Annotated in this window: 107 protein-coding genes and 4 tRNA genes (1 of these 111 running past the window's edge); 58 read left to right on the top strand and 53 right to left on the bottom strand. The window is 61.7% G+C overall.

From position 1 onward, the window contains the following. Nucleotides 1-498, top strand: partial view of a YIP1 family protein gene (locus tag B9A19_RS01465; protein WP_084088750.1) — the 3' portion only. 75 nt of this gene lie to the left of the window's left edge; 498 of the gene's 573 nt are visible here — the last part of the coding sequence; its start codon lies beyond the left edge, outside the window; the stop codon is at nt 496-498. A 57-nt stretch (nt 499-555) separates the two neighbouring features. On the opposite strand, the gene B9A19_RS01460 is transcribed toward B9A19_RS01465, so the two are convergent. Both B9A19_RS01460 and upp read right to left on the bottom strand, forming a co-directional pair. Continuing rightward, nucleotides 556-1800 carry a uracil-xanthine permease family protein gene (locus B9A19_RS01460; protein WP_084088749.1) on the bottom strand — a complete coding sequence of 415 codons (1245 nt, stop codon included), beginning with the start codon at nt 1798-1800 and terminating at the stop codon, nt 556-558. Nucleotides 1801-1906: 106 nt separating this feature from the next. Continuing rightward, nucleotides 1907-2539, bottom strand: a complete 633-nt coding sequence (upp, locus tag B9A19_RS01455; RefSeq protein ID WP_084088840.1) for a uracil phosphoribosyltransferase — start codon at nt 2537-2539, stop codon at nt 1907-1909. A 403-nt stretch (nt 2540-2942) separates the two neighbouring features. Between upp and B9A19_RS01445 the strand changes: the two genes are divergently transcribed. From B9A19_RS01445 to B9A19_RS01435, 3 genes are read left to right on the top strand one after another with little or no spacing between them, the layout of a single operon-like run. Further along, the gene (locus B9A19_RS01445; RefSeq protein ID WP_245804235.1) at nt 2943-3323 is read left to right on the top strand and encodes a response regulator; all 381 of its coding nucleotides are present in this window, start codon (nt 2943-2945) and stop codon (nt 3321-3323) included. Nucleotides 3324-3361: 38 nt separating this feature from the next. Further along, nucleotides 3362-5467 (top strand): chemotaxis protein CheW, encoded by a 2106-nt coding sequence (locus tag B9A19_RS01440; RefSeq protein ID WP_084088746.1) that lies wholly within the window; start codon nt 3362-3364, stop codon nt 5465-5467. Nucleotides 5468-5485: 18 nt separating this feature from the next. Beyond that, nucleotides 5486-5971 carry a chemotaxis protein CheW gene (locus B9A19_RS01435; protein ID WP_084088745.1) on the top strand — a complete coding sequence of 162 codons (486 nt, stop codon included), beginning with the start codon at nt 5486-5488 and terminating at the stop codon, nt 5969-5971. Nucleotides 5972-6091: 120 nt separating this feature from the next. On the opposite strand, the gene B9A19_RS01430 is transcribed toward B9A19_RS01435, so the two are convergent. Next, nucleotides 6092-6514, bottom strand: coding sequence for a DMT family protein (locus B9A19_RS01430; protein WP_245804234.1), 423 nt, complete (start codon nt 6512-6514; stop codon nt 6092-6094). On the opposite strand from B9A19_RS01430, the gene B9A19_RS23215 reads away from it, so the two are divergent. The 3 genes from B9A19_RS23215 (at nt 6513) to B9A19_RS01415 (ending at nt 9694) form a co-directional block, all read left to right on the top strand. Beyond that, entirely contained in the window at nt 6513-7598 is a 1086-nt protein-coding gene (locus B9A19_RS23215) for a nuclear transport factor 2 family protein (RefSeq protein ID WP_084088744.1), read from the top strand. The genes B9A19_RS01430 and B9A19_RS23215 overlap by 2 nt on opposite strands. Before the next feature lie 21 nt (nt 7599-7619). Next, the gene (locus B9A19_RS01420) at nt 7620-8894 is read left to right on the top strand and encodes a L,D-transpeptidase family protein (protein WP_139798582.1); all 1275 of its coding nucleotides are present in this window, start codon (nt 7620-7622) and stop codon (nt 8892-8894) included. Between the two features lie 77 nt (nt 8895-8971). After that, the gene (locus B9A19_RS01415) at nt 8972-9694 is read left to right on the top strand and encodes a substrate-binding periplasmic protein (protein WP_176216729.1); all 723 of its coding nucleotides are present in this window, start codon (nt 8972-8974) and stop codon (nt 9692-9694) included. A gap of 19 nt (nt 9695-9713) precedes the next feature. On the opposite strand, the gene B9A19_RS01410 is transcribed toward B9A19_RS01415, so the two are convergent. After that, nucleotides 9714-10454 carry a beta-ketoacyl-ACP reductase gene (locus tag B9A19_RS01410; RefSeq protein WP_084088741.1) on the bottom strand — a complete coding sequence of 247 codons (741 nt, stop codon included), beginning with the start codon at nt 10452-10454 and terminating at the stop codon, nt 9714-9716. 58 nt (nt 10455-10512) lie between these two features. Here B9A19_RS01410 and B9A19_RS21915 point away from each other — a divergent pair, with 58 nt between their 5' ends. Beyond that, nucleotides 10513-10779, top strand: coding sequence for a hypothetical protein (locus B9A19_RS21915; RefSeq protein WP_139798581.1), 267 nt, complete (start codon nt 10513-10515; stop codon nt 10777-10779). On the opposite strand, the gene B9A19_RS01405 is transcribed toward B9A19_RS21915, so the two are convergent. Continuing rightward, entirely contained in the window at nt 10752-11063 is a 312-nt protein-coding gene (locus B9A19_RS01405) for a DUF3579 domain-containing protein (RefSeq protein ID WP_084088740.1), read from the bottom strand. The two genes, B9A19_RS21915 and B9A19_RS01405, sit on opposite strands and share 28 nt — an antisense overlap. A gap of 204 nt (nt 11064-11267) precedes the next feature. On the opposite strand from B9A19_RS01405, the gene argF reads away from it, so the two are divergent. The 9 genes from argF to B9A19_RS01360 all read left to right on the top strand — a co-directional run bounded on the left by argF (nt 11268) and on the right by B9A19_RS01360 (nt 18145). Continuing rightward, nucleotides 11268-12182 carry an ornithine carbamoyltransferase gene (argF, locus tag B9A19_RS01400; protein ID WP_084088739.1) on the top strand — a complete coding sequence of 305 codons (915 nt, stop codon included), beginning with the start codon at nt 11268-11270 and terminating at the stop codon, nt 12180-12182. A gap of 4 nt (nt 12183-12186) precedes the next feature. Continuing rightward, on the top strand, nt 12187-12819 hold the full coding sequence (gene leuE, locus B9A19_RS01395) for a leucine efflux protein LeuE (RefSeq protein ID WP_084088738.1): 633 nt from the start codon (nt 12187-12189) through the stop codon (nt 12817-12819). A gap of 132 nt (nt 12820-12951) precedes the next feature. After that, complete coding sequence (locus B9A19_RS01390) at nt 12952-14169, top strand: argininosuccinate synthase (protein WP_084088737.1); 1218 nt, start codon at nt 12952-12954, stop codon at nt 14167-14169. A 59-nt stretch (nt 14170-14228) separates the two neighbouring features. Further along, the gene (locus B9A19_RS01385) at nt 14229-14456 is read left to right on the top strand and encodes a DUF2788 domain-containing protein (RefSeq protein ID WP_245804233.1); all 228 of its coding nucleotides are present in this window, start codon (nt 14229-14231) and stop codon (nt 14454-14456) included. 9 nt (nt 14457-14465) lie between these two features. Beyond that, a complete protein-coding gene (gene ppnP / locus B9A19_RS01380; protein ID WP_084088736.1) occupies nt 14466-14777 on the top strand; it encodes a pyrimidine/purine nucleoside phosphorylase in 312 nt (103 codons plus the stop codon). A gap of 113 nt (nt 14778-14890) precedes the next feature. After that, nucleotides 14891-15421 carry a metal-dependent hydrolase gene (locus tag B9A19_RS01375; RefSeq protein ID WP_084088735.1) on the top strand — a complete coding sequence of 177 codons (531 nt, stop codon included), beginning with the start codon at nt 14891-14893 and terminating at the stop codon, nt 15419-15421. A 2-nt stretch (nt 15422-15423) separates the two neighbouring features. Further along, a complete protein-coding gene (locus B9A19_RS01370) occupies nt 15424-15909 on the top strand; it encodes a YajQ family cyclic di-GMP-binding protein (protein WP_084088734.1) in 486 nt (161 codons plus the stop codon). A gap of 109 nt (nt 15910-16018) precedes the next feature. After that, on the top strand, nt 16019-17914 hold the full coding sequence (locus B9A19_RS01365; protein ID WP_084088733.1) for a sensor domain-containing diguanylate cyclase: 1896 nt from the start codon (nt 16019-16021) through the stop codon (nt 17912-17914). 69 nt (nt 17915-17983) lie between these two features. Further along, nucleotides 17984-18145 carry a DUF3149 domain-containing protein gene (locus B9A19_RS01360; protein ID WP_139798580.1) on the top strand — a complete coding sequence of 54 codons (162 nt, stop codon included), beginning with the start codon at nt 17984-17986 and terminating at the stop codon, nt 18143-18145. A gap of 201 nt (nt 18146-18346) precedes the next feature. Here B9A19_RS01360 and B9A19_RS01355 read toward each other — a convergent pair whose 3' ends face one another. The 9 genes from B9A19_RS01355 to flgJ all read right to left on the bottom strand — a co-directional run bounded on the left by B9A19_RS01355 (nt 18347) and on the right by flgJ (nt 29489). After that, nucleotides 18347-19984, bottom strand: coding sequence for an ArnT family glycosyltransferase (locus B9A19_RS01355; protein ID WP_084088731.1), 1638 nt, complete (start codon nt 19982-19984; stop codon nt 18347-18349). Nucleotides 19985-20076: 92 nt separating this feature from the next. Next, nucleotides 20077-20340, bottom strand: a complete 264-nt coding sequence (locus B9A19_RS01350) for a type B 50S ribosomal protein L31 (protein ID WP_084088730.1) — start codon at nt 20338-20340, stop codon at nt 20077-20079. A gap of 250 nt (nt 20341-20590) precedes the next feature. Continuing rightward, complete coding sequence (rho, locus tag B9A19_RS01345; protein ID WP_084088729.1) at nt 20591-21847, bottom strand: transcription termination factor Rho; 1257 nt, start codon at nt 21845-21847, stop codon at nt 20591-20593. Between the two features lie 193 nt (nt 21848-22040). After that, nucleotides 22041-22367 (bottom strand): thioredoxin TrxA, encoded by a 327-nt coding sequence (gene trxA / locus B9A19_RS01340; protein ID WP_084088728.1) that lies wholly within the window; start codon nt 22365-22367, stop codon nt 22041-22043. A gap of 430 nt (nt 22368-22797) precedes the next feature. Continuing rightward, the gene (radA, locus tag B9A19_RS01335; RefSeq protein WP_084088727.1) at nt 22798-24150 is read right to left on the bottom strand and encodes a DNA repair protein RadA; all 1353 of its coding nucleotides are present in this window, start codon (nt 24148-24150) and stop codon (nt 22798-22800) included. Between the two features lie 70 nt (nt 24151-24220). Continuing rightward, nucleotides 24221-24697: a hypothetical protein gene (locus B9A19_RS01330; protein ID WP_176216728.1), complete on the bottom strand. Its 477-nt coding sequence runs from the start codon at nt 24695-24697 to the stop codon at nt 24221-24223. Nucleotides 24698-24866: 169 nt separating this feature from the next. Continuing rightward, nucleotides 24867-26252, bottom strand: coding sequence for a flagellar hook-associated protein FlgL (gene flgL / locus B9A19_RS01325; RefSeq protein WP_084088725.1), 1386 nt, complete (start codon nt 26250-26252; stop codon nt 24867-24869). Nucleotides 26253-26285: 33 nt separating this feature from the next. Next, entirely contained in the window at nt 26286-28469 is a 2184-nt protein-coding gene (gene flgK, locus B9A19_RS01320) for a flagellar hook-associated protein FlgK (protein WP_084088724.1), read from the bottom strand. A gap of 27 nt (nt 28470-28496) precedes the next feature. Further along, nucleotides 28497-29489 (bottom strand): flagellar assembly peptidoglycan hydrolase FlgJ, encoded by a 993-nt coding sequence (gene flgJ, locus B9A19_RS01315; protein WP_176216727.1) that lies wholly within the window; start codon nt 29487-29489, stop codon nt 28497-28499. Nucleotides 29490-29628: 139 nt separating this feature from the next. On the opposite strand from flgJ, the gene B9A19_RS01310 reads away from it, so the two are divergent. From B9A19_RS01310 to feoB, 3 genes are all read left to right on the top strand, one after another. After that, nucleotides 29629-30375, top strand: coding sequence for a pseudouridine synthase (locus B9A19_RS01310; protein ID WP_084088837.1), 747 nt, complete (start codon nt 29629-29631; stop codon nt 30373-30375). 243 nt (nt 30376-30618) lie between these two features. Next, nucleotides 30619-30843 (top strand): FeoA family protein, encoded by a 225-nt coding sequence (locus B9A19_RS01305; protein ID WP_084088722.1) that lies wholly within the window; start codon nt 30619-30621, stop codon nt 30841-30843. 30 nt (nt 30844-30873) lie between these two features. After that, nucleotides 30874-32643 carry a ferrous iron transport protein B gene (feoB, locus tag B9A19_RS01300; protein WP_084088721.1) on the top strand — a complete coding sequence of 590 codons (1770 nt, stop codon included), beginning with the start codon at nt 30874-30876 and terminating at the stop codon, nt 32641-32643. 117 nt (nt 32644-32760) lie between these two features. On the opposite strand, the gene B9A19_RS01295 is transcribed toward feoB, so the two are convergent. The 13 genes from B9A19_RS01295 to B9A19_RS01235 all read right to left on the bottom strand — a co-directional run bounded on the left by B9A19_RS01295 (nt 32761) and on the right by B9A19_RS01235 (nt 44424). Then, a complete protein-coding gene (locus B9A19_RS01295) occupies nt 32761-33852 on the bottom strand; it encodes a flagellar basal body P-ring protein FlgI (RefSeq protein ID WP_084088720.1) in 1092 nt (363 codons plus the stop codon). Between the two features lie 64 nt (nt 33853-33916). After that, nucleotides 33917-34600: a flagellar basal body L-ring protein FlgH gene (locus B9A19_RS01290; RefSeq protein WP_084088719.1), complete on the bottom strand. Its 684-nt coding sequence runs from the start codon at nt 34598-34600 to the stop codon at nt 33917-33919. Nucleotides 34601-34609: 9 nt separating this feature from the next. After that, nucleotides 34610-35395 (bottom strand): flagellar basal-body rod protein FlgG, encoded by a 786-nt coding sequence (gene flgG, locus B9A19_RS01285; protein ID WP_084088718.1) that lies wholly within the window; start codon nt 35393-35395, stop codon nt 34610-34612. Nucleotides 35396-35418: 23 nt separating this feature from the next. Then, a complete protein-coding gene (gene flgF / locus B9A19_RS01280) occupies nt 35419-36156 on the bottom strand; it encodes a flagellar basal-body rod protein FlgF (protein WP_084088717.1) in 738 nt (245 codons plus the stop codon). Between the two features lie 19 nt (nt 36157-36175). Further along, nucleotides 36176-37516: a flagellar hook protein FlgE gene (gene flgE / locus B9A19_RS01275; RefSeq protein WP_084088716.1), complete on the bottom strand. Its 1341-nt coding sequence runs from the start codon at nt 37514-37516 to the stop codon at nt 36176-36178. A 71-nt stretch (nt 37517-37587) separates the two neighbouring features. Continuing rightward, a complete protein-coding gene (locus B9A19_RS01270; protein ID WP_084088715.1) occupies nt 37588-38268 on the bottom strand; it encodes a flagellar hook assembly protein FlgD in 681 nt (226 codons plus the stop codon). 16 nt (nt 38269-38284) lie between these two features. Continuing rightward, nucleotides 38285-38695 carry a flagellar basal body rod protein FlgC gene (flgC, locus tag B9A19_RS01265; protein ID WP_084088714.1) on the bottom strand — a complete coding sequence of 137 codons (411 nt, stop codon included), beginning with the start codon at nt 38693-38695 and terminating at the stop codon, nt 38285-38287. Between the two features lie 13 nt (nt 38696-38708). After that, nucleotides 38709-39116: a flagellar basal body rod protein FlgB gene (flgB, locus tag B9A19_RS01260; RefSeq protein WP_084088836.1), complete on the bottom strand. Its 408-nt coding sequence runs from the start codon at nt 39114-39116 to the stop codon at nt 38709-38711. Nucleotides 39117-39291: 175 nt separating this feature from the next. Further along, entirely contained in the window at nt 39292-39615 is a 324-nt protein-coding gene (locus B9A19_RS01255; RefSeq protein ID WP_084088713.1) for a DUF2325 domain-containing protein, read from the bottom strand. A gap of 141 nt (nt 39616-39756) precedes the next feature. Then, nucleotides 39757-40713: an NAD(P)H-quinone oxidoreductase gene (locus B9A19_RS01250; protein WP_084088712.1), complete on the bottom strand. Its 957-nt coding sequence runs from the start codon at nt 40711-40713 to the stop codon at nt 39757-39759. A gap of 23 nt (nt 40714-40736) precedes the next feature. Next, nucleotides 40737-41888, bottom strand: a complete 1152-nt coding sequence (zapE, locus tag B9A19_RS01245; protein WP_084088711.1) for a cell division protein ZapE — start codon at nt 41886-41888, stop codon at nt 40737-40739. 150 nt (nt 41889-42038) lie between these two features. Next, complete coding sequence (locus B9A19_RS01240; protein WP_176216726.1) at nt 42039-43652, bottom strand: methyl-accepting chemotaxis protein; 1614 nt, start codon at nt 43650-43652, stop codon at nt 42039-42041. 169 nt (nt 43653-43821) lie between these two features. Further along, complete coding sequence (locus B9A19_RS01235; protein WP_084088709.1) at nt 43822-44424, bottom strand: peroxiredoxin; 603 nt, start codon at nt 44422-44424, stop codon at nt 43822-43824. A 265-nt stretch (nt 44425-44689) separates the two neighbouring features. On the opposite strand from B9A19_RS01235, the gene B9A19_RS01230 reads away from it, so the two are divergent. After that, nucleotides 44690-45574: a hypothetical protein gene (locus tag B9A19_RS01230; protein WP_139798579.1), complete on the top strand. Its 885-nt coding sequence runs from the start codon at nt 44690-44692 to the stop codon at nt 45572-45574. A 70-nt stretch (nt 45575-45644) separates the two neighbouring features. Here B9A19_RS01230 and B9A19_RS01225 read toward each other — a convergent pair whose 3' ends face one another. The 3 genes from B9A19_RS01225 to B9A19_RS01215 all read right to left on the bottom strand — a co-directional run bounded on the left by B9A19_RS01225 (nt 45645) and on the right by B9A19_RS01215 (nt 50064). Beyond that, complete coding sequence (locus tag B9A19_RS01225; protein WP_176216725.1) at nt 45645-48044, bottom strand: EAL domain-containing protein; 2400 nt, start codon at nt 48042-48044, stop codon at nt 45645-45647. A gap of 272 nt (nt 48045-48316) precedes the next feature. Next, nucleotides 48317-48838, bottom strand: a complete 522-nt coding sequence (locus tag B9A19_RS01220) for a hemerythrin domain-containing protein (RefSeq protein WP_084088706.1) — start codon at nt 48836-48838, stop codon at nt 48317-48319. A gap of 59 nt (nt 48839-48897) precedes the next feature. Then, entirely contained in the window at nt 48898-50064 is a 1167-nt protein-coding gene (locus B9A19_RS01215) for an NAD(P)H-dependent flavin oxidoreductase (RefSeq protein WP_084088835.1), read from the bottom strand. A gap of 157 nt (nt 50065-50221) precedes the next feature. On the opposite strand from B9A19_RS01215, the gene modA reads away from it, so the two are divergent. The 4 genes from modA (at nt 50222) to B9A19_RS01195 (ending at nt 55259) form a co-directional block, all read left to right on the top strand. Then, complete coding sequence (gene modA, locus B9A19_RS01210; protein ID WP_084088705.1) at nt 50222-50989, top strand: molybdate ABC transporter substrate-binding protein; 768 nt, start codon at nt 50222-50224, stop codon at nt 50987-50989. A 20-nt stretch (nt 50990-51009) separates the two neighbouring features. After that, nucleotides 51010-51675, top strand: coding sequence for a molybdate ABC transporter permease subunit (gene modB / locus B9A19_RS01205; protein WP_245804232.1), 666 nt, complete (start codon nt 51010-51012; stop codon nt 51673-51675). Continuing rightward, the gene (locus B9A19_RS01200) at nt 51672-52499 is read left to right on the top strand and encodes an ATP-binding cassette domain-containing protein (RefSeq protein WP_084088703.1); all 828 of its coding nucleotides are present in this window, start codon (nt 51672-51674) and stop codon (nt 52497-52499) included. The genes modB and B9A19_RS01200 overlap by 4 nt, the downstream gene beginning before the upstream one ends. 429 nt (nt 52500-52928) lie before the next feature. Beyond that, on the top strand, nt 52929-55259 hold the full coding sequence (locus B9A19_RS01195; RefSeq protein WP_084088702.1) for an extracellular solute-binding protein: 2331 nt from the start codon (nt 52929-52931) through the stop codon (nt 55257-55259). Between the two features lie 111 nt (nt 55260-55370). On the opposite strand, the gene B9A19_RS01190 is transcribed toward B9A19_RS01195, so the two are convergent. Next, nucleotides 55371-56885, bottom strand: coding sequence for a multicopper oxidase family protein (locus B9A19_RS01190; RefSeq protein WP_217806942.1), 1515 nt, complete (start codon nt 56883-56885; stop codon nt 55371-55373). A 162-nt stretch (nt 56886-57047) separates the two neighbouring features. Further along, nucleotides 57048-57380 carry a hypothetical protein gene (locus tag B9A19_RS01185; RefSeq protein ID WP_084088701.1) on the bottom strand — a complete coding sequence of 111 codons (333 nt, stop codon included), beginning with the start codon at nt 57378-57380 and terminating at the stop codon, nt 57048-57050. Between the two features lie 82 nt (nt 57381-57462). On the opposite strand from B9A19_RS01185, the gene B9A19_RS01180 reads away from it, so the two are divergent. The 6 genes from B9A19_RS01180 to B9A19_RS01155 all read left to right on the top strand — a co-directional run bounded on the left by B9A19_RS01180 (nt 57463) and on the right by B9A19_RS01155 (nt 62420). Next, a complete protein-coding gene (locus B9A19_RS01180) occupies nt 57463-59835 on the top strand; it encodes a heavy metal translocating P-type ATPase (RefSeq protein ID WP_084088700.1) in 2373 nt (790 codons plus the stop codon). A 15-nt stretch (nt 59836-59850) separates the two neighbouring features. Beyond that, on the top strand, nt 59851-60057 hold the full coding sequence (locus B9A19_RS01175; RefSeq protein ID WP_084088699.1) for a heavy-metal-associated domain-containing protein: 207 nt from the start codon (nt 59851-59853) through the stop codon (nt 60055-60057). Further along, nucleotides 60044-60373, top strand: coding sequence for a metal-sensitive transcriptional regulator (locus B9A19_RS01170; RefSeq protein ID WP_084088698.1), 330 nt, complete (start codon nt 60044-60046; stop codon nt 60371-60373). Before B9A19_RS01175 ends, B9A19_RS01170 begins: the two co-directional genes overlap by 14 nt. A gap of 271 nt (nt 60374-60644) precedes the next feature. After that, nucleotides 60645-60887: a type II toxin-antitoxin system ParD family antitoxin gene (locus B9A19_RS01165; RefSeq protein WP_217806940.1), complete on the top strand. Its 243-nt coding sequence runs from the start codon at nt 60645-60647 to the stop codon at nt 60885-60887. After that, complete coding sequence (locus tag B9A19_RS01160; protein WP_084088696.1) at nt 60884-61213, top strand: type II toxin-antitoxin system RelE/ParE family toxin; 330 nt, start codon at nt 60884-60886, stop codon at nt 61211-61213. Before B9A19_RS01165 ends, B9A19_RS01160 begins: the two co-directional genes overlap by 4 nt. A gap of 511 nt (nt 61214-61724) precedes the next feature. Continuing rightward, nucleotides 61725-62420 carry an integrase core domain-containing protein gene (locus B9A19_RS01155; RefSeq protein ID WP_084088695.1) on the top strand — a complete coding sequence of 232 codons (696 nt, stop codon included), beginning with the start codon at nt 61725-61727 and terminating at the stop codon, nt 62418-62420. A gap of 286 nt (nt 62421-62706) precedes the next feature. Here the strand turns inward: B9A19_RS01155 and B9A19_RS21910 are convergent, their stop codons facing one another. From B9A19_RS21910 to rpsU, 9 genes are all read right to left on the bottom strand, one after another. Further along, complete coding sequence (locus B9A19_RS21910) at nt 62707-63420, bottom strand: SMI1/KNR4 family protein (RefSeq protein WP_139798578.1); 714 nt, start codon at nt 63418-63420, stop codon at nt 62707-62709. Between the two features lie 50 nt (nt 63421-63470). Then, entirely contained in the window at nt 63471-71462 is a 7992-nt protein-coding gene (locus B9A19_RS01145) for an RHS repeat-associated core domain-containing protein (protein ID WP_084088693.1), read from the bottom strand. Between the two features lie 102 nt (nt 71463-71564). After that, nucleotides 71565-76865, bottom strand: a complete 5301-nt coding sequence (locus B9A19_RS01140) for a carboxypeptidase regulatory-like domain-containing protein (RefSeq protein WP_084088692.1) — start codon at nt 76863-76865, stop codon at nt 71565-71567. Between the two features lie 505 nt (nt 76866-77370). Next, a tRNA-Ile gene (locus B9A19_RS01130) sits at nt 77371-77449 on the bottom strand. Nucleotides 77450-77490: 41 nt separating this feature from the next. Beyond that, a complete protein-coding gene (gene rpoD, locus B9A19_RS01125; RefSeq protein ID WP_084088690.1) occupies nt 77491-79428 on the bottom strand; it encodes an RNA polymerase sigma factor RpoD in 1938 nt (645 codons plus the stop codon). 98 nt (nt 79429-79526) lie between these two features. After that, nucleotides 79527-81491, bottom strand: coding sequence for a DNA primase (dnaG, locus tag B9A19_RS01120; protein WP_084088689.1), 1965 nt, complete (start codon nt 81489-81491; stop codon nt 79527-79529). A gap of 152 nt (nt 81492-81643) precedes the next feature. Continuing rightward, nucleotides 81644-82084, bottom strand: coding sequence for a GNAT family N-acetyltransferase (locus B9A19_RS01115; protein ID WP_084088688.1), 441 nt, complete (start codon nt 82082-82084; stop codon nt 81644-81646). Nucleotides 82085-82087: 3 nt separating this feature from the next. Continuing rightward, nucleotides 82088-82528, bottom strand: coding sequence for a GatB/YqeY domain-containing protein (locus tag B9A19_RS01110; protein WP_084088687.1), 441 nt, complete (start codon nt 82526-82528; stop codon nt 82088-82090). A 100-nt stretch (nt 82529-82628) separates the two neighbouring features. Beyond that, nucleotides 82629-82841 carry a 30S ribosomal protein S21 gene (gene rpsU, locus B9A19_RS01105; protein ID WP_084088686.1) on the bottom strand — a complete coding sequence of 71 codons (213 nt, stop codon included), beginning with the start codon at nt 82839-82841 and terminating at the stop codon, nt 82629-82631. Between the two features lie 177 nt (nt 82842-83018). On the opposite strand from rpsU, the gene tsaD reads away from it, so the two are divergent. Continuing rightward, nucleotides 83019-84032, top strand: a complete 1014-nt coding sequence (tsaD, locus tag B9A19_RS01100) for a tRNA (adenosine(37)-N6)-threonylcarbamoyltransferase complex transferase subunit TsaD (RefSeq protein WP_084088685.1) — start codon at nt 83019-83021, stop codon at nt 84030-84032. 61 nt (nt 84033-84093) lie between these two features. Here the strand turns inward: tsaD and B9A19_RS01095 are convergent, their stop codons facing one another. Further along, entirely contained in the window at nt 84094-84747 is a 654-nt protein-coding gene (locus B9A19_RS01095) for a fumarylacetoacetate hydrolase family protein (protein WP_084088684.1), read from the bottom strand. Between the two features lie 14 nt (nt 84748-84761). Then, nucleotides 84762-85688 (bottom strand): CobD/CbiB family protein, encoded by a 927-nt coding sequence (locus tag B9A19_RS01090; RefSeq protein ID WP_084088683.1) that lies wholly within the window; start codon nt 85686-85688, stop codon nt 84762-84764. A 220-nt stretch (nt 85689-85908) separates the two neighbouring features. Between B9A19_RS01090 and B9A19_RS01085 the strand changes: the two genes are divergently transcribed. From B9A19_RS01085 to B9A19_RS01025, 13 genes are all read left to right on the top strand, one after another. Then, nucleotides 85909-86499 carry a superoxide dismutase gene (locus tag B9A19_RS01085; protein WP_084088682.1) on the top strand — a complete coding sequence of 197 codons (591 nt, stop codon included), beginning with the start codon at nt 85909-85911 and terminating at the stop codon, nt 86497-86499. A 436-nt stretch (nt 86500-86935) separates the two neighbouring features. Further along, on the top strand, nt 86936-87370 hold the full coding sequence (gspG, locus tag B9A19_RS01080; RefSeq protein ID WP_139798577.1) for a type II secretion system major pseudopilin GspG: 435 nt from the start codon (nt 86936-86938) through the stop codon (nt 87368-87370). A gap of 21 nt (nt 87371-87391) precedes the next feature. Then, nucleotides 87392-88567 carry a type II secretion system F family protein gene (locus B9A19_RS01075; RefSeq protein ID WP_084088681.1) on the top strand — a complete coding sequence of 392 codons (1176 nt, stop codon included), beginning with the start codon at nt 87392-87394 and terminating at the stop codon, nt 88565-88567. After that, the gene (locus B9A19_RS01070) at nt 88564-90219 is read left to right on the top strand and encodes a GspE/PulE family protein (protein WP_084088680.1); all 1656 of its coding nucleotides are present in this window, start codon (nt 88564-88566) and stop codon (nt 90217-90219) included. The genes B9A19_RS01075 and B9A19_RS01070 overlap by 4 nt, the downstream gene beginning before the upstream one ends. Next, entirely contained in the window at nt 90200-90991 is a 792-nt protein-coding gene (locus tag B9A19_RS01065; protein ID WP_139798576.1) for a hypothetical protein, read from the top strand. Before B9A19_RS01070 ends, B9A19_RS01065 begins: the two co-directional genes overlap by 20 nt. Beyond that, nucleotides 90988-91542: a hypothetical protein gene (locus B9A19_RS01060; RefSeq protein WP_084088678.1), complete on the top strand. Its 555-nt coding sequence runs from the start codon at nt 90988-90990 to the stop codon at nt 91540-91542. The genes B9A19_RS01065 and B9A19_RS01060 overlap by 4 nt, the downstream gene beginning before the upstream one ends. Further along, nucleotides 91539-92066 carry a hypothetical protein gene (locus B9A19_RS01055; protein WP_084088677.1) on the top strand — a complete coding sequence of 176 codons (528 nt, stop codon included), beginning with the start codon at nt 91539-91541 and terminating at the stop codon, nt 92064-92066. Before B9A19_RS01060 ends, B9A19_RS01055 begins: the two co-directional genes overlap by 4 nt. Beyond that, nucleotides 92066-92629 carry a hypothetical protein gene (locus tag B9A19_RS01050; RefSeq protein ID WP_084088676.1) on the top strand — a complete coding sequence of 188 codons (564 nt, stop codon included), beginning with the start codon at nt 92066-92068 and terminating at the stop codon, nt 92627-92629. The genes B9A19_RS01055 and B9A19_RS01050 overlap by 1 nt, the downstream gene beginning before the upstream one ends. Next, nucleotides 92626-94599: a secretin GspD/PilQ domain-containing protein gene (locus B9A19_RS01045; protein ID WP_084088675.1), complete on the top strand. Its 1974-nt coding sequence runs from the start codon at nt 92626-92628 to the stop codon at nt 94597-94599. The genes B9A19_RS01050 and B9A19_RS01045 overlap by 4 nt, the downstream gene beginning before the upstream one ends. Then, nucleotides 94599-95081 carry a type II secretion system protein gene (locus tag B9A19_RS01040; RefSeq protein WP_084088674.1) on the top strand — a complete coding sequence of 161 codons (483 nt, stop codon included), beginning with the start codon at nt 94599-94601 and terminating at the stop codon, nt 95079-95081. Before B9A19_RS01045 ends, B9A19_RS01040 begins: the two co-directional genes overlap by 1 nt. A 3-nt stretch (nt 95082-95084) precedes the next feature. Then, nucleotides 95085-95465 carry a type II secretion system protein gene (locus tag B9A19_RS01035; protein ID WP_217806939.1) on the top strand — a complete coding sequence of 127 codons (381 nt, stop codon included), beginning with the start codon at nt 95085-95087 and terminating at the stop codon, nt 95463-95465. Further along, nucleotides 95440-95931, top strand: a complete 492-nt coding sequence (locus tag B9A19_RS01030) for a type II secretion system protein (protein WP_084088673.1) — start codon at nt 95440-95442, stop codon at nt 95929-95931. Before B9A19_RS01035 ends, B9A19_RS01030 begins: the two co-directional genes overlap by 26 nt. 154 nt (nt 95932-96085) lie before the next feature. Then, nucleotides 96086-96592, top strand: a complete 507-nt coding sequence (locus B9A19_RS01025) for an OsmC family protein (protein ID WP_084088672.1) — start codon at nt 96086-96088, stop codon at nt 96590-96592. 16 nt (nt 96593-96608) lie between these two features. Here the strand turns inward: B9A19_RS01025 and B9A19_RS01020 are convergent, their stop codons facing one another. Then, nucleotides 96609-97670, bottom strand: coding sequence for a bifunctional nicotinamide-nucleotide adenylyltransferase/Nudix hydroxylase (locus B9A19_RS01020; RefSeq protein ID WP_084088671.1), 1062 nt, complete (start codon nt 97668-97670; stop codon nt 96609-96611). Between the two features lie 50 nt (nt 97671-97720). Beyond that, complete coding sequence (nadA, locus tag B9A19_RS01015; RefSeq protein ID WP_084088670.1) at nt 97721-98638, bottom strand: quinolinate synthase NadA; 918 nt, start codon at nt 98636-98638, stop codon at nt 97721-97723. A gap of 246 nt (nt 98639-98884) precedes the next feature. Here nadA and B9A19_RS01010 point away from each other — a divergent pair. The 3 genes from B9A19_RS01010 (at nt 98885) to B9A19_RS01000 (ending at nt 99184) form a co-directional block, all read left to right on the top strand. Further along, nucleotides 98885-98960 (top strand) — tRNA-Gly (locus tag B9A19_RS01010). A gap of 26 nt (nt 98961-98986) precedes the next feature. Beyond that, nucleotides 98987-99062 (top strand) — tRNA-Gly (locus B9A19_RS01005). Nucleotides 99063-99110: 48 nt separating this feature from the next. Beyond that, nucleotides 99111-99184, top strand: a tRNA-Cys gene (locus B9A19_RS01000). A gap of 57 nt (nt 99185-99241) precedes the next feature. Here B9A19_RS01000 and B9A19_RS00995 read toward each other — a convergent pair. Further along, nucleotides 99242-100450, bottom strand: a complete 1209-nt coding sequence (locus B9A19_RS00995; protein WP_245804231.1) for an MFS transporter — start codon at nt 100448-100450, stop codon at nt 99242-99244. A 95-nt stretch (nt 100451-100545) separates the two neighbouring features. Between B9A19_RS00995 and B9A19_RS00990 the strand changes: the two genes are divergently transcribed. The 8 genes from B9A19_RS00990 (at nt 100546) to B9A19_RS22400 (ending at nt 106000) form a co-directional block, all read left to right on the top strand. Continuing rightward, nucleotides 100546-101316 (top strand): AraC family transcriptional regulator, encoded by a 771-nt coding sequence (locus tag B9A19_RS00990; protein ID WP_084088668.1) that lies wholly within the window; start codon nt 100546-100548, stop codon nt 101314-101316. 75 nt (nt 101317-101391) lie between these two features. Beyond that, entirely contained in the window at nt 101392-102312 is a 921-nt protein-coding gene (locus tag B9A19_RS00985) for a branched-chain amino acid transaminase (protein WP_084088667.1), read from the top strand. Between the two features lie 14 nt (nt 102313-102326). After that, entirely contained in the window at nt 102327-102533 is a 207-nt protein-coding gene (locus tag B9A19_RS00980) for a zinc-finger domain-containing protein (protein ID WP_084088666.1), read from the top strand. A gap of 152 nt (nt 102534-102685) precedes the next feature. Next, nucleotides 102686-103726: a lipopolysaccharide heptosyltransferase II gene (gene waaF, locus B9A19_RS00975; protein ID WP_084088665.1), complete on the top strand. Its 1041-nt coding sequence runs from the start codon at nt 102686-102688 to the stop codon at nt 103724-103726. An 11-nt stretch (nt 103727-103737) separates the two neighbouring features. Continuing rightward, nucleotides 103738-105033, top strand: a complete 1296-nt coding sequence (gene aroA, locus B9A19_RS00970) for a 3-phosphoshikimate 1-carboxyvinyltransferase (protein WP_084088664.1) — start codon at nt 103738-103740, stop codon at nt 105031-105033. A gap of 87 nt (nt 105034-105120) precedes the next feature. Next, on the top strand, nt 105121-105456 hold the full coding sequence (locus B9A19_RS00965) for a hypothetical protein (protein ID WP_084088663.1): 336 nt from the start codon (nt 105121-105123) through the stop codon (nt 105454-105456). Further along, on the top strand, nt 105453-105620 hold the full coding sequence (locus B9A19_RS22405; RefSeq protein ID WP_176216723.1) for a hypothetical protein: 168 nt from the start codon (nt 105453-105455) through the stop codon (nt 105618-105620). The genes B9A19_RS00965 and B9A19_RS22405 overlap by 4 nt, the downstream gene beginning before the upstream one ends. A gap of 209 nt (nt 105621-105829) precedes the next feature. Further along, the gene (locus B9A19_RS22400) at nt 105830-106000 is read left to right on the top strand and encodes a hypothetical protein (protein WP_176216722.1); all 171 of its coding nucleotides are present in this window, start codon (nt 105830-105832) and stop codon (nt 105998-106000) included. A 6-nt stretch (nt 106001-106006) separates the two neighbouring features. Here the strand turns inward: B9A19_RS22400 and B9A19_RS00960 are convergent, their stop codons facing one another. The 3 genes from B9A19_RS00960 to B9A19_RS00950 all read right to left on the bottom strand — a co-directional run bounded on the left by B9A19_RS00960 (nt 106007) and on the right by B9A19_RS00950 (nt 109049). Beyond that, the gene (locus B9A19_RS00960; protein ID WP_084088662.1) at nt 106007-106600 is read right to left on the bottom strand and encodes a hypothetical protein; all 594 of its coding nucleotides are present in this window, start codon (nt 106598-106600) and stop codon (nt 106007-106009) included. An 11-nt stretch (nt 106601-106611) separates the two neighbouring features. Next, nucleotides 106612-108054, bottom strand: a complete 1443-nt coding sequence (locus B9A19_RS00955) for a DUF2867 domain-containing protein (protein ID WP_084088661.1) — start codon at nt 108052-108054, stop codon at nt 106612-106614. Between the two features lie 140 nt (nt 108055-108194). Beyond that, nucleotides 108195-109049: a helix-turn-helix domain-containing protein gene (locus tag B9A19_RS00950; RefSeq protein ID WP_084088660.1), complete on the bottom strand. Its 855-nt coding sequence runs from the start codon at nt 109047-109049 to the stop codon at nt 108195-108197. Between the two features lie 144 nt (nt 109050-109193). Here B9A19_RS00950 and B9A19_RS00945 point away from each other — a divergent pair, with 144 nt between their 5' ends. Next, complete coding sequence (locus B9A19_RS00945; protein WP_084088659.1) at nt 109194-110195, top strand: phytanoyl-CoA dioxygenase family protein; 1002 nt, start codon at nt 109194-109196, stop codon at nt 110193-110195. 43 nt (nt 110196-110238) lie between these two features. On the opposite strand, the gene B9A19_RS00940 is transcribed toward B9A19_RS00945, so the two are convergent. From B9A19_RS00940 to B9A19_RS00925, 4 genes are all read right to left on the bottom strand, one after another. Continuing rightward, nucleotides 110239-111375 (bottom strand): acyltransferase family protein, encoded by a 1137-nt coding sequence (locus B9A19_RS00940; protein WP_139798575.1) that lies wholly within the window; start codon nt 111373-111375, stop codon nt 110239-110241. 312 nt (nt 111376-111687) lie between these two features. Next, nucleotides 111688-112239 (bottom strand): cysteine hydrolase family protein, encoded by a 552-nt coding sequence (locus B9A19_RS00935; protein WP_084088657.1) that lies wholly within the window; start codon nt 112237-112239, stop codon nt 111688-111690. A gap of 195 nt (nt 112240-112434) precedes the next feature. Next, the gene (locus B9A19_RS00930; protein WP_084088656.1) at nt 112435-113184 is read right to left on the bottom strand and encodes an ATP-grasp domain-containing protein; all 750 of its coding nucleotides are present in this window, start codon (nt 113182-113184) and stop codon (nt 112435-112437) included. Nucleotides 113185-113238: 54 nt separating this feature from the next. Further along, nucleotides 113239-114006: a class I SAM-dependent methyltransferase gene (locus B9A19_RS00925; protein WP_084088655.1), complete on the bottom strand. Its 768-nt coding sequence runs from the start codon at nt 114004-114006 to the stop codon at nt 113239-113241. 102 nt (nt 114007-114108) lie between these two features. Between B9A19_RS00925 and B9A19_RS00920 the strand changes: the two genes are divergently transcribed. Then, nucleotides 114109-115284, top strand: coding sequence for a citrate synthase family protein (locus B9A19_RS00920; RefSeq protein ID WP_084088831.1), 1176 nt, complete (start codon nt 114109-114111; stop codon nt 115282-115284). The last annotated feature ends 59 nt before the right edge of the window (nt 115285-115343 follow it).

Raw genomic sequence — 115343 nt, 5'->3', positions numbered from 1 at the left:
ACTGCATTCAGCTTCTTCATCAAACTGGTGCTGCCGCTGTCGCTGCTGCCGGTGTTGATGGTGCTGTATGCCGGCAGCCGCTACGGCCAGTACTACGGGCCCACAGTCAGCATGTCGCACTGGGAAACACTGGCGGTCGCGTTCTTTGTGGCCGAAATGCTCACCGTGCCCAGCATGGCGTGGATCATCCGCCAGCTGGCCCGCGCCCACAAAGCACGCAGCGACTATGACGGCAGCTATGCACTGGCCGCGATTGCTGCCGTGCCGATGTGGCTGTCCTCACTGACCCTGTTCGTGCCCTCGGTGCTATTCAACCTGGCCTGTGCCTTCACCGGCCTCGCCATGGCCTGCGCACTGGTCTATCACGGCATCCCGGCCATGCTGGGCAAGGAGCGTGATGAAGACGTGCGCGACATGACCTATCTGGTGATGTGGATAGGCGGCGGCGCTTGGGCGATTCTGTGTGCGATTCTGTCGATGCCGTTTTTCAGCGCCTGAGCACGACACATCAATAAAAAAGCGGCCACTGGCCGCTTTTTTATTGGTCAACACACGCTATACATCCTGCCCCTCGGCAATACCGTCACGCGCCTTGCCCTCCAGCGGCAGCATTAAATGCAGCGCGATGGCCAGCAGGCTGACCAAGCCCACGCCCACCATGTTGAAATCGCCAATCTTCACCGTCAGGCCACCGATGCCACAGGTCAGCACTACGGCGACGATGACGAGGTTGCGCGGCTGCATCAGGTCGACCTTGGCATCGATCATGGTCTTGAGGCCGATGCTGGCGATGGTGCCGAACAGCAACACCATGATGCCGCCCATCACCGGCATGGGAATGGACTGCAACACCGCGTTGAACTTGCCGAAGAAGGCCAGCACCATGGCCAGCGCTGCCGCCCAGGTCATGATCACCGGGTTGAAGTTGCGCGTGATCATCAGCGCGCCGGTCACCTCGGCATAGGTAGTGATGGGCGGGCCACCGATCAGGCCGGCAAAGCATACCCCCAGGCCGTCACCGGTCAGGGTGCGGTGCAGGCCAGGCTTGGCGGTGTAATCCTGCCCCGCCACCTTGCCCACCGCCATCACGCCACCAATGTGCTCGATGGCGGGCGCAATCGCCACCGGCAGCATGAACAGCGCGGCAGCCCAGTTCACCTCCGGGCTGACGAAATGCGGCATGGCGAACCACGGCGCGGCGATCACGCCATGCAAATCGACCACGCCCAGCAGGGCTGCGGCAACATAGCCAACGATCACCCCGCTGAGGATGGGCACCAGCCGCAGCATGCCACCGGCAAACACCGCCACCACGATGGTAGTCAGCAGCGAAATGCCGGCCAGCAGGATGGACGTGCCATACGGAATCAGCTGCTTGCCACCCGCCTGCCCCATGGCCATGCCGGATGCCGCGACGGCCACTGACATCCCGATCACAATGATGACGGGGCCGATCACCACCGGCGGCAAAATGCGCTCGATCAGCGCCATGCCGCGCCAGCGGACGATGGCGGCGACCACGAAGTACATGAAGCCGGCGGCAAACAGGCCGAACTGCGTCGCTGCCTGCCCCCAGGTGTGCATGGCAAAAATGATGGGCGCGATGAAGGCAAACGACGAGCCGAGGAAGATCGGCACCTGCCGCTTGGTCACCAGCTGGAACAGCAAGGTGCCAACACCGGCGCCCAGCAGCGCCATGGCCGGGTTGAGCCCGGTGAGCAGCGGCACCAGCACCAGCGCGCCAAAGGCGACGAACAGGATCTGCGCGCCGGATACCGCTGTTTTCAGCGTATGCAGCATGGGATTCTCCGAAAAAGGGGCTTACTCGCGGGCACATCAACCAGGAATGACGGCGCACGACGAGCGATGGACAAGAAGAAGCCGGGTAACCCCGGCTCTGCTGCGCTTATTTGTTGATGGTGCCGAATATCTTGTCGCCAGCATCACCCAGGCCCGGAATGATGTAGCCATGCTCGTTCAGGTGACTGTCGAGCGAGGCAGCAACGATGGGCACGTCAGGGTGTTTCTCGTTTACCAAGCGCACGCCTTCGGGCGCAGCCACCATCACGATGGCCTTGATGTCGGTACAACCCTTGCGCTTGAGCATGTCGATGGTGGCCACCAGCGAGCCGCCCGTGGCCAGCATGGGGTCGATGATCAGCGCCAGCCGGTCTTCGAGATTACCGACCAGCTTTTCAAAGTAAGGCTCGGGCTGCAGCGTTTCTTCGTTGCGCGCCAGGCCCACCACGCTGATCTTGGCCGAGGGCACCAGATCGAGCACGCCATCGAGCATGCCGATGCCGGCGCGCAGGATGGGCACCACGGTCAGCTTCTTGCCCTTGATCTTCTTCACGTTCACCGGCCCGCACCAGCCCTGGATCACATGATCTTCCAGCAACAGGTCGCGTGTGGCCTCGTAGGCCAGCAGCCGCGCCAGCTCTGCGGTCAACAGGCGAAATTTGTTGGTGCTGACCTCGGCCTCGCGCAGCAACGCGAGCTTGTGCTGCACCAATGGGTGATCGACAACCTGTATCTGCATGGGCATCACCCCCTATATTCAATCGGCTTCATTGTAGACAGCGGCATGAGATAGGCTATTGGAGAAATCAGTTAGCCACGCAGAAAAACGCCTGGTGTTATCGCCTGTGCCCCCCCTCGCACCTCATCGCCCCGCAAGGGACTGGGAGCACCCGAAACGTCATCTCTCGCCACTTGGCGCCATTCCCACAGTGCAGGGACCATGCACCAAGCGCAAGCATGCAGGGCATTTTGCTCACGCCAATCCGGTCGTCGTCAGCTGACCGGAGCCGCGGCATGCAGCGCAGAGCTGATACGCCCCACCCGATCAAGACCATGTGGAGCAAAAGTGTAATGGTGCTCTGCAAGCCTTGCCTTCATTGAAAAAGCCGTAAAAAAGCTTTAGAAACTATTAAGAACAGAGAATGAGTGAAGTCAATATGGGCAAGATGGTTCTCACGGTTGATGATTCCGCCACCATGCGGCAAATGGTGGCGTTCATCCTGAAATCGGCCGGCTATCAAGTCATGGAGGCCGCCGACGGAGAGAACGGACTGCGTGCATCCAAAGCACAGCAATTTGATCTGGTCCTCACTGACCAGAATATGCCTGGCATGGATGGACTCGCCCTGATCAAGGCATTGAGGGCACTGCCGCAATATGAAACAACCCCCATCCTGATGCTCACAACAGAAACAGGCGAGACCATGAAGGCACAAGGACGGGCAGCAGGTGCCACCGGTTGGCTAGTCAAGCCATTCGACCCACAAAAACTGCTGGATGTAGTGCAGAAAGTAGTTGGCTGACGAGCGGCAGCGTAGCGTCAACATGGGGCGGGCAGTACATGACCATCGACATTTCCAGGTTTGCGCAGACGTTCTTCGATGAGGCGCTTGAGCACCTTGCATCCATGGAGTCGTTGCTGCTTGCCACAAACCTGAACGCCCCCGATCCGGAAGACCTCAATGGCATTTTCCGCGCAGCACACTCCATCAAGGGCGGGGCGGCTACCTTCGGTTTTTCTGCACTCGCCGAAATCACGCATATTCTGGAAAACCAGCTGGATCGCGTACGCAAGGGCATCATGCCCTTGCGGGCCGATATGGTGGATACCTTCCTGGAAACCAGCGACCTGCTCAAGGGCATGGTGCAAACCTATCAATCCGGCGATGAGATCAGCCCCGCCACAACGGTAGATGCCTGCAGCAAGTTGCATGCGCTGGAAACTGGGGGAACTGCCGCCAAAGGCTGGCACTTGCAGCTGGTCGCACCGGGGATCAGCCATGAACGCCTGGCTGGGCTGGCCGTCACACTGCAGGGACAGGGTTGGCGTGCAGATCCGGATTTCCCCCGCGATCACGCCTTCATTTGTAGCTCGCAAGCATCAGCCGCCGAGCTGACCGCAGCATTGGGCGCCATATTGGCACCGCATGAATTTGTTTTGCGGCCATTTTCAATGGCAAGAGCAGCGCCGGTGCCGCTGCAATCCCGGGTTGCAGACCCCGGGGTGCATGAGAAAGAAAGCGGGACCAGGCTGTTTGAAGCTCGTCAGTCGCCAGGCCAGCTCGATCTTGCCAACGACATTGCGGAGGAGGACGAAAGCTATGGCTTGTTCTCCCCGCGAGGCACTCTAGCAGCAGCCAGCTTTGCCGCCAGCAGCGCAGCCGAAGAGGATGGTCCGCCCGTTGCAGCCGTGCCGGATGGCACCCGGCCGCCCCCCGGCGTTCCCATGCCCGAAGCGGCCATATTGCGTACAGCCTCGGCCAGCACCGAAAGCGGCTCGATTCGGGTCAGCACGGAGAAGGTCGATGACCTGATGAATCTGGTTGGCGAGTTGGTCATTACACAGGCCATGTTGTCGCAGCTGGCAGGCCAACTCGACCCGGCCATCAATGAATTGTTGCTCAATGGCATAGGCCAGCTTGAGCGCAACACCCGGGAGCTGCAGGAAGCAGCCATGTCCATCCGCATGATGCCTATCTCGTTCGTGTTCAACCGTTTTCCGCGCCTGGTGCGCGACACCGCGAGCAAGCTGGGCAAGCGGGTACGTCTTGCCATGCATGGCGAACAGACCGAGCTGGATCGCGGCCTGATCGAAAAGCTGTCGGACCCCCTGACTCATCTGGTACGCAATAGTCTCGACCATGGCATCGAGACTGCGGAGGTGCGCCGAGCCAAAGGCAAAGATGAGGTTGGCGCACTGACACTCAGGGCCTTCGACCAAGGGGGCAATGTCGTAATCCAGGTGGCAGATGATGGTGCCGGACTAAACCGTGCCAGGATACTGGCCAAGGCGCAATCGCAAGGCATGAAAGTGCATGATGGCATGTCTGATGGCGAGGTATGGCAGTTGATCTTTGAACCGGGCTTTTCCACCGCAGAAACCGTGACCGATGTTTCCGGGCGCGGCGTGGGCATGGATGTGGTGCGGCGGAACATTCAGGCCATGGGCGGCCGCATCGACATCGAGACCCGCACCGATATCGGCACGATCATCACCATACGCCTGCCACTAACGCTGGCCATTCTGGAGGGCATGGCAGTGCGTGTGGATGGTGAGGTTTATGTCATCCCGCTCGCCTTTATCATCGAATCATTGCAGCCAAGCAGCAATGAGCTGCGTACCGTCTCCGGCCATGGCCGGGTGCTCGCGGTACGCGAGGAATACATGCCGGTAGTCACACTGCAGCATGTCTTCGGGGGAGCACCCCGAGCGTGCGATAAAGGCTTGTTTGTCATCCTTGAAGCCGAATTGGGCAAGATCGCGCTGCATGTGGATGAGCTGATCGGCCAATACCAGGTGGTAATCAAGAGCCTGGAAACAAATTTCCGCAAGGTGGATGGCTTGTCGGGAGCCACCATCATGGGTGACGGCCGCGTTGCGCTGATCGTCGATATCGAATCACTGGTGCGCATCGCACTTGGCCGCACCGTGAGCGAAGCAGCCTGAGCCTGCGCAGGAGGAAAGATGGATTACATCAGCACAGCAAACGGCGCCGCCGAGTACTTGGTGTTCACCCTGGGGCTGGAGGAGTATGGCATCGACATCCTCAAGGTCCAGGAAATACGCGGTTATGACCACGTCACACGCATTGCCAGTACCCCCGAGTTCATCAAGGGGATCATCAATTTGCGTGGCATCATCGTTCCCATCGTCGATCTGCGCATCAAATTTGCACTTGGCGAGCCAGCTTACGACCAATTTACCGTGGTCATCATTCTGAACGTGGCTCAACGTGTCATCGGTATCGTGGTTGACGGAGTATCCGATGTCATTGCGCTAACCCGCGATCAAATCAAGCCGGCACCCGAGTTCGGCGCTCACCTGAGCACCGAATACATCCAGGGTCTCGGGGCGCTGGAGGAACGCATGATCATCCTTGCAGATATCGAGCGGCTGCTAACCAGCCGGGAAATGCAATTGACCGATGCGCTGGTTGAGGCTTCTTCCTGAGAGCCCGTCATGCGCCCTCGGCCCGTCCTCTGTGGATAACCGGCATCAAGATCCCGGCTGGCCGCGTTTTGGCAGGAACCTTGCTCGTTCGCAGACTGACCGGAAAATGGGCACCCTGCCTCAGCTGCGGAACATGAAATACACCGCCCCCAGCAAACACAACCCCGCCCAAACAAAATCCAGCTTGAACGGCTGCCCCATGTAGAACAGCGAAAACGGCACGAAGACCCCCAGCGTGATCACCTCCTGGATGATTTTGAGTTGCGGCAAGGTATACACGCCGCTGCCGATGCGGTTGGCTGGCACTTGCAGCAGGTATTCGAACAGGGCAATTCCCCAGCTGATCAAAGCCGCCAGCAACCACGTACGATCCTGTACGTGTTTGAGGTGCCCATACCAGGCAAAGGTCATGAAGACATTGGAAGCGATCAGCAGCAGGATGGTGATCACACCGGGTGGCAGGTTCATAAGGCGGCCAGCATAAGGTTTTGGTAAACTCCGCCAGTTTAATGGCACTTGCTGATTCACCGGAACCACACCCATGTCCGTGCGCTGCTTTCCCCGTCTTCGCCACACTGCGCTGATCGCCCTGCTGGCCTGCGCCTTTGCTCATGCCGGCGACGCCGAGGACATCCAGGTCTTGCTGCGCGGCAAGCAGTTTGCACAAGTACTGGACAAGGCCGACAAGTCGCTGGCCAAGAACCCGAAAGATGCGCAGATCCGCTTCATGCGCGGCCTGGCGCTGACCGAGCTGGGCCGCACCGACGAAGCCATCAAGGCCTTTGTGAGCCTGTCCGAGGACTATCCGCAACTGCCCGAGCCGTACAACAATCTGGCAGTGCTCTACGCGCAGCAGAACCAGCTCGACAAATCGCGCGCCGCGCTGCAGATGGCCATCCAGACCAACCCGAGCTATGCCATTGCGCATGAAAACCTCGGCGACCTCTATGCGCGCCTCGCCTCGCAGGCCTATAGCAAGGCGTTGCAGTTGGAAAACAACAACAATGTGCAGACCAAGCTCAAGCTGGTGAGCGAGCTGTTCAGCCAGAATGGCACGCTGCCCAGGATCGCACAGGCACCGGCCACCAAGCCGGGCAAAACCACACCACCTGCGCCGACCGTAGCACCGCTGCCCACCCTGCCGCCGGTTGCCACACCGGTACCGACCGCCAAGGCCGCCCCGACGCCGAAACCATTGCCGACGCTGGCTCCTGCCCCGACGCCGGCCCCGGTCGCCACACCCGTACCGGCCAAGACCGAAACCGCCAAGGGCGGCCACGATGCGGCACGCCAGCAAATCATCGCCGCCATCGATGGCTGGGCCACGGCGTGGAGCAACAAGAACGTGAACGGCTATCTGGGTGCCTACAGCCGCCAGTTCAAGGCGCCGGGCGGCCAGAAATTTGATGCATGGGCCAAAGACAGACGCGAGCGCATTAGCGCCCCAAAATCCATCGATGTGGAAGTCAGCGACGTGAAGATCGACTTCGTCGACGACGATACCGTCAAGGTACGTTTCCGCCAGAGCTACAAGTCCGAGCGCCTCTCGACCAGCACCGGCAAAACGCTCATCATGCAGAAATCGGGCAATCGCTGGCTGATCGTCGAAGAACGCGCCGGCGCCTAATCGGATAGCAGGCCAGCCACATTGAAGTCGTTATCCAGATGGGCCAAGCGGCTCACCAGTTTCACCGCCGTATTGCTGCTCGCCACGGCAGCACAGACCAACTTCGCCAGTTTTGACGCGCCGGCGCGCGCCTATCTGGGCGAAAAGCCCGGCCGTGCCCGCAATGGCACGCCCGAGCAAATGATTGTCGCAGCCATAGATGACATTCGTGCGGGCAAGATGGGCGACGCACGTGCCACCGTCGACGCGCTGCTGGACAAACAACCCAACTATCGGCTTGCCCACCTGCTGTCGGCTGATCTCTATGCCATGCGCGCGGTGCCGCTCGACAAGATCGGTGGCGCAGCCAGCGCCCCCGCCGACCGGCTGGAAGACCTGCGCCGCGAAGCACTGGTGCGCAGCAAGCGTGAAGCGGCCCCGCCGCCGCTGGATCAGCTGCCGGCACCGTTGCTGGTGATGTCGCCCAAACAAAAGAACGTCATCCTCGTCGATGCCGGCGCATCGCGCATCTATATCTACGCCAACAACAATGGCGTACCGCGCTACGTCACCGATTTCTACGCCACCATCGGCAAGCTGGGCATGGGCAAACAGGTCGAAGGCGACCAGCGTACGCCGCTGGGTGTTTACTTCGTCACCAGCCACATGCCACGCGCGCAAATGGACAAGACCATGGGCGCGCAGGCCGCGCTGTATGGCGTGGGTGCGTGGCCGATGTCCTACCCCAACGAGTGGGACAAACGCCTGGGCCGCACCGGCCACGGCATCTGGCTGCATGGCGTGCCCTACGACACCTATTCACGTGCCCCCTGGGCATCCAACGGCTGCGTGGCGCTGACAAATCCGGAAATGCTCGCCGTGGCCGACTACCTGCAGATCGGCACCACGCCGGTCGTCATCGTACCGAAGATCGAATGGCTGAATCAGGATGCCTGGCGCGCCCGCAACCAGGAAGCGCAACAGACACTGGATGGCTGGCGCAGCGCGTGGGAAAACCGCGATACACGCAATTATCTGGCCGAATACAGCCGTGCCTTCGTCAGCGAGGATGGCCAGTCATTCGACAAGTGGGCGGTTCAGAAAGCAAGCGTCAATGCCGGCAAGCTGTGGGCCAAGGTCAAGTTGGGTGACATCAGCATCTTTGCCACGGGTGGCGACAAGCCGATGTGGGTCACCACCTTCGAGCAGGACTACAGCAGCAACAACCTGAACAACCGCATGCGCAAGCGCCTGTACTGGCAACGTGACGACGCGCAGTGGAAAATCGTCTGGGAAGGCGCCGCCGGGGCGGGCTGAGCGCCTGAACACCCCTGCGCGCAATGCCTTCTTACCGGCTATGCTGCAAATGTAACTGCAGCCAGCTGGGAGGCGGGATGGCGACAAGATTCGCTTGGGCGCTGCTGCTGGTCGGAGCCCTGGCTTGGGGCGGCAACGTCCTGACCACCGACGAAATGCCACCATACAGCTTCCGCGATGCAGACCGGCAGATGCAGGGCGCAGCCTACGCACTGGTCACGGCGCTGGCAGCGCGTATCCCCGAGCCACCGATGCTGGACATCGTGCCTTGGGCCCGCGCGGTGGAAACCACCCGCAGCAATCCCGGCACGCTGATGTATCCGCTTGCGCGCACCCCGTCGCGCGAGTCGAGCTATTCATGGGTCATGCCATTGCTGACCGACGACATCGTGCTGGTATCCAAGCCGTCATTCATTGCCGACCCCGGCAAGCCGATGCGTGTCGGCGTAATGCGTGGCTCGGTCATTCAGGAGCTGCTTGGCCCGCAAGGGGTCATGCGCTGGGATGAGTCCCCCGATCAGTCCACCGCGTTCCGCAAGATGGTCGCAGGGCGCACCGATGCGTGGATCAGCACCCGCGAGGTGGCCGAATACATCATTCGCAGTGGCGGCGGCGATACCACGCAGTACCGTTTTTCCAGCCCGGTAGCGCGCGTGGTGCTCTATCTGGCTGCAAACCCCGCCTACCCGGCCGAACAGGCGAAGCAATGGCAGGCCGCAATGAATGCAATCCGGCAGGATGGCACGCTGGCGGCCATCAAGGCCAGATACGAAAAAGGGCCACTGATCGTGGCCCCTTGATGCTTCCGGGTTGCTATGCTTACAGCGTCAGACCACCAGTCACTTCAATCGCGGCACCATTGATGTAGCTGGCATCGTCCGACGCCAGGAAGGCGTAGACATTGGCGATTTCGGACGGCTGGGCCAGACGCTTCATCGGCACGCGGTCTTCCATGGCCTGGATGACCTTTTCCGGCATCGAATTCAGGATGGGTGTGGCCACAAAGCCCGGACAGACCGCATTGGCGCGGATGCCCTTCTTGCCCAGCTCCTTGGCCCAGGTCTTGACGAAGCCGATCACGCCGAACTTGGCTGCGGCATAGTTGGTCTGGCCGAAGTTGCCATACAGACCCACCACCGACGATGCATTCAGGATCACGCCGCCACCCTGCTCGATCATGGTATCCACCACGGCCTTGGCACAGTTGTAGACACCCTTGAGGTTGATGTCGATCACGCGGTCGAACTGTTCGTCGCTCATTTTATACAGTTGGGCGTCGGCCACGATGCCGGCATTGTTCACCAGTACGTCAATGCGGCCGAACTGCGCCTTCACACCCTCGACCATGGCAGCGATATGGGCCTTGTCGGTCACATCGACCACGTAGCCGACGGCAGTCGCACCGGATGCCGTCAGTTCGGACACCACGGTATCAATCCCGGCCTGGTTCACGTCACAGACCACCACCTTGGCGCCTTCGGCGGCAAACTTGATGGCGGTTGCATGGCCGATCCCGCTGGCGGAACCGGTAATGATGGCGACTTTATCCTTGAGTTTCATCGTTTGCCCCTGTTGGCCGCGTGCAATCGCACTAATACGAACTAGCATAGCGCCGATTGTGCGACGCAACAACGATGAATCGATGAAAGCGGGGCATGAAAGCGACACAAAACGCACCAGCATGACGCGCCGCCGCAACGATGTGGTGCGCGTCACCCGCATCGATGCGGCAGCACCACGCTGCAATCAAAAAGCAAAAATGCCCGTGCAGCATACGCTGACGGGCATCATTGAAACAGACTGGACAGGCTCACCGGCCCCGGTCATCCTTCTCGCAATCAGATCGCAGGGATACTCTCAGGAATTGGTATCGGCCTGGTATTGATCAAGCAAGGTGCGGCAGTCAACAATGCGCAGGTCGTTGTCGCGCGCAAAAGTCATGATGAAATCGAATACACGCGGGTCGATTTTTTCCAGTTGCTTGTCGACGGCAACGCAACGCACGTTGTCGAGCACCATGGGGCGCACATAGGGCGCGTAGGACAGCTTCTGGTCAAAACCGAAGGTGGAGAGGATGCCGGACAGGCGTTCGGCCCAGTCACTGGGGCGGAACTCGCGACCGTTGCTGGTGATCCCTTGAATGATGATTTCGTACGGATTACAGATCATGGGGAGCTCGAACCGGGCGGCATCTCAGAATTGCTTCAAACGCGGATTATACACTGCCCCCCTGCTGCGATGCGATAAAAAGCACCATCGTCCGGAACAACGGCCCGCCCATGCCCTCAGGGCTTGCCGGCCATACCCAAATGGTTGAATAATGTGGGTTTTTCCACAAAATCGCCGCCCCGCAAGGACGCGCGCTAGACGCCTATGCGCCATTACCTGCAATTTTCCGACTTCACTCGCGAAGAATACGACTACCTGTTCGAGCGCACTCGCATCATCAAGCAACGCCTGAAGAGCGGCCAGCTGTATCAGCCCTTCATCGGCAAGGTGCTGGGGATGATCTTCGAGAAGTCGTCGACCCGTACGCGTATCTCGTTTGAAGCCGGGATGGCGCAGTTCGGTGGCCATGCGATGTTCATGCAGAGCAAGGACACGCAACTGGGCCGTGGCGAGCCGATCGAGGATGTAGCCAAGGTGATGAGCCGCATGGTCGACATCGTGATGGTGCGCACCTTCGAGCAAAGCATCATCGACCGCTTTGCCGAGAACTCGCTGGTGCCGGTCATCAACGGCCTGACCAACGAATACCATCCGTGCCAGATCATGGCCGACATCTACACCTATATCGAGCGTTTCGGCTCGATCGAGGGCAAGACGGTGGCCTGGATCGGCGACAGCAACAATGTGTCGCGTACCTGGCTGCAGGCAGCCAAGATTTTCAACTTCAAGCTCAACCTCGCCTGCCCGCGTGGCTATGAAATGACCGTGCTGGATGGCCAGAGCTATGGCGGCGAGCACTTCGAGCAGTTCTACGACCCGTACAGCGCTGCGCGCGATGCCGATATCGTCACCACCGACGTGTCGACCTCGATGGGCTTCGAGCGCGAAACGCTGCAACGCAAGAAGGACTTCATCAATTACAAGGTCAGCGAGAAGCTGATGCTGCAGGCCAAGGCCAATGCCATCTTCATGCATTGCCTGCCGGCCCACCGTGGCGAGGAAGTCGATCCGGAAGTGATCGATGGCCCGCAATCGGTGGTGTGGGATGAAGCGGAAAACCGCATGCACACGCAGAAGGCCGTGATCGAATACCTGCTGCTGGGCAAGATCGAGGATTGAGCACTTGAGCATACTGGGCGTCACCGACCTCGCCACCTATGTATTGGGCACCATCGTCATCATCCTGACGCCGGGCCCCAATTCCATGTTCGTGCTCACTACGGCGAGCAAGAACGGCGCGCGCACCGGCTTTGCCGCTGCCGCCGGGGTGTTCTGTGGTGATCTGGCCCTGATGCTCGCCGCCGCGCTGGGCGTGGCGTCGTTGATGCAGACCTACCCGCTGGCATTCGATTTCGTCCGCTATGCCGGTGCAGCCTATCTGGGCTATCTGGGTCTGAAGCTGCTGCTATCGCGCACCGGCAAGGCCGATGAAGCAGCCGTAGCGCAAGCGGCCGGCCCGCAGCGGGCCTTCCGGCAGGCGCTGTCGATCTCTTTGGTCAATGTGAAAGCCATTCTGTTTTTCATGGCGTTCTTTCCGCAGTTCGTCGATCCGCACTATCCGCACGTGGTGCTGACCTTTGCCACGCTGGGGATCATCGTGCAGGTGACCAGCATGGCCTATCTCACCCTGTTGATTCTGGCTGGCAGCCAGATCGTGCGCCGTCTGGCACAGCGACGATGGCTGGCGAGTCTGGGCGCCAAGCTGACGGGATTATTGTTCGTAAGTTTCGGCCTGCGGCTCGCCACCAGCAGGTAAAGCCCCACTGGCGGCCAACGTCGTCGGCGGGTAAATCAGTTAAGCAGTACAAGTATCGGCACTATCGTTCCGCCGCCACGCCAGTAGCGCGGCGGAGCTGACCAGCATCTGGCTTTTGATTTGGGGAATTCCATGTCTGACGTGAAAAAAGTCGTTCTCGCCTACTCCGGCGGTCTCGATACTTCGGTGATCCTGAAATGGCTGCAGGATCAGTACCAGTGTGAAGTGGTGACCTTCACCGCCGACCTCGGCCAGGGCGAGGAGCTGGAACCGGCACGCCAGAAGGCGCTGAAATTCGGCATCAAACCGGAAAACATCTACATCGACGACGTGCGCGAAGAATTCGTGCGCGACTTCGTGTTCCCGATGTTCCGTGCCAACACCGTCTACGAAGGCGAATACCTGCTGGGCACCTCGATTGCCCGCCCGCTGATTGCCAAGCGTCTGGTGGAAATCGCCCGTGATACCAAGGCCGATGCCATCAGCCACGGCGCCACCGGCAAGGGCAACGACCAGGTGCGCTTCGAGCTGGGTGCCTATGCGCTGATGCCGGAAGTGAAGGTCATCGCCCCGTGGCGCGAATGGGATCTGCTGTCGCGCGAAAAGCTGATGGCCTATGCCGAAGCCAACGGCATCGAAGTGGACATGAAGCACAAGAACGGCGGCGCGCCGTACTCGATGGATGCCAACCTGCTGCACATCAGCTTTGAAGGCCGTCACCTGGAAGACCCGAAGGCCGAAGCCGAAGAAAGCATGTGGCGCTGGACCGTGTCGCCGGAGCAGGCACCGGACGCGGCCGAATATGTCGATCTCGAATTTGAAAACGGCGATGTGGTCGCCATCAACGGCATCCGCCTGAAGGCGCACGAAGTGCTGGCCAAGCTGAACGAGCTGGGCGGCAAGCACGGCATCGGCCGTCTGGACCTGGTGGAAAACCGCTACGTCGGCATGAAGAGTCGTGGCTGCTACGAAACCCCGGGCGGCACCATCCTGCTCAAGGCGCACCGTGGCATCGAGTCGATCACGCTGGACCGCGAAGTGGCACACCTGAAGGACGACCTGATGCCGCGCTACGCCAGCCTGATCTACAACGGCTACTGGTGGAGCCCGGAGCGCAAGGCGCTGCAAGTGCTGATCGACCATACCCAGGCCCGCGTGAACGGCTGGGTACGCGTCAAGCTCTACAAGGGCGGCGTGAGCGTGGTGGCGCGCGACTCCAAGGACACCCTGTTCGACCAGACCATCGCCACCTTCGACGATGACGGCGGCGCCTACAACCAGGCCGACGCCGGTGGCTTCATCAAGCTGAACGCACTGCGCATGCGCATTGCCGGCAAGAAAGGCCGCTAAGCCCTGCCCCGGCCGCACCCTGACCGGGTGCGGTCTTTTCATGTTTTCGGGATAGAACCATGTCCGTGCTGACCGCACTCGCCACGATGGACGAAGAAGCATTTACCACGCTCTCCGTCAGCATTCTGTGCACCGGCCTGATCGCCTATATGTGCTTCATCATCTACAAGCTGGCCAAGGATTCCAAGGCCGGCAAGTATGGCACCATCGTGCTCGCCTTCGTGCTGGGGCTGGGCATGCTCGGTTTTATCGCCAAGACCATCCTCACCCAAATCCTGCAAAAATAAGAGAAATCCATGAGCCAGTTCGATAACGTCTCCGTCGTCAAGCAAGCCAACGTCTACTTCGACGGCAAATGCGTGAGCCACACCGTCATCCTCGCCGATGGCACCCGCAAGAGCGTCGGCGTCATCCTGCCGTCCAAGCTGGTGTTCAACACCGGCGCACCGGAAGTGATGGAGCTGCTGGCCGGCAGCTGCAAGGTCACGCTGAAGGGCGAGACCGAAGCCAAAACCTACAGCGGCGGCCAGTCGTTCGACGTACCGGGTGACTCCAGCTTCGACATCGAAGTGACCGACACCCTGCATTACGTCTGTCACTTCGGTTGAGCGCCTGACTGACTCTGGCCACCGGCATCCGCCGCGCATAAGCGACATCAAGCCCCCGGCACGGCCGGGAGCCCACCTGTGGCGAAGCGCGGTGCAGCCGCGAGGCAAAGCCCATGACCACGGTGTTCACGCATGCGCTGGTTGGCGCCACGCTGATACGCTGCCTGCCGGCGCGCTGGCGCTCGCCCCGGCTGTACGATCTGGCGATCGTCGGCGCCATGGCGCCTGATCTGGACGTGCTGTCGTTCCGGCTGGGCATCGCCTATGCCGATGACTTTGGTCATCGCGGTGCCATGCATTCGTTGCTGGCGGCATTGTTGCTCGGCCTGCTGTTGGCGTTGCTGCATGCCGGGTTGCGCGGCCGGGCTCCGTTCCGCGTCGCCTGGGCTGCGCTGTTTGCTGCCGTGGCCTCGCATGGCCCGCTGGATGCGTTGACCAACGGCGGTGAAGGTGTCGCGTTCTTCTGGCCATTCAGCAGCGAACGTTTTTTCTTTCCCGTCACGCCGATTGCCGTTTCACCCATCGGCGCACACTTTTTTTCCTCGCGCGGGGCGCATACGCTGATGAGCGAAGCGCTCTGGGTAGCGCTACCCTGTTTGCTGCTGTGGCTGGGCCTGCACCTGCGCGACAAGACCAAGGAATAATCATGCCCTCTTTCGATATCGTTTCCGAAATCAACGAAGTGGAAGTCCGCAACGCGGTCGAGCAGGCCAACAAGGAAGTCGGTACCCGTTATGATTTCAAGGGCTCGGATGCGCGCATCGAGCAGAACGACAAGGTGCTGACGCTGTTTGCCGACAGCGACTTCCAGCTCGAGCAGGTCAAGGACATCCTGATCGGCAAGCTGTCCAAGCGTGGCGTGGATATTCGCTGCCTGGACGAGGCCAAGCTGGAGAAGGTCTCGGGCAACAAGGTCAAGCAACTGGTCACCATCAAGACCGGCATCGAAAGCGATCTGGCCAAGCGCATCGTGCGCGAAATCAAGGATTCCAAGCTCAAGGTGCAGGCGGCCATCCAGGGTGACGAAGTGCGTGTGTCCGGCGCCAAGCGCGACGTGCTGCAGGAAGCCATCGCACTGGTACGCAAGGCCATCGACGATTTCCCGCTGCAGTTCCAGAATTTCCGCGACTAAACTGGCACAGGCGGCCCGACTGTTGCATTGCCGCAAACAAGCACGGGCCGCGATGCGTTTCACAGCAGATTCTAATACTTGCCGGCGGCCAACCCGTTAAACTGACCCGATGCGCTCACCGTACCTGTTCTGGTCCAGTCGTCAGTCGGCCGTGATTTCACTGGTCGGGGCGCTGTTCGGCCTGGGCATGGTATTCATCCTTAGCTACCAGGTCAGCAGCTCGTACAACGCCGAGGTACAACGCTCACGCCAGGGCACCGAGACACTGGCGCAGGTACTGGAGGGGCAGCTATCGTCGGCACTGCGTGAAACCGATCTGGTGCTGCACGATCTGGCGCAGCGGCTGAACGAGGCCGATGTGGCCAAAGCCGACCTGGGCGAGACGCGCAACAAGGAGCTGCAGGGCCTGCTGCTCGACAAGCTGGCGCTGATCCGCCAGGCCGACAACATCGCACTGGTGAACCCGCAAGCAGCAATGACACACCGCGCGCTGGATACCACCGGCGGCGAAGGGCTGATCGACCGCGATTACTTCGCCATGATCCGCGACAACCCCTTCCAGGAGCGCGTCTATTCACGGCTGGTGGTCGCCAACGATGCGCAGAAGCAAGGCATCGTGGTGGCGCGCCGCTACGAAAAGAGCGACAACCAGTTCGGCGGCCTTGTCGTCGCCAGCCTGACCACGCAATACTTCGACCGCCTGCTGGGCACCATAGACGTGGGCCACAACGGTAACATCCTGCTGCTTGATGACCATATGGGCATCATTGCCAGCTACCCCAAGCGCAAGAACGCCGCCGTATTCAAGCCGGACGCCAATATGGTCGCCCAGCTGAACAATGGCAGCCTCACCGGCACGCAGCTGGTACAAAGCCGTACCGATAGCGCCACACGCCAGACCAGCTACCGGCTGATTGCCGGCACGCCCTTCGTGATCATCGTCAGCGTATCGTCCGAGGACTATCTGGCGCACTGGCGCGATGCCACCATCTATTACCTGCTGGGCGGCGGTGCACTGCTGTGCATGGCTTTGCTGATGACCTATTTCTTCTGGCGCTCGCACCGTCTGGCACGCAATCTGCAGCAGAAGGAAATCAAGCTCAACGCCAGCGAAGCGCGCTTTCGCCAGATGATCGAAACCACACCGGTGGCACTGGTACTGGCCAAGCTGCCCGACTATTTCATCACCTATGTGAACCAGCGCGCGGCCGACCTGTTCGATATGCCGCAGGCCGCGGCGCTGTCGATGCGTGCATTCGAGCTGTACCTGAACCGGCTCGACTTCATGGATCAGGTGGAGCGCCTGCACGACGGCAAGACCATACGCGCAGTGGAAATGCGCCTGCAGCGCCATAGCGGCGAGCCATTCTGGGGCAGCGTATCGCTGTCGGAAGTGAACACCAGCGAGAGCAGCACGGTGGTACTGGGCATCGTTGACATCACCGAGCGCAAGCAGATGGAAAGCGAGCTGCAGCGCCGTGCCACTACCGACAGCCTGTCCGGCCTTTATAACCGCGCGCATTTCATGGAAACCGCGAATCAGGAGCTGGCGCGCGCGCAGCGCTACGCCCGCCCGCTCAGCCTGCTGATGGTCGACATCGACCACTTCAAGCGCATCAATGACACCTATGGTCACGATGTGGGCGACAAGGCGATCCGTGCGCTATCCGACATCTGCAGGGGCGTGCTGCGCGACGTCGATCTGCTGGCACGGCTGGGTGGCGAGGAGTTTGCCGCACTGCTGCCGGAAACCCCGCGTGCGCAGGCCTTCAACGTGGCCGAGCGGCTGCGGCTGGCCATCGAGGCCAACTGCATCATCACCGACGATGGCCAGGAGGTACGCTTTACCTCCAGCATCGGCATTACCGAGCTGCGCGCGAATGATCCGCTGGTGGATGATTTGCTCAAGCGTGCGGATACCGCGCTCTACTACTCCAAGCACCACGGCCGCAATCGCGTGAGCATTGCCGAAGAAATCGACGAGCACGGCAACACGCAAGTTTGACCTTGCGCAAAACCAGCCGCGCCCGATGCGCGCATGCTGTCAACATACAACGTTGACTGGAGCGCCATCATGGAAAACACCCCACTGGAAACACTGTTCACATCCGACATCGGGTTGCTGAGCCTGTTTACCATCGGCTTCGTGATTGCCATGGCCGGCTATATCGGCTGGTTCGTGCACAAGAACGTGATCAACGCCAAGGTGCCGCAGGAAGAAAAGCACGACCATTGAGCGCTTGCCGCATGGCAAATGCCCATTGCCAGGCATGCATGGCACAAACACCTGGCAGAACGTAGAGCACCGGCGCTGACCGCAGCATGGCCGCGCCCGGACGCCCCGCCCCCTTCGGTATGGCGAGAGTGCGATGCCAGAGGCACCGGCACGACAAACTGTGCCGATCCCGCAGCAGCCCTGCCCCGGCAGCAGCCTGGCTTAACGGGTGGCCACGGCCGGATTCGCGTAGAGCGAGAACAGCTCCCGGCGCTCACCCGGCCGGCTCCCCTGCCAGATGGTCACGCTGCCAGCCGGCACCTGTTCCTGCGTCAGCAGCCACGGACATGCGGTGGCATTGCTACGCTGCAGCGGAATCCCGGCAAAGTAATCCAGCGATGCGGCCATCTTGTCGGACACACGGTCACCTCCCAAGCAGCCGTTTCGCCCCTGCAGCGCATGTGCTAGCGACAGGCTCACGCTGCGATAGCTCTTGGATGCATCCAGCCATGGCTGCCACAGGCCGATCAGCACACCCCACAGCAACGTAACCCCGCACACCCAGTTGGTAAGGGCACGCCGGCCCAGCGGGCGCTTGCGCGACAATACCCAGATCCAGATGGCAGAAACGATACCCGCAAAGGCAAAACCCGGTATGTGCAGATTCGCCGTGTACGCCGGACTGGCCATCTGCAATTCGGTCGACCAGCTCCCCGGCAAGCCCAGGTGTAACACCAGCCACCCCAGCCACAGCGCCCCAGTCAGCAAACCCAAAGTGAGCACGCCAAACCAGTTGAGCGCTGCCGCCGCGCCATGGCGCAAGCTATCAACCCCGGCCGTAGACAGCAATGCCAGCGCCGGCAGCATCAACAACAGATGCGCTTCCTCATTATCCGAAGCGCAGATCAGGAATAGGGTATTGAGGGCAATCATTAGTGCCGGCATGACAAAGGCGGCCGAGCGCAAATCACGGCGCATTACCCACCCCCCCCACAGCGCCAACGGTAGCGCTGGCCAAGCAAACCAGGGAACGGCCGAGAAAAAGTAAGTGGGCGAGCGAAAGAACTGCACGTGACCCCAGCCACCAAACGGTCCAAATGCATCCTGATGCAACCAAAGCGCAAATAGCGTAGGCGAGGTATGGGCGAAGTCGGCCAGCCACATCCCGCCTACCGGCAGCACAATCACCAGTGCGGTCAGCACCGTAGCGAGATAAGCACCGCGCCGCCAAGGTTTAAACATTGCGAGTAACAGCGCCGTCAGCACCCCAAGTGCAAACTCGGATAAAGAAGTCCCCAGAAACAGGACCAGCCATGCCCCTGCCAGCACCCAGCCAGCCAGCAAGGGCCGGCGACGCGCCAGCGCCAGCGCATAGGCCTGCCAGCAGAACCCAGTGAGCAAGAGGATGGGCGTAGCCAGATGATGCCCCCAGATGATCAGGCCGATGCAGCCCACCATCGCCATCACCGTCACCCGCCCGTTGCGACGGCCGTACAGCTCGCGCCCGGCCAGCCCTATGCCCCAGAACGCCAGCGCGCACCACAAGCCGGTGGTAATGCGTGCTGCATCGTGCACGCTCATGCCCAGCTTGCTCAACGGCCAGGCAAACAGCGTGGCCACCCAGTAATACAGCGGCGTATTGTCCAGATAGGCTGCATCGGCAAACCACGGGATCGCCCAGTGCTGCCCCGCCAGGAAGCGACCGATGACCGCAGCGGTTTCCAGCTCGCGCGGCTTCCACGGGTCATGCCCGACCAAGCCGGGCAGCAGCCAGATCAGGCACAGCAAAATCAGCAGCCAGGGCTTTTCTGCACTGGCAGGCGGGTTGATACGCTCGGCATCCGGGGAGTAGGTCAGCATGGCAAGGCAAAGAAGTGCAACGTGGGGAGCATAAACCGGGGGCAAGAAAAAAGGCAGCGTGAAAGCTGCCTTTTTCGGGTAAGCGCTGGCGCTTACTTGGTGCTGCTGTACATGTTGTACTTGCTGCGGAACTTCTCGATACGACCGGCGGTGTCGACGATCTTTTGCTTGCCGGTGTAGAACGGGTGCGATTCGGACGACACGTCCAGACGCACGACCGGGTATTCCTTGCCATCAGTCCACTTCAGGGTTTCGCCGCCCTTCGGGGTCATGGTGGTGCGGGTCAGGAATTTGAAGTCAACGCTTGCGTCGAAGAAGATGACTTCTTTGTATTCCGGATGGATATCGGCTTTCATGGCTTTTCCTAGGTTGAGCGCGCCGGGATTGTGCCGACGCTAAAACCGGGCATTATCCCAGAATGGCGAGGGGGCAGCAAGATGTGTGGCCGCGTGCCGATCAGCGGCCCGATGACTGTTTTGGCGAAACCGGATACGAGAGCAAATCGGTATTGGAGCCTGCGGCGCCAAGCGCATCAACCGGCAGGGTCCACACAAACAAAACAGCCAGCGTTTAAACGCTGGCTGCCTCGCCCTGCCACATGCCCAATCAACGCCGCATCGAGTCGAAGAAGTCGTTGTTGGTCTTGGTGGCCTTGATCTTGTCGAGCAGAAACTCCATCGCTTCCAGATCGTCCATCGGGTACAGCAATTTGCGCAGCACCCAGATTTTCTGCAGCTGTTCCTGCGGGATCAGCAGCTCCTCGCGGCGGGTGCCGGAGCGATTGATGTTGATGGCCGGGAACTGGCGCTTTTCTGCCATGCGGCGGTCCAGATGCAGTTCATTGTTGCCGGTGCCCTTGAATTCTTCAAAAATCACGTCGTCCATGCGGCTGCCGGTGTCGACCAGCGCGGTGGCGATGATGGTCAGGCTGCCGCCTTCCTCGATATTGCGCGCAGCGCCGAAGAAACGCTTCGGGCGTTGCAGTGCGTTGGCGTCCACACCACCGGTCAACACCTTGCCGGAGGCTGGCACCACGGTGTTGTAGGCGCGCGCGAGACGGGTGATCGAATCGAGCAGAATCACCACGTCCTTCTTGTGCTCGACCAGGCGCTTGGCCTTTTCGATCACCATTTCGGCAACCTGCACGTGGCGGGTGGCCGGTTCGTCGAAGGTCGAGCTGATCACCTCGCCGCGCACCGAGCGGGTCATTTCGGTCACTTCTTCCGGGCGTTCGTCGATCAGCAGCACGATCAGCACCACGTCCGGGTGGTTGGCAGTGATGGCATGCGCGATGTTCTGCAACATCACCGTCTTGCCGGACTTGGGCGGCGCCACCAGCAGTGCACGCTGGCCCTTGCCTATCGGGGCAATCAGGTCGATCACGCGGCCGGTAATGTTTTCTTCGGCCTTGATATCGCGTTCCAGCGTCAGGCGGCGGTTCGGAAACAGCGGCGTGAGGTTTTCAAACAGGATCTTGTGCTTGGAAGCCTCGGGCGGCTCGCCATTGATCTTGTCGACCTTCACCAGCGCAAAGTAACGCTCGCCATCCTTGGGGGTACGGATTTCACCCTCGATGGTATCGCCGGTATGCAGGTTGAAGCGGCGGATCTGGCTGGGGCTGACATAAATATCGTCCGGGCCGGCCAGATACGAGATGTCCGGGCTGCGCAGGAAGCCAAAGCCATCCGGCAACACTTCCAGCGTGCCATCCCCGAAAATGGATTCACCCTTCTTGCCGTGATTCTTCAGCAAGGCGAACAGCAGGTCCTGTTTGCGCATCCGGTTCGCGCCTTCGATCTGGCTTTGCGTCGCCATTTCCAGCAGCTGGGATACGTGTAGGTGTTTAAGGTCGGACAAGTGCATGGGCTGGGCTCATTGAGCTAAGAAACACAGGGGAGTGAGGCTGAATAGCGAGAGATATTGCTTGCGCGGGAAGAACCCCTGCGCACGAGATTGCTTGTAAGGTTATAGCGCTGCCAAGACGGGTGTCAAGGCAACCGCGCAGCCGGGTGTACCGGCTACGCAACACTTGGGGCATTGCGCCCCAAGTTGATGATCACAGATTGCTGTCGAGGAAGGCAGTCAGTTGCGACTTGGACAGCGCGCCAACCTTGGTGGCCTTCACTTCGCCATTGGCGAACAGCATCAGGGTCGGGATGCCACGGATGCCATACTTCGGCGGCGTGCCCTGGTTTTCGTCGATGTTGAGCTTGGCGATGGTCAGCTTGCCGGCGTATTCGGTCGCGACTTCATCCAGGATGGGCGCAATCATCTTGCAAGGACCGCACCATTCAGCCCAGTAGTCGACCAGCACCGGGCCCTGCGCTTGCAGGACATCGGCTTCAAAGCTGGCGTCGGTGGTGTAAACGATGTGGTCGCTCATGGCGTTCTCCAGTCTGGGTAGTGAATCAGGCACAGTATTGACTGCCCCTGACAAAATGAATGGCGCCATTTTATCGACTTTCAAGCCGCAATCGGAAAAAACGATTCAATCCCGTCAATAGTTTGCAGCTAACGGTCCGTTCGTCGGATCGTTGCATGCACGCTAGGGCCTGTTAACACTTATTTCACGCTTGCGTTCGGGGTAGTTCGGGATGGAGCGCAAGGCGCAGAACGCGCTGCGGTACGGGTACCGCAAGCGGTTTGCAACGCAGCGAACCGCCCGAAAAACCCCGAACCCGCAGGGCTGGGCCGCAAAGAGGCCATCTACGGCGTTACGCGCCTTGGCAATAACCGGTTATTGCCTGCGTTGCGTGCCTTGTAGCTGACCTCTTTGCGGCCCAGCGCAAACGCGAAATAAGTGTTAACAGGCCCTAGATGGCCTGCGCCACTGCCTCTTCCAGCCGGTCGACGGCCGTTACCGTCATGCCCTCGATGGGTTGGCGCGGCCGGTTGGCCTTGGGCACGATGGCGTGGGTGAAGCCCAGTTTAGCCGCCTCGCGCAGCCGCTCCTGGCCGCGCTGCACCGGGCGCACCTCGCCCGACAGGCCCACCTCACCGAACACCACCAGCTTGTGTTGCAAGGGCCGGTTGCGCAGGCTCGATACGATGGCCAGCAGCACCGCCAGATCGGCCGCCGGCTCGTTGATGCGCACCCCGCCCACCGCATTGATGAAGACGTCCTGATCGGCGGTGGCGATGCCGGCATGGCGGTTGAGCACCGCCAGCAGCAGCGCCAGCCGGTTCTGCTCCACCCCCACCGCCAAGCGGCGCGGCTGCGGCGACAGCGCATCGTCCACCAGCGCCTGCACCTCCACCAACAGCGGGCGCGATCCCTCTTGCGTCACCAGCACGCAAGAGCCGGCCACCGGCTCGGCATGCTGGCTGAGGAACAGCGCCGACGGGTTGGACACCTCACGCAAGCCCTTGTCGGTCATGGCGAACACGCCCAGCTCGTTCACCGCACCAAAGCGGTTCTTGATCGCGCGTATCAGCCGGAAACTGGAGTGCGTATCACCCTCGAAATACAGCACGGCATCAACGATATGCTCCAGCACGCGCGGCCCGGCCAGCGCCCCCTCCTTGGTCACATGCCCCACCAGCAGGATGGTGGTGCCGGTGCGCTTGGCAAAGCGGGTGAGCTGCGCTGCGCACTCGCGCACCTGTGCCACGCTGCCCGGCGCACTGTTGAGCGCTTGCGAATACAGCGTCTGAATCGAGTCAATCACCGCCACCTGCGGCTGCACCTGCTCCAGGGTAGTCAGGATGCGCTCCAGCCCGATTTCGGCCAGCAAGTTGATCTGGCCCGCCTCCAGCGCCAGCCGCTGGGCGCGCAGCGCGATCTGCTGCGGCGATTCTTCACCCGATACATAGAGCGTATTGGTTTGCGCCGACAACAGCGTGAGCGCCTGCAGCAGCAAGGTGGATTTACCGATGCCGGGGTCGCCGCCAATCAGCACCACACCGCCAGGCACGAGGCCACCGCCCAGCACGCGATCCAGCTCACTGATGCCCGTGGCCATGCGCGGCAGTTCTTCGATCTGCACATCTGCCAGCTTGCGTATCGCGCCATCGGCGGCCAGCGCCTCGAAACGCCCGGCGGGCTTGTTGTCCTCGACCGTCTCGACCAGCGTGTTCCACTCCCCGCAACCCGGGCACTGCCCCTGCCACTTGGGGGACAGGGCGCCGCAAAGGCTGCAGCTGAATACGGTTTTGGCGCGGGCCATGTGCGTTTCCTGAATCGGGATGGGCTGATTTTATCCCAAGTGCGGTCGTTGCCTGAGCATGGACTACCGGTCAGGTTGCGGGCGGGGTCACCAAAGCACGCCCGGCCGGCCGCAAAATCGCCTCAGCCAGTCGCAGCAAAATGCCATGATCAAGGGGTGTCATACTGGCGCCACCACAGATTTCCTCGTAACTGCGTGAGTCCAGCAAACCAGCTGCCAATGCGTACCGCAGCGACTGGTAAAGCGCACCATTGAGGGAGGCCGGCATGGTGCAGGCTTGCGCTACAGCCTCCAGTGCAAATTCCTGATCCGGTGCAACATCGGCCAGCACCAGTGCGCCCAAGCAAGCAGCCTTGACGTGCTCGCTGCCTGATGAGCGAACCTTTTCCTGCAGGGCAGATACGATTGTACGCATGGCCGGTGAGCCGCAGCGCGGCTCCCAAATCTGTTCGGATTGTGCGCCGACACATACCCAATAAACTGCCAGCAGCACCTCATCCAGCGCGCCCCCATCAGCCATCTTGATCTGCGGCACCAGCGAGAACACCTCATCATCACTCATTGCATCTCCTGATCGCGCCAAGCCTGCACGATCACAACCCGCCATTTAAAAACGACAATCTACGACAAGTCGTACATGCTGCTTTGAATGGCAGAGCCAAAAAAAGGGCCTGCCAAATTGGCAGGCCCCAAATGAGCGCTGGGGACTTCAAACACTAGATGTATTTGAACAGGCTCAATCCTTGCACTGCGGCGAAGCTTTGTTGCGCTGCCTGCAGCAGGGTCTGGTTCTGGCTGAAGTCGCTGATGGCCTTGGTGTAGTCAAGATCCTGCAGGCCGGACAGCGTTTTGCTGTATTGCAGATTCAGGTCGTCGTTGGTGGTCTTCACCGAATCAATTTCGTTCATGCGCGAGCCCTGATAGGACTGGCGGGTGAGCACGTTGCTCAGTGCATTGGCCAGATTGGAAACGACGGTATTAAGCTGGTTCTGGAAATCGGCCTGGCCGTTGCCCACGCTGTCGGTGGTGTAGTTCTTCAGTGCACTGGAGAACTGCGCAAAGGTGCTGAACAGGTCCACATTCTGGCTGGCCTTGAGATTGAAGGTATCGCCGGTCTTGGGTGTGCCGGTCACATTGGTCTTGACGCCAAAGTCCCAGCCCGGGATCAGTGGCGTGGCCTCGCCAGCCAGTTGCTTGAACTGGATGTCCCCCCCCGGCACGTAGGTGCGCGGGTAAGAGTTGACCCCCGCCACGACCGGGCGCGGGCCGCCGTTGTAGTCATAGCTGTCGATCATCGACTTCTTGTAATTCGGGTTGGCCGTGGCCGTACCCGGCAGGGTGGCACGGTTGTCGATGATGTCGTAGTTGGTGATGGTCTTGGTCGGGTCGGTCGGGTCCGGGATTACATTGAACGCGATATTGAAATCCTGCATGTTGGCCGCGTTTTTCCACTTGGTCGGGTCAACCACCTCACCCGGGCTGACAATGCCGCTGCCGGTATTGGCCGCGTTGTAGGACGTGGTGAAGGTGGCGTTGCCATCCTTGATGCGCTGGAACACGTCGCTGCCCGGCTCGGACACCGGCAGGTTGCGCGAGGCGGAAATCTGGATCAGCCGCTGGCCATCATCGCCGTTGTAGGTGACCTGGCCGAACGAGGTTTCGGTAAACGGCTTGGTGTTGCCCTGATAGCCAGAGAACAGATACAGGCCGTTGCCGTCGGTCTGGTTGGCCAGCGCCAGCAGCTCCTGATAGCGGCCCTGCAGCTCGTTATCCAGCGCGGCCTTGTCGGTGCCGATCTGGGTCGGGTTACCGGCATTGATGGCCAGCTGCTGCACGTTCTGGATCAACGTGGTGAGCTGGTTCATCGTCGATTCGGACACGCGCAGCGCCGAATCGGCGCTGGTGCTATTGGTCGAGAACTGACTGACGATGGCGTCGGTTTCAGTCACCTTCAGCGCACGCGACGAGGCAATCGGGTCATCCGACGGCGACAGGATGCGCCGGCCGGTCGACAGCTGACTCTGCAGCTTGGACTGGTTCGACTGCAGGTTCGACATCCCGGTGACGCCGTTGTTGTAGATGGTCAGTGTAGAAACGCGCATGGCGGTACTCCTTGCTTGCCGGTGCTATGCAGGTCAGACGATGGAGGCGATGGACTGGAATGCCTGGTTGGCAATCTGGATCACCTTGCTGGATGCCTGATAGGCCTGCTGATAGCGCAGCAGGTTGGCAGCCTCTTCATCGAGGTTGACACCCGAGGTGTCGTTGCGCGCGGTCTGCGCGTTCTGCAGCACGATTTGCTGGGCGTCCAGCTGGATCTTGGTCTGGTTGGTCTGCGTGCCGATATTGGCCACCATGGCCGAATAGGCATCCTGATAGGTGGCCGTGCCGCCGAACATCAGCTTGGAGGTTTGCAGTGCGGCCATCGCCAGCGCATTGCGGTTGTCGGCCGAGCCACCGGTATTGGCCTTCACGTCCACCACGTCACCATTGGCCGGCTGGCCATCCAGCTTCATGTTCCAGCCATTCACGCTGACCGTCATGCCTGCGGTATAGGCATTGCCGGTGCTGATGTTGGTGCCGCTGTTCACGTCGATCACGTCGAAGGTATTGGTCGAGGTGAACTTGATCTGGATCGGGTTGCGGATGGCCGGGTTGATGGCCGAATCCGTCGTGTTGGTAGTGATCAGGTTGCTGGTAGGCTGGTAGACCTTGAGCGTGCCGGTATTGGCATTGGACGGCGTGGCAGCCATCGGTGCGGCAGCGGCAATCTCGCGCGGGTCGGTAGTACGCACGCTCATACTGTTGATGAAGCCCTCGGTCGGCTTGATGGTGAAGCGGTCACCCGCGTTGATCGTGCCGCCGGTCAGCTCCAGATGCAGGCCATCCTGATTGATCGGCAAGGTGGCATACGAGGTCTTCACGCCATCCTTCAGGCGGGTCAGCACATAGTTGGTACCGTCATAGCCCAGCTCGTAATCGCTGGTCTGCATCTGGTTTACATCGGAGATATAGCCGCCGATCTGGCCAGAGCCGGTGTTGTTGGTGTTGTTGCGGATGGCGCCGATGGCCGGCGGGAAGGACATGCCGGTGGTGGCCGACGCAGCCGGCACGCCGGCAGTCAGCTGCACGGTCACGCCAAACGCGGTAAAGCCAGCCGCCATCTGCGCCGGTGTAATGGCCTGGGTCTGGTTGTCGGTCAGCCGGGTCAGCGTATAGCTGTTGGCCACGCTGTCATAGGCGATCGAGAAATCGCTGCTCGGGATGGTGGTGCCGGATGCGGTAAAGCGCACCGTGGCGCCGGACAGCGTGGTATCCAGGGTGCTGGCACGCTGGAAGTTGAAGAAGTTCTGCCCGATGTTGTTGTACAGGTCCTGACCGGCGCGCATCTGATCGTTGACGGTTTGGGCAACAGTCAGCGCCACCTGATTGAGGTTGGCCTTGGCCACCGCCAGGCCGCTGTTGCGGAAGGTCAGCAACCCTTGCAGCGAGCCGCCGGTGAGCTGTGATTCAGGCAGATAGATGGTGTTGGCATTTTGCTGATAGGCAATGGTGACCTTTTGCGGATCGGACGGCGATGGCACAGCCGCCAGCGTGAAGGCATTGCCGCCCACCACCAGGTTCTGGCCGTTGCCGATGAACACGTTGATCGAGCCATCGGTCTGCGAAATGGTGGTGCCTTTCACATACTTGTTCAGCTCCAGCACCAGTGCATCGCGCTGGTCGAGCAAATCGTTGGGCGGCTGGCCGAGGCCGTTGACCGACGAAATCTGCTTGTTGAGCTCGGCAATCTGCGCCGACAGGCCGTTGATGGTCGATACCGTGTTGGTGATCTCGCCGTCGGTCTGGACGGCCATTTCATTCAGGCGCGTATCGAAGGTATTCAGGCGATTCACCAGCGACTGGCCGCTGCTGATCATGGCCTGGCGCGAGGCGGTATCGGCCGGGTTGGTCGAGACGTCCTGCACCGACTTGAAGAAGTCCTGCAGCGCAGGCGATACCCCTGCTGTCGGGTCGGCGATGATGTCGTCGACTTCGGACAGATGCGAGTTCAGCGTATCCAGATAGCTGGTCTGCGTTTGCGCGGTCTGCACGGCACGCGTCTGGTATTCGTCGTAAATACGGCGAATGCTGTCGACGTGGACACCCAGACCGGTAAAGCCGCTGCCCGACAACAGCGGGTATGGCGCGCTTTGCTGGATGATCTGGCGCGAATACCCCGGCGTGTTGACGTTCGAGATATTGTGGCCGGTTACGGTCAGGCCGATGTTGGCTGCGTTGAGGCCGCTGACGCCAATGCCGAATACGCTGGAACCCATGATGTCACTCCAATCCTGTCGCCGGCGTTAGCCGATGTTGCTCGTAGCGTCGCCATACATACGGCTGACGCGATCCGCCACGCGGGCGAGTTTGCTGGCGTATGCCGGGTCGGTGGCATAGCCGTCCTGCTGCAGGGCCTGGCCAAAACCGGCCGCGTTACTGCCCTGCCCCATTGCATCGCTGAAACGGCGCTTGATGAGCTGCGCGTAATCGGCAAATGCATCCTTGTACGAGTCGTAGGCGCGAAATTTCTCTACCCGCTTTTGCGGCGCGCCGTTGACGTATTCGGTGGTGGTCACGTCCACCGTCTTGCCGGCCCAGTTGCTACCAGCCTTGATGCCAAACAGGTTGTGGCTGTCGGCACCGCTGGCATCCTTGATCGGCTTCTTGCCCCAGCCGGTTTCCAGTGCGGCATGCGCGGCCAGCACTTGCGACGACACGCCGAGCGCATCGGCCACCGTGCTGGCGGCATCGAGCACATTGCCCATGAAACTGCCGCTGTCGGCAGCACTTGCCGGGGTGTTGCCGCCGGTCTTGCCGGCATTCCCCAGCGGGTTGGCATTGCGCAATGCGCTGGCAGCGGCGGCATCTTTTGCCGTTGCCGGCTTAAATTTGCCGGTGTAGGCGGTGATCTTGTCGCTGGCGACATCCAGCCCCGGCACACCCAGCGGCACACTGCGCTGCGCCTGCTTGAGCAGGCTGGGGTCACGCTGAATCTGGATTTGCCGCACGATGCTGTCTGCCAGGCCGACGCCACCGTTCTGCGACCAGATCTGCGCGGTCTGCTGGTCCTGCATGCCACGGAACATCTTGGTGCTGCTGGAATCGAGCTCGTCTTCAACCGGCGAGGCTGCACGCATGCTGCTGAGCATTTGTTGTATCAGCAGGCTTTCAAACTGCTGTGCGGCCGCCTTGGTGCCCTGCTCCGGTGAGGTCTTGGCCAACTGGCGCAGGCCATCAACCGCCTGCACATCAATGGCGAGGCTGTTGTTGAAGCGGTTGGCGGTCTGGGTAATCATGGCGGCAATCCGGTAGCGGTTACCGGGTACTGAGCAATTGCCATGCCAAGCAGGATGAAAGGCGTAAACATCACCAGCACGGCAGCAAGGGCAACGCCGGACGCGTACAATACGTTTTTGCCCGCCCTGCCAAGACGCCATGACCGACACCCGCATCCGCCTTTCCAAACGCATGACCGAGCTGGGCCTGTGCTCACGCCGCGAAGCCGACGAGTTCATCGAACTGGGCTGGGTGCGCGTCGACGGCAAGGTGGTCAACGTGCTGGGCAGCCGCGTCGGCCCCGAGCAAGTCATCACCATCGAAAAGCAGGGCCTGCAGGCACAGGCCGAGCGCGTCACCATCCTGCTCAACAAGCCGGTGGGTCTGGCCTGCGATGCGCCGCCGGTGCGCAAGAATGCCGCCATCAACCTGATTGCGGCCGATACCCAGTACGCAGGCGATGCCGATCCGGCCAGCCTGCCGCCCTTCCTGAAAAAACACCTGACCAACCTGGTGCCGGTCGGCCGGCTCGACAACGAGGCCTCCGGCCTGATGGTCTACAGCCAGGATGGCCGCGTTGCGAAAAAGCTGGTTGGCGAAGAGGCCGAATTCGAGCAGGAATTCCTGGTAACGGTCGAGCAGTCCATTCCTGACGACGTACTGCGCGAACTGAGCCGTATCACCATGTGGGGCGATGATCAGCTGCGCCCGTTCAAGGTGACGCAGCCCAGCAGCAAGCAACTGCGCTTTCTGTTGCGCGAAAGCCGTCCGCACATGCTGTCTTCGTTGTGCGAACACGTGGAGCTGACCGTCAACAGCATTCGCCGCCTGCGCATCGGCCGCATCGGGCTCAGCGATCTGCCGGTCGGGCAATGGCGCTTTCTGGGGCCGAACGAGCGGTTCTGATTACCTGCCGTACAGCCCGAATCAACCCGCACAAGCCCGGCCACGCCGGGCTTGTTTCATTTCTGGCCCAGCCTGCCCGTCGCCTGCGACCAGCCCCACCAATCCCGCCACGACCCGTGTTGGCGGACTCTGGCCAAGCAACTGTTTGCGCCAGGTCAACAATGCTGCGCCTTGCGCTTGTGCCTGCTGACGATTTGCTTGAGCATCAAAAAACAATAATCGTTCTCAACAAGTGTCTGCATCATGACCCTGAATGACCTGACCCCCGGCCAGGCTGCCAGCCTGAGCCACCATCAACTCCCCGCCGAGCTGGCCCGGCGCCTGGCCGCGCTGGGCATGCGCGAACACAGGCAGATTCAACTGGTCCGGCGCGGCTGGTTGGGCGGACCCTTGCAGCTGCGCATTGGCAATACCGAGTTCATGTTGCGGCGCGCACACGGCGGGTTGGTGCACGTAAGCCAGGATTGATCAGCGTCGCCCCCCCCCAGGAGCCACCACATGGCCAGGAAAATAGCGCTGGTGGGCATGCCCAACACCGGCAAATCCACCCTATTCAACCGGCTGACGGGCGGCAACGCCCACGTCGCCAACTGGCCTGGACTGACCGTCGAGCTGGCCAGCGCTCGTCTCTTGCTCGGCAGTCAGATGGCCCAGTTGATCGACTTGCCGGGCATCTACGATTTGCGCGGCGGCGCAGAAGACGAGCAGGTTGCCCAGTCCATGCTGAGCAGCACCGAACTGAACGGGGTATTGCTGGTACTCAATGCCACCCAACTGGATCGCCAGCTGGGATTGGCATTGCAGCTCAAGCACCTTGGTGCGCGGCTGGTGCTTGCACTCAATATGGCCGATGAGGTCCGGCAAGCCGGGGGCCGCATCGATTTGCCCGCGCTGGCTGCGGCACTCGACTGCCCGGTCATCAGCATCAGCGCCAAGCATGGTGAGGGCATGAACGACTTGCGCCAGGCGCTGCAACAACTGCTGGCGGCACCGCCGGCTGCTGCGCTGGATGTGGCGCAAGCGCCGCTTGCAGATACCTGGCACGCGGCCGAGAGCGAGCTGTACCGGCGCCATGTCCAGCAAGCGCCTACGCTCAACGCTGGGGCAACCGCCCGGCTGGATCACTGGCTGCTGCACCCGCTGCTGGGCATCCCGCTGTTCGTGCTGATGATGTACCTGTTGTTCCAGCTCACCTACACGCTGGGTGCGCCACTGCAGGATGAACTGAAACTGGCGGCCGACGCGCTCAAGAGCCTGGCACTGCAGACACTGTCTGGCGCGTTGCCGGCGTTCTGGCATGGCTTGTTGCTGGACGGCATCTACGACGGCGTGGTGACCGTGCTGACCTTCGCACCGATCATCTTCCTGTTTTTTTGCCTGATGGCAATGATAGAGGACTCGGGCTATTTCGCCCGTGCGGCCTTCATGATGGATGGGCTGATGGCACGCGTGGGCCTCGATGGGCGCAGTTTTGTGATGCTGATGATGGGCTTTGGCTGCAATGTTCCCGCGTTGATGGGCACCCGCGTGATCCGTGACCGCAAGGCACGCTTGCTGACCATGCTGACCATTCCCTTTTCCCTCTGCTCGGCGCGATTGCAGATTTTCCTGTTTCTTGCCGGTGCGCTGTACAGCCCGGTGCATGCCGGGCTGGTGGTGCTGAGCCTTTATCTGGCGAGCATCGTCATTGCCATGGGCACGGCAGCACTTTACAGCCGCCGTTTCAGCAGCTGCGAACCTTTCGCTCTGGAGCTGCCGCCTTATCGCCTGCCTATATGGCAACAAGTGCTGCGGCGCGGCATGCAGGAGACCCGCGCCTTCCTGCGGCTGGCGAGCAGCATGATCGTGCTGGGTGTTGCGCTGGTCTGGCTGCTGACCCACTACCCGAATGCGCAACACAGCTATGCTGGCATGGTGGCAGACTGGTTCCAGCCCATCCTTGCCCCGATCGGCATCAGCGCGATTCTGGCGATTGCGCTGATCTTCGGCTTTGTTGCCAAGGAAATCGTGCTGGGCGCGCTGGCCGTGATCGTCGGTCACGATGGTGGCGCACTGGCCAGCCACCTGGCCCGTACGCTGGACCCGATCTCGGCCTACAGCTTCATGCTGTTCACCCTCACCTATGTGCCCTGCGTTTCCACCATTGCCACCCTGCGCAAGGAATCGCGCAGCAATGCCTTCACCGCATTTTCGGTCGTGTGGTCACTGGGGCTGGCCTGGCTGCTCAGCTTCGTGTTTTATCAGGGCGCGCGCGCACTGGGGTTTTAGCATTGCAAACCAATGGAAGGACGCCCGTGCAGCCGATATGGCCAACCCTCTCTGGGCTGCGACGACGGATAAAAAAACCGGGCCTGTGCCCGGTTTTTTAGTCGCTGCAGTGGAAGATCAGATGATTTCCAGCTCCGCCTTGAGCGCACCTGCGGCCTTCATCGCCTGCAGAATGGCCAGCAAATCCTGCGGCGTGGCGCCAACCGCATTCAGCGCGCGCACCACGTCACGCAGGCTGGATGACTTGGGCAAGCGTGCCACCGGCCCCTTGTCGGCGGCAATCTGGATGTCGGCGTTCTGCACCGCCGTGGTCTTGCCACCCGATACCGGATTGGGCTGCGACACCTGGTTGTTGGCGTTGATGGTGATGGTGAGGTTGCCGTGCGAGATCGCACACTGGTCCAGCTCCACGGCCTGATTCATCACGATGGAACCGGTACGCGCATTGATGATGACCTTGGGACCAACCGCAGCCGGGGTCACGTCGATGTTCTCCAGCTTGGACAGGAAGGTGACGCGCAGGTTGGGGTCTTGCGGTGCACGCACCTGCACCACGCGGCCATCCAGCGCGGCAGCCACCGGGCCGAAGGCGCCATTGATGGCGTTGACCACGCGACTGGCAGTGGTGAAGTCGGTCTGCATCAGCTCAAGCTGCACGAATTCGCTATTGTTCATGCCGTTGGGCACGGCACGCTCCACCGTCGCACCATTGGGCACGCGGCCCGTGGCCAGCTGGTTGACCTGGGTGCTGGAACCGCCTGCAGCAGCACCGGCGCCGGCCACCACCAGATTGCCCTGCGCCATCGCATACACCTGACCATCGGCACCCTTCAGCGGTGCCATGATCAGCAAGCCGCCGCGCAGGCTCTTGGCATTGCCGATGGACGATACGGTCACGTCGATCAGCTGGCCGGGCCGTGCAAACGGCGGCAAGGTGGCCGTCACCGTCACCGCCGCCACGTTCTTGAGCTGCATATTGCCTGCGTTGGGGATCTGTATGCCGACGTTATTCAGCATGTTGACGATGGACTGCACGGTGAACGGCGTCTGCGTGGTCTGGTCGCCGCTGCCGTCCAGCCCTACCACCAGGCCATAACCCACCAGCTGGTTGGGGCGCACACCAGCCACATTGGCCAGCTCGCGCAGCTTTTCGGCATGTGCCGCCGCAGCCAGGCCCAGGCTCAACAGCAGGGCAATCAGATAACGCATGTTTCACTCCGCGTGGCTTGCGCCACTGCCACACGGCCAGCGTGCGGCGGTTTATTCCGCTGGATCAGAACGGCAGCACGTTCAGGAAGAAGCGCTGCAGCCAGCCCATGGTGGTGGCATCGGCCATGGCGCCCACACCCACCTGTTCGATGCGCGCATCGGCCACCTTGGTCGACGAAATCACGTTGCCGCTCTGGATATCACGCGGATTGATCACGCCGGTAAAGCGCAAGGTATTGATCTGGTTGTTGATGGCAATCTGCTTCTCGCCACCGACAATCACATTGCCATTGGCCAGCTGTTCGATCACCGTCACCGTAATACTACCCTTGAAGGTATTGCTGTTGTTGGTCGCGCCGGTACCCTTCATGTCGTTGGCACCAGTGACGCCTACGCTGGCGTCGTTGGTGGTGAGGAATTTCTCGATCTGCTTGGGCACGAAGGGCAGATCGCCGGTGGTCTTGTAGCTCAGGCTGCTGGTACGGTTGGCGGCGTTGTCGCTCTTGTTGCTGGCCGACAGCGTTTCCTCGATGGTGATGGTGAGGATGTCGCCTGCGTACTTGGCAGTGCGCTCCTCGAACAGCATGCGGGCAGATGTCGGCTGGTAAATCGCGCCCGGGTTGTCGTTGCCGGCCAGTTGCGGCTGCGGCTTGGCCGTTACCGGGCCGGTGACCACGCTGGGCGGGTTGGCGCAGGCGGTCAGCAGCACGGCCAGCGCGGCGACAAGACCAAGGCGAAGACGATTCATGGCAGCCTCTTAAAGTTGCGTCAGCTTTTGCAGCATCTGGTCGGACGTGGTCACGGCCTTGGAGTTGATTTCAAACGCGCGCTGCGCCTGGATCATGTTGATCAGCTCTTCGGTCACGTTGACGTTGGAAGTTTCGACATAACCCTGGTTGATCGCGCCAATACCGTTGGTGCCGGGCGTGCCGACGGTCGGCGCGCCCGAAGCAGCGGTTTCCAGATAGAAGTTCTCGCCGATCGACTGCAGGCCCGGCGGGTTGATGAAGGTCGCCAGCTGGATGGTACCCAGGGTCACCGGCGCGGCCGAGTTGTTGTTGACGATGGCGGTCACGGTGCCATCCTTGCCCACGGTCACCTTGGAGGTGCCGGCCGGCACCTGCAGCGCCGGTTGCAGCGCATAGCCGCTGCTGGTGACCACATTGCCCTGGCTATCGACCTGGAACGAACCATCACGGGTGTAAGCAGTGGTGCCGTCCGGCTGGGCGATCTGGAAGAAGCCATCACCATTGATGGCCATGTCCAGCGCGCCATCGGTCAGCTGCAGATTGCCCTCGATATGGATGCGCGAGGTGGCCACGGTGCGCACACCGGTACCCAGCTGCAGGCCGGTCGGCATTTGCGTGGTCTGGCTGGTGGCGCCACCGGGCTGACGCAGGTTCTGGTACAGCAAATCCTCGAACACCGGGCGCTCGCGCTTGTAGCCGTTGGTATTGACGTTGGCGAGGTTGTGCGAGATGACGTCGATGTTGGTCTGCATCGCGTCCATGCCGGTCTTGGCAATCCACAAGGAACGCATCATGGCGTCGGTTCCCTAAAAAAGTCTTAGCTGAAGGCAATCAACTGCGCGGCAGAGCGCGCATTCTGGTCGGCGGTTTGCAGCAGGCGCACCTGAAAATCGTATTGGCGCTGCGCGGAAACCATGTTCACCAGTTGATCGACCGAATTGACATTGCTGGTCTCCAGCATGCCATTGGCGAGCTTGACGTCGGCCGAGGCCGGCGCGGCATCGCCGCTCCTGAGACGGAACAGGCCGTCGTAACCCTTTTCCACTTCATTGGCTGCCGGATTCACCAGCTTGAGCCGACCGATCTGCACCGACTGGGTCGGGTTGCTCAGGCTGGTGCCGGTGACGGTGCCATCCTTGGAGATGGTGACGCGGGTGTTTTCCGGGATGGTCAGCGGGCCGTTTTCGCCCAGCACCACCTCGCCATTGCGGGTCTTGAGCAAGCCATTGGCGTCGATCTCAAAGCTGCCATTGCGGGTATAGGCTTCGCCGGTCGCCGTTTGTACGGTCAGCCAGCCGTCGCCGTTCACCGCCACATCCAGGTCACGGCCGGTGGCTTGCAGGATGCCCGGCGTCAGGTCAGAACCGGTGCCTTGCTCGACGGCATAGGCCCGCGTCGGCAGACCGGTGCCGCCGATGGCCGGCACGGCACGGGCAGCGATCAGGTCGGCGCGAAAGCCCGGCGTGGCGACGTTGGCCAGGTTGTGGGCCACGGCGGCCTGCCGTTCCATCGTGTGCTTGGCGCCGCTCATGGCGGTATAAATCAGGCGATCCATATTCGTCTATCCCGTCGCGTTAACGCAGGCTCACCAGCGTTTGCAGGATCTGGTCCTGCGCCTTGATGGTTTGCGCGTTGGCCTGATAGTTGCGCTGCGCGGTAATCAGGTTGACCAGTTCACCGGTCAGGTCGACGTTGGAATCTTCCAGTGCGGCCGATTGCAACAAACCGAGGTCGGTGGTGCCCGGGTCGCCCACGCGCGGCTCGCCCGAGGCAAAGCTCTGCGCCCAGCGGTTGTCACCGAGCGGCTGCAGGCCCTGCACATTGGTGAAGTTGGCCAGCACCAGCTGCCCCACCACCTTGGTCTGGCTGTTGGAATAGTTGCCCTGGATGGTGCCGTCCTTGGCAATCGACAGGCCGGTCAGGCGACCGTCGGCATAGCCGTCCTGGTTGATCGAGTTCACGCCGAAGGCGCTACCGAACTGGGTGGACTTGGCGAAGTTGACATTGAAGGTGAACGGGCTGGTTGCGCCGTTCGGTGCCACCAGCGTGGTGGCGAAATTGAAGCTGGGGATTGCATCGGCCGGTGCCGGGGGCGTGCTGGCCGGGCCCGTCAGGCGGCCGTTGCCGTCAAAATACATATAGCCTTGCGTAGCCGGTGCATTCGGTGCGGTGCCCAGGGTTTGGGTCGGGTCGGCCGGTACCGGCGCGGCACCGTCAAAGCTGGTCTGCACTTCCCACTTGTTCACGCCAACCTTGGAGAAGTAATACGTCAGCGTATGTGATACACCCTGCGCGTCATACACGGTAGCCGAGGTGGAGTTGGTGTAGGTGGTCGGGTCGGTGATCGACAGCGGGCCGACCCCGGTCGGCGGTGCGGTGCGGTCAAGAATGGGTTTGGACGCATCCAGGTTCAGCACCAGCTGCAGGCCGGCATTGCTGGTGCCCGAGCCACCGGTGGCGCGCGCGCCGATGTTGCCGACGGTCAGCTGGATGGGCTTGGGCTGGCCGCCCTTGATCAACAGGCCGCTGTTCGGATCAGTCGTCCAGCCGGTCAGGTACTGGCCGTTGTTGTTGATGTAACCGTTACGGTCAACCTGGAACTGGCCGTTGCGGGTGTAGGAGATGTTGCCGGCCGGGTCCTGCACACGGAAGAAGCCGTTGCCGGTGATCGCCACGTCCAGCGCATTGTTGGTGGTGGTGATGTTGCCCTGCGAGAACTGCTGGGCAATGTCGGTCACGCGCACGCCGATACCGGCGATGGTGCTGGAGCTGGCAAAGCTGGACGCGTAAATGTCGGCGAACTCGGTACGCGAATTCTTGAAGCCGACGGTGCTGGAGTTGGCGATGTTGTTACCAATGACGTCGAGGTTCTTCGACGAAGCGTTCAGACCGCTCAAACCTTGCTGGAAACCCATTTTTGCCTCCCGGGGCAATTATTGCCGGTCTTGCCGGCAGGAAGGTCGCACACTGCGGTGCGCCCCTCCGGTCATTTGACTTGCGTTACCTTGCTGAAATCGACGGTTTCGCCGGAAGCCAGCTGCACTTGCGCCCCATTGCTGCCAAAGATCACGCTGCTGGCCGTTTGCCAGGTCTTGGTAGACAAAGCAACAACCTTGCCATCTGCATCCAGACCGGCAGCCTGGATCAGATACTGGCCGGCCGGCATCTGCTTGCCATCGCCATCCTTGCCGTCCCAGTTGATCGGCAAGTCACCCTTGCCGGTGACGGTCATCTGGATCTGGTCAACCAGCGTGCCATCGGCACCGGTAATGCGGACCTGCACGGTATTCACGCCGGCCGGCACCGTCACGTTCCCGCCCGACGCATTGCCAGAGCCGTTGTATTGCATGTACTTGCCATCGGACAGCACCTGTTTGCCCACCAGGCCAGCGGCCTGCATGTTCTGCGTGGTGCCATAGGCCGACAGCAGCGTGGTCAGCGTGGTGTTCAGCTTGTCGATGCCGGTCACCGTGTTGATCTGCGCCATCTGGCTGGTGAACTGGGCATTGTCCATCGGGTTCATCGGGTCCTGACTCTGCAGCTGCTTTACCAGCAGCTTCATGAACGTATCGCCCTGCTGCTCGGTCGCGCTCTTGGTCGTGGTCGCCTTGGCATTGAGCGCCGTGTAATCGAAGCTCTTGTTGCTGACGGCATCAGTGGTAGCCATGGTTCACTCCTTGCAATCAGGCCTGACCGAGCTGCAGCGTGCGCAGCAGCAGGGTCTTGGCGGTGTTCATCACGTCGGCATTGGTCTGGTAGGAGCGCGACGCGGAAATCATGTTGGTCATTTCTTCCACCGGGTTCACGTTCGGCATGGCGATGTAGCCATTACCGTCGGCCAGCGGGTTTTTCGGGTCGTACACCAGCTTGGGTGGCGACTGATCTTCATAGACTTTGGCGACCTTCACGCCGACGGCGCGCTTGTCACCATTGACCGGCGTAGCCTGGAACACCACCTGTTTGGCACGGTAGGGCTGACCGTTGGAGCTGGTGACCGACTCGGCATTGGCCATATTGCTGGCCACCGCATTGAGGCGCATCGACTGCGCTTGCAACGCGCTGCCGGCAATGTCAAAGACGCTGAACAGGGACATCGCTCACTCTCTCTTATTGGCCGGTCAGGGCGGTTTTCATCGACTCAATGCGGCGAGTCATGAAGGTCAGCGCAGCCTGATAGCGGATGGTGTTGTCGGAAAACGCCTGCATTTCGGCATTCATGTCGACGGTGTTGCCGTCGATGGAAGCCTGATACGGGTTGCGGTAGAGCAGATCGGGCGACAGCGGGTCAACCATGCCGCTCCTGGGTTGCAGGTGGCGGTTGTCGGTGGCAGCCAATGTCTGGTTCTGGCGCTTTTCGGTGGCGGCCTTGAAGGTGGCACCGAAATCGAAATCGCGTGCCTTGTAGCCCGGGGTATCGGCATTGGCGATATTGGCCGCCAGCACTTCCTGCCGCTGCGAACGCAGTTTCAGTGCCTTTTCCTGGCTGCTGAAGTAGTCGTTCAGTTGTCCTAGCATGGCTGCCCCGTCTGCATTGCGCATTGATGTTGCTGAAACAGAAGCAGGAAACGTGCCACCAGCCACTGCCCGGTAAAAGCGCAAAAAAAGAGGCCCGACGGGGTAGCCGGGCCTGAATGCGTGTAAGGGGTGCCGCAACTGCGGCAAGCTTTGCCGGCTACGCCGGGCAAAAGCGTCAGTGCAACTTGCGGTTGGGGCAGGTGTCGCAGCTTTTCTGGCAGGAAATCTTTTCCAGCGACTGCGACAGCGAACATACCGAGCGGCGGCAGGCCACGAAGCGGATGTTCTGCTCGTTGGCAAACTCGCGGTAATGGCGCATCACGTTGTGACCGAGGAAATCGGTAAACAGGATGATGAGGTCAACACCGCTCATGCTCTTGGGCTTGCGCTGGTGCGACGCATGCCGGCCCGAAACGTGTTGCTGGATCTGGATGCCATACTGCTGCAGCAAATCCGGGATATTGCCGAGCACGTCGGCGCCAACGAGGTAAGCATTCACGACCAGTCTCCAGGAAGCGCTCCGCCCTGTGCGGCGCGCGATGGAGTGGATTAAAACACGAATGATAATGATTATCAATTAAGGTGTGAACATTGCCGCTTCCAGGAAAACAGACCCCGATCATGCATGCCGAACGGCCAGTCAGGCAGTCAGCACCACCTTGCCCAGATTGCGGTTGTCGCGCAGATGATCGTGCGCCGCCTGCGCATCGGCCAGCGCAAAGCTGCGGTCCAGATGGATGGCCAGCCGGCGCGCCAGCAGCGCCGGCAGCACCTCGTCGCGCAGCGCAGTGGCCAGTGCGGCCTTGGTGGCCAGCGGCTGTGGCCGCAGGGTAGAGCCACGTATGGTCTGGCGCTTGACCAGCAGCAGCCCCAGATTGAGCTGCGACTCCAGCCCGTTGAGCAGGCCGATCAATATCATGCGGCCATCGGCGTTCAGGCAGCGCTGGTTGCGCGCCACATAGTCACCACCCACGCCATCGAGGATGAAATCCGCGCCGCCCGCCGCCTTTACCGCGTCGGCAAAATCCTGCTCGCGGTAGTTGATCACCAGCTCAGCCCCGAGCGCGCGGCAGAAATCCGCCTTGGCCGCATTGCCCACCGTCGTCGCAACATGGGCACCGCGCCAACGCGCCAGCTGGATGGCCACCGAGCCAACCCCACTGGCACCAGCGTGGATCAAGGCCCGCTCACCGGCCTGCAGCTGGCCGAGCGTGACCAGATTGAACCACGCGGTCATCCATGCCTCGGGCAGTGCCGCCGCTTGCTCGTAGCTCAAGGCAGCAGGCTTGCGGATCGCCAAGGCCTGATCCAGCACACAATACTCGGCATACGCGCCGCCACCCACCAAGCCGAACACGGCGTCGCCCACCTGCCAATCAGTGACGCCCTCGCCCAGCTCAAGCACGTCACCGGCGATTTCCAACCCGAGGATAGCGGACTCACCGGCCGGCGGCGGATAGCGCCCCGCCGCCTGCATCAGGTCTGCGCGATTCACACCAGCCGCCCGCACGCGCACCAGCAATTGTCCGGCGGCCGGCACGGGGCGTGCTTGTTCGGCCAGTTGCAAGCGGCCGTCCAGGATATCGATGGCGTGCATGGCGGCTCCTTGCGTGTGCGACATCAGGTCTCGGTCACCCCGGCCATGGCCTCGTCGATGGACTGGTGTGGCAGCGCCAGATATTCCTTCGACTGCATCTCGGTCAGGCGGCTGGCGGTGCGGAAGAACTCGCTGGCCTGCTGGCCTTCGGTATAAAGCTGTTCGGCCGGCGCATCTGCGGTCAGGATCAGTTTGACGCGATGGTCATAAAACACGTCCACCAGCCAGGTAAAGCGGCGTGCCAGATTGGATTGCGCGGCAGTCAAACGCGGCACGCCAGCGACGATCACGGTGTGATAGCGGCGCGCCAGCGCCAGATAGTCGGCCTGGCCCCGGCCATCGCCGCAGATCACGTTGAAATCAAACCACACCACACCCGGCGCGTGCCGTACCGCAGCGACCTTACGCCCCTCGATCTGCAGCGATTTGCTCTCGTTGCGGCCAGTAGCAATGGCGTCGAACAAACGGGTCAGTTCAGGCTTGTGATCGGCAGACAGCGGGGAGAGGAAGGTGCGCGCTGCGGTCAGCGTGCGCAGCCGGTAGTCCTTGCCGCCATCAACGGTCAGTACGTCCATTTTCGCCTTCAGCAAGGCAATGGTGGGCAGAAAGTTCTCGCGCTGCAGCCCGTTCGGATAGAGGTGATCAGGCGCATAGTTGCTGGTGGCCACCAGCACCACACCGCGCTCGAACAATTGCTCCATCAGCCGGCCCAGGATCATCGCGTCAGCGATGTCGGACACGTGGAATTCGTCGAAGCACAGCACACGCACTGACCTGGCCCATTTTTCGGCCACCCGGGCCAGCGGATCGTCACTGCCGGCCTGCTTGCGCAGCTCGGTATGGATTTCCTGCATGAAGTGATGGAAGTGCAGCCGCTTCTTGCGGATATACGGCAGCCCGGCAAAGAAGGCATCCATCAGAAAGCTCTTGCCGCGCCCCACCCCGCCCCACAACCACAGACCGCGCGGCAACTCGGGCTGCGGCAGCAGCGATTTGCCGAACCAGCGATTACGCTTGCGCTTGAACTCGACCAGTTGCTGCCAGAGCTGTTCCAGCCGCGCGATGGCGGCTGCCTGTGCCTCGTCGGCAATGAAGCCAGGCTGATTGGCGAGCTGGGCATACCACGCAGCCGGGCTGGTACCGCTGGCCGGTGGAGAAATCTGGTGCTGGGACATGATACGGGTGCGCAAAGGACAAGCCGCCATTATGCCGCGCCGCGCGCCGGCACGCAGTGCCGGGCCGCGTTTTATCGCGCACCGGCCGGAGCGGTGATCTGCCCCCAACGGTTTGACGGCGGATTGCCCGGCCAGACCTGCGGCGGCGCCTCAGGTGGCAAAGCGCCCCACCGTACCGCGCATGTCGTCCGCCAACTGCTGCAGTGAGCGCGCCAGCTGCGAGGTCTGCCCGGCAATCTGGCTGTTTTCCTCCGACATTTGCGAAATGCGCTCTACGTTGCCGGCCAGCAGGTGGCTGGCCTCGCTTTGCTCTTTCAGTGCGTCTGCAATGGTGTGGATTTCAGCCTCGACCTGTCGTGCGCCGGCTGTGATCGCATCGACTGAGCGACCAGCCTCTCCGGCCAGATTCACGCCCTGGTTCACGCGATCCACTGCGCCGGACATACCGTTGACCGCAGCACGCGATGCGTCCTGAATCGCATTGATCTTGCCGGCAATATCCTGCGTGGCCGAGCTGGTACGCTCGGCCAGTTTGCGCACCTCGTCGGCCACTACGGCAAAGCCGCGTCCTTGCTCGCCAGCACGCGCGGCCTCGATGGCGGCATTGAGCGCCAGCAGATTGGTCTGCTCGGCCACCTCGCGTATCACCCGCACGATGCTGCTGATTTCGTCCGATTGAGAACCCAGATGAGCAATCGTTTCGGCCAGCTGATGTATGGTCGCCGCGATGGTTTCCATCTCTGCCACCGCATCACGGATTACCCGCCCGCCGTGCTGTGCGTGTTGGTCGGCCTGCTCGGAAAACCGCAATGCCTCGCCGGCACTGTCAGAAACCTGGGCAATGCTGGTGGTCAGTTGCTCGACTGCGGCGGCCATCGCACTGGATGCCTCGCTTTGCCGTGCCGAGTCATCCGACACCCGCCCGGACGAGGATGCCAGGCTGCCAGACAGTGCAGACAGCTCGCTGGATGCGCCGATGATGCCGCGCAAGGCCTGCTGCACCGAATCAACCAGTTGATTGAACGCCGACACCGTCAAGCCGATTTCATCGCTGCTGCGCACATCGACGCGACGCGTAAAATCCAGCCTGCTGCCGATCTCGACGATGGTCTGCTGCATGCGCGACAGCGGCAGCACGATGGCAGGAATCAGCCAGCACGCCAGCCCGATGCTCGCCAGCAGGATCAGGCCGGACCAGAGCAGCATGTGCAGGCGGCCACTGCTGAACGCCGCATGGGCGGCCTGACTGCCACTGGCGGCCTCTTGCCGGTTGATTTCGACAATCTTGTCTATGGTGGGCAAAAAGGCGCGGAATGCCTTGCGGTCATCACCACGAAAGTATGCGATTGCCTCATCGTTCTTGCCCGCGCTCACCAGTTCGCGCAGTGCCTGGTTGGCCTTCAAATAGCGCGTCTTGGCCGCCTGATAGTCGCCGAACAAGGTTTGCTCTTGCGATGAGTTCACCAGCTTGGCATAGGCCACCTCATGCGTAGCCAGATCGTCGGCATTCTGCTGCTGGCGCTTGAGCGTGTCGGCGATTTCCTCGGCATTCTTGGCCAGCAACAGCTGGGTTTCCCGATTGCGGAAATCAAGAATATCGGCCCGCATCAACAAGGAATACTCGACACTGGGCAAGGCATTGCCGGTAACAGCCTGCACCTCGTCATTCACGGTTGACAGTGAGGTGATGCCGACCACCCCCATGACGGCGGCAAACAGCACCATCAGGGCATAGGAAACGATCAACTTGCGGGATATGGTCATGGCTTGCCCCTGCGAGTTGGCGGCCATCCGGGCCGGATGCCATCCTCAGCCAGCATAGCCCAGCAAAATGCTTACATCGGTCATTTTCATGCCTTGTGGACATAAGCTTGACGCATGCATAAAAAAACCGCCGGACAAGCCGGCGGTTTTTCTGGTGGGGCCACTGTGATTACAGTGCGGCGGCCTCGGTAGCCAGGTAGGCGGCAACGCCTGCGGCGTCAGCCTTCATGCCTTTCTTGCCCTTGGTCCAGCCGGCCGGGCAGACTTCACCGTGTTGCTCGGTGAATTGCAGTGCGTCAACCACGCGCAGCAACTCGTCGATGTCACGGCCCAGCGGCAGGTTGTTCACGACCTGGTGTTGCACCACGCCGTTCTTGTCGATCAGAAAAGTGCCGCGCAGCGCCACGCCGTCAGCGTGCTCGACGTCGAATGCCTTGACGATGTCGTGCTTGATGTCGGCAACCAGGGTGTAGCCAACGTGGCCGATGCCGCCCTTCTCAACCGGGGTGTTGCGCCATGCGCTGTGGGTGAACTGGCTGTCGATCGACACGCCGATCACTTCGACGTTGCGCGACTTGAATTCTTCCAGACGGTTGTCGAAGGCGATCAGCTCGGACGGGCACACGAAGGTGAAGTCCAGCGGGTAGAAGAACACCACGGCATACTTGCCCTTGGTCGCGGCCGAGAACGAGTAGTTGTCGACGATTTCACCCGAACCCAGCACGGCGGCTGCAGTAAAGTCGGGGACTTGTTTGTTCACGAGAACGGACATGGGAGAACTCCTTGAAGTGATATTCAGGATGGGAATGATTCCGAGCCTGCAAAAGATAGCGGCGACATCTGCAAGCGTCAAATCGGGAAACTTCATCCGGGTGATAGCTCAGGGCTATAACACCATCGGCGGCCATGCAGGCCGCGCCGGCAGGCAAGTGACGAGCGGGCGAAAAATTTGTAAGGATGCAATTGCCTCCGGGCGCGCCGCTTGCCATGATGGAACGTGCAGTTCACAACTACATGACGCAAGGAGGAGAAGCCCGATGAACGTCCCGATGAAACGGCGCAGCACGCTGGCCTTGCTCGCAGCCTGCCTGCTGGCCCCGGCGGCCTTTGCCGCCGATGATGCCATCACAATCCTGACCCAACAGGATGTCTACAACGACTACATGCAGTTCATCGGCAAGCGCGATCCGCTGACGCTGACCCGCTTTGACGGCGCAGGGGCGCGCCGCGATGTGGCCGAACTGGTGCTGGTGCAGCAGGCACTGGCGCTAGGCGGCCTGAAAAAGCAGGTAAAGCTGGTCAAGGTGGATAACAGCAGCGACTCGTACAGCCGCTACCTGAAGGAAATCCTCTCCGGCAATGCCACCATGGGCGGCAATACCGCCTGGCTGGTCGATCTGAAACCGCTGGAGGACAAGGTGTTCGTCAGCCCGCCGCTGATTCGTCAGGGCGAATTCGAAGCCGGCCTCTATACCACGCCCGACAACGCCAAGGCCGTGGCAGCCCGCACCTTGCCGCAGGTGCAACAGCTGACTGCCGTGGTGGCGGAAAGCTGGAAGCCCGACGTTGCCACGCTGGACAGCCTGAAGTTCGGCCAGGTGCTGAAAACGCAAAGCTGGGATTCGATGGTGGGCATGGTGGTCAAGCACCGTGCCGACGTATTGCTCGCGCCCTTCCAGCCGACCACCGACATGTCGCTGGAGGCATCTGGCCACAAGTTCGTACCCATTCCCAACGTCAAGGTCGGCCTGCAAGGCAGCCGCCACCTGTTCGTGAGCAAGCTGGCCCCGGCCGGCAAGGAAGCGGCCGAGGCACTGGAGAAGGGCCTGACCATGCTGCGCGAGAAAGGCGTGATCGAACGCGCTTATCGCGAATCGGGTTTCTTCAATGTACGCACGGCCAACTGGGCACGGCTGAACTAGTCGCAGGTATCACCAGACGCAAAAACGGCCGCGACGCGGCCGTTTTTGCGGGGATAACTGATCTGCAGGATCAATCGCCACGCAGCTCGAATTCATTCCCGGCCCACACCTGCTGGGTTTCGCGTATGGCAGGTTCCGGGCGGCCGATATGGTAGCCCTGCAGATAATCGACACCGATTTCCTGCAGCACCGTGACAATGGCCTGGTTCTCGACATACTCGGCAATGGTCTTGCGCCCCATGGCATGCGCAATGCGGTTGACCGCAAGCACCATCTGCCGGCTCACGTCGTCCTCGGCCACATCGCGCACCAGGCTGCCATCGATCTTCAGATAGTCCACTGGCAAGCTCTTGAGGTAGGTGAACGACGAGAAACCACTGCCAAAGTCGTCCAGCGCAAAGCGGCAACCACGCGCGCGCAGTGCCTCGATAAACAGCGCGGATTCCTTGATGTTGGCAATGGCACTGGTTTCGGTGATCTCGAAGCAGATGCGGTCGGACGGCAGCGGCTTTTCTTCCAGCTGCTCCAGCACAAAGGCCAGCGTCTGCCGGTTGAGCGACTTGCCCGACAGGTTGATGGACAACTCGGGCAGTACCTCGCCGCGCGCCTGCCGCTGCGACAATTCATCCAGTACATGCGATACCACCCAGCGGTCTATGGTGGCCATCATGTCGTAACGCTCGGCAGCGGGGATGAACGCCCCCGGCGAGATCAAGCGCCCCTGCTCGTCTTCCAGCCGCAGCAACACCTCGTAATGCGGCACCTGATGCGGGCCCAGCGTCGGCACAATCGGCTGGTAATGCAGCTTGAAGCGATTGGTCTCGGCAGCCTGGCGCAGGGTGGCCAGCAGCTGCAACTCGTTGTGCCGGCCCTGCAGGTCTTCCTCACCGCCACGATACCAGGCAAAGCGGTTACGCCCGGCGTCCTTGGCGGCAAAACAGGCCACGTCGGCACGGCTCATCGCCTCCTGTGGCGATGCGCAGTCCTGATCCATGCTCACCAGGCCCAGACTGCCGGTCACGGTAAACGGACGGTCCTGCCAGACAAAGCGGTATTGCTCCAGCGCCACCAGCAACTGCATGGCAACCACTTGTGCCTCGGCCTCGTCCAGATCGGCCAGCAGCACGCCAAACTCGTCGCCGCCCAAGCGGCCCACCAGTGCGTTGTCGGGCAGCATGTCGATCAGCATGCGCGCCAGTTGGCGCAGCAGTTCGTCGCCGGCCTGGTGGCCACAGGTGTCATTGACCAGCTTGAACTGGTCGAGGTCAATCTGCATCAGCAAGCGACGTGCGCCAGTGAGCTTGACCGCATCATTGGCCTGCACCAAGGCACTCATGAAGCCACGGCGGTTGGTCAGGCCGGTCAGCTCGTCGTGCGTGGCCTGATAGGCCAACCGTGCGGTCAGCGCCTCGGCCGCGCTGATGTCATGCAGCGCCACCACATAGCCGATGCGGTTGCCATCCCAGTCGCTGATCGGCGCAATGGCGATTTCGACCATGAAGCGCTCGCCGCCACGGCTGATCAGGGTGGCTTTCTCGCGCTGCTGGCGCTTGCCGGCGGTTTGCGCCGCCTGCAGCAGCCGGGTCAGGCGCGGACCTTCGGCATCGGACTGAGTGATGACGACCTCGCCAATCGGCAGCCCCTTGGCCTCGGCAAAAGTCCAGCCGATCAGTTTCTCTGCAGCCGGGTTCAGCAGTTTCACGTGGCCGGCAGCCGTGGTGGTGACGATGGCGTCGGCCACTGAAATCAGTGTGACCTCGGCCAGTTCCTTTTCCTGGAACAGCTCGCGCTGCGCGACATCCTTTTCGTCGATGCCCTTCTGCAGATTGAGCCGCATGGTGTTGAACGCATCGGTCAGCACCTGCAATTCGTCCTGGCCCGAGTCTCCACGCGCCAGATCGAGCGGCGCAGACAGGCGTTCATAATTGAAACTGCGCGTGTATTCGGCAATATGGCTCAGATGGCGCGCAATCAAGCGGTGATACAGCCACAGAAAACACAGCGCCGACGCCGCCATACCCGAACCCAGCAGCAACAGCATGCGGGTGACCTGGGTATAGAGCTGTGATTCCAGCCCATCCAGCGTATTGACCAGCCGCAACTCACCCAACCGCACGGCCTTGCCGGTCAGCGGGTGCATGTAATTGACGGTGTAAGTCTTGCTGATGGCGTTTTTCGGATCACCGCTGACGGTGCCAACCGAATAACGCGAGCCATCGGGCTCGACCAGCTCCACCCAGTTGACCGCCTTGGTCTGCAGCAGTGAATTGAGCTGGGTGCGCACTGCCTCGGTATTCACCAGCCACAGGTTGGCGCCCAGCTGCGGCGTAACGCTGCGTGCCAGGGTATCAAGATCGGTGCTGATCTGGGTGAGGCTGCGCTGGTATTCCTGGCGCACCAGAAATGCAGTCAGCGACAGGGTAACGATGAAGCTGACGCCAACCACAGCCGCAACCAGACGCCAAGCCAACCTGTTGGCCTGGTAGAAAATCTGGAATCGGCTGGGCAGATGTGAAAACACGTTGGATCGCTATTCTTGTACTTTGAACTTGAGCATAAACGGCGAACTCGACTGGCACAAATCGTAAGCCATCATGTGTGTCTCATCCGCGCTAACCGTATAGCCAGCAAGCGTTGATATTCAATAACGGCGCCACTTGCGCGCTGTGCTGCACCGAATCGTGCACTGCAGCGCTACACCTACGACCTACTTTCAAAAAAAGAAAGAAGGCGCTTTTCCTGTCAAAACCGTCGCCGGGCGGCCATACGCTCGCCCAGTTGCGCCAGCATTGCAGCCGGCAGCAATTGCTCGGCATGCGGATAAACCATGGTTTCCTCGCGGCTGACATGCGCGTGGTAGCGTGCAGCGAAATCAGCTGCGGCAGCAGCCGGCCATGCCGGCGACGCCCCGGCCTGCACAGCCACAAGCACCGCACGCAACGGCGGCCACAGCGGCAGCAACTGCGCATGCTCTTGCTGCAGCGCGGCCAGTTCGGCCTGCAGCGCGCTGCCGGCAACCGCGAGCAAGGCGGGGAACAGATCGTCGTCTTCGTCCTGATGGTGCAGCGGCAACGCTATATCAAAGTAGCGCAGGATGCCGGTTGCTGCATCGCGCGCCATATCATCGCTGCCATGCGTGGCCAGATGCACGCCCAGCCGCTCGAGCAGCGTGCAAAAGCGCCGGATGCGCTCATGGCAGGCGAGCAAGAGCTCAAGTGGCGACTCGAAGCTGGCCGAGGACGTTTCAAACGGATTGGCAATCATCCAGCCACTTTACCCGCATTGCACGGGCAAAGGGCAAGCGACCGCCAGGCTGCCGGCAATCAGCAGGGCGCGGCCAAGCCAGCGGGCATTTGCCCGGTAAGCAGGTAGCGCAGCAACTCGCGCACCGGGCGGATTTCGCTCCCGAATGGCAGGATGGACGCGCCACGAAAGAACAACCCCTTGCCAACCTCGCCGCGCAGTGCCGCCGCCAGCTTGAGGTCAATGCAGAACTGGCCGATCTTTGCCAGACCATCGCGCAAACCGCACTGGCCCAGGCAGTTGAGCGCCTGCGTGCAGCGTGCCGGGTCGGCCTTGGCATTGCGCTGCAGGCGTTCCTCGCGCTGCAGATAGTTCTTCAGCCACGGCGTTGCGACTGCACGTGCCGGCAAACCGGCCACGCTGACGAATTCGACGATGTCTTCCTGGCGCGCCCCCGCCAGCACGGCTTTAAAGGCCGGGTGTGCATCGCCCTCTTCACTCACCGCAAACGCCGTACCCAGTTGCACGCCGCTGGCGCCATGCGTGAGCCAGTGCTGCACCTGCTCGTGGCTGTGTATGCCGCCGGCGATGATGAGCGGAATGGGCTTGATGCCCAGTTCGGCAAACAACGCATGTGTCGGCCCCAGCACGTGGTCAAAATCGAAGCGCTCGTCCTGCAGGGCGCTGACCTGCGCGGCGCCCAGATGACCGCCGGCATAGCGTGGATGCTCGATCACGATGGCATCGGGCAAGCGGCCTTTCTTCAGCCATTTTTTCAGCACCAGCGCAATGCCGCGCGCGTCGGACAGGATGGGGATCAGTGCCACATGCGGGAAATCAGCGGTCAGTTCGGGCAAATCCAGCGGCAGCCCGGCCCCCATCACGATGGCATCGGCGCCGGAGCGGCAAGCCTGCCGCACATAGCCGGTATACGCCTCGACGGCGCGCATCACGTTCACCGCGATCATGCCTTTGCCCTGTGCCAACTCGCGCGCGGCAACGATCTCGCGGTCGAGCGCCTCGAAGTTGAGCGCATCCAGTTCAGCTTGTTCGCGCGTCTGTTTGGAGCGCGCCAGCAGGTCGGGGTGATGGTGACGCAGGTCTACCGAGGCTATGGTGCCCATGCCCCCCTGCGCAGCCACGCTACCGGCCAGACGATGTGCCGACACGCCGATCCCCATGCCTCCCTGCACCACAGGCAACAGATCGCGCCCCTTGATCTGCAAAGGTGAAAAGGCGTGCTGCATGTTGGACTCCGACGAGGCAAATGAGCCCAGTCTGCCCGCCGGCGCCTGCATCCGCCTTGCTGCAGATCAAGTTTGCATGGCACAGCCGGCATACGCCCTCCCCGCGCCGGTGGCATCGGGTTAAAGTAGCAGCCATTCCCATCCCGGCAGGATCACCATGCCCAAGCGCGCCCTTGCTGCTTCCCTTTCCACGCTGACGGTCATCGCGCTCTGCTGCGCGCCTCTGGCACGCGCCGAAACCATCAATGTAGCGGTGGCCGCCAGCCTGCAATACGTGTTTGACGACCTGGCCGCCGCGTTCAACAAGGAAAGCGGCGACAAGGCCGTGGCCTCGCTCGGCGCATCGGGCAAGCTGGCGACGCAGATCAGGAATGGCGCACCGTTCGGTGTGTTCCTCTCTGCCGACGTGGAAACGCCGCAAGCCTTGTTCGATGCCGGGCTGAGCACCGATGCACCGCGCATCTACGGCTATGGCAGCCTGGTGCTGTGGACCACCGCCGAGCTGGATCTGAAAAACTGGCAAGCCGCGCTGGAAAACCCGGCCGTACAGCATATTGCCGTTGCCAACCCCAAAACCGCCCCCTATGGCCGCGAAGCCATGCGCCTGCTTACCGGCCTCAAGCTGGATGCCAAACTGGCCCCCAAACTGGTTTATGGCGAAAGCATCCAGCAGGTGAACCAGTATGTGGTCAGCCGCGCGGCCGAAGTGGGCTTTACCGCCAAGTCGGTCGTGGTTTCGCCCGAGGTACATGGCGTCGGGCGCTGGGTTGAGCTGCCACGCCATCTGTACCAACCGATTGCGCAAGGTGCAGTGCTGATGAAAAACGCCAGCCCGGCCGCCGCACGCTTCTACGCCTTCCTGTACAAACCGGCGGCCCGTGCCATCTGGCAGCAATACGGCTATCAACTGCCGGAAGAGCACTGAGAGGCAAGCGCAGCATGCTGATGGACTGGCAACCGCTGCTGCTGACCCTGCGGCTGGCTGCACTCGTTACCCTCGTTCTGCTGTTGATCGGCATCCCGCTGGCCGGCTGGCTGGCGCTGACGCGCAGCCGCGCCAAGCCGGTGGTGGAGGCACTGCTGGCCATGCCGCTGGTGTTGCCACCCTCCGTGCTTGGTTTCTATCTGCTGCTGGCATTCAGCCCGCACAACGCGCTGGGTGCGTGGCTGCTGCAGGTGTTCGGGCTCAAGCTGGTCTTCAGCTTTGCCGGGCTGATGGTGGCCTCGGTGCTGTTCAGCCTGCCGTTCATGGTGCAGCCGCTGCAGGCAGGCTTCGAGACACTGCCCACTTCACTGATCGACGCGGCGCATACCCTGGGCAAAGGCTACTGGACGATCCTGCTGCGGGTCTTGCTGCCCAACGCGCGTGGCGCGTTGCTGGCCGGCAGCGTGCTGGCATTTGCACATACGGTGGGCGAATTCGGCGTGGTGCTGATGATAGGCGGCAACATTCCGGGTGTAACCCGCGTGGTCTCCATCGCCATTTATGACGAGGTGGAAAGCCTCAACTATGCCGCCGCGCACGGGCAGGCCGCTGTGCTGGTGGCGTTGAGCTTTGCCGTGGTGATCTGCCTGTACCTGGCCAAATCCCGCCGGCGCCTGAAAGCATGAGCGCCGCCGTTTCCTTCTCGCTGCAACTGCCGCTGCACGGCCCTGCCGGGCCCTACACCATGCAGGTGGAAGGCACTGTCGCCGCCGGGCATACACTGGCGCTGTATGGTCCGTCCGGCGCAGGCAAGACCAGCCTGCTGCGCATGCTGTGCGGGCTGACCACGCCGGCCGCAGGCTGGCTGCAGGTGGGCGACGCCCGCTGGTTCGACGCCGAACGGCAAGCCCATGTGCCGGCACAGGCGCGCCATATCGGCGTGCAAATGCAGCAACCTGCGCTGTTTCCGCACCTGAACGCACTGCAGCAGCTGCGCTTTGCCGGCGCCAGCCATGCAGAAGCACACTTGCTGCTGGACATGATGGAGCTGTCCACGCTGGCCGGCAGCAAACCCGCACGCCTGTCCGGCGGGCAGCAACAACGGCTGGCACTGGCACGGGCACTGGCGCGCAAGGCGCCGCTGCTGCTGCTGGACGAACCGCTGTCGGCGCAGGACAGTGCATTGCGCCTGCGCCTGCAGGATCGCCTGCGCGAGCAACAGCGGGCGCACGGCTTTACCCTCATCGTGGCCAGCCACGAACCGGCCGAGATCGTTCGCCTTGCCGACGAGGTCTGGCAGCTCGACGGCGGGCAGATCGTGGCACGCGGCACACCGGCGGAGCGTTTGCTGCAGGGGGCGCCGCACGGCACGGTGATCGCACAGGAGCAGGACGGACGCGTACTCGTGATTGCCATAGGCGGTGGCGTGCTGCGCATGCGCGCCCCGGCGGGCGCAGACTGCCTGCCCGGCACACGCATGGCCATCGACGCCACCCGCTTGCTGCCCTGAATCCGTGCACACCCCAGGGCGTGCGTACCCGGCAAATTGCGCAAGGCTTACCGCACCCAAACGGTGCATGCCATGCAATGCCGGGCTTGGCCAGCCAGTTGCTGTGAAATGAACGCTTGTAACCGCCCGCCCGAGCCGGCAAACTGCCCGGCTCTATACTATGGTGCAGAGTGGGTCAAGCCACTTGCATACAAAATTGATTTCAAACTGATTCTGCCTGCGCAATCACATGCCGGGGGCTAAGCTATAGCGGAATCCCCTGACGGAAATCAGAGATGGGCACGTCAATACTTGGTACTACTGTGTATTTGGCAGTCGCATCATTGTCTTTAAAATAAGAGAATACCGATATTCGGTATGTAAGCACGAAGCTTGCAGCGAGCGATTGATCGGCTGCCAGTGCATCGGCCCAGCGGGAGGAAGATAACCATGTCGATACGAACCAGAATTCTAGGCACAGCAATCGTTGCCAACGTGGTGGGCTTTGCCGCAACGCTCGGCTACATTGCCTACGACCCCAAGTCATTGGGGCTGGCCATGCTGATCGGGATCGTCAGCCTGGGCGCCATCATCGGGGTCACCATCTTTGCCATCAATGGCGCGCTGGCGCCGGTAGAGGCACTGCGCGACACCATGCGCCAGCTCGCACGTGAAGGCAGCGACCTCTCGGTGCGCCTGCCCGAAGGCAGCGACGAAATGGGCCAGACCGCGGCGGCCATCAACGAATTCATTGCCCGCCAGCAAGCGGTATTCCGCGAAGCGCAGCGTGAAACCGAGGGCCTGGCCATCAACCTGCATGAGCTGACCCGCGTTACCGCGCAAATCGCCAAGGACACGCGCACCCAGTCCGACCATGCCTCGTCCAGCGCGGCCACGGTGGAAGAAATCACCGTCAGCATCACCCACATTGCCGACAACGCGCGCGATGTGGACAACGCCGTATCCGAAACCCGCCAGCTCTCTACAAGCAGTGCCGAGGCAGTCAGCCGCGTTTCCGAAGAAGTGGGCCTGGTATCGCAAGCCATGCAAACCATGGGCCAGACCATGGATGGCTTGTCCAAGAGCTCGCAGGAAATCGGCAGCATCGTTGGTGTGATCAAGGACATTGCCGGCCAGACCAACCTGCTGGCGCTCAATGCCGCCATCGAAGCCGCCCGCGCAGGCGAGCAAGGCCGGGGGTTTGCAGTGGTGGCCGACGAGGTACGCAAGCTGGCCGAGCGCACCTCGCAGGCTACCGTCGACATTGCGCATCGCATTGAAACGGTCGGCCGCGAAACCGAATCTGCGGTCGAGAACATGGGCTACACCGCCGCGCGCGTGACCGAAAGCGTGGAAAAAGCCGAAGACGCGCGCAGCCACATCCTTGGCATCAGCGACCGCATGAATCAGGTCGTGAACGTGGTGCGCCAGATTGCCGACGCCACCAACGAGCAATCTTCTGCCACCACCGCGATGGCGCAATCGGCCGAGCAGGTCAGCAATATGGTGCAGGCCACCGACTCGGCGCTGCGCCAGTCAACGCAGACCCTGGCGAATCTGGACGAACAGGCCGAACGCCTGCTGTCCATCATCGGCAAGTTCAAGCTGGCCGACGTGGAAGTGCTGCACTGGTGGCTGTCCGCCAGTGAGGCCAAGGCCGTGTTCGAGCTGAAAAAACGCCTGAACGACGCCGGCCACCACTGGATGGATGCCGGCACCGGCAGCGGCGACCCGATGACCTCGCTCAAGAGCCGCGTCATGGCCGGCAACCCGCCGACCGCAGCGGCCATCGGCGGCGTGAAGATCCAGAACTGGGCGCGCGAAGGCGTGTGCGCCGACCTGACCGATCTGGCGCGCGAACAGCGCTGGCCCAGCATCCTGCCGGAAGTGTTCGACAAGATGATCCAGGCCAATGGCAAGTACGTGGCCGTGCCGCTGGGCGTGGCGCGCACCAATATGCTGTGGGTGAACGCGCAACTGGTGAACCGCATCGGGGGCAAGCAGCCGCAAACATGGGACGAGTTCTTTGCCCTGGCCGAGCGCTTCCGCCAGGCCGGCATCCCCATGCTGGCGCACAGCGAGCAAAGCTGGATCGTGGCCACTACCTTCGAGGCCATCACCGTCAGCATGGGCGCGGATTTCTATCGTGCCGCATTCAGCAAGCTCGATCAGTCTGCCATTACCGGCCCGACCATGATCCGGGCGCTGGAACTGCTGAAAAAGCTCAAGCCGTATTCGTCGGTCGACAGCGTGGGCCGCGACTGGAACCTGGCCACCGCCGACGTGATCAACGGCCGCGCCGCCATGCAGTTGATGGGTGACTGGGCCAAGGCCGAGTTCGTGCAGGCCGGCAAGGTGCAGGGCACCGATTACTACTGCTGGCCGGCGCCGACACCGGCGGGTGATTTCTGCTTCGCCGCCGACACGCTGACCATGTTCAAGCTGACCGACCCGAAAATGGCCGCAGCGCAGCGCGATTTCGTATCGCTATTGATGAGCCAGGACGGCCAGGAAGCCTTCAACCTCTATAAGGGCAACATCCCGGCCCGTACCGACGTACCGATGGGCCGCTACGATGCCTATGCCAAGCAATCGGCACAGGATTTCTCGCGCGCGGCCAGCAAGAACGTGCTCGTACCGTCGTGGGCGCACAATATGGCCGTACAGGAAGAAACACGCCAGGGCTTCTTTGAGGTAGTGGGCCAGTTCTGGGGCAACGACCACATGAGTGCTGCCGATGCGGCACGCAAGATGGCCGATATTGCCCGCAAGCAGCAATAGGCAAGCGACAGTGATCAAGTAAAACACCCCGCACTGCGGGGTGTTTTACCATTGGCACGCTGCGACTCGCGCAGCACGCTCTGTACAAAGGCACGACTGCCACTGAACGGATCAGCTCACCTGCACCTGCGCCATCATGCCCTGTGCCTCGTGCTCGATGATGTGGCAATGCGCCATATACATGCCCGGATGCGGAAAACGCAGCTTGAGCAACAAGCGCTCGTTCGGCCGCAGATTCACCGTATCACGCCATGCCTTGAACGGCTCACGCACCACCTTGCCGCCGCGCTTGCGCTCCACCACCATGAACTGCGTGCCATGCAGGTGGAAGGGGTGATCCATATGGCTGTCGTTGATCACCTCCCACAGCTCCACCTCCCCCGCCTTGCTGTGCCAGTCGGCGCGGTTCATGTCGTAGGCTTTGCCATTGATCAGGAAAGCCATGCTGTGCTGACCGTTCTCCATGCTCATGGTCTCGCTGAACACCACGCGCTTGGTGGCGCGCGCAAGGCCAGGGTCAGCAATACTGCGCAGGCGGGCCGGCAGTTGCACGCGCGGGCCGGCGGAGAAGGTGGCACGGGCCAGCACCCGCTCGCGCTCGGGCGGGGCATCGCCCATTTTTTGCCTGTCGTAGGGCAGCGCCAGCAGCCGTACGGCACCGCTGCCGCTGACGACCACCTCGATCCGTTCGGCCGGTGCCAGCACCAGCTCGCCCAAGGGGCGGGCCTGCTCCAGCAGGCCGCCATCGGTACCGACCAGTTGCCACTGCGCGCCCGCCAGCTTGAGGCGCAGATAACGCGCACTGCAGGCATTCCAGATGCGCCAGCGCTGCGCGCCGTTCACCGTAAGCTGTGGCTGTAGTTGCCCGTTTACCAGCACAAACTGCCCTTCTCGGCCGTCCATCCAGTCATCGACATTGTTGAACGGGATACTGCCGTCGGCAGCCAGCCGCAAATCGCTGATGAACAGATGCTGCTCGGGCAAGGCGGCCAGTGGGTCATCCGCTGTGCGCACGATCAGCGCACCGGCCAGACCGCGGAACACCTGCTCGGGCGTATCGCCATGCGGGTGCGGGTGATACCAATAGGTGCCGGCGCTGCCCTTGGGCAACTCAAGGCGATACAAGCGCTCCTCGCCCGGCGCAACCGGGTGATGCGGCCCGCCATCCTGATCGGCCGGCACCGGCAAGCCATGCCAGTGCACGGTGGTGGCCTGGGGTAGATCGTTGCGGAAACGGATTTCCAGCGTATCGCCCTCCATCGCTTCGATCAGCGGGCCCGGCGTGCTGCCGTTGTAGCTCCAGAATTCCGTTTTCACGCTGGGCAAGAGTTGCACGGTGTGTGGTGCGGCGGTCAGCGCCAGCCGCAACACGGCACCGTCGCGCTCGCCGATACGATGCAAGGGCAACAGCGGCTGGCCAGTCGGCAGGGCATCGGCCGGCAACAGCGGCAAATCAGCTGGCGCGATGCGCAATGCGGGCTGGGCGGGCGCTTGCTCCGGCATGGCGTGACCGGCATGCATGTCATGGTCCATGCCGGCGGCCAGCACGCGTGGCGCCAACACCGCAGCCCCCGCAATCGCGAGCGTGCGGCCGAGAAAGCGGCGGCGATGCAGCGAGTGCGTCATGCTCCGACCCTCCGGTGAATGAACGAGATGGCGCGCGACGCGCGGACGCACGCCCACAGTGGCAGCCTGGCTGCCTGCAATGGTGATTTCATGATGGTAGGCCTGTCTACGCGCGGGCAAGGCTGTCCGCGCGACGATTGATCGGAAGAGAAGAAGTCGCGATCAGGCGGCCGGAGGGCGCAGCGGAAGGATGGGATCAGGGTTGCTGTAATGCCGGCCTGCCGGTGCTGGCAGCGCCGTGGCTATCCACACTGGCGCGGCCAGCACGATGCCTTGGCCGGGCAAGGCGCAGTGCAGGATGCAATCGGTACTGCAATGCTCACCCGCAGGCGGCACGGCGGCGGCCTCATGTTCCATGCAATGCGTGTCGTCAGCGGCGGCCAATTGCGCCGCCGGCTGCTGCACGGCAGCCGGCATCGCCATGGGTGCCGCCCACAGGGGCGCCAACGGCAGCAGGCAGATCAGCAGCAGGGCAAACAGGCGATGCAAGGGCATGGCGATATCGTAACGCGAAGTTACCCTTGCAATATACCCCCACAGGGTACATTATACCCCCATAGGGTACTTGAGCATTGCCATGCAAACCACTGTCAACCTCCCCATCAGCGGCATGAGCTGCGCCGCCTGCGCCGGTCGCATCGAGAAACAGCTGAACAAGCAGCCGGGTGTGAGTGCACAGGTGAACTTCGCCAGCGAGACCGCGCAGATCAGCGCCGACCTCAGCCAGACCGATATCCCGGCATTGATCGAGACCGTGCGCAAGACTGGTTACGACGTGCCGTCGCGCAGCCTGACCCTCGCACTGGAGGGCATGAGCTGCGCCGCGTGCGCCAGCCGCATCGAGAAAATGCTGCAACGCATTCCCGGCGTGACAGCCAGCGTCAATCTGGCCACGGAAAGCGCCAGCGTGAGCTTTCCCGCCGGCAGCGTCAGCGACGATGCCTTGATCGATGCCGTGCGCCGCGCCGGCTACGATGCGCATGTGCGTGGCGACGATGAACACGGCAACGACGACAGCGCGCGCGCGGCACGTTTGCTGCGCCGGAGCGGTCAGCAACTGCTGCTGGCCGCGCTGTTCACCCTGCCCTTGCTGGCTGAAATGGCCGCCATGTTCAGCGGCCAGCATGGCTGGCTGCCGCGCGGCTGGCAGTGGCTGCTGGCTACGCCGGTGCAGTTCTGGCTGGGCTGGCGCTTTTACCGGGGTGCATGGCATACATTGCGCGGTGGCGCCGCCAATATGGATGTGCTGGTGGCACTGGGCACCAGCGTGGCCTACGGCTATTCGGCCGTGGTAACGGCGCTAAACCTGCATCACCAGCATGTCTACTTTGAAGCCAGCGCTGCCATCATCACGCTGATCCTGCTGGGCAAGTGGCTGGAAGCGCGCGCCAAAGGCCGCACGGCCGGCGCCATTGCCGAACTGCTGGCCTTGCAGCCACGCACCGCGCGCGTCGAGCGTGATGGCACGCTGCTGGATGTGCCAGTGGCCGAGCTGCGCAGCGGTGATCTGATCGTGGTGCGGCACGGCGAAACCATCGCCGCCGACGGCACGGTGCAGGACGGCCGCGCGCAGGTGGATGAAAGCCTGCTCAGCGGCGAGAGCCTGCCGCTGGAAAAAACCGCCGGCAGCCGCGTGTTTGCCGGCACACGCAATCTGGATGGCATGTTGCGCGTGCGCGCCGACAGCGTAGGCAGCCAGACCCAGCTCGCCGAAATCGTACGACTGGTGCGCACCGCGCAAGGCAGCAAGGCGCCGATCCAGCAACTGGCTGACCGCATTTCCGCCGTTTTCGTCCCCGTCGTGCTGCTGATTGCGCTGGTCACCTTTGCAGCCAGCTGGTGGTTGCTGGCCAGCGCCAGCGCCGCGCTGATTCCTGCGGTGGCCGTGCTGGTCATCGCCTGCCCCTGCGCACTGGGGCTGGCCACGCCCACTGCTGTCATGGTCGGCATCGGGCTGGGTGCGCAGCGCGGCATGTTGTTCCGCAATGCCGCAGCGCTGGAACGCGCCAGCCGGGTAGACCTGCTGGTGGTAGACAAGACCGGCACACTGACCGAGGGCAAGCCGCAAGTCACCCGCATTGTCGATCTGGCAGGCGTAGGTGACGACACCCTGCTGCAACTGGCGGCCAGCCTTGAACAAGGCTCGGAACACCCGCTGGCCAAGGCGCTGCTGCAAGCGGCCCAAGCGCGCGGCTTGGCCTTGCAGGATGCAGCGGATTTCGCTGTCGAACCCGGCGCCGGCGTGACTGGTGTGATCGCCGGCCAGGCCATACGCGTCGGCAGCCCCGATTGGGTCGCTCCGCTACTGGGCGCTGACCGAGTACCGCTGACGCAATTGCTGAACGAGGGCCAGACCGTGATCGGCGTGGCGCGTGATGGCGCCTGGCTGGGCCTGATCGCCCTGGCTGACGCATTGCGCAGCGATGCCACCCGCGCCGTCGCCACCCTGCAGCAACGTGGTGTGCGCGTGGTGATGCTGACCGGCGACAACGCCCACACCGCAGCCCGCATCGCGCAGGCTGCCGGCATCAAGGAGTTTGTGGCGCAAACGCTGCCGCAGGACAAAGCCGCCTACGTGCGTGCCCGGCAACAGGAAGGACATACCGTCGCCATGGTGGGCGATGGCGTCAACGATGCGCCTGCACTGGCCGTTGCAGATGTGAGCTTTGCCATGCACAGCGGCAGCGATGTCGCCATCGAGGCGGCCGATGTCACCCTGATGCATGGCTCACTGGCGGCACTGGCCGATGCCATGGCATTGTCACGCCATACCGTGCGCAAGATCCGGCAGAACCTGTTTTTCGCCTTTGTCTACAACACGCTGGGCATTCCACTGGCAGCGTTCGGTCTGCTCAACCCGGTGCTGGCCGGTGCCGCCATGGCGCTGAGCTCGGTCTCGGTGGTGAGCAACTCGCTGCTGTTGAAACGCTGGCAACCCCGTAACCCCTGAGCAAAAGGACACATCATGGAAACCACCACCATCCAGATCGGCGGCATGAGCTGCAACGGCTGCGTCGCCAAACTCACCAGCGTGCTGGGCCGCCTGCCCGGCGTGCAATCGGCCGACGTCAGCCTGGATACCGGCAAGGCCATCGTGCAGTTCGACCCGGGCCGCGCCACGGTCGATGCCTTCAGGCAAGCCATTGCGGACGCAGGCTATGAGCTCGTCTGACCCTGCCGCCACACCCGACGATTGCTGCACGCCGCAAGACGTAACCAGCGTCGCCCGCCCCGACAAGAAAGCGCTGGTGTCGCGCCTCAACCGCATCGGCGGGCAAATACGCGGCATCACGCAGATGATCGAGGAAGACCGCTACTGCGCCGACGTGCTGACGCAGATCGCCGCCACCCGTGCCGCGCTGGACGGCGTAGCCATGCGCGTGCTGGAAACACACGCCCACGGCTGCATGGCTCGCGCCATCCAGCACGGCGACGGCGAGGCGGCAATCGACGAGCTGATGCAGGTGGTCGCCAAGCTACGTACCTGACCTTTAAAGCAGTGGTGGAGGGATGGCAACAAAGCAACTGTCCATGATTCGGGCTGTGCGGTGGCTTAGGTGTGCCCATATGCCAGACAAAACCTGCACAACCCAGGGCGAAACAATGACCCATTGATCGCTCTCTCTGTAGCTGATTTTTCGCCGCCGAAACCAGACCCCAGCCATGGGCAGTGTCCGAACAGCGCTGCGGGCACGCGACTTGGACAAATTTGAGCTTGCCAATTTTTGCCAACACTCCTACGCTTGAACCATGAGTACGATGAACATATCCCTCCCCGATGCCCTGAAATCCTTTGTGGATGAACAGGTCAGCCAGCGTGGTTACGGTACGAGCAGCGAGTACGTGCGCGAATTGATCCGCAAGGATCAGGATCGCCTGCAGCTGCGCAATCTGCTATTGACCGGCGCCGCATCAAATCCGGCGCAACCAGCCGATACCAGCTACTTCGCAAGCCTGCGAGATCGGGTACGCAAGGCCGCCAAACCTGCTAGCAAGGCGTGAAGCACAAGCCACTTATCCCGCGTGAGCAGGCCAACCGGGATGTAGATGATGCTATCGCCTACTACCAGAACGAAGCGACTGAAGCCGTGGCGCTTGGTTTCATTGATTCGCTGGAGCAAGCCTACACCCACCTTGGCCAGCACCCGGCCGCCGGCTCACCCCGCCATGCTCATGAACTCAATCTGCCCGGTCTGCGCACTTGGCCGCTAAAGCGTTATCCATACGTCGTGTTCTACATCGAACGTCCCGATCACATTGACATCTGGCGCGTGCTGCATGGCCAGCGTGATATTCCAGCCTGGATGCAGGAGCCTGAGGGCCTGTAATAATCTGAAGCTTTGGGGCAGCCTGCACGGCCAAGCGTGGTGCAACACCACAACAAGACTGTGCAACCAGGCCCGCAGTGGAAGAGGCAAGTACAGCACCAATGGCAAGGAACCGGCTATGGGGCATAGATTGACCACAGCCTTAAACTGGCCGCCCCAAACTTGCCCTACCCCGTTCATGCTGATCGTATTCGTGTTGCTCTGGGACCTGCTGAAACGGCTGACAACACGTACTGCAGCACCCCGCTTTTATGGCCGGCGTATCGCCCCGGCCAAATGCCCCGCGCACTACCGCCGCAAACCGGCCTGGGTGAAGCGTGAGCTGATCTGCATTCAGGCGCGTACGGGATAAGAACCCGTCTGCGATCTCGGCGAGAGGCGGCTCAGCGGGGTGAAGAGCAGCGCAAAAACCGGAATGTACTTGTAGTACATGAGGACTTTGAGCAGCACATGAGCCCCGATCAGTCCCTCGTAGCCAGATCGAAGACAGGTTCGGGGTGGGCGACAGGTGATGCATGTCTTCAATCGACTATATGCAGCACGCCGGGGTATGACGGTGGGGCGGACTTTTGTGGCGGAGACGTTGCGAATGCACCGCTACGAGATTGCCCAGCTACGCCGGCAGTGGAAGCGGCAAGTGCCGGCGCCGATGGTGAAGAACCGGGTGTGGGGGATGGATTTGACCGGCAAGATGGACGCTGCGGGCAACGTGCATTCGATTCTTGGCATCATCGATCATGGTTCGCGGTTGGCGATTGCTTTGCAGGCCATGCCAAATAAATCATCGTGCTTGCTGTTGAAAGTGCTGATTGCTGCCATCGAGCAATTCGGTACGCCGCAAGCCATTCGCACGGATGACGAAGCCGTCTTCAATTCAACGCTATTCAAGGCAGGGTTGAAATTACTCGGCATTCGCCATCAAACCAGCGATCTGGGCTGCCCATGGCAAAACGGGCGGATTGAACGATTGTTTGGCGCGCTCAAGCAAAAGCTGGATCAGCTCACCGTGCCGGATGGCAATATGCTCAATCAAGCACTGCAACAGTTCAGCCACTGGTACAACGACATTCAGCCACACCAGCACCTGAACGGCTGGACGCCGCGCGAGGCATGGCTAGGGGTTGATCCATACCGGCAAACCCCTAAGACGGCGAAAGTCTACGAGGCGTGGGAGGGGTTGCTGACCGGGTTTTATTTGCGCAGGTAGCCCAATCGCAATCCAGCATCAACACATCAGGGCAGTGCCAAGCGCACTGTCCGCGATTCCGCCTGCTCGCCTGATCAAAATTGATCAAATTTTAGGCAGAACAGCCTTTCAGCCCCGATAAAGCGGCACCCGATTGGCAGTCGAAAAGCCGTTTTAAGCATGTATTGGCGCAAAAATTAGCCTTGGAAAAGGTCGAAGCTGCTTTGCGGACATGCGGTCAGGGCACTTGAAAAAGGTCGAAACTGCTTTGCGGGCACACGGTCAGGGAAAGTCCATCAGGACCAAATTATCGCCACCAAACATCCAAAATTTTAATCTTTTCAGCACATGTGTTAACTAAATCAGCTTGAGCAATTGGAATAGCGCCCCAGCTTCCACTTTTAATTTCACTAACACTTACTTGCCTCATCAGCTCAGAGAATGTAGGTGCACGATACACCCCTACGCTCCCCCAAATACTGCATTCCATCTCCCCATCTAATGTCTTTTCATCCGAATGTAGCAATATAGGATTATCCCCAGCCAATCCTACCAAAATAGCCTTATCTAGATATCGAGTCCGTACAGCCACACCATCTTGGTCAACCCCATAAATGTAATATCTCTCATCGGCTGTCTCAATAGCAGGATGCGAAATAACACACTTCAACTCAGGGCGTAAATCCGAGAAAAAACCCACCTGCTCTGGAGAGAAAAAACCATAAAATTCGTCACCCCACTCAAACTCACTTTCTCGTAAAAACGATGGACGAAAAGCCAACAAAAAGTCTTTATACGAACTAGGGAGACCCAGCCCCAAACGAAGCTCCAAACCATGAATACCATCAGATACTCTATTAAGACTTGCCCCACCCTCATCAAAATTTCCATGCAAAATCAATGAAACATTATATCTAGACGGAGCATATGAATTTTTCCAGCACGCAATAAACTCCTCCCAGTCTTTCACACCAGAAGAATAGCCAGATTTTAAAGTAGAAAATTTTCTAATTTCCTGCATTTAACACCCTACCCAATAAAAATTCATTTTGGCAAGTCATTATAACTCCATTAGCGCTTACACAACCCGCCCGTTGGCAAACCTATAATAGTGGTCACTTTGTATTTTTTCCCAGGATTATTAGCAGGGACAGAGCAGTCACTATACCACCATCTTAAATAAGAACCGGCACTACGATTTTCAAAAGATGGGACCGTACGAAGAGATATCCCCCCTTCACCAATTTGACCAGTTATCCCTTTCGTCCACCCTTCCAAGGAGGCATTAAACGGATACTCATCACAATCCCCAGCATATTTTTGGCAAGGTTTATCCAAACCACCGATATATGGCCTAATCCAAGGACGATCTTCTGGAGCTGGATCCCTACGGGAAAGCCAACTTGGCGATTGATTCGACGAAATCGCATATGCGACATGGGCTGCTACATCTTTATGATTGTAGCCCACATTAAAAACATACCAATCAGATTTGCACAAATTCTTTCCTGCTCGTGTAGCTTCAATGCAATCCTTTAGCCTTGTTTGAACCGCTTGATCAACAGCTGTAAATCCCACAGATGTCAACAAAACAACCATCTCCAATTTGGCAAAGGTTTGCGCAACCACCATCTGATAATTAAGCTGTGCAGCACGTAACTCTTCATTAGTTCCCATGGTCGTCATTATGCCGGGGAGCCCTCCGGCGTCAAAACCACTAGGATCTACAAAGTTTACTGAGTTTGCATTTCCATAATTATATTTATTTAACGTAATCGGTAATCGTTCATGCCCATCAAATGAGTCTTGACTTAAAAAACGTCCGACATCCGCATCGTACCAACGCGCCCGGTTGTACTGGAGCCCTGTATCTTGATCCCGATACTCGCCGGTATATAGGTAGCCACTGCTTTGCGTTGCCAGTGTCTGCGGTTCACCAAAGGCACTGTACTCGTACTCTGCCGTGACGCTGCCGCTGGCATCGGTCAGTTGCTGCGTGCTGCCCAACCCATCCGCTTCATAGTAGCTGCTCTGCCCTGCCTTGCTTTGTTGCAGGAGCTGATCACCATACACATAGTTGGTGCTCTGGCCGTTGCAGGTTTCCTGAACCGCCTGCGCATAGGCAAACAACTCATCAATCAGGTAACTGGTGGTCTTGCCATCCTTATCCGTTTTCGAAACCCGATTGCCATTGTCATCGTACTGGTAGGCAGCAATCGTGGTCAGGTGCTGTGCATCTTTGCCCTGCTGGACTTGGGTGAGCCGGTTTCTTGCATCCCAGCCATATTTGGTCACACTGCCCAGCGCGGTCTTTTGTAGCAGGTTGCCGTTGTTGTCCCAGCTGTAGGTGGTAACGCTGGTACCGTTGGTGGTGATCGTTTTCAGGCGGTCACGTTCATCGTAGTCGTACGCTTTGCTGGTGGTGCCCCCGGTGGTGGTCAGCGTTTGCGTCTTACGGTTGCCAACGGCGTCGTAGGTGTAGTCGGTGGTGCGATTGCGGCTTGGGGTGCGCAGGTCGCTGACTTTTTCCTGGGTCAGGCGGTTCAGGCTGTCGTACTGGTAACCGATGCTGCGCGCCGGGTTGGCCAGCTTGCCGTCGTTGCCGAGTGTGCTTTGCTGGTCATAGTCGTTGCGGCCGAGGCGTTTGCCGTCAACGTCCAGTTGATAGGTGGTGCCGCCCAGCACTGTAGTGCCCTTCTGGTGCACGATCTGGGTGAGGCGGCCGTTCACGTCCCGCATGTAAACGGTCTTGGTGCCGTTGGGGCGGGTGATACTGCTCAGCAGGCCGTTGTTGTCCCAGCCTTGCGTGGTGGTGCTGCCATCCGGTGCGGTGATGCTGGTTAATTTGCCGTTGGCATCATAGCTGTAGCGCACGGTGCCGGCTGCGGTGCTGCGCGTGGCGATCTGACCAGCGTTGTCGTAGCTCCAGCTCAGCGTGCTGCCGTCCGGGTTGCTTTGCTGGGTGGGGCGGTCGCTGGCGTCGTACTGCCAGCGGGTTTCGCCCCGCGCATCTTTCACGCTGGCCAGTTGGCCGCTGGCGGTGTAGCTGTAGAAGCTGGCTTTGTTATCCCCATCCAGCCGGCTGGCAATGCGGTCGGCGTTGTCATAGGTCCAGGTGGTGGTTTTGCCGTTGAAGTCGGTATGGGTGATCTGACGGCCGAGGTTGTCGTACTCCCAGCTTTCAAACTGGCCATCCGGCAGGGTGCGGCGCTTGAGCTGGCCGGCGGCGTCGTAGCCCCAGGTGGTGGTGTGTTGCCGGGCATCGGTCTGGCTGGTCTTGCGGCCGAGTTCGTCGTAGCCGTACTGGGTGAGCAGCTGGCCGCTGGCGTCGGTTTGCGTGACCTGGTTCAGGTGCAGTGCAGCGTCGTAGCCGTAGTTGGTGACGTTGCCCTTGGCGTCGGTGTCGCTGTTCTTCAAGCTATCCGGGCGCCAATCAGTCTTGCTGAAGGATTGATCCGGGTAGATGGTTTTGATCAGTTGGTCGGCGTCGTTGTACTCGTAGGTGGTGATGCGGCCGTCCGGGTCTTTGCTGGTCTTGCGGCGGCCCACGGCATCGTAGGTGGTCTCGAAGCGGCGGCCGAGCGGGTCGATCAGCGCAGTCTGGTTACCAGCCGGGTCATACTCGTAGGTCGTGGCCTTGCCGTTGCGGTCAACCGTGTCGCTCAGACGACCGGCCGCGTCGTAGTGCTGTTGTTCGGTACTGCCGTCCGGGTAGGTGGTGGTGCTCAAACGGTTGAGCGCGTCATAGTCCATCCGCGTTACACGACCGGCACGGTCGGTCCTGCTGATCACGTTACCAAGCACGTCATAGCTTTGCAGATCGCTCGTGCCGTCCGGGTAAGTGGTCTTGGTCAGACGAGCAAGGGCATCGTACTCATAGCGCTTTATACGGCCCGCCGGATCGGTTTCCTGTACCACCTTGTTCGCGCTGTTATAGCTATACGAGGTGCTACGGTTGAGCGGATCAGTGCTTTTAATGATGCGACCAGCATCATCGAGATCGGTCGTGCTGTTGGCCAACACGGTTGTGCCGTCCTTGGCATAAGTACGGCGACCAGTTTCCTTGCCGTTAGTATCAAGTGTGATTTCGGTCTTGATGCTGGCTGCATCATATTCGGCCGTTTTTTGGCCGAGGCCATTGTAGTCATAGCGCAAGGTTTGGCCAGGCAAGCCCAAACTGCGCAAGCTGCCATCGGCGCCGTAGCCCAAAGTGGCTACGCGTCCATCAGACTTAGTAACGATAACTGGTACCCCAGCAAACCACTTGGTCGTGCTCTTGCGCCCCAGCGGATCGGTACTCTCCTTGATATTCCCCTTCTCATCCGGCACGTATTGGGTAACGTACCCGTTCGCATCCGTGTACTTCGTCACCGCACGGGTGATGGGGTCGTAGTCCTTCCTGGTGATGTGCCCCAGCGGGTCCGTCACCGTCGCTTCATTGCCCAGCGCGTCGTAGGTGTAGAGGGTGGTGTATCCCAGCGCATCGGTCTTGCTGGTGACGTTGCCGTTGGCGTCGTACACATAGGTGGTGGTGTAGCCACGGCGATCAGTGATGACTTCTTTCTGGTTGGCGTCGTCGTGCGTGGCTTCGGTGCGCTGGCCGTTGGCGTCGATGGTGGCAATCAGCCGGCCGTTGTCGTCGTATTCGTAGCGTACGGCGCGGATGCCGCGCGGGTCGGTGTAGTCGACCAGGCCGTGGCTGCGGTTGTAGCTGAGTTTGGTGATCTGCTTGAGCTGATCAGTCACGCTGGTGAGATCACCGCTGGCGTTGTAGCCGTAGGTGATGCGTTTACCGGCCGGGTCGGTGATGGCGCTGATGCGGCCCTGGCTGTCGCGGTCGAAGGCGATCTTGAGGCCGGTGCTGTGGATCAGGCCATTGGTGGTGTAGTCCAGCGTGTTGCCGTAGGGGTCGGTCACCCGCATGATGCCGACGCCGCTGCGCAGGGTGTAGATCAGGCCGTCTTGGGTGGTGAGCTTGAAGTCGCTGGGGTTCCACGGCAGGTTGGGGTTTTCGCTGTCCATATCGGTCAGCTGGTTGCCTTGGGCCAGCACGTTGCCGGTGATCACTTCCAGTTGCGTGGTGGTGCCGGGCAGCGGGGTAAGCACGATCTTGACCGGCGGCGGTTGGACCAGGCCGCAGGGTTGTTCGAGTTTGGCATCGAAGCGCTGCAGCGGCAGGCCGGGGATGCTGACGCTGATGCGGTGCGGGCCGTCCTGGTTGGCGCAGATTTGCAGGCTGCCGGTGGCCTTGCTCAGCGTCCAGCCTTTGCCGAGTACGACATTGCTGCGCACTTGCATGTTCTGGTAGTCGACGCTCCAGCCGTAGCCGAAGTCGAGCGCTTCGCTCTTGCGGCGGGTGTCGTAGCTGCGGGTGACGCGCACCGGGATGCCGAGGGCGTCGATGTCGAGGTCGACGAAGGAGAGCGAGAACTGGCCGATCTTGACGTCACCGGCGATTTCCACCGAGATGACCTGGCTGGTTTGCTGGCCGTTGACGTCGTAGCCGATCACGCCGAGTTTGTACCAGCCGTTGGGCAGGCCGGTCGGGTCGAGCGTGCCGAGCTTGCCGTTGCTGACCGGGCTGTAGCCACGGCCGATTTCACGCCAGGCGCTGTCCGGGGCGTCGCTGGGTTTGAGCAGGATCTGGTAATAAGCCAGGGCGCTATCGGTGACGGTGCCGGTGCCGGTGATGGCAGTCGGGACGGTAATCAGGCTGCTTTCGGTCGGGCTGGCAATGTTGACCACCGGGGCGGCGATGCCGGCCGGGTCACGCACGCTGATGACGCTGGTTTTGCTGATGGTGTCCTGGCCGTCTTTGGCGGTGGCGACAACAATATACGCGCCCGAGGCCGGGGCTTGCCATTGCAGTTGGCCCTTGCTGTCCAGCGTGACCGGCGCACCGTTGATGGTGAGGGTGAGCTGGGCATTGCCGCTGCCGCCAGTGGTGCTGGCGGTGATGAGGGTTTGCTCGCCCACGTTGAGGATGGACGGTGCAAAGCCAAGGCCGACGTCGAGCGGCAGGGCGTCGGCGCCGATGGTGAGGGTGTAGGCTTGCTCGGCATAGGTCTTGCCGTCGTCGACGCGCAGGATAACCGGGTAGCTGCCGACCACGGTTTTGTCCCAGGCCAGCAGGCCGGCGGCCGAGAGGGCCATGCCACCCGGGGCGTTGATCAGACGGTAGCTGAGGGTATCGCCGTCGGCATCGCTGGCCACCACTTGATAGCGGTAGCTGCGGCCGCCCTGGCCGGCAATGACCGGCTGGCTCTGGATGAGCGGGGCGTGGTTGGCGCCGGCGGTGCCGGTGTCGCCACTGCCGGCGGTGAGTTGGCCGGCCAGTTGCAGGGCGAGCCAGTCGCAGGGGGTGCTGCCGGCTTGTTGTGACAGGCCGGACAGAAACAGGCCGCCGGTAACTTCTGCCTTGGCGGGGTGCACGTTCCAGCGGGTGCCGTCCTGATCCGGCAGCAGACCGGCCAGGTGGGCTTGCAGCGCAGCAGCCTTGTCGAGTCTGGCTTTGAGCAGCGGCGCTACGGCGTTGTCACGGCCCCAGGCGAGCCAGCTCAGCCCGCCGCTGGCAGCAAAGAAGGATTGGTTGCTGGTGGCGGCGAGGGTGTAGTTGCTGGTGAGGGTGAGCGGGTCTTCGCTGACGTAGGCGTTGTCTTTCCAGAGTGTGTCACCGGCGAGGGTTTCGGTGCTGAGCACGCGGCGGCCTTGTTGCACGGCGGCGACGATGTCGGCCTGGCTGGCGCTGTCGAGCGCGAGGCTACTCAGGCCGGCGATATTGCTACTGGTGTACAGGTGGGCGTTCTGGCTGGCATTGGCCAGCGCAAACAGGCCGGGCACCGAAACGGCGCTGTAGGCTTGATCGGGGGTGCCGAGCACTTGCGACAGCACGCGCGTGGTGAGCGCGCTGTGGCTGAGCCAGCTCTGGCGCAGGAAGTCATTGGCGGCCGTGCCTTGCAGGCTGGTGGTTTGCAGCGACTGGATGGGCAGATCAATGCCGATGCCGCTGTAGCGCAGCTGCGTGATCACGCCATAGGCGCTGTCGGCCTGGCCTTGCAGCGAAATCAGCGCGAGCGAGGGCAGGCGGTAGGCAACGGTTTGGCCGGCGCGCTGGGTGTAGCGGCCGAGGGCATCGGCATTGGCAAAGTAGAGGCGGCCGATCTGGTGCAGCAGTTCGGCGCTGCCGCTGGCGCGGTCAGTACCCAGGCTGGCGCGGCGTTGGGCCAGCTGGGTGAGGTCGCCCTGCCCCAGTCCCTGACCATCGACGACGACGGCGACGGTTTCGCCGGCGCGCAGGCTGCGGGTTTGTGCCGGTTGGCTGCCGCTGGCGGCGACATCAAGACCGGTGTCGAGCAGCAGGCTGTCACCCAGGGTGAAGGTGCCGCCGCTGGCCATCAGTTGGCCGTCCACGCGCAGTTCGGCTTTGACCTTGATCAGGTAGGCCGGCAGGCTGGCCGGGTAGTCGACCGGGTTGCCGGTGGTGGGCATCAGCGCGGTAATGGCGTCGGCGTCGGCTTGGGTGGCGGGCACGAAGCCGAGGCTGATGCGCTGGCCAGCGTTGCTGGCAAGCGGGGCATCCAGGCGGAACAGCGGCTGGCCGGCGGCGCGGTTGGCGGCGTTGCTGTATAGCGCCAGGTGCAGGTTCCACTTGAGGGTGTCCGGCATGGTGGTGAAGCGGCCGGCTTCGGCCACCGTGGTATACGGCAAGGTGCCATACAGGATGGCCGGCGTGTCGGCGTGGATGCTGCGCTGGCCGAGCAGGTCTTGCACGGTGGCGTCGCTGCCCAGCTGGGCGGCGTAGGCGTTCAGGCGAGTGCCGAAGTCGGCATAGGCGCCCTGCAGTGCAGTGGCACTGAGTTTGCCGGCCAGCTCGGCGGTGCAGGTGGCACCAGCTTGCATGGCATCGAGGACGGCGCGGCCGCTGAAGCCGAACGAGGCCTTGAGGTCTAGCCCGGCTTTGCTGTCGATGGGTTTGAAGCTGGCATCGAGCGGCACCCAGGTATTGGGTTTGCGGTTGACGGCACCACGACTGGGGACGTAGTCCACATAGGCTTGCAGCCAGACGTGTTCCATGCGGATGGCGCTGACTTGCCCGCCGCTCTCTACCGTGCGGTAAGGCACCCCGCCCTGCTGCAGCAGCGTGATGACGGCGCTGCTGCTGTTCACATTAAGCCAGCGCTGGGCCTGGGCGATGGGTACTTCGATGGTGCCGTAGGTGTAGCGGGCGGCAATGCCGGCGGCGCGCAGCAGCGCCAGTTCCAGGGCGGCGGTGTCGGCGGCGTTGCCGCGGCCGGCGCGCAGGGTTTGTGCTGCACCCTGCACGATGCCGTAGCTGGGTACGTAGTCGATCTGGTTGCGTACCCAGTTGTGAATCTGTACCGGGTTGTTGCCCAGTTGGGCGGCCAGTGCCTTGATCTCGGCGGTTTGCGGGGCTTCGTCGGTGGCGGCGGTGTCGGCCACGGTGGGCAAGGCCGGCAGCGCGGGGAAGTCGGGCAAGGTGGTGCCGGCCGGCAGTGCACCGGCCAGCCGCAGCGGTGCAATGCCAAAGCGGCTGAGCTGGCGCTTGAAGGCAGCCGGGCTTTCGGCGGGGGTGCGTTGCGGTTGCGAAGCGCCCCAGTCGCCGGTGCGGCTACTGCCGCTCTGGCCGCGCCACTGGCGCAGTTCGTCGTGCAGCGCCTGCAGGCCGGCACGGCGGCTGGCGTCGTCCTTGCTGGCCTGCAGCGCTTGCAGGCGGGCGGCAAACTGGGCGTGCTGGGCGCGGAACTGCGCGACGGCGGCGCGGTGGCGCTCCAGCAGCTCGGCCGGCAGCTTGCGCTGGGTCAGCAGTTGTTCGGTTGCCGCAAAGGCGGCTTCTTGCCGTTCGGCCGCGCGCTGCAATTGCTGCTGCAATTGATCGATGCGTTGCTGCAACTTGCCCTGCCCCGTGCCGCGCTCGCCAGCCTTGGCAGCTATGGCGTCATCCAGCCGGTTCAGCGTTTCACCGTAGCCGGTCGCTTCGGCGGCGTGGCCGCTCTGGCCCATCATCAACAAACTGGCTGCAACAACACTCGCAATACGACGCATGTTCAGGGTCTACCCATACTGGATCAGTGGAGACAGCAGCCCCTCCCCGGGGCCACCGCCGCACAATCAACTACACAATCAAGGTTGGTACTGCTGCGCCGCTCAGGGGCGTAGCAGCCCGTTGTAATAATCCGGCGCATCCACCAGGTGCAGCGAGGCATTCATATTCAGATTGCCTTCCACTGCCATCAGGCCGTTCAGCATCACCGGCGCGCCACTGTTGAATGCCCAGTTGCCGTTGCTGTCACCGATGCCGTACAGCACACCGTAGAAGGTGGCACCGGCATTGAGCGTGAGCTTGCCGTTGACGATGATGACCACGCCCTGCTGGTTGACGGCGCTGAAGCCGATATTGCCCAGCGGGTAGTTGACCACCGCATCGCCGTCCACCCACACGAAGTGGCCCTTGCCGCCGTTCAGATTGCCGGCCAGTGCTTCGTTGGCAAACTGGCTGCCGTTGATGCGATAGGCCTTCTGCTTGATCTGGTCCTTGGTGTAGCCAAAGTATTCCAGGAAGAAGCGGTCGCCATTGGCGCTGACATTGGCATTGCCCTGCACGATGGCTTGTGCGCCATGCAGCGTGGCCGGCTGGCCTGCCTTGTACGGCGCGCTGCTGATCTGGCCATCCAGGCTGGTGGCGGTGACGACGCCGCCGGCCAGGATGGGCAGCTTGTTCAGCATGCCGCCATACGGCGCATCGATGGCCACCATGGTGCCGTTGAAGCCGCCATCGTCCATCAGGGTCAGCACCGCCTTGTCCATCAGCGCGGGCACACCGCAGCCATTGGCACGGCGCATCAGCTCGTGCAGCAGCTCGTCCAGCGACTGGCGGCTGGCGGTGTAATCCGTGGCCAGCTTGCGCAGTGCCTCGATGCTGCCCAAGGTATCGAGCAGTGCCGGGCAATACTGGCCGGCGCGCGCCTCGCTATCGGCGCGACCCAGATCGGCCTTGGCAGTGCCGAGGTTGGCCACATCGCCGCTGCCGGCGGCTTGTGCCTGCAGACTGCTGCCGGCGTTGAGCAGCAGGGTGTTGAGGTCGGTCACCTGGTACACCAGCGGCAGGTTGCCGTAGCTCACCCAGCTGCCGTTCTGGCCTTGCGTGGACAACGCCGTGTTCAAGGCTTGCTGGCCGATCGGTGCTGCGGCGGTAAAGCCCAGCTGCACGCGCTGTGTTGCGCCCTGCGGCAGCGCCAGACCACGCCAGTCGGCATTGCTGGCGGTGGCCGTTGCGGTCGGGCTGCTATACAGCAGCTGGCTGCCGTTGACCCACATGCTGAGGATATCCAGCGTGACAGCAGCCGCCTGGTTGGCCACGCTGATCTTGGCGGGCACCAGATCGCCCACCGGGTAGGCCAGCGGCAATGCATTCACCAGCGAACCCTGCGCGGTGGCAAAGGCAGCGTTACCGGCCGTGCCGCCTGCAGTGAGGCTGTCGAGCAGGTCATAGGCGAACAGCACGGATTGACCCTTGCCGTAGTTATTGGTGACGATGGCCGGGCGCGTGCCGCTGGTCGGGCAGCCGCTGTTGCTGGCGAGCGTGCCGCCCGGCAGGGTGGCTTGCACCTGGCCGCTGCCGGCAATCAGGCAAGCCGGTTGGCCGCTACTCGCGACGGTGCCAGCCTGGAACAAGCCACTCTTGAGCGTAACGGTCTGGTTGGCCGTGCTGAACACGCCACCGAAGCTGGCGCCAGCCACTGCGGCCAGATCGCTGTTGCCCAGCGCCAGGGCATTGGCATCCAGCACCAGCGTGTTGCCACGGTTCACCATTTCGCGCAGCTCCAGCAAGGTGCTGCTCTTGACGTGGTCGATCTCGCCCAGCAGCCAGTACTGGTTATACAGGCCGCTACGCAGTTGCTGCTGGAAGTCAGCCTCGCTGGCGGTGAGCTGATAGCGCACGTCTTGGGCATTGAGCAGGTTCTGCAGCTGTTGCTTGCGGGTGTTGAAGCAAGGCTGATTGGCCAGCAACGGGCTGTTGCTACCCCACCAGGTGTTGCCGCAGCTGTACCACACCAGCACGCGGTTGCCGTTGTCGAGCTGCGCCTGAGCGTCAAGCTTGATCGCCGGGACCACCACGGTGAACGGCGCTTGCGCCAAGGTGATGTCCTTGCCGCCAAAGGTGGCGCTCAGCACCGCCAGCAGCTTGCTGCCGGCCGGTGCGCTGGCCGTCCAGCTGGCGCTCGGTGCAATGCTCTGGCCGGCCGCCACATTGGCGGTCTGCGCCAAGGTGGCGTACAGCGTACCTGTGGCCGGGTCGATCACGCGCACGGTCAGCGGCAGGTTGCTCAGCGCACTGTTGCCAGCATTGGTGACGCCCAGGCTGAACAGCGCTTGTTCGCCCTGATTGATCTGGCTGGCCACAGTCAGCGTGCCGGTCACACCGCTGCCGGTGCTGGACGACGGCAACACGTTGAAGCTGGTACTTTGCTGTGCCAGCACCGCACCGCCGGCATCCTGCACGGTCAGCGTTGCGGTATAGGTGCCTGCAACGGCATTGCTCAGGCCCACGTTGTAGCCGTAGTCCTGGAACTGGCCGGCCAGCAGCAGCGACAACGGTTGCTGCTGGGTAAAGCGCACGCTGCCGTCCGGGTTGGTCACGACTGTAGTGACGGTCAGGGCGTCAAATTCGCTGTTGGCCGACTGGTTCTGCACGCGCTCGGTCAGCTGCACCACATCGGTAGCGGCATAGCTGGTCTTGTCGGTGCTGATGCGGCCGCCCAGCGCGCCGATCGTGCCGGCATCGGCCACGATGTCGAAGGTGGTGGATGCCTGCTGCGAGATCGCGCCGTTGTTGGTCAGCAACTGGGCGATCAGCTTGTAGGTGCCCGGTTGCGTGCTGCCGGTATTCCACGGCGCCAGCACCGACAGCACCCCGCCCTGCCCGGCCGTGGCCACGCGGATCGGGAATGCGGCAACCGGCTGGCCGGTGGCCGTCTGCAGCAGCAACCGCACGTTGACCGCCTGATCACTGCCACCATGGTTGCTGACCTGCGCCTGCAGGATGGCGCTGGCATTGGCGCCATAAGCTGTTTTGTCGGTCAGCGCACTAATGCCGATGGCCAGATCCGGCGTGCCGGGGTCGTTCTGCGCCTTGCGCAGGCGGATGGTGCCGACATCGGTATCGTTGCCGTTGAGGGCAGCGCCCAGCTCGACGCCCACATAGCCTTCGGCCAGTACCTTGATCTGCACCTGCCCGCTGGCATCGGCCTTGACTGGCTTGACCACGAAGGCACCGCTGGCGTCGGTCAGCAGCGACTGGCCGCCGGTGGCATCGGTAAAGATGATGCCGGCATTGGCAATCGGCAGGCCAGTAGCATCGTCCACCACCGTGCCGCGCGCCTGCGTGGGCGCCGGGTATGGGGCGTTGATGTGGATGTCGATGGGCGTGTTGCCCCACACGAAACCACCGGTCACCATGAAATCAAGCACATCGCCCGCTTTTACATCCAGCGTGACGTTGAAACTGGCATTGAAAGTGCTCTGCGAGACCCTGAAGAGATTCTGGCCATTGTGCTCGATCAGGTAGTCGAGCGCAGCACGGTCACCCGCGCCAAACAGGCCGGTGGCGGTGACATGCAAATCTTCAGGCGCCACCCAGCGCACCGTGGCCGGTTGCGCCTGCGGACCCGGATGGATGCTGGTCCAGCCCGGCGAAATGCCGTAATACATATTGGGCGTGGCGTTTTTCCAGATACTCGGTTCATAGCCGGAGCGCTGGCCAGGCAGGGTAATACCGGTATACCAGGCCGGCCCGGTTTGCGTGACTGCAAACGCGGTATAGAGCCGGAATGGTGATGTCAGATCATCCTTCCAGCCAAACTGCCAAGGGCCGTTCGGGTTGTCAGTCGTGCTGAAATCGCGAATCAGGTTCCAGCGATCATTGTTGAACGGCGGCACCGGCATGATCTGATCAACCGGCCCTGGCGTCGGCAAGGTCACCGGCGTCGGCGTTGCGGTCGGCACCGGGCGGGTAGACGGAATGACCGTCGGCGGCGTGGTCGGCGGCACCACGACCGGCGTCGGGGTTGGCGCGCCGGTCGGCACCACGTATACGGTCATGGCGGGCGAAAACTGTAGCGTGCCACCGGCCGGCAGATCGGCCGAGCCGCTTTCGCCATAGTAGCCGGTCTTGCTGGCGCTGATCGTCACACTACCCACTGGCACATTGCCGAGCTGATAGCTGCCGCTGGCATCAGTAATCGCTACCAAGCCGGCAGCCTGGATCACCACGCCGGACAGCGGCGCCTTGCTGGCCGCATCGGTCACCACTCCGCGTATGGAGCCATTGCCGGCTTGCGATTTGGCCAGCTGAATCACGCCCAGGTCGGTGGTATGGCTGGCTGGCAACGACACGGTGTACTTGATGCCGCTATAGCCATTCAGGCTCAGCGTGATGGTGTAGTTGCCCGTTTGCAGCCCGGTGAACTGGAAGCTGCCGCCGCCATCGCTGTTCATCGACGCCGAGCCGGCGCCGGCCAGCACGGCACTGACGCCGCTGAGCGGTGCGCCGGTTTGCGCGTCAACCAGCTTGCCCTTGATGGCGCTCTGCGTGTTCTGCGCCGGCACCACTTGGGTGAGCTGTAATGCACGCAGCACCAGTGCCGTCACGTAACTGTCTTGCCCCCAGCTGCCTTCGGCGCCCTGGTTTAACGTGAAGAAGGTGGCCAGATTGCTGGCCGTCGGCTCTTGCGGAATGAAATCATGCAGCGCCTGATACACCACGGCGCTGAGATAGGCCGAGCCAGCCCAGCTGCCATCCGTGCCTTGTTGTGCGGTCAGATAGGCGCTGAGCTTGGCAATCGGCGCGGTCGAATCAAAGCGGCTGGCAAAGCGTGCCAGCGCCTGCAAGGCATAGGCGCTGGTGTAGAGATCATCGCGACCGCCCACCTGGAAAGCGCCATTGGCCTGCTGTTGCTGCAACAGGTACTGCACGCTATCGAGTGCACCGGTATCGCCGGTATCCAGCGCCAGCAAGGCCCACGCGGTATCCAGCGGGTTGCTGGTGTAGCCAATGTCACCGCCATAGCCTGCATCGGCATTGCGGCGCTGTGCCAGCAGACTGAGCAAAGGCTTGAGATCTTGCCCGGCTGCGCGCGCTTCAATCGCCTGCCGCGCCAGCAGCTCGGTACTGCTCTGGCTGACGCCGGTTACCGCCGCTTGCAGCCCTGCCGGCGGAGTGGCCAGCACGCGCAGGGTGCCCAATATCTCGGCACGCTGCTGCTGTGCATGCGCAATCGAGCCTGCCTCGTTCTGCAAGCTGCCGTCGCTCTGCACCTGGGCCTGCAGCCAGACCAGCCCCTTTTGCACCGCAGGGGACAGCGTCAGGCCGGCGGCCAAGCCGGACAACAGCAGGAACGTCAGGGCGATGGACCACAGGCCCCAGCGATGGCGTTGTATCGTGCGCATGAAGATTCCGTAAGATTTATTCTGTAATATAACTTACAAATATAATCGAAAAATCTTTCGAATCTTATTTCACAGGATAGAAAATAACAAGCAACGAAGGAATTAAGTTAATGTTTCGAAATTAAACTGACAAAAAAACAATCAATAAACACCAACAATGTGAAATAAAAGTTCCGCTTTATGGCGCTTCTGCCCTGCATGAAGCGTTAAAACAGCTGAACGGCTGCCGAACACGGGATCATGAACAAATCGGGGCTACTGATCGCCTGGGCCGGCGCATACTGCCAGCCAGAGAAAGGAATGATTTGCCGTTTGGTTTTACGGGCATGGCCCACAGGATCAGATGCTTGAGGATGACGATGAAAATTTTTGAACAGCTGACGCCCCCCACGCAGGGGCAAGCGCCAGCCACCGCCATACACAAGGATGAACTGCTCGCACTGCATTGCGCAGCGCAAAAAACAAAGGGGTTGCAAGCTGAATGCTTGCAACCCCTTGTGTTTGTTGGTGGGCCCCCCGAGAGTCGAACTCGGCACCAATGGATTATGAGTCCACTGCTCTAACCAGGCATGAGCTAGAGGCCCGTATACCGTCCGGCCTGCGTCAGCAGGCCGGGGTGGGCATCTTACTGCTCATTGCCCAGATTTTCCAGGAAACTCTTCAGCCGTTCCGAACGGGTCGGGTGGCGCAGCTTGCGCAGTGCCTTGGCTTCGATCTGGCGAATCCGCTCGCGGGTAACGTCGAACTGCTTGCCGACCTCTTCCAGCGTGTGGTCGGTGTTCATGTCGATGCCGAAACGCATGCGCAACACCTTGGCCTCACGCGGGGTGAGCGTGTCGAGAATTTCCTTGGTGGCTTCACGCAGACCGGCATAGACGGCGGCATCGGCCGGCGCCATGTTGTTCTGGTCTTCGATGAAGTCGCCCAGATGGGAATCATCGTCATCACCGATCGGCGTTTCCATCGAGATCGGTTCTTTGGCGATCTTGAGGATTTTGCGGATCTTGTCTTCCGGCATTTCCATCTTGCCAGCCAGTTCTTCCGGCGTGGGTTCCAGACCGGTTTCCTGCAGGATCTGGCGCTGGATGCGGTTCATCTTGTTGATCGTTTCGATCATGTGAACCGGAATCCGGATGGTGCGCGCCTGGTCCGCGATCGAGCGGGTGATGGCCTGACGGATCCACCATGTCGCATAGGTCGAGAACTTGTAACCACGGCGGTATTCGAACTTGTCCACCGCCTTCATCAGGCCGATGTTGCCTTCCTGAATCAGGTCAAGGAACTGCAGGCCACGGTTGGTGTACTTCTTGGCGATGGAAATCACCAGACGCAGGTTGGCCTCGATCATTTCGCGCTTGGCGCGACGTGCCTTGGCTTCGCCGGTGGACATCTGGCGGTTGATTTCCTTCAGCTCCTTGATCGGCACCATGGCGCGTTCTTGCAGCTCGGACAGCTTTTGCTGCTTTTCCATGATGGCGTGCTGATAGCGGCCCAGGATTTCCGAGTAACCGTGGCCACCGTTGATCTCTTCCGTCACCCACTTGGTATCGGTTTCACGACCCGGGAAGGTCTTGATGAAGTGATCGCGCGGCATGCGCACTTTCTGCAGACAGAGGTCCATGATTTCGCGTTCGTGGCTGCGAATCTCGTCCACCATGCTGCGCAGCTGGTCGCACAGGTTTTCCACCTGGCGAGCCGAGAAGCGGATCTTCTGGAACTCTTCGGCAATCTGGCTTTGCAACGACAGATAGGTCTTGCCGTGCACGCCCTCTTTCTGCAGCGCCTTGAGCATCTTGTCGAACAGCGTGCGGATCACGTCGAAGTGCTCGCGCGCCTGCTCTTTCAGGAGTTCAAGGTTGGCACTGGCCACGGCGGCCGAGTTGTCCTCGTCGCCTTCGCTTTCCGCATCTTCTTCGGTCAGCTCTTCCGGCAGCGCTTCGGGCGCGGCAGCTTCTTCTTCGACCGCGTTCGGGTCGATGAAGCCGTCGATCACGTCGTCGATGCGGATTTCGTCGGACAGACCCTTGTCCACCAGCTCCAGAATGGTCTGGATGGTGGTCGGGCAGGCCGAGATGGCCGTGATCATGTGCTTGAGGCCGTCTTCGATCCGCTTGGCGATTTCGATTTCGCCTTCGCGGGTCAACAGTTCGACCGTGCCCATTTCACGCATGTACATCCGCACCGGGTCGGTGGTGCGGCCGAATTCGGCGTCCACGGACGAGAGTGCGGCTTCGGCCTCTTCAGCGGCGTCATCGTCGGCCACGGCCGGCGGCGCGTCGGACATCAGCAGGTCTTCGGCGTCGGGCGCCTCGTCATAGACCTGGATACCCATGTTGGAGATCATGCCGATCACGCCTTCGATCTGCTCGGCATCGAGCATGTCTTCTGGCAGATGGTCGTTGATCTCGGCGTAGGTGAGGTAGCCGCGCTCCTTGCCGAGCACGATCAGTTGCTTGAATTTCGCTTTGCGAACTTCCGGATCGAGTTTCTCGGCGCCTTCGTGCTTGCCCTCGCGGAAATCAACCCGCTCTTGGTCTTCTTTGTCGAACTCGTGTGCAGCCATGCTCGCAAGACTCAAAAAGATTCGGAAAAACCGAGGATTATATCAGAGTTGACAGACATTTTTCTGTCAACTTCGTTCCCGCGCCCACGCGCGGCGTTTTACCCCCGCCGCTGCGCCAGCAACGCCAGGTATTCCTGCTTTTCTGCTTCGGTCAGCCCGCCATGTGCGGCACGCCATTCCAGCTCGGCACGCCGACCCAGTGTAGTTGGCCGCGCCAGCACCTGCCCGGCAGTTTGTAACAAGGCGGCAAACTCCTCTGCCCGCTCTGCTTCTTCCATGCGGCCGAACAGTCGCTCGCCGTCGGCCAGCGCGGCATTCAGCCGCTCGAACACCACCGTATCACGCCAATGTTCCAGCACCAGTGCAGACTGCGCCTGTGCCGGCAAGCCGCGCACATGCTGCAGCACCTGCACCACCAGTTGCTCGGCCGGCCAACCCTGCCACAGCGGTTCGCCACTTTGTGCCAGCATCGGCGCCGCCAGCACCAGCTGCAGCAAGCGCTGCAGCGGGTCACTACTGCCCGCGTGCGGTCTGGGCAAGGGCTGCAAGGGGCGCTCTCGCCGTCCGTCCTTCCAGTTACCCCGCCCTTCCTTCCAGTCGCTGCGGCCTTCTTTCCAGTTGCCGCGTCCTTCGCGCCAATTGCCGCGCTCGGATCGGCGAGCGCCATACTCGCGTTCAGACGACGGCTGCCATTGGCGCTCGCCATCATCCTGCATATACTCCGCCCCCCGTTCGGCTACGTACTCGGCCGGCGCAGCACGTGCCTCGCCACCACCGCCCAGCACGCCGTCCAGTTCGTTCAGCGCCAAACCACACGCCTCAGCCAGGCGCTTGCGCAGCATCAGGGCATAGGCCGGCGCGCTCACACGCGCCAGCAACGGCTTGGCCAGGTGAATCAGCCTTGCGCGCCCCTCGTCACTGTCCATATCCACCTGCGCAGACAATTCACGAAGCAGGAACTGCGCCAGCGGCACCGCCTGCTGCGTAACCTGAGCCTCGAAAGCACCCTGCCCATATTCACGCACGTAGGAATCGGGGTCGTGCTCTTCTGGCAGGAACAGAAAGGTTAATTTCTTGCCATCGGCCAGAATTTCAAGACTGTTCTCCAGTGCGCGCCATGCCGCCTTGCGGCCGGCCTTGTCGCCGTCGAAGCAGAACACCACGTCGTCAGCCAGCTTGAGCAGCTTTTTCACATGCTCGGGGGTGCATGCCGTTCCCAGCGTTGCCACGGCATATTCAACGCCGTGCTGCGCCAGCATCACCACGTCCATATACCCTTCCACCACCAGCACGCGACCAACCTCGCGAATGGCAGCACGTGCCTGGGTCAGGCCGTACAGCTCGCGTCCCTTTTCGAACACCGGCGTTTCCGGCGAGTTGAGGTACTTGGGCTCGCCCTGCCCCATCACGCGGCCACCAAAGCCGATCACTGCACCACGCTGGTTCAGGATGGGAAACATCACCCGATCACGAAAGCGGTCATAGCGCCGCTTGGTGTCCTCCTTGTCGATCACCAGCCCGGCCTCGGCCAGCAGCTTGTTCCAGTCGTAATCCGGAAAGACTTTTTTCAACGCCTGCCAGTCATCACCGCCCGGCGCATAGCCCAGGCCAAAGCGTGCCGCAGTCTTGCCATCCAGCCCACGGCCTTTAAGATAGTTGATGGCAGACGGTGCGCTTTTTAATGCCTGCCGGTAATAATCACAGGCAGCCTTCAAGGCATCGAACACGCCCGGCTCGGCACGCGGGGTTTCGGGGCCGCCACCAGCCTCCTGCGGCACCTGCAAGCCGATCGACTCAGCCAGCTTGGCCACCGCCTCCGGGAAGGTCAGCCCCTCGTACTCCATGACAAAGCTCACCGCCGAGCCATGCGCGCCACAGCCAAAGCAGTGATAAAACTGCTTGTTCGGGCTGACCGTGAACGACGGCGACTTTTCCTTGTGGAACGGGCAGCACGCCATATAGTTCTGCCCGCCCTTCTTGAGCGGCAGATAGCGCTCGACCACATCGACGATATCGACGCGATTGAGCAAGTCCTGAATGAAGCTGTCGGGTATGCGGGCCATGAGGGCGTATCAAACCCCGCTGCGCTTGCAGCAACGAATGCGGCGGTACGACTGATGACGCATCTCGATCACTGTAAACCCCGTTGATGACAGAAGCAGGCATTGCCCCAAGGGCAATGCCTCATGGCTACGCGACCGGGCGCGCCGCATACTCAAACCGGCGTAGCGACAAATGCCGTCTTGATATCGTCGCGAAAACCGCAGTCGCGGTAGAACGCCAGCACACCCGGCGTACGTGCACTGGTGGACAGCATGATCTTGTAGCAATCGGCTCGCCAGGCGAAGCCGCATGCGGCACCCAGCACCGCACGCCCGAGACCGCGCCGACGATGGCTGGCCAGCGTCACCACGTTCTCGATCAGCGCATAGGGGCGCCCATCGCGCGTGAGGTTGGGAATGACACAGACCGTGCAGCTTGCTGCCAGCATGCCATCCACCTCGGCAACGTAAACCGCGGCGCCCGGCTGCGCCAACAACTGGTCCCAGCGCTGCGCCGCCCGTGCGCCATCCAGCGGCGGGTCGTCCGGGTTCAGCTCGCGCATCAGCGCGAGCACGTCCGGCAGATCAGCATGGATGGCCTCACGGATGCGCATGACTCAGACCATGCGCGCCTTGACCAGCTTGGACACCTCGGCCATGTCGGCACGGCCAGCCAGCGCCCCCTTGAGCTCGGCCATGATCTTGCCCATGGCGGCGGGCGTCTTGCCGTGCGTGGCAATCGCGGCATCGACCGCAGCAGTCACTTCAGCCTCGGAGAGCTGTTGCGGCATATAGGCCTTGAGCACTTCGACTTCAGCGCGTTCGACGTTGGCCAGGTCTTCACGCTGGGCAGCCACGTATTGCTCGATGCTGTCCTTGCGCTGCTTGAGCATTTTCTCGATCACGGCGGTAATCGCCGCATCGTCCAGCTCGATGCGCTCATCCACCTCACGCTGCTTGATGGCGGCCAGCAGCAGGCGAATCGTACCCAGACGCTCTACCTGTTTTTCCTTCATCGCCGTTTTCATGTCTTGCGTGATCTGTGCTTTGAGGCTCATTCGAGTTTCCTTGAGGTGGATGGACGGGGTGCGCGACAATAGCGCGCAGAAGCGGTAAAAGGCCGCTCAATGGCGGCCTTCTTCCTGCAAAGCGCTGTGCTTAGTACAGCTTTTGCGGCAGCTGTTGGCTGCGGATGCGCTTGTAGTGGCGCTTCACGGCAGCAGCAAGCTTGCGCTTGCGCTCAGCGGTCGGCTTTTCGTAGAACTCGCGCGAACGCAGTTCGGTCAGCAGGCCAGTCTTTTCTACAGCACGCTTGAAGCGGCGCATGGCTACTTCGAACGGCTCGTTCTCTTTTACGCGTACGGAAGGCATCGAGCTAAAATCCTTGGGGTTTGAAACCACGGCACACCGTGGAAAGTCTGGCATTTTGACAAAAGCACTTGGCCATGTCAAATACAAGCGATCAGACGCCACCGTAAAGTGCGGCTTTTATCACTATAAACAAGCGGGTAGCATATCGCCCCTGCCCTCAGCACCTTGAATACCCCCATGCTCGTACTCGGCCTTGAATCCTCCTGCGATGAAACCGGCGTTGCCCTCTTCGACACCGAAGGCGGCCTGCTGGCGCACCGCATCCACTCGCAAATCGCCATGCACACTGAGTACGGTGGCGTGGTACCCGAGCTGGCGTCGCGCGACCATATCCGCCGCGTACTGCCGCTAACCGAGGAATGTCTGTCCGAGGCCGGCAAGCAGCTGGCCGATGTCGATGCGATAGCCTACACCGCCGGGCCGGGCCTGGCCGGTGCGCTACTGGTCGGTGCCAGCGTGGCCAATGCACTGGGTTTTGCACTACAGAAGCCGGTGATCGAGGTGCACCATCTGGAAGGCCATTTGCTGTCGCCCCTGCTTTCCGAACCCAAGCCGGAGTTCCCGTTTGTGGCACTGCTGGTCTCGGGCGGTCACACGCAGCTGATGGCCGTGCGCGGCATCGGCCAATATGAACTCTTGGGCGAAACCGTTGATGATGCAGCCGGCGAAGCCTTCGACAAATCAGCCAAGCTGCTGGGCTTGGGCTACCCCGGTGGCCCGGCGCTGTCAAAGCTGGCTGACAGCGGCGACCCGACACGCTTCAAGCTGCCACGCCCCATGCTCAATTCGGGCGATCTGGATTTCAGCTTCTCTGGCCTGAAAACCGCCGTACTCAAGCTGGTGAACGAGCAATCGCCCATCGATGACACCACGCGGGCCGACATTTGCGCCGCGTTTCAGGAAGCCATCGTCGATGTGATTACCAAGAAATGCCTGGCCGCACTCAAGCAGACCGGCATGCAGCGACTGGTGATTGCCGGCGGTGTTGGCGCCAACCGGCAGCTGCGCGCCGGGCTGGACGAGGCGGCCCGCCGCCGCAAGCTCAAGGTGTATTACCCGCCACTAGCGCTATGCACCGACAACGGCGCAATGATTGCTTACGCTGGCGCGATGCGGCTGCAATACGCGCGCGACAGCTATGGCTACGGCGCCAAGCCGCGCTGGGATCTGGCCAGTCTGCCGGCGGTGTAAATCCGAATCAGCGCAACAAAACAAAAGGGGCCAACCGGCCCCTTTTTCATTGCGCTGCCGTTCAGGCAGCGCGGACTGTATAGCGCTGGTCGATCAAGCCGGGCAATTGCAGACGCAGCTCATCGCCGGCATGAATCGGGCCGACGCCTTCAGGCGTGCCGGTATAGATCAGATCGCCCCGCCGCAGACCGAAGCGACTGGAAATCCACGCGATCAAGGTCGGCACGTCAAACGCCATCTGGTGCATATCGGCCTGCTGACGCAACTCGCCATTCACGGTGAGCGAGAACTGCACGCCGGGCGGGCTGATGGCATCAGCGGCAATGAAGTCCGTCAGCACGGCAGCACCCCGAAAGCCCTTGGAGAGCGTCCACGGCGAGCCTGATTTCTTGGCTTGCGCCTGCACATCACGCGCGGTCAGATCAAGGCCCAGCGCATAACCGGCCACGTAGTCCCAGGCATCTGCCGCTGCGATATCGTTGCCATCCTTGCCGATCACCACCACCAGCTCGGCCTCGTGATGCACGTCGCTCGACCAGGCCGGCAGCACGATATTCTGCCCAGGGTAGGACAGCGCACCGGTCGGCTTGAGGAACACCACTGGCTCGGGGCCGATACTGGACCCCATTTCGGCCGCGTGCGCCAGGTAGTTGCGCGCGACGCAGAAGATGTTGGCAACCGGCAAGGTCTGACTGGCAATCTGAATACTGGGCATACGAAACTCCGGAATCAGGACAGCCACTGCCCCAGGGTGAATACCAGCACCACCGCCAGCCACAACAGGATGGAGCGCCAGATCAGGCCCACCGCGTTTGCCAGATGGCTGGGCGTGACCAGATCACCCAGACCCAGTTCGGGGCGGAATTTGACGGTGTGATCCATATGCAGCGCCTGTCCCAGCCGGATACCGATGGCACCCGCGCCAGCAGCCAGAATGATGCCCTGCGCATAATTGCCCCATTCCTGCGCCTGCGAACGCCAGCAATCAACCGCATCCTGAAAATCACCCATCACCGCGAAACCGGCAGCGGTAAAGCGCACCGGCAGATAATCCAGCCATTCCAGAATGCCGGCGGCGCAGCGACCAAATACGGTGTTCTCCTCGTGCGAGGCCCATTTTTGCGCCAGCAGGCTGGCAGCACGATATAGCACCGCGCCGGTCGGGCCAGCCACCCAGCTCAGCAGTACAAACCAGAATACGGTGGCGAACACATAGCGATAGGAATCGAGCAGGCCCTGCTCGATGGCGAAGCGTGCCACTTCGTCATCGTTCATTTGCGAAGTGTGCTGGCCGGTCCAGTCGGCCAACAGGGCACGCGCCGTGTCGAGGTCTCCGGCCTGCAGCGCCTTGGAGATGCCCGAGAACGAATGACTGAACTGGCGGAAGCCCATGGTGAGGTAAAGAATGACCACATTCCAGGCCAGGCCCAGCATCCAGTTGATGTTGACCAGCAGCCAGTAGCCGGCCACGCTGATCGCCAGCAGCGGTACCGTGGCAATCAGCCAGCCGTACACGCCATTGCGGTATTCCCCGGCGTTCAGCGCGCGCTCCAGCCGGTTGGCCATGCGGGTGAACGACAGATAAATCGGGTTGCGACTGCTGATCGGTCTAAGCTGTTCGAGCAGAAGCGCAAGGATCAGGGATAAAATGGTCATGGTTTCGATCGGAACGGCTGCAGGTATCGCCTGCAAGATAACATAGCAGCCAGTCTGCCCCCAAACCGCGCACCCGCAACTGCACAGCCGCCACACCATGCGGCGCCGCCCAAGACGGGACGATTTTGTTTAGCGCTCAGCACTTGAAATGCTGTCGCGATATCGCCATATATCTGAACACTACACTACGTTTACTGGCCACACCTCACTGGAGCAAACCATGGAACACAAACTGCCGGAACTGCCTTACGCCCAAGATGCACTGGCACCGTACATGTCGGCTGAGACACTGTCCTACCACTACGGCAAGCACCATCAGACCTACATCACCAACCTGAACAACCTGATCAAGGGCACCGATAACGAGAGCAAGTCGCTCGAGGACATCGTGAAGACCGCGCCGGCGGGTGGCCTGTACAACAACGCCGCACAAACCTGGAACCACACCTTCTTCTGGCTGGGTTTCAAGCCGAACCCGGAAGACGCAGTGCGCACACCGGCTGGCGCGCTGGCTGATGCCATCAACGCCAAGTGGGGTTCGTTCGACGAATTCAAGAAGGCATTCAATACCTCGGCCGCCGGCAACTTCGGCTCGGGCTGGACCTGGCTGGTGAAGAAGGCTGACGGCAGCCTCGACATCGTCAATACCGGTGCCGCCGGCACCCCGCTGACCACCGCCGATGTGGCCCTGTTGACCTGTGACGTTTGGGAACACGCCTACTACATCGACTACCGCAACAGCCGCCCGAACTACCTGGAAGGCTTCTGGAAGCTGGTGGACTGGGATGTCGTGGCACAACGCCTCGGCTGATCCGCCCCGCACGGCCTCGCGCCCTGCCACCAAAGCCCCGCCCAGCGGGGCTTTGTGTTTTCTGGCGACCGGCCAGCCAGCTTTCGCCCCTGCCCCACCCTCAGGCACTTCGCACTCGCCTCGCCCACCCGGTACACAAAAGCCTTACTGACGCGATGAACTTGCCGATGGAATATCCGTCAAATCCCCTGCCGCTTGCTGCCAATGACCCTGATCCCGCTGGAAGCCGCACCCAGCTTTGTTTCCGCAAGCCCACACCCGCAAGGGAAACGCTTGCCCCGTCACCCCTGCCCGATTAGGATGGCGAGCAGAGGATGGAAACAAAACAATAAAGCCTTACAAAATCAGGGTTACAGTTGCGCGGTTTAGTGCCGATAGCAGGCTAGCGTCTGCATTGGGCCGCCCAACCCCTTAAGAGATACCGAAGAAGACCACCATGAAAGTATCCCCGCTGCTCCGCCGCGCCCAGGCCGGCTTTACCCTGCTCGAATTGCTGGTTGTGCTGCTGATCATCGCGCTGCTGGCCGGCTATGTCGGCCCCAAGCTGTTCAGCCAGGTCGGTGCCGCCAAGGCCAAGACGGCGATGAGCCAGATGAAATCGCTGGCCGATGCGCTCGACAACTATCGCCTCAATGTCGGCCAGTATCCGACCACCGAGCAAGGCCTGAACGCACTGGTGAAAGCACCGGCCGAAGGCGCCAGCAAGTGGGCCGGCCCCTATCTGGCCAAGGACGTGCCGGCCGACCCGTGGGATCGCCCCTACATCTATCATCGCCCCGGCGAGAACGGCAAGGACTATGACTTGCTGACGCTGGGCGCCGACGGCAAGCCGGGCGGCGACGGCGAAGACAAAGACATCATCTACAACTGATCGCCGACGGTTCCGCGCACCATGCGCTACAAGGTCACCGCACTGCAGGCCGGCCGCCTGCAGGAGATGGAGCTGGATGCCGGCAGCGAGGACGAGCTGCGCGAGCGGCTTGCCGCTCAAGGCGCCAAGCTCGTCTCCGCACAGGCTCAGGCCAAGTTCTCGTTCGGCAAGAAAAACGTGTTCGGCCTGTCGCTGTTCACGCAGGAGCTGATCGCGCTGCTTGAGGCCGGGCTGACGCTGGTCGAAGCCATTGAAACGCTGCGCGAGAAAAGCGGCCAGGACGGCAACAGTGTGGTGCTGACCCGCCTGATCGAGGGCCTGTATCAGGGCCTGACCTTGTCGCGCGTGCTCGGCCAGATGCCGGAACATTTTCCGCCACTGTATATCGCTACGGTGGGCTCGGCCGAAAAGACCGGCCACCTTGCCGAGGCGCTCAAGCGTTATCACCACTACGAATCGCGACTGGCATCGGTCAAAAAGAAAATCTGGTCGGCACTGGTCTATCCGATGGTCATCATCACCATCGGTGGCGGCATCATGCTGTTCCTGCTGTTCTATGTGATTCCGAAATTCAGCCAGATTTACGCCAGCATGAAAAACCTGCCGCCAGCGGCAGAAATGATGCTGTGGTGGGGCGAACTGGTGCACGCCAACGGGCAGTTTTTGTTTGCCGCCATCATCGGCGCGATTGCCGTGACCGTAATGCTGCTGCGCACCCAGGCGGTCAAATCATCGCTAGCAGAGTGGTTCTGGCGCCTGCCCAAGATGGAAACCTATCGCACACTGTTCTCGCTGACGCGCTTTTACCGCACCGTCGGCCTGCTGCTCGCAGGCGGCCTGTCCATCGTGGCCGCCATGGAGCTAGCCGCGCAGCTGCTGCCGTCCACCATGCGGCTGGCACTGGCGCAGGCCATCGTCGACATCAAATCGGGCCAGGGCGTTTCCAGCACCCTGCCGCGCTACGGACTGACCACGCCAGTGGCCGAACGACTGCTGCGCGTGGGCGAGCAGAGCGGCGAGCTGGCCACGATGTGCGAGCGCTCGGCGCAGTTTTGCGACGAAGAACTCGACCGCGCCATCGACATGTTCACGCGCCTGTTCGAACCGGTGCTGATGCTGTTCATCGGCGTGCTGATCGGCGGCATCGTGTTCCTGCTCTACATGCCTATTTTTGAACTCGCCGGGAGTATGCAATGAGCGAGCTCACGCTTGATCTTATTCAGCACCTGCGCGCGCATGCCGGCGAAACGTCGCTGCCGCTCTTGGTGCAACAGACGCTGGGGCTGTCCAAGGAAGGTTATTGCGAGGATGTATCGCAATTCCTCGGCCTGGACGCCTTTACGCGCGAAGAATTGTCGCTGCTGTTTCCGCGCCACGACCTGCTGCCCTACGCCGAAGCGGTATCGCGCGCCTGTGTGCTGGCCGACGACGCCATGGGGCAGCGCTATCTGGTGCTGTCCGACCCGTTCGATGCCGTCACGCGCAACTGGGCGCAGCAGCGCATCAGCAGCAGCTACCGCACCGCATTTGCCCACTTTGAAGACCTCGACGATTACCTGAACCAGTTCGAGACCTCGCATCGCGCGATGGATCAACTGGCCATCGGCGATAACGAAGCCAGCACCGAATCCGTGCCGGAAATCTCGCTCGCCACGCTGGCGCGCGACACCAACCCGGTGGTCAAGCTGGTCAATTCGACGCTGTATGACGGCCTGAAATCCAAGGCGTCGGACATCCACATGGAAAGCACGCCAGCCGGGCTGACCATCAAATACCGGATTGACGGCGTGCTGCTGCATGCCGGCGGCGCCAATGGTACCGAGACAGCCGAACAAGTAGTGTCGCGCATCAAGGTCTTGGCCGAGCTGGATATTTCCGAGCGTCGCGTGCCGCAGGACGGCCGCTTCAAGGTGATGATGAATGGCCGCGACGTGGACTTCCGCGTGTCCATCATGCCGTCCATCTACGGCGAGGATGCGGTACTGCGGATTCTGGACAAGCAGAACGGCGGCGACGCCTTCAAGCAGCTCAAGCTCGATATCCTCGGCCACGAGGAAATCACCATGGCTGCAATCCGTTCGCTGGCCACCGAGCCCTACGGCCTGCTGCTGGTGACCGGCCCGACCGGCTCGGGCAAGTCGACCACGCTGTACGCCACGCTGTCCGAAATCAATACCGGCGATGAAAAAATCATCACCATTGAAGACCCGGTTGAATACCAGTTGCCCGGCGTATTGCAGATTCCGGTCAACGACAAGAAGGGCCTGACCTTTGCACGCGGCCTGCGCTCGGTGCTGCGTCACGACCCGGACAAGATTCTGGTCGGTGAAATCCGTGACGGCGAAACCGCCAATATCGCGGTACAAGCGGCGCTCACAGGTCACCTGGTATTGACCTCGGTGCACGCGAACAACGCGTTCTCGGTGCTCGACCGTTTCATGCACATGGGCGTCGAACCCAACAGCTTTGTCGATGCACTGATCGGCGTGGTGGCGCAACGGCTGATCCGCAAGATCTGCCCGCACTGCATCACCGATGACCAGCCCGATCTGGACCTGCTGGCCCAATCCGGCCTGACGCGCAATCAGGTGGCCACCTGGCGCTTCCGCAAGGGCACCGGCTGCAGCCATTGTCGCGATACAGGCTATCTGGGCCGCAAGGCCATTGCCGAGGTGCTGCGCCTGAACGATGCACTCAAACAAGCCATTGCCGGGCGTGCCCCGGCGGTGGAAGTGAAGCAACTGGCCGCACAGCACGGCTTCCAGAACATGCGCCAGATGGCCTTGATGTCGGTCGCCCGCGGCGAGACCACGCTACAGGAAATCAACCGTGTCACGTTTGTGGATTAAACATCAAGCCTGGCTGTGCCTTGGCCATGTCCAGCTCGCCAGCAGCGGGCTGAGACAGGGCGTGCCCACGCTGACACAAGCCCCGGTCGACGCCGCAGCCGACACCGCCGTGCTGCGCCTGCAGCAACTGCTGGTCGAAGCACCGCGCGGCAGCCTGCGCATGGATACGCTGGCGCTGCAGCTGGGCGCACCGTGGGTGCGTTACGCCATCATTCCGTGGCAGGACAAGCTCAAGCGCCCGGCAGACTGGGAAAACTATGCCAAGGTGGCCATGAGCCAGCAATACGGCGTCGGCACCGAAACCTGGCGCGTGCGCGTGGCCGAAGGCGGCTGGGGCAAACCCCGTCTGGCCGCAGCCATCGAACAAGGGCTGTACCAGACCATGGTCGAGCTGGCGCGCGGGCAAAAGCTCAGGCTCACTCAGGTCGAGCCCATGCTGACCACTGCCATCAACCGCCACAAGGGCGCACTGAAACAACGCGAATTCACCCTGCTGCTGATTGATGGCGAGCAAGCTGTGTGCGCCTTCTGGCGCCAGCACGCCTGGCGTGGCGTGGTCACCCTGCCCCTGCCGCCCGAAGCATTGCGCCGTGGCGAAGCGGTGGCAGCGCTGATTCGCGATGCCGCCATGATGACCAGCGATTTCCTGCCCGAGCAAGTTTACGTGGTCGCCAGCGAGCCGCGCTTTGCGCGCATGGAGCTGGCCGACTTCGACCTGCAATGGCTGGGCCCGGTGCACCCGCTGTTCACCGCGCGGGAGGCGAACGCATGAGTCCGCTTTATCTCGATTTTCATCGCGTCCACAAACCCACCCCGTGGATCGGTCTGCTGCTGGTTACGCTCGGCGTGGTGGCACTGCTGTGGGTCAGCACACAACAGGACATTCTGGAGCAAAGCCGCAGCCAGGTCGAAACCCTGGAAGCCAGCGTCAAACTGAAAAAGCAGCAGATTGCCGCCAAGGCACAAGCCGCGCAGAAGGAAACGCCGGTCAACGAAAAGGTCGGCTCCATCCGCCGAGCGCAACAACGCAGCGCACTACCGGCACTGCAGATACTGGAAAGCAGCTGGGACAGCGACATGGCCATTTTGCGACTGGATGTCAGCCCGGCTGATGCCACCATCAAGATGGATATCGAAACGCGTTCCGCGCCGCAGCTATTGAACTGGTATGACCGCATCAGCCATCAGACCGGCGTGACACGCGTGGTGCTGGCCCGCCAACAGACCAAGGTGGCCGATCCATTCAAGCCCACGCAGGCCAGCGTGGAAGTCCAGCTGCGCAAGGAAGCAGTGCCGGCCAAGATCAAGGCAAGCCAGCCATGAAACAAGAACAATTAGCATGGGCACTGCGGCAATGGCCGCGCTATACCGGCATTCTGGGTCTTGCCGGCGTGGTGCTGCTGGGCATTGCGGCAATGAGCTACCAGCAGAAAATCAAGCCGGTAGAGCGCGACCTGCAAAGCCGTGAGCAAAGCGCGACCGAAGAGCAACGTCGCCTGAACAAACCGGTAGCCAGCGATGCATCCAGCATTGCCGCACTGACCCCGATCCGCCGCGCCGACACGCTGACGCAATTCTTGCGCGAGCTGGCCGAGCTGGCCACCAAGGACAAGGTGGTGATGTTGCAGACCGACTACAAGTCGAATGCCGAAGGCGACAACCACCTGATGCGTTATGGCGTGCAGTTTCCTGCTACCGGGACCTATGACGCATTCCGCCAATTCATGACCGACCTGGAAAAAATTCCCGGCGTGCGCATCGAAACCTTCTCAGTCAGCCGTGCGCAGATTGCCGACGAACAACTGACCGCACAAATGCAGATCAGCTACCTGACGGAGACACCGTAATGCTGTCCCGTCCTTTGCAAATCGTGCTGGGCCTGACTCTGGCTGCTGTCGGCTACACCTGGTGGCAGGGCCGCAATACCGAAGACCCGGAACTGGATACCCACGCCCGCAGCAGCGGCCGCGTTGCCGCAGCCTCGCAGGCTGTCAGCGCATCGGCGCCACAGGCATCGTCGGCCAGCGCGGTTGCCGCCAACAAGCCGGCTGCCTCTGGCGCCAGCAACGCCAGCGGCGTAACCAACCTGTTCCCGAAACAGACCTGGGCGCCCACTCCGCCGCCGACACCCACACCCGGGCCGCCGCCGCCCACGCCAGTGCCGGTTGCCCCGCCGCTGCCATTCAGCATCGTAGCCACATGGCACAACAACGGTGCCGACCAGTTCGTTGTCGAGGCAGCCGGCCAGCAATATGTGATTTGCACCCAGTGCGACGCGCTGGGTCGCGTACGACTGGGTGAAACCGTGCTCGGCGCCTATCGCGTCGACCAGATTTCGCGCCAGCAAATCGTGTTTACTTATCTGCCATTGAATCAGCAGCAGGTGCTGCCGATAGGAGGAACGCCGTGAAACGTGCGTTGACCATGACCTTGATCGCCGCGGGTATCCTCAGCGGCTGTGCGTCCGAACGTGCACGCAATACCGCCATCGACCAGATCCAGCAGGGCAGCGCGCCGCAAGGCCTGAACACGCTGCAGGACGCGCTGAAGAAAGATCCGGACGACATCCCGCTGCGCGCCACCTATGAACGCCAGCGCGATGAATACATCGGCAAGCTGCAAAAAGAGGCCGACGATGGTCGCAACTCGGGCACGCCCGAGGGACTGGCCAAGGCGCTGGTAAACTACCAGCAAATCCTCAGCTACGACGCAAACAATCAGCGCGCCAAGGAAGGCCTCAAGCTGATCGAGGCTGGCATCGTGCTCGACTCCAAGATCAAGTACGCCCGCTCGATCAAGGACACCCGCCCGGACGAAGCACTGGAAATCACCCAGCAGGTGCTGGGTGACAACCCGCGCTCGCTGGGCGCTCTGCAGCTCAAGACCGAGCTGGAATCGCGCAAGGCGCGCGAAACCAGCCTGAAACCGGCACTGGCGCAGGCGCTGAAGAGCCCGATTTCGCTGCAGTTCCGCGATCAGCCGATTTTCAGCGTATTCGACATCATTTCGCGCATCGGCAAGGTCAACTTCATTTTCGACCGCGATGTGCCATCGACCCTGCGCACCACCATCTATGCGCGCGATACGACCGTCGAGGACGTGATCAACCTCTTGCTGACCACCAATCAGCTCGACAAGAAAATCCTCAACGACAACACCATCCTGATCTACCCGAAGCGCCCCGACAAGGACCGCGACTACAAGGATCTGGTGATGCGTACCTTCTACCTCAACAACGCCGACCCCAAGCAGGTACTGGCCATGTTGAAGCAGATGGTGAAAACACGCGACGTCTACATCGACGAGCGCCTGAGCATGATCGTGATGCGCGATACACCCGATGCCATTGCCGTGGCCGAGCGCCTGATTGCCGCACAGGATTTGCCGCAGTCCGAGGTGGTGCTTGATGTGCAGGTGCTGGATGTATCCAGCTCCGACCTGCTGAACCTGGGCATCAAGTATCCGGGCGCCATCAGCGCCAGTGTGGGCGGTTATACCGGCAGCACTCCGTCCACCACCACCTCCAACGGCGTCATTATCGCGGGCACCTCCGGCACCTTTACGCCGGGCCAGATCACCATGGATGCGCTGAGCGCAATCAACCGCAAGAATGTGCTGGTCAACCTGGGTGACCCGACGGCAACGGCCAACTTCCTGCAGCAGAAGGGCAATACCAACGTACTGGCCAACCCCAAGATCCGCGTGAAAAACCGCGACAAGGCCAAGATACTGATTGGTGACCGCGTACCGGTGGTGACCTCGACGGTATCGAACGGTGTGACCACCGAGTCGGTCGCCTATCAGGACGTTGGCCTGACCTTGAATGTCGAACCGTTGGTGACGCAGGATTCGGACATCTCGGTCAAGCTGACCATGGAAGTGTCCAACATCACCGACAAGAGCGAAACCAAACAGGGCTCGGTCGTATACACCATCGGCACGCGTCGCGCCGAAACGAATATGTCGGTGCGCGATGGCGAAACGCAGGTGCTGGCCGGCCTCTTGAGCCGCACCGAGACCTCGTCGGGCAATTCATTGCCCGGTTTTGGCGACATTCCGCTGCTCAATCGCCTGTTTGGCTCCAAGCAAACAGAAACCAAGCGTACCGAATTGGTGCTGTTGATCACGCCACACATCGTACGCAGCCTGCCGACACCGGCTGGCTACGTCACCAACTTCAACAGTGGTACCGATGGTCTGCTGACCACCGAGCCGCTGCGCCTGCGCGACGCATCGACAATGAACATCAACAGCAACGGCAACGGTGCACCCGCCGCACCGGTACCGGTTCCCGCACCAGTACCAGCGCCGGTCGTGGTAGAGCAGCCGGTACCCCAACCCGCCGAACAGCCGCGCGGCTCGAGCATGGGCCGCCGTTGATGAAACCGGCTTTGCGCCAGCACGGCTTTACGCTGATCGAGCTGATGGTGACCCTCACCATCCTCGCCGTGCTGGCGTCGGTTGCCTTGCCGCTGTCGCAAATCGCGGCCACGCGCACGCGAGAAGAGCAATTGCGCCAGGCGCTGTGGCAAATGCGCAGTGGCATTGATGCCTACAAGCAGGCGGTCGACGATGGTCGGGTCAACAAATCACTGGAAGACACCGGCTACCCACCCGACCTCAAAACGCTCGTTGATGGCGTGAAAGACCTGAAAGACCCCACCGGCAAGAAGATTTACTTCCTGCGCCGCATCCCGCGTGACCCGTTCTGCGATTGCCCCAGCAAGAGCGATGCCGAAACGTGGGGCCTGCGCAGCTATGCCAGCTCGGCCGACTCGCCCGAAGAAGGGCGCGACGTGTACGATGTATTTTCGCTGTCCAACGGGGTGGGCCTGAATGGCTCCCCCTATCGCAAGTGGTAATCCATGCTCCGCAAGTTGAATCGCAAACGCGGCTTCACGCTGATCGAGCTGCTGGTGGTGCTGGCCATCATGGCCACACTGCTGACGCTGGTGGTGCCGCGTTATTTCCAGCAAACCGACCGCGCCGCCGAGACCGTGCTCAAGCACAATCTGGTCGCCATGCGCGATGCGGTGGACAAGTTCTATGCCGATACCGGCCATTACCCGGGCAACCTGCAGGAACTGGTTGAGCGCCACTACCTGCGCGAAGTGCCGGTGGACCCGATCACCAGCCGCCGCGACAGCTGGCAGATCATCGCGCCCGAGGGCGGCGCGGGTGTATACGACGTGAAGAGCGGTGCCGATGGCACCGGCAGTGATGGGCAACCGTTCAAGTCGTACTAGCCGGCAAGGCGGCTTTGCCTACCTGTGGGCGCTGATGATGGTGCTGGTGATGGCCATCTATCTCGCCGAGGTGGGTGACGTGTGGCAAACGCGCAGCCAGCGTGCGCGCGAGGCCGAGCTGCTGCGCTATGGCGACGAAATCCGCATTGCCATCAAGCGCTACAACGAAGAAAAAACCATGCCCGGCCAGTACCCGAAGTCCATCGACGACTTGGTGCAGGATTCGCGCTCGCCCACGCCGCGCCACTATCTGCGCCGCCCGTACAAAGACCCGATCACCGGCGAGGACTGGAGCTATATCGCCGCGCCAGGTGGCGGCTTCATGGGCGTGTTCAGCAAATCGCGCGACAAGCCGCTCAAGCAGGCCAACTTCCCCACGCAATACGTCGGCTTTGCCGACAAGCAGACCTACGACGAGTGGAAGTTTGCGCATTGGCCTACCAGTGGCGGTGGCGGCCGCAGGTAAGCCTGCACACCCCCGCGCACCTTTGAGAGCAAGTAGCGCCACAAGCCGGCCAGACAGTTTTGCTGCCAGTTGACCAAGGCGTAACAGCCTTTGGCGCGGCAGATTGCCCTGCACATGCCATGATGAGACATCGTCACTGTCGTGCGAGATATCCATGCAAAGCGAACAACTGCGCGCCATCCAGACACCACTGAAGGAACGCTACCGCACCGAACCCGCTGCAGCGCAGCTCACGCTGCGCGCCGAGGGGCGGCTGGGCGAAGGCATCAGCTGCAATGTGGAAACCGCCAAAGCCATGGTTGCAGCCGGGCTGCACCCCGCCACCGGCGGCAGCGGCATGCAGGCGTGCTCGGGCAATATGCTGCTGGAAGCACTGGTGGCCTGCGCCGGCGTTACCTTGAGCGCCGTCGCCACCGCACTGGGCATCGTGCTGCGCGATGCGCTACTCAGCGCCGAAGGCGATCTGGATTTTCGTGGCACGCTCGGCGTGGACAAGACGGCGCCGGTTGGCTTTCAACGCATACGCCTGCACATCCAGCTCGACACCGATGCCAGCGACGAAGAGCTGGCCAGCCTGCTCAAACTGACCAAGCGTTATTGCGTGGTCTACCAGACGCTGGCGCATCCGCCAGAACTGGCGGTGGAACGCACCCGCAGTTAGGCAGACAGCGGCACCGTCAAATCTGGCCGAGAAACCAGTTCACGATATAGAAGTGGTCCTCGAACAGCTGCGCCTCCATGCGGCTGAACTCGGACAGCGGCACCCAGCTGGCGCGGTCGGCATCGTCGCCGCCGCGTACCTTGGGCAGACCGTCACCGGTCGGCGTCAGCTCGATCAGGAAAGCATGCGTGATGGTACGGCCACGCAGCGAACGCTGCGGGTGGTCAAACACGCGGTTGGCGCGGATCGAGCCGGCCAGCACCGGTGACGGCACCTTGAGGCGCGTTTCCTCTTTCAGCTCTCGGATCACCGCATCGCGGATCGGCTCGTCCTGCTCGACGAAACCACCCGGCAGCGCCCACAGCCCGCGCCCCGGCATGCCGCGCCGCCGCACCAGCAGGATATGGCCGGAGTGGATCACTACTGCATCCACTGTCACAAAGGTGGGCGGATAGGGCGCGGCGGCCCAGCGCTGACGGAAATCCTGCAAATAGCGCTGCTCGGCCACCACATAGGGATAGACCTCGCCCTGCTTGAAGCGCATCAACCAATCAAATACCGCTGGCGGCAATTTGTCGGCACAGTGCTCGAAATCGCTGCAGGTGTCGCTCAGAAAGCAATCGCGCAATTGCGCGGCGTCGATGCCCGGCTCATCCGGCACCTCGACGCGCTGCCACTGCGGAAACAACTGCAGGTAGTAGTTGTTGCGGTTGCGGCTGCTGCCCACCAGCCCGATGCTGAACTCGGCCGCGCGATGGCCCAGGCTGGCGGTATCCACCGCGATCACCTTGTCGACCAGGCTCTGTACCTCGGTCACCCACTGCTGGTCGTTGTACATGCGGTCCGAGCAGCCCACGACGAACACGCGCTCCTGCCATTCCGCCGGCAGTGCCGCGCGCAGCATGGCCTCGCGCTCGGACTGGGTAAACGGGTTGCGCGGGCTGATTGCCTGCCGCGACGAGCCGCAGATCACGATCAGTTTGTCGGCCTGCGCCAGCGCCGCCTCAATCACCTTGAGGTGACCGAGATGCACCGGCTGAAAACGACCAATGAAAACCAGATAATCAAAGCGTTGCATGCGCACTCCACATGAAAACGGGCGGTAAACCGCCCGTTTTTACTGCACCGTTACTGGTAATAACGCTTGGAGAACTCCAGCATCCGCTCGATCGGTTGGCGTGCCGCCTCCATCTGCGCATCGCTCAGGTAATCGATGCGCACACCCTCGCCCGCCTGCGCACGTTTCACCGCCTCGATGGTGTTCATCTTCATGTACGGGCACGAGTTGCACTGGCAACCGGCATAGATCGGTGCCTGGCGGATATCGAGGTCAGGACGGGCCAGCCCCATGTTGTAGAGGATGCCGTCTTCGGTGGCGACGAAGATCACCGCGTCCGGCTCGGCAGCATAGCTCTTCACCCAGTTCAGCATGCCCGAGGTCGAGCCGACATAGTCGGCCTGTTGCAGCACCGGCAGCGGGCTTTCCGGATGGGCGATCAGGTATTTGGCGCCCTGCACGCTGGCAAAGGCCTCGTCCAGCGCGCTCTGGTTGAATTTGTCGTGCACTTCGCAAACGGCGCTCCACAGCGGCATGCCGTAGTCGTACTGGAAGTTGAGGTAAGCGCCCATATTGCGGTCGGGCGAGAAGATCACCTGCTTACCCTCGGCATAGATGTGCGCAATGATGTCGTCGACGTTGCGACTAGTCACGATCCAGTCCGACAGCGCCTTGTGCTCGGCCGAGCTGTTGATATAGCTCACGTGCACGTGATCCGGGTGCGCCTCGCGCCATGCCTTGAGCGCATTCACATCAGTCTGTGTCACCAGCGAACAGGTCGAGCGCGAATCCGGCAGGATCACTTCAGCCTGCGGGTTCAGAATTTTTGCGGTTTCGGCCATGAAACGCACACCGGCGAACACGATGGTGTCAGCGCCGCATTCCTTGGCATAGAGGGAGAGTTCCAGACTGTCGCCGACCTTGTCGGCCATCTGCTGGATTTCGGGCTGGCAGTAGTAATGCGCCAGTGTCACCACTTTTTTGGTCATGGCAGTTCCTTCCATGTAAATCCGCCGGGCTGTCCCGTGCGGGTGATCGATTGCAAACAGCAATACCCCAACTGCCGAAGCCATCTTCCTGCGCGGTGCATCCCACCACGCCCGCATCGGCAACTGTGATTTTATACGCTAGTTCAAGCCTCTAGCCATATTTCTGCAATTTATTTGTGGGTTGGTGTTGACAGACGGCGGATGGGAAACCATAATGCGTTCCTCTGTTGCAGCACTGAAGCAGATGCGGGATTAGCTCAGTTGGTAGAGCGATACCTTGCCAAGGTATAGGTCGAGAGTTCGAGCCTCTTATCCCGCTCCATCCCTTCAGTGATTTGTATACAGTATGCGGGATTAGCTCAGTTGGTAGAGCGATACCTTGCCAAGGTATAGGTCGAGAGTTCGAGCCTCTTATCCCGCTCCAGTTACCAAAGATAAAATGGGAAAGTATTACTTTCCCATTTTTCTTGATGGCGCGATAGCAAAGCGGTTATGCACCGGATTGCAAATCCGTGTAGGTCGGTTCGACTCCGGCTCGCGCCTCCAGTTTTAAAAAGCCCAGTCACTGACTGGGCTTTTTTCATGGTCATTCGCAAGGGCTCCTCAGGCCTGGCGATGCTTGCGCATCTCTGGCAGCAGCGCCGTCAGCAAGCCCAGCAGCGGCAGCCACGCACACAGGCGGTAGACATACTCGATGCCGTGACTGTCGGCCAGATGCCCCAGCACACCGGCACCAATGCCGCCCATGCCGAAGGCAAAACCAAAGAACAAGCCCGACACCATGCCCACCCGACCCGGCATCAGCTCCTGCGCGTAAACCAGAATCGCTGAAAACGCCGAGGCGAGGATGAAGCCGATCACGAAAGTGAGCACGCCTATCCATTCCAGCCCCACATGCGGCAACAGCAACGTAAATGGCGCAGCGCCCAGAATGGAAAACCAGATCACGCGCTTGCGACCGATGCGGTCGCCTATCGGCCCACCGAGTATGGTGCCGGCCGCCACCGCAGCCAGAAACACGAACAGATGCAGCTGCGCCGCCTGTACCGAAAGCTGGTAGCGCTGGATCAGGTAAAAGGTGAAATAGCTGCTGATGCTGGTCAGGTAAAAATACTTGGAAAACACCAGTGCCATCAGCACCAGCATGGCGCCACCCACCTGCCGGCGCGACAGGCCGTTATCCACCACCGCCCGCGCGGCACGCGGCCGTGACAGGTGCTGGCGCTGATACCAGCTGCCGATCTGCCACAGGATCACGATACCCAGCAGCGCGGCCAGTGCGAACAAGGCCACACTGTGCTGACCATGCGGAATGATGATCCACGCCGCCAAGAGCGGCCCCATGGCGCTACCGGCATTGCCGCCCACCTGGAACAGCGACTGCGCCAGCCCGTGCCGCCCGCCCGAAGCCAGCCGCGCCACACGTGACGACTCGGGGTGGAAGATCGACGAGCCCGTGCCCATCAACGCCGCCGCCAGCAACAACCAGCCGAAGCCGGGTGCGAAGGCCAGCAACAACAGGCCGGACAGACTGCACGCCATGCCGAACGGCAGCGCATAGCGCTGCGGGTGTTTGTCGGTATACGCACCCACCAGCGGCTGCAGCAGCGAGGCCGTCACCTGATACGTAAAAGTAATCAGCCCGATCTGCGTGAAAGTCAGCGCGAAATTGCTCTTCAGCAATGGATAAATCGCCAGGATCAACGACTGAATCATGTCGTTGAGAAAATGTGCGCCACTGATGGCGCCCAATACGCCAAAACCGGTGCCGGCCGTGCCGCGCGCCAATGCGGCGCTGTCTGCCTGATTCATGAACATCCCTCCTTGAACAAACACGAACGATGCTAATTGCATCGCCCACGCCCGTCCTGCGAGAATCAGGCAACAATCATCGCAAAAAAGACTGCATGCTCGACAAACCGCCACGCTATCTGAGCTACCACCACAGCAGCGAAGCCGTGGTCGCCATGGCGCAGGACTACCTGCCCGAGCACGAAACACCGTGGCACCAGCACCCGCATGCGCAGCTCATCCATGCCGTGCAGGGTGTGATGCTGGTGACGACCAGCGCCGGCCGCTGGGTGGTGCCGCCCAGCCGCGCGCTGTGGATGCCAGCGGGCACGCAGCACCACGTGCGCATGGTCGGCCACGTGCAGATGCGCACGCTGTTCATCCGCCCCGATGCCGCGCCCGACCTGCCACAGCAGTGCGCGGTGCTGGCGGTATCGGCGCTGATGCGCGAGCTGATCGTGGCCGCCACCACGCTGGAGCCGCCCTACCCGGCCAACAGCCGCGCCAGCCGTCTGAGCCGTCTGCTGCTGGATGAAATCCTGCTGCTGCCCACCCTGCCACTGCACCTGCCACAGCCAGCCGACCCGCAACTGCAAGCCATCTGCGCGCAACTGGCCAGCGCACCGGACGAAACCGCAACGGTGGCCGACTGGGCAGCACAACTGGGCGTGGACGCCCGCACCTTGCAGCGCCGTTTCAACCGCGCCACCGGCATGAGCTTCGGCCAGTGGCGTCAGCAAGCCAGGCTGTTGCTGGCGCTGGAAAAACTGGCCTGTGGCATGAAAATCGTCGATGTGGCGCTGGACTGCGGCTACGACAGTCCGAGTGCGTTTACCGCCATGTTTCGCCGCCACTTCGGCGTGGCGCCCAGCGCGTTTTTCCGCTGAAAGACAGGATGAATGACGTGGTTTTCCGTTACAATCGAAGGCTTTGCGACACCGAATTCAACTAGGAGAACTCCCATGTCGATGGCCGACCGCGATGGCGTCATCTGGTACGACGGCAAGCTCGTGCCTTGGCGCGAAGCAACCACCCACGTACTGACCCATACTCTGCACTACGGCATGGGCGTGTTCGAAGGCGTGCGCGCGTATGAAACCAGCAAGGGCGCAGCCATTTTCCGCCTGCAGGATCACACCAACCGCCTGTTCAATTCGGCCAAGATTCTCGGCATGAACCTGCCGTTCTCCAAGGAAGAAATCAACGCGGCCCAGCTGGCCGTGATCCGCGAGAACAAGCTCCTGGCCGGCTACCTGCGCCCGATGGCGTTCTACGGCCCGGAAAAACTCGGCATCGCACCACCGGCCAACAATGTGCAGGTGATCGTTGCGGCATGGCCGTGGGGCGCTTACCTGGGCAAGGAAGGTCTGGAGCGCGGCATCCGCGTCAAGACCTCCAGCTTCAGCCGCCACCACGTGAACATCACCATGTGCAAGGCCAAGGCCAACGGCAACTACATGAACTCCATCCTGGCCCACCAGGAAGCAGCGCAGGACGGCTATGACGAAGCCCTGCTGCTGGACGTGGACGGCTATGTGGCCGAAGGCTCGGGCGAAAACATCTTCGTGATCCGTGGCGGCAAGATTTACACGCCGGACCTGACCTCGTGCCTGGACGGTATCACCCGCAACACCGTGTTCCAGATCGCCACCGAAATGGGCCTGCAGGTGATCGAGAAGCGCATCACCCGCGATGAAGTGTATATCGCCGACGAAGCCTTCTTCACCGGCACCGCAGCCGAAGTCACTCCGATCCGCGAGCTGGACAACCGCCCGATCGGCATTGGTTCGCGTGGCCCGATCACGACGGAAATCCAGAAGCGTTACTTCGACATCGTGCAAGGCCGCGATGAGAAGCGCGCTGAATGGCTGACTCTGGTCTGATTGAGGAGCAAGCAATGACCGTGCAAAAAGAAAACACCCAGCGCGTGATCGAAGTTGGCGCTGCCGACCTGCCGCTGCACTGCCCGACGCCGGACCAGATCGCCTGGAACGGCCACCCGCGCGTGTTCCTGCCGATCGAAAAGAAAGGCGAGGCCCTGTGCCCGTACTGTGGCACGCTGTACAAGCTGCGGGCCGGCGAAGTCATCAAAGGCCACCACTGATCGGACGGCAAAAATCCGCTGACTGCGTTGTACTCGCTTGCCGTACGCCTTGTACTGCCTGCGCGTCGTACGCCTTGCCACCGGACTTTTGCCAACCGTTCCGGCGCACAACCCCAAAGCGGCGCACTGCGCCGCTTTGCACTTGAAGTCGCATGAAGAAAATCCTGATTGTCGCCCCCGCCTGGGTCGGTGACGCCATCATGGCCCAGCCGTTGTATGCGCGGCTGAAGGCGCTGCACCCCGACGCGCAGATCGATGTGCTGGCGCCGGCATGGACGCGCCCGCTGCATGCGCGCATGGCCGAGATCAGCGAGTCGTTCGACAACCCCTTCGGCCACGGCCAGCTCAAGCTGGGCGCACGCTGGAAGCTGGCACGCCAGCTCAAGCAGCGCGGTTACGATCAGGCCATTCTGCTGCCCAATTCGCTCAAGTCGGCGCTGATTCCGTTCTTTGCCGGCATCCCGGTGCGCACCGGCTGGACTGGCGAAGCGCGCTATGGCCTCGTCAACGACCTGCGCGTACTCAAGCCGGCCGAGCTGCCGCAAATGGTCGAGCGCTTTGCCGCGCTGGCCGAAGTGGCAGGCGAAGCACCGGCCCGCCCGATACCGCACCCGCGCCTGCGCGTGAACAGCGCAGAACGCCAGGCCACCTTGCACAAGCTGGGCCTGAACCTGGCCCGCCCCATCGTGGCCTGCTGCCCAGGCGCCGAATACGGCCCGGCCAAGCGCTGGCCGGCGCAACACTTTGCCGAGTTCGCGCGTGATGCCATGTCGCGCGGCCTGCAGGTGTGGCTGTTCGGCTCGGGCAAGGACAAGGAAATCGCCGACGAGATCGCCGCACTGGCGCCCGGCGTGCAGAATCTGGCCAGCCAGACCACGCTGGCCGAAGCCATCGACCTGATGAGCTTTGCCAGCGTCGCCGTCTGCAATGACTCGGGCCTGATGCACGTTGCCGCCGCGCTGCAAGTGCCGCTGGCGGCCATTTATGGCTCCAGCAGCCCTGAATTCACGCCGCCGCTGTCGGCGCAGGCCGAGATCGTCACGCTCGACCTGGAATGCAGCCCCTGTTTCGAGCGCAGCTGCCCGCTCGGCCACATGAACTGCCTGAACCAGCTCGATGCCCCGCGCGTGGCCGCCGCCGTTGCGCGCCTGCGCCCCGACATCTGGCCCTCCACCATCAACGCCCCTCTCTGAGATCACGGCCCATGGAATACCTCGACCTCTCCCCGATTTCCCGCGTTGCCGGCACCGTTGACCTGCCCGGCTCCAAGAGCATTTCCAACCGCACCCTGCTGCTGGCCGCGCTCAGCCGTGGCGAAACGCTGGTGAAGGGCCTGCTGGCCTCGGACGACACGCAACGCATGCTGGAAGCACTGGCCATGCTGGGCGTGCAATGGGAGCAGATCGGTGACAGCCGTGACTTCCGCGTGCACGGCTGCGGCGGCGATTTCCCGGTCAAGACAGCCGACCTGTTCCTGGGCAACGCCGGCACCGCCTTCCGCCCGCTGACCGCTGCACTGGCACTGGCCGGCGGCACCTACAAGCTGGAAGGTGTGGCCCGCATGCACGAACGCCCGATTGGCGATCTGGTCGATGCGCTGCGCCAGGCTGGCGCGCAAATCGACTACCTGGGCGTCGAAGGCTACCCGCCGCTGCAGATCAAACCGGGCCAGATCGCCGGTGACCGCGTGGCAGTGAAGGGCAACGTATCCAGCCAGTTCCTCACCGGCCTGCTGATGGCGCTGCCGCTCACCGGCCGCAGCTTCACCGTTGAGGTGGTGGGCGAGCTGATCTCCAAGCCGTATATCGAAATCACCCTCAACCTGCTCAAGCGCTTTGGCATCACCGTACAGCGCAACGGCTGGAGCGAGTTCGTCATTCCGGGCGGCCAGACCTACACCAGCCCGGGCGAAATCTTTGTCGAGGGCGATGCCTCGTCAGCCTCCTACTTCCTGGCGGCCGGTGCCATCGGCGCTACTGCTGCCGCACCGGTCAAAGTCACCGGTGTGGGCAAGCAGAGCATCCAGGGCGACGTGCGCTTTGCCGAGGCGCTGGAAGCCATGGGCGCAGTGATCGAACGCGGCGACAACTGGATTGCCGCCAGCATGCCGGCATCGGGCAAGCTCAAGGCCATCGACATGGACTTCAACCACATCCCCGATGCAGCCATGACCATTGCCGTGGCAGCGCTGTTCGCCGAGGGCACCACCACCTTGCGCAACATCGAAAGCTGGCGCGTGAAGGAAACCGACCGCCTCTCCGCCATGGCGACCGAACTGCGCAAGGTCGGCGCCACCGTCGAAGAAGGCCAGGATTATCTGGTGGTCACCCCGCCGGCCAGCTTCACGCCGGATGCTGCCATCGGCACCTATGACGACCACCGCATGGCGATGTGCTTCTCGCTGGTATCGCTGGCTGCGCCGGTACGCATACTCGACCCGGGCTGCACCGCCAAGACCTTCCCGACGTATTTCGACGAGCTGAAGAAAATCAGCGTCTGATCACTACGATCACGGCACAACGGTGACCGGTGCTCAGGCTGGCTTTGCGCTAGCTTGAGACACCCGTCGCCGTTTTTCTTTTCCGGAATGCAAAATCCATCCTCCCGCACCGGCTGGTGGCCGCTGCTGTGGTATCTGCTACCGCTGGTATTGTTTGGCTGGCACGCGTGGGGCTATCACGACTGGCTGCGCAGCCTGCCAGCAGATGAGCTGCGCTGCGGCATGCCAGCGCTGGGTCTGTTGTTCGGCCCACCCACGCTGGCGGCACTGATTTCCGCCGCGCTGTTGCTGCACGGGCTGCTGTGCCACGCCACGCAGCCCAAACCGCGCGACCGCGGCGCGCTGCTGCGCCGCATGCAGGTGATCTCGGCCGGCATGGCGCTGACCATCAGCGTCGCGTTTGTGGGCACTGCCCTGCTATGAGGTCGCGCTGGCAGCCACTGCTGATCGAATACCGCCGGCCGTGGAAGCTGGTCACCTTTGCCATCGGCCTCGCGCTGCTGCTGGTCGGTGTCACCCTTACCCCGGCGCCGGACTGGGATGTGCCGGTATGCTTCATCATGGCCATTCCCACCAGGAGCGGCTAACAAAACCCTGCTGGCCACGTTCTGCTCATTTGCCGTACGTATTGTACTGTCCGCATTTCGCACGCCTTGCCAGCACCGTTTCACTGGGTTTTCTTAGCCGCTCATACCTCAACACAGGCTGGAGCCTGCATGCGCTGGTGGAGCGCCGCTGACGTCACTGGCCGCTGGCGCTGCTGTGGATCTGGCTATCGGTCGATGGCGGCTACGCCTTGTACTGGCACTGGCGCGACCCGAAAGTGCTGGACCTGATGCGCAGCGCCAACTTCCCGGCCTCGTTGGCGCTGTACGGCATGTGCGGGCTGCTGTGGTATTACGAAGGCCGCTTGCGCGACTGGCCAGCACAGGCGCGTGCCTGGTGGCATCAACAGCAGCAAGGCTAAGCGGCGCTATTCTTCGAGGGCGTGGGGCTTGAAACGCCAACCGGTCTGATCCCGCTCGAAATAGACCGTACGCGTCTCGCCACCCCATGAGGCTTGCGCGCTGGCTTGCCCGCCGTGAATCTCGACACGCGTCAATTTGACGTTATCGAGATATTCCCAGACAAAGCTGGTACCCGAATCCGTACGGCGGTGATTGCCCTCCAGCTCGGTAACAAATTCGCGCGGTTGCTTGACTTGCTGCAATGCCTGCCTGAATGCGCTCGGCGAATTACCCGGCACCGGATCGCGCCAGCCGTATTTTTTCTCGATCTCGATGCAGCCTGTCGATGGGGGATGGCCGGAATTCCGCAACACGGTCATTCCTTCTACCGATTTGGTCATGGTGCAAATCATGATCGCGTTGGCCAGATGATCGCGTACCGTACCGTCAGCCAGTGCATCAAAGTAGCCGGCCAGATCATGCTGATGAAGCGCCGCGCGCGCTGCCTGCAAGGCTGCCTCCGGGCTGGCGTGACGATCCGGCAAGGGCTCTGACTGACAGGCAGCCAGCAACATGGCAACCATGGCAGGTACGGCAAAGCGCAGCGGAGACAGATGCATGCCCGAGACCCCTAATGCTGCATTTGCGGCTGCACGACATCCCATTCAGGCAGCTCAGCCGTTGCGGGCGCACGCACGGCAAGCAGATGACGGACAGCCTGGCGCAGCATGGTGGGCGTGATGTAGCCACGGTGCACGCGGTCGATCACTGCCATGTAAAAACGGCCGAAGCCATTTTTGCAATGCACACGCGTGCCCAGCGTAAAGCGCACCTCCCCGCCATCGAGCACGTCCACCCCTACGCAGGAACGGAATTGCAGATGTTTGTCATCGGCGCCCAGCACGACCTGAGCATGCTGCAGGTCCGGGGCAATCTGTTGTGCCAGCACCGGAAAACGCTGGTCGAACAAACAGCGTCTATCGTTCGACAACAGCGATGAAACCGGGCAGCCCAGCGGCGAAGTACGCAAGCCCATCGGTCGCACCAGCAGATTGCGAAATGCCATTAACCGCGAAACGCCGGACGGGGCGTTCTCCAGAAAACCATCGAGCAGGGTACTCAGCAAAGCCGGCGCACCCAAGCGCGCCAGCGCAGGATCAGCCAGGACCAGCGCAAAAGTGTCCTCGTGATGAATGGCCTGCCCGGCCAGTTGCTCCGGCAGCAGCGAACCGGCGGGGGCATCGCTCAGTTCGTCCACCTGCAATTCCCGACGTTGTGCAGCCAGATAGCCCTGGGCATCCCGCCTGCGCCCCAGCAAGCCGCGCACCAGCCCGCTGCCGCAGCGCACCGATCGGCACATCAGCGCGTGCAAGGATCCGGGGGGCGCATCAAGCGCCAGCGTCGTCGTCGGTATCTGCCGTCTGGTCAGCGGCTCGGCCTGCAGCAAATCGAGCACGCTTTGCGGCAACAGCTCGGTCAATGCCGGAATATTGGCCGCATCGGCCAGCACCTGAGCGCGCAACGCCGGCGACAAATCGCCCCCCAGCTCGTCGGTATGGCAAGAAAGGGCGAAAAAGGCCGGGTGCAGCCTGTTGCCGGCCAGTGGTGCGAACTGATGCCAGGTTTCGCCACCGAAACGTATCGTGAACAGACTGTCCGGCGGGATATTGATGAAGCGCAGCGCATCGAAAAACGCCTGCGGATCGGCAGCGATCTGCGTTGGCGAAGCGGTGCTGAAGCGCAATTGCGCCCCGCCACTACCCGAGATCGCCGTGAACATGCGGTGGCCGGCATGGCGATGAAACGGGTGCCCATTCGGGCCGACCGAGAAGCTATACAGCGCCGTGGCATCCCCCTTGGCAAAATCGGTTGCCCCCAGCCGCGCCGATGGCTCGTCCAGTTCATCCACGTATTCGGCATGCTGTCGCTGCCTGGCTGTTACACCCTGATAAACCTGATCCCCGGCACCGTGGCCCAGCTGGGCAATCAGCGACACCTCGACCGGCAGCCCGCCCGCCTGCGACGGAATGCGGGCCGATGGAAAAGTCCGGGTCACTTTGCGCAAAGCCTGCATCAACCGCCTCCTGGAAAGCACGACAAGCACTTGCATCATCTTGACGCCGAAATACCCCGGCACGCAAGCGCACCGGCATGCCGTGGCTGGGCAACAAGCATGACTGGCGGCCAGCGCAGCACACCGGTCGCCCGCACCGATCAGTGCGTGTAGCGGGCGCGGAACCCGGACGGCGTGCAGCCCTTGGCGGCCAGAAACTGGCGGTTGAAATGCGCGAGGTTGCGCCAGCCCGCCTCATCGGCAATCACGCCTACCGGTTTCTGCGTCTGAATCAACAACTGGCAAGCATGACCGATGCGTAGCTGCGTCTGGTAGGCCAGCACCGTCTGCCCGGTGTGGCGTTTGAAAAAGCGGTGGAACGCGCCCACCGACAAGGCCGCCTGTGCGGCCAGATCGGCCACGGACAGTGATTCGGCAAAACGCCGATGCAACACGTCCAGTACACGGGCCAGACGGTCGCGGCTGGCGTCCTGCGGCGGCAATGCTGCCGTGCCAGCCAGGAGCTGCGACTGCGTATCGGCCGCCAGTTGCACCAGCACATCAAGCAGCAGCGGCACGCGCTGCGCGGCATTCGCGTCGTGCAGCGCCAGCAGCAAGGGCCGCACCTGTGCTGCCACCGGGGCGGAGAATGCCAGCGCATGGGCGGCGCGCTGTGTCAGTGGCCGCAGCACCGCCAGCTCGGGCAGGCCCTCAATCAAACGATCCAGCCAGGTGCGGCTGAACCACACCACCACGGCCAGCATGGGCCGTTCGGGGTGCAGCGGCGTGGCGGCCGACCAGGTATGCGGCAGGTTGGGCCCCACCAGCACCAGATCACCGTCGTCGAATTCGCCCAGGTGATCGCCCACATAGCGCTGGCCACGCGCGTTCAGGGTCAGGGTCAGCTCGAATTCCGGGTGGTAGTGCCACTCGAAAGGCAGGCTGGGCAGCTCGCGCCACAGCAAGGCCCACGAACTGCCGCCAGGCACGATGACATGCTCGAATTGCGGCTTCAATTCTCACCCTTCAATCAAACATCAACGTCACTATCGTATCAATCGACGTCAGTTCCGGCGTAATCGGCCAGCCCGGCGGTGGCGAGAATGGCCGTACACCCCAACAGCAGTGGCAACGCGCCACCCAATCCGGAGCCTGACCCCATGAATGATCGCTACCAATACGGCAATGCCCGTCCCGGCAACCCCAGCGTGGCCTATACCGAGCAAGAGCAACTGCGTCAGCTGCACAAACAGCTGCCGCTGCGCGTGCTGAGCGAGGCCGATTTTGCGCACTGGCAGCGCTATGGCTATGTGATCATCAAGGATGCAATCAGCCCGGAGCAGGTGCAGCGCACCGCCGATTTCCTGTGGGAGTTCCAGCAACTGGACCCGCACGACCCGGCCAGCTGGAGCCGCCCTCAGCTACGCGATCACGAGATGAAAGAGCTGAACGGCTCGGGCATGGTCGAGGCGTACCAGAACCAGCGGCTATGGGATAACCGCCAGCAGCAGCGCATCTACGATGCCTTCGTCGATATCTGGGATCGCACCGATCTATGGGTAACCATAGACCGCGCCAACCTCAACCCGCCCAATCAGGGCCAGCGCCGCTTTGGCGGTTTCATCCACTGGGATGCCGACACCAGCCTCACCCCGCTGCCAGTCAACGTCCAAGGCGTGCTGGCGCTGTCCGATACCACCGAGGCAGGCGGCGGCTTTCAGTGTATTCCCGAGCTGTTTGAAAACCTCGAAGCCTGGCGCGCCAGCGCGCCGGCTGATCGCAACCCGTGGCAGCCCGATCTGGCCAACGTGCCGTGGCAGCCGCGCTTCATTCCGATGAAGGCCGGTGAGCTGCTGATCTTCAACAGCCTGCTGGCCCACGGCATCCGCCCCAATACCTCGACCGACAAGGTGCGGCTGGCGCAGTACATCTCGTTCAGCCCCGCCGACGAAGCCAACACCGAGCTGCGCGAACGGCGCATCGGCAGCTGGTACAAGCGCGAACCGGCGCACGGCTACGCCTTCCCTGGCGACCCGCGCGACTGGGAGCAAACCCGCTACCCGCGCGCGCAGCTATCGCCGCTGGGCGAACGCATTCTGGGCTTGCGCAACTGGGTCGACGGCCAGCCGGCGTTTGACCCGGCAACGCGTTTCTCCTGCTGACACAGAGCGCAACCATTCGCGCACTGGCTTGCCTTGCAACACACTAGCGGCCCTGCAAGGCAAGTTCGCCCGCAACCTTGCCGGAAGAAACCACTTCACGCTTGAGGCGCCCGCGCAGGAAGGGGCGTTCCACGCCGTAATAGGTTGCTGCAGCAATCAGGATGATCAGCGGAATGCTCCAGAAGATCACTTGCAGTGCCGGGAGGCCAGCCTTGAACAAGGCTTGAATGACCATGGTATGAGATAGATAAATACCGTAAGAAATGGTACCAAACCAGTACAAGGGTTTGAGCAGGCGGCTTTCCCGGCACAGCCCTGCCCCCAGCAACACCATGAAAATACAGATGGTGATGCCGATACGTGTGCCTAGCTCGCCGCCATGCTGATGCAGCCACGCCCCCACTTGCCCAACCCGGGAAACATCATTCAACGCAGCTCCGCAATACCACGCAATCAGCAAAAATGCGCCAATGCCCATCAGCAGCCAACGTGCCCGGTACAACATGACTGCGGGACGGTGCTCAAGCGCAAGCATGATTCTGAACAGCAAGAAACCAAACGCAAATTCGTAAAGTCGGCCCGGCAATTGCGAAGTATAGAAATAGCGCAGGGATTCGCTTTCGAGCACGGCCACTTGCCAGAAATAACAAAGCCACAGCGATGACACCAGCAGGGCAATGGTCATTACGACAACCGCGCGTTGTCTGGATAGCCACGGCCATGCAAGCATCATCAGCAAATAAAACTGGAATTCAATGGCAAGGCTCCACGCCGGCCCAAGCAGGCCTTGCCATGTCCAAGGGAAAAAACCATGCAACATCAAAAGGTGGCTTAGCAGCTGGAAAGCGCCCTCACCCCACTGTCCGCTCTCCCTGTATCCAGCGAAATACCACGCCGACACCAGTGCCGCAAGAATATACAGCGGATAGATTCTCCTTATCCGGTGCTGCCAGTAAATGCCTTTCCATTGGTCTTGATATTTCCCATACAAGCGGTATGCGCTGCTGGAAATGGCGGCACCACTGATGACAAAGAAAATGTCTACGCCTATCCAGCCAAAGCCGGACAAACCCGGCAGCAACGCCCCGGTATCGCCATGCAAATGGAACAGTACGACCAGCCAGGCGGCCAGGCCACGAAATAAATCCAGATTGTTGATTCTCATCGGAAAACGTTGCAACAAAGGGCATCTCAGGCTTGCGGATGGCAGAAATGATACAGAACAGAATGTTTTCAATCCAGAAAAATTTCTTTCTTAGAAAGGATTAGAAAAAGAATTTGAAAAATTACTCCTGTATCAGATCAATAACTTACACCCCTCTGTAATTTGCAAACTCACCGATACTGATTGCACGGGTCCTTAGGCAAATCGGGGGGCGCAGTTGCGCGGCCATCTCGGCTAGAGCCCGGCAAAGCCGGATTCTTGATGCTGGTTGATCCACAGCACCAACCCCGGGGCATAACAAGCTCCCGGGGGCACCGGCCCCAACCGTCACGCGTGCACAAACCTGACTTGCGCAGTCGTCAGCACATTGGCAAACGGCCCCGCCAAAGTCACGTTGTGATGCGCGATGATGTCCTCAGCCTTGAGCTGCGGCGTATCCATGCAGGTATGGGCATCAGCCACCAGCACCACGGCCAGGCCCAGTTCGCTCGCGGCGCGGCAAGTGGTATCGATGCAGAACTGCGTTTTCATGCCGACCACCACCACGCCGTCGCAACCGGCCTCGGCCAGTTGTGCGGCCAGCGCAGTGCCGGCAAAACAGCTGGGGCGGGTCTTGTCGAAAACGATATCGCGCGCCGGATCGACCGCCAGCTCAGGTGTCAGCTGCCAGTAGGGGCTGCCAGCGGCAATCGGCGAGCCATCCGGCCCGGTGTGGCGCACGGCAAAAATGGGCGCTTGTGCCAGGCGGGCTTGTGCGATCAGCTGGTTGATGTTGCCCAGCACGATCTCGCGCGCGTGGGGGCGCTCCGGGCCGTGATAGAGGCCAACCTGCATGTCGATGATCAGCAGCGCCGGGCGTTGTGGCAGCGGGTGAGGCATGGTGTTTCTCCGTGTTGTGCCGGGCGGGACGGAGAAACAACAAGGCCCCGTCCGTTACCGGCGGGGCCTTGAGGGTGGATTCAGCTTGCGCTCAACAGCCATCCCCACGCCCGCCGCTAGCGGTCGTGGTGGTGGTAATGGTGATGGCGTAGGCGCAGTTCATGGTGCTTATGCTGTCGCCAATCTGATATCGCGTCAAGTGCCGGTTGCGTGCGATACCGGCACAGCAGCATGCTGCAGCACGTTCAACACGGACTGCGGGTCACACCCGTAGATACCGGCGCCCCAGGCCGCGTTCTGCTCCACACAAGCCCAGCCGCGCCCGGCGATCAGGCCGATATCCACTACGGTAGCGCGCGGCAAATCCACGCGCGGGTCTGCCAGCAGGGTCTGTGCAAATGCCAGCATCTGCGCCTGCTCGTCCGGCGTGCTGGCAAAGCCCTGTTCGCGCTGCAGCTCACCCAGCCGCGAATACAGCGAATACGCTTTCACCTGACGATCAAGCACGAAGCAACGAAATTCAGCCTGCCATTGCACCACCTCGGCCACCAGCACCGGCATGGCATCGTCGTAACCCTCGGGCTGCCCCGCGCCCTCGTAGACCGCGGCAGGAAAGCTCTTGTCGTTGGGCGGCTTGATGAAGGCCCGCGCCGTCAGGCGCCGCGCCTCGGCCAGTGTGCTCAACGCGATGTCGCGCAAGCGGTATTCGTGCGGCAGGGGTACCAGCCAGTCCTCTGGCGGCTGCAGCAGATCAAGGCCCAGTTGCTCAGCCAGCATGGGGCCGAACAAGGCTTCGCCGTAAAACACCGCATCGCTGCGCCCTTGCAGATGGTCGGGCACGCGCCAGCCGGTCAAGCGTTCGGTATGCCAGCCCTGCTGGCTGGCGGCCTTCCAGAGCAGCTGCGAGTCTTCGCTGTAGCGCGGGGTAAAGATGAGTGTGGGCATGGCAGATCAAGGGGCTGGTCAATACTGATCGCACAGCTTAGCGCAATTTTTACGTCAGCATTTAACCCCCATCACCGCAAACACCCGATGCGGCACCTGCAACAGCTCAGTCGGAAAATCACGCGCCAGCATGGCCGCCAGTTCGGCATCGAAAGCGGCAACCTGCTCGGCTGGCAAGCTGGCGGCCACACCGGCACTGGCGCGAATGCGGCCTCGCCAGCCCTCGTGGCTGTAGGGTACGGCCATGTCGAAACTGGCCGAACGCAGCCCGCTGAAACCGGCCTGCGCCAGATCGGCAAAATGGCCGGGATGGATGCCGGTGCCGCCGGCACCGCGCCAGGCCGGGTTGTGCTGCAGGATCAACGATTCAGTCGTGGCAACGACATTGCCCGGCAGCGGCAGCCAGTCGAAATGCGCCAGCACGATACGCCCGCCGGGGCGCAGCAGCCGCCATGCTTCATGCGCGGCCTCGTCGCGGCGGAACCAGTGCCAGCACTGGCCGGCGCTGATGATGTCGAATGCGCCATCGGCCAGCCCGGTGGCCTCTGCTGTGCCTTGCAGATAATCAACCGCTACGCCCACCTCCGCATCCAGCTGCCGTGCCTGGGTCAGCATGTTGGCGCTGGTATCCAGCCCGGCAACCTGCGCACCACGCTGCGCAAAACCGCGTGCCAAAGTGCCTGTGCCGGTGCCCAGATCGAGCAGGCGCTGGCCGGGCAGCCCGATCCCCCAGCCGGCCAGCAACTCGAATAGCGCAGGTGGAAAGCCGGCGCGATGGCGACGGTAGTCTGTTGCGGTCTTGCCAAAATCGACGTGTTCCATAGGTGCCCCAACGCACTGGTAGACAAGCAGTGATTGAACGGCCCACGGCAATAAATCGTCAATCTTGATTAGAATAATCAATATGAATTCATGGAGATGGACATGAAGCGCTTTGTCGATGCCGACACAGCCGCCAGCCTGCTGGGCATCAGCAAACAGACGCTGTACGCCTATGTGAGCCGTGGCCTGGTAGAGGCGGAAAGCAAGCCGGACGGACGCGGCAGCCGCTACAAGCGCAGCGATGTGGAACGGCTGCTGGCCAACAAGGCGCGCGGGCGCAAGCCGGGCAGCGTGGCCAGATCCACGCTGGATTGGGGACTGCCGGTGCTGGAATCAGGATTGACGCTGATCGAGCGCGGCCAGTTGTACTACCGAGGGCAGCCACTGGCCGCCCTACTGCCACACGCCAGCCTGGAAAACGTGGCCACGCTGCTGTGGCAGTGCGGCGACGAGCAGCCGTTCGCCGCCCCAGCACCAGCCATGCCGGCACACTGGCACGCCAGTTGCGTGGCAACGGCTGGCCTGCCGCTGGCCGAGCAAGTGATCGCCCGCTTTGCCCTCGGCCAGACCGCCATCAACAGTGCACACTGGCAACAGCCGGCCAGCCATGCGGCAGCGGCCTTGCTGCGTTTGCTCACCGCCAGCCTGCTGGGCCTGCTGCCGCAAGCCGCGCCACTGCATCTGCAACTGGCGCAGGCATGGCAAGTAGATGCAGCCAGTGCCGACTTGCTGCGCATGGCGCTGCTGGTGTCTGCCGACCACGAGCTGAACGCATCCAGCTTTACCGCGCGCTGCATTGCCTCCACACAAGCCAGCCTGGGCGCAGCCGTGCTGGGCGGGCTGGCCGCCCTGAGCGGCCCGCAGCATGGCGGCATGACCGAGCAGGTGGAAGCGCTGTGGGATGAGTTGGCCGCGCAAACCGATCTGAACGCAGCGCTGCGGGCCAGGCTTGATCGCGGCGACGGGCTGCCAGGCTTCGGCCACCCGCTCTACCCGGATGGCGACCCGCGCGCGCAACTGTTGTTGCAACACCTGCCGGCTGATGACTTCACCAGCGAGCTATACAACGCTGTTCATACTCTGACGGGCCACGCCGCCAGCATTGATTTCGCGCTGGTGGCATTGCGGCGCGCGCTGCAGCTGCCGCGTGGCGCGGCCTTTGCGCTGTTCACCGCCGGGCGTGGGGCGGGCTGGCTGGCACACGCGCTGGAGCAACGCCACAGCGGCAAGCTGATCCGCCCACGCGCCGGCTACAGCGGCCCCATGCCGGGGGAATGAACCCGGCAGCCCAAGGGCAATCTTCACACGCCCATATTGCCCTTGACACAAAAACCAGC

Source organism: Andreprevotia lacus DSM 23236 (genome assembly GCF_900176275.1).
Lineage (GTDB): Bacteria > Pseudomonadota > Gammaproteobacteria > Burkholderiales > Chitinibacteraceae > Andreprevotia > Andreprevotia lacus.
Note: the sequence above shows the minus strand (reverse complement) of the source record. Positions and strands in the feature narration are given on the sequence as shown.

Bases quoted from the DNA above. Each gene is read 5' to 3' on its own strand.
- B9A19_RS01460 (WP_084088749.1), bottom strand. From the start codon at position 1,800: ATGCTGCATACGCTGAAAACAGCGGTATCCGGCGCGCAGATCCTGTTC.
- upp (WP_084088840.1), bottom strand. From the start codon at position 2,539: ATGCAGATACAGGTTGTCGATCACCCATTGGTGCAGCACAAGCTCGCG.
- B9A19_RS01445 (WP_245804235.1), top strand. From the start codon at position 2,943: ATGAGTGAAGTCAATATGGGCAAGATGGTTCTCACGGTTGATGATTCC.
- B9A19_RS01440 (WP_084088746.1), top strand. From the start codon at position 3,362: ATGACCATCGACATTTCCAGGTTTGCGCAGACGTTCTTCGATGAGGCG.
- B9A19_RS01435 (WP_084088745.1), top strand. From the start codon at position 5,486: ATGGATTACATCAGCACAGCAAACGGCGCCGCCGAGTACTTGGTGTTC.
- B9A19_RS23215 (WP_084088744.1), top strand. From the start codon at position 6,513: ATGTCCGTGCGCTGCTTTCCCCGTCTTCGCCACACTGCGCTGATCGCC.
- B9A19_RS01430 (WP_245804234.1), bottom strand. From the start codon at position 6,514: ATGGGTGTGGTTCCGGTGAATCAGCAAGTGCCATTAAACTGGCGGAGT.
- B9A19_RS01415 (WP_176216729.1), top strand. From the start codon at position 8,972: ATGGCGACAAGATTCGCTTGGGCGCTGCTGCTGGTCGGAGCCCTGGCT.
- B9A19_RS01410 (WP_084088741.1), bottom strand. From the start codon at position 10,454: ATGAAACTCAAGGATAAAGTCGCCATCATTACCGGTTCCGCCAGCGGG.
- B9A19_RS01405 (WP_084088740.1), bottom strand. From the start codon at position 11,063: ATGATCTGTAATCCGTACGAAATCATCATTCAAGGGATCACCAGCAAC.
- argF (WP_084088739.1), top strand. From the start codon at position 11,268: ATGCGCCATTACCTGCAATTTTCCGACTTCACTCGCGAAGAATACGAC.
- B9A19_RS01390 (WP_084088737.1), top strand. From the start codon at position 12,952: ATGTCTGACGTGAAAAAAGTCGTTCTCGCCTACTCCGGCGGTCTCGAT.
- B9A19_RS01385 (WP_245804233.1), top strand. From the start codon at position 14,229: ATGTCCGTGCTGACCGCACTCGCCACGATGGACGAAGAAGCATTTACC.
- ppnP (WP_084088736.1), top strand. From the start codon at position 14,466: ATGAGCCAGTTCGATAACGTCTCCGTCGTCAAGCAAGCCAACGTCTAC.
- B9A19_RS01375 (WP_084088735.1), top strand. From the start codon at position 14,891: ATGACCACGGTGTTCACGCATGCGCTGGTTGGCGCCACGCTGATACGC.
- B9A19_RS01370 (WP_084088734.1), top strand. From the start codon at position 15,424: ATGCCCTCTTTCGATATCGTTTCCGAAATCAACGAAGTGGAAGTCCGC.
- B9A19_RS01365 (WP_084088733.1), top strand. From the start codon at position 16,019: ATGCGCTCACCGTACCTGTTCTGGTCCAGTCGTCAGTCGGCCGTGATT.
- B9A19_RS01360 (WP_139798580.1), top strand. From the start codon at position 17,984: ATGGAAAACACCCCACTGGAAACACTGTTCACATCCGACATCGGGTTG.
- B9A19_RS01355 (WP_084088731.1), bottom strand. From the start codon at position 19,984: ATGCTGACCTACTCCCCGGATGCCGAGCGTATCAACCCGCCTGCCAGT.
- B9A19_RS01350 (WP_084088730.1), bottom strand. From the start codon at position 20,340: ATGAAAGCCGATATCCATCCGGAATACAAAGAAGTCATCTTCTTCGAC.
- rho (WP_084088729.1), bottom strand. From the start codon at position 21,847: ATGCACTTGTCCGACCTTAAACACCTACACGTATCCCAGCTGCTGGAA.
- trxA (WP_084088728.1), bottom strand. From the start codon at position 22,367: ATGAGCGACCACATCGTTTACACCACCGACGCCAGCTTTGAAGCCGAT.
- radA (WP_084088727.1), bottom strand. From the start codon at position 24,150: ATGGCCCGCGCCAAAACCGTATTCAGCTGCAGCCTTTGCGGCGCCCTG.
- flgL (WP_084088725.1), bottom strand. From the start codon at position 26,252: ATGCGCGTTTCTACACTGACCATCTACAACAACGGCGTCACCGGGATG.
- flgK (WP_084088724.1), bottom strand. From the start codon at position 28,469: ATGGGTTCCAGCGTATTCGGCATTGGCGTCAGCGGCCTCAACGCAGCC.
- flgJ (WP_176216727.1), bottom strand. From the start codon at position 29,489: ATGATTACCCAGACCGCCAACCGCTTCAACAACAGCCTCGCCATTGAT.
- B9A19_RS01310 (WP_084088837.1), top strand. From the start codon at position 29,629: ATGACCGACACCCGCATCCGCCTTTCCAAACGCATGACCGAGCTGGGC.
- B9A19_RS01305 (WP_084088722.1), top strand. From the start codon at position 30,619: ATGACCCTGAATGACCTGACCCCCGGCCAGGCTGCCAGCCTGAGCCAC.
- feoB (WP_084088721.1), top strand. From the start codon at position 30,874: ATGGCCAGGAAAATAGCGCTGGTGGGCATGCCCAACACCGGCAAATCC.
- B9A19_RS01295 (WP_084088720.1), bottom strand. From the start codon at position 33,852: ATGCGTTATCTGATTGCCCTGCTGTTGAGCCTGGGCCTGGCTGCGGCG.
- B9A19_RS01290 (WP_084088719.1), bottom strand. From the start codon at position 34,600: ATGAATCGTCTTCGCCTTGGTCTTGTCGCCGCGCTGGCCGTGCTGCTG.
- flgG (WP_084088718.1), bottom strand. From the start codon at position 35,395: ATGATGCGTTCCTTGTGGATTGCCAAGACCGGCATGGACGCGATGCAG.
- flgF (WP_084088717.1), bottom strand. From the start codon at position 36,156: ATGGATCGCCTGATTTATACCGCCATGAGCGGCGCCAAGCACACGATG.
- flgE (WP_084088716.1), bottom strand. From the start codon at position 37,516: ATGGGTTTCCAGCAAGGTTTGAGCGGTCTGAACGCTTCGTCGAAGAAC.
- B9A19_RS01270 (WP_084088715.1), bottom strand. From the start codon at position 38,268: ATGGCTACCACTGATGCCGTCAGCAACAAGAGCTTCGATTACACGGCG.
- flgC (WP_084088714.1), bottom strand. From the start codon at position 38,695: ATGTCCCTGTTCAGCGTCTTTGACATTGCCGGCAGCGCGTTGCAAGCG.
- flgB (WP_084088836.1), bottom strand. From the start codon at position 39,116: ATGCTAGGACAACTGAACGACTACTTCAGCAGCCAGGAAAAGGCACTG.
- B9A19_RS01250 (WP_084088712.1), bottom strand. From the start codon at position 40,713: ATGCACGCCATCGATATCCTGGACGGCCGCTTGCAACTGGCCGAACAA.
- zapE (WP_084088711.1), bottom strand. From the start codon at position 41,888: ATGTCCCAGCACCAGATTTCTCCACCGGCCAGCGGTACCAGCCCGGCT.
- B9A19_RS01240 (WP_176216726.1), bottom strand. From the start codon at position 43,652: ATGACCATATCCCGCAAGTTGATCGTTTCCTATGCCCTGATGGTGCTG.
- B9A19_RS01235 (WP_084088709.1), bottom strand. From the start codon at position 44,424: ATGTCCGTTCTCGTGAACAAACAAGTCCCCGACTTTACTGCAGCCGCC.
- B9A19_RS01230 (WP_139798579.1), top strand. From the start codon at position 44,690: ATGAACGTCCCGATGAAACGGCGCAGCACGCTGGCCTTGCTCGCAGCC.
- B9A19_RS01220 (WP_084088706.1), bottom strand. From the start codon at position 48,838: ATGATTGCCAATCCGTTTGAAACGTCCTCGGCCAGCTTCGAGTCGCCA.
- B9A19_RS01215 (WP_084088835.1), bottom strand. From the start codon at position 50,064: ATGCAGCACGCCTTTTCACCTTTGCAGATCAAGGGGCGCGATCTGTTG.
- modA (WP_084088705.1), top strand. From the start codon at position 50,222: ATGCCCAAGCGCGCCCTTGCTGCTTCCCTTTCCACGCTGACGGTCATC.
- modB (WP_245804232.1), top strand. From the start codon at position 51,010: ATGGACTGGCAACCGCTGCTGCTGACCCTGCGGCTGGCTGCACTCGTT.
- B9A19_RS01200 (WP_084088703.1), top strand. From the start codon at position 51,672: ATGAGCGCCGCCGTTTCCTTCTCGCTGCAACTGCCGCTGCACGGCCCT.
- B9A19_RS01195 (WP_084088702.1), top strand. From the start codon at position 52,929: ATGTCGATACGAACCAGAATTCTAGGCACAGCAATCGTTGCCAACGTG.
- B9A19_RS01190 (WP_217806942.1), bottom strand. From the start codon at position 56,885: ATGACGCACTCGCTGCATCGCCGCCGCTTTCTCGGCCGCACGCTCGCG.
- B9A19_RS01185 (WP_084088701.1), bottom strand. From the start codon at position 57,380: ATGCCCTTGCATCGCCTGTTTGCCCTGCTGCTGATCTGCCTGCTGCCG.
- B9A19_RS01180 (WP_084088700.1), top strand. From the start codon at position 57,463: ATGCAAACCACTGTCAACCTCCCCATCAGCGGCATGAGCTGCGCCGCC.
- B9A19_RS01175 (WP_084088699.1), top strand. From the start codon at position 59,851: ATGGAAACCACCACCATCCAGATCGGCGGCATGAGCTGCAACGGCTGC.
- B9A19_RS01170 (WP_084088698.1), top strand. From the start codon at position 60,044: ATGAGCTCGTCTGACCCTGCCGCCACACCCGACGATTGCTGCACGCCG.
- B9A19_RS01165 (WP_217806940.1), top strand. From the start codon at position 60,645: ATGAACATATCCCTCCCCGATGCCCTGAAATCCTTTGTGGATGAACAG.
- B9A19_RS01155 (WP_084088695.1), top strand. From the start codon at position 61,725: ATGCATGTCTTCAATCGACTATATGCAGCACGCCGGGGTATGACGGTG.
- B9A19_RS21910 (WP_139798578.1), bottom strand. From the start codon at position 63,420: ATGCAGGAAATTAGAAAATTTTCTACTTTAAAATCTGGCTATTCTTCT.
- B9A19_RS01145 (WP_084088693.1), bottom strand. From the start codon at position 71,462: ATGCGTCGTATTGCGAGTGTTGTTGCAGCCAGTTTGTTGATGATGGGC.
- B9A19_RS01140 (WP_084088692.1), bottom strand. From the start codon at position 76,865: ATGCGCACGATACAACGCCATCGCTGGGGCCTGTGGTCCATCGCCCTG.
- rpoD (WP_084088690.1), bottom strand. From the start codon at position 79,428: ATGGCTGCACACGAGTTCGACAAAGAAGACCAAGAGCGGGTTGATTTC.
- dnaG (WP_084088689.1), bottom strand. From the start codon at position 81,491: ATGGCCCGCATACCCGACAGCTTCATTCAGGACTTGCTCAATCGCGTC.
- B9A19_RS01115 (WP_084088688.1), bottom strand. From the start codon at position 82,084: ATGCGCATCCGTGAGGCCATCCATGCTGATCTGCCGGACGTGCTCGCG.
- B9A19_RS01110 (WP_084088687.1), bottom strand. From the start codon at position 82,528: ATGAGCCTCAAAGCACAGATCACGCAAGACATGAAAACGGCGATGAAG.
- rpsU (WP_084088686.1), bottom strand. From the start codon at position 82,841: ATGCCTTCCGTACGCGTAAAAGAGAACGAGCCGTTCGAAGTAGCCATG.
- tsaD (WP_084088685.1), top strand. From the start codon at position 83,019: ATGCTCGTACTCGGCCTTGAATCCTCCTGCGATGAAACCGGCGTTGCC.
- B9A19_RS01095 (WP_084088684.1), bottom strand. From the start codon at position 84,747: ATGCCCAGTATTCAGATTGCCAGTCAGACCTTGCCGGTTGCCAACATC.
- B9A19_RS01090 (WP_084088683.1), bottom strand. From the start codon at position 85,688: ATGACCATTTTATCCCTGATCCTTGCGCTTCTGCTCGAACAGCTTAGA.
- B9A19_RS01085 (WP_084088682.1), top strand. From the start codon at position 85,909: ATGGAACACAAACTGCCGGAACTGCCTTACGCCCAAGATGCACTGGCA.
- gspG (WP_139798577.1), top strand. From the start codon at position 86,936: ATGAAAGTATCCCCGCTGCTCCGCCGCGCCCAGGCCGGCTTTACCCTG.
- B9A19_RS01075 (WP_084088681.1), top strand. From the start codon at position 87,392: ATGCGCTACAAGGTCACCGCACTGCAGGCCGGCCGCCTGCAGGAGATG.
- B9A19_RS01070 (WP_084088680.1), top strand. From the start codon at position 88,564: ATGAGCGAGCTCACGCTTGATCTTATTCAGCACCTGCGCGCGCATGCC.
- B9A19_RS01060 (WP_084088678.1), top strand. From the start codon at position 90,988: ATGAGTCCGCTTTATCTCGATTTTCATCGCGTCCACAAACCCACCCCG.
- B9A19_RS01055 (WP_084088677.1), top strand. From the start codon at position 91,539: ATGAAACAAGAACAATTAGCATGGGCACTGCGGCAATGGCCGCGCTAT.
- B9A19_RS01050 (WP_084088676.1), top strand. From the start codon at position 92,066: ATGCTGTCCCGTCCTTTGCAAATCGTGCTGGGCCTGACTCTGGCTGCT.
- B9A19_RS01040 (WP_084088674.1), top strand. From the start codon at position 94,599: ATGAAACCGGCTTTGCGCCAGCACGGCTTTACGCTGATCGAGCTGATG.
- B9A19_RS01035 (WP_217806939.1), top strand. From the start codon at position 95,085: ATGCTCCGCAAGTTGAATCGCAAACGCGGCTTCACGCTGATCGAGCTG.
- B9A19_RS01030 (WP_084088673.1), top strand. From the start codon at position 95,440: ATGGGCAACCGTTCAAGTCGTACTAGCCGGCAAGGCGGCTTTGCCTAC.
- B9A19_RS01025 (WP_084088672.1), top strand. From the start codon at position 96,086: ATGCAAAGCGAACAACTGCGCGCCATCCAGACACCACTGAAGGAACGC.
- B9A19_RS01020 (WP_084088671.1), bottom strand. From the start codon at position 97,670: ATGCAACGCTTTGATTATCTGGTTTTCATTGGTCGTTTTCAGCCGGTG.
- nadA (WP_084088670.1), bottom strand. From the start codon at position 98,638: ATGACCAAAAAAGTGGTGACACTGGCGCATTACTACTGCCAGCCCGAA.
- B9A19_RS00995 (WP_245804231.1), bottom strand. From the start codon at position 100,450: ATGAATCAGGCAGACAGCGCCGCATTGGCGCGCGGCACGGCCGGCACC.
- B9A19_RS00990 (WP_084088668.1), top strand. From the start codon at position 100,546: ATGCTCGACAAACCGCCACGCTATCTGAGCTACCACCACAGCAGCGAA.
- B9A19_RS00985 (WP_084088667.1), top strand. From the start codon at position 101,392: ATGTCGATGGCCGACCGCGATGGCGTCATCTGGTACGACGGCAAGCTC.
- B9A19_RS00980 (WP_084088666.1), top strand. From the start codon at position 102,327: ATGACCGTGCAAAAAGAAAACACCCAGCGCGTGATCGAAGTTGGCGCT.
- waaF (WP_084088665.1), top strand. From the start codon at position 102,686: ATGAAGAAAATCCTGATTGTCGCCCCCGCCTGGGTCGGTGACGCCATC.
- aroA (WP_084088664.1), top strand. From the start codon at position 103,738: ATGGAATACCTCGACCTCTCCCCGATTTCCCGCGTTGCCGGCACCGTT.
- B9A19_RS00965 (WP_084088663.1), top strand. From the start codon at position 105,121: ATGCAAAATCCATCCTCCCGCACCGGCTGGTGGCCGCTGCTGTGGTAT.
- B9A19_RS22405 (WP_176216723.1), top strand. From the start codon at position 105,453: ATGAGGTCGCGCTGGCAGCCACTGCTGATCGAATACCGCCGGCCGTGG.
- B9A19_RS00960 (WP_084088662.1), bottom strand. From the start codon at position 106,600: ATGCATCTGTCTCCGCTGCGCTTTGCCGTACCTGCCATGGTTGCCATG.
- B9A19_RS00955 (WP_084088661.1), bottom strand. From the start codon at position 108,054: ATGCAGGCTTTGCGCAAAGTGACCCGGACTTTTCCATCGGCCCGCATT.
- B9A19_RS00945 (WP_084088659.1), top strand. From the start codon at position 109,194: ATGAATGATCGCTACCAATACGGCAATGCCCGTCCCGGCAACCCCAGC.
- B9A19_RS00935 (WP_084088657.1), bottom strand. From the start codon at position 112,239: ATGCCTCACCCGCTGCCACAACGCCCGGCGCTGCTGATCATCGACATG.
- B9A19_RS00930 (WP_084088656.1), bottom strand. From the start codon at position 113,184: ATGCCCACACTCATCTTTACCCCGCGCTACAGCGAAGACTCGCAGCTG.
- B9A19_RS00925 (WP_084088655.1), bottom strand. From the start codon at position 114,006: ATGGAACACGTCGATTTTGGCAAGACCGCAACAGACTACCGTCGCCAT.
- B9A19_RS00920 (WP_084088831.1), top strand. From the start codon at position 114,109: ATGAAGCGCTTTGTCGATGCCGACACAGCCGCCAGCCTGCTGGGCATC.